The 113,589-nt window shown below is 66.8% G+C and carries 99 protein-coding genes, 2 tRNA genes and 3 rRNA genes (2 of these 104 running past the window's edge); 60 read left to right on the top strand and 44 right to left on the bottom strand.

From position 1 onward, the window contains the following. Positions 1-1,010 carry the 3' portion of an FAD-dependent 5-carboxymethylaminomethyl-2-thiouridine(34) oxidoreductase MnmC1 gene (gene mnmC / locus Herbaro_RS22235; RefSeq protein WP_275011776.1) on the top strand. 949 nt of this gene lie to the left of the window's left edge, so the window shows 1,010 of its 1,959 coding nt (coding positions 950-1,959); the start codon falls outside the window, past its left edge; it ends in the stop codon at positions 1,008-1,010. A gap of 209 nt (positions 1,011-1,219) precedes the next feature. Then, positions 1,220-2,419 carry a low temperature requirement protein A gene (locus Herbaro_RS22230; RefSeq protein WP_275011774.1) on the top strand — a complete coding sequence of 400 codons (1,200 nt, stop codon included), beginning with the start codon at positions 1,220-1,222 and terminating at the stop codon, positions 2,417-2,419. Between the two features lie 15 nt (positions 2,420-2,434). Here the strand turns inward: Herbaro_RS22230 and Herbaro_RS22225 are convergent, their stop codons facing one another. Beyond that, positions 2,435-3,415 (bottom strand): bifunctional helix-turn-helix transcriptional regulator/GNAT family N-acetyltransferase, encoded by a 981-nt coding sequence (locus Herbaro_RS22225; RefSeq protein WP_275011773.1) that lies wholly within the window; start codon positions 3,413-3,415, stop codon positions 2,435-2,437. 272 nt (positions 3,416-3,687) lie between these two features. Between Herbaro_RS22225 and Herbaro_RS22220 the strand changes: the two genes are divergently transcribed. Next, positions 3,688-5,304: an NAD(P)/FAD-dependent oxidoreductase gene (locus Herbaro_RS22220; RefSeq protein WP_275011772.1), complete on the top strand. Its 1,617-nt coding sequence runs from the start codon at positions 3,688-3,690 to the stop codon at positions 5,302-5,304. A gap of 114 nt (positions 5,305-5,418) precedes the next feature. On the opposite strand, the gene phaP is transcribed toward Herbaro_RS22220, so the two are convergent. From phaP to Herbaro_RS22195, 5 genes are all read right to left on the bottom strand, one after another. Next, complete coding sequence (gene phaP, locus Herbaro_RS22215; RefSeq protein ID WP_275011771.1) at positions 5,419-5,988, bottom strand: TIGR01841 family phasin; 570 nt, start codon at positions 5,986-5,988, stop codon at positions 5,419-5,421. A gap of 221 nt (positions 5,989-6,209) precedes the next feature. Continuing rightward, positions 6,210-7,451: a patatin-like phospholipase family protein gene (locus tag Herbaro_RS22210; protein ID WP_275011770.1), complete on the bottom strand. Its 1,242-nt coding sequence runs from the start codon at positions 7,449-7,451 to the stop codon at positions 6,210-6,212. A 141-nt stretch (positions 7,452-7,592) separates the two neighbouring features. Beyond that, entirely contained in the window at positions 7,593-7,802 is a 210-nt protein-coding gene (locus Herbaro_RS22205) for a DUF3717 domain-containing protein (protein ID WP_275011768.1), read from the bottom strand. Between the two features lie 69 nt (positions 7,803-7,871). Further along, positions 7,872-8,021 (bottom strand): hypothetical protein, encoded by a 150-nt coding sequence (locus tag Herbaro_RS22200; RefSeq protein WP_275011767.1) that lies wholly within the window; start codon positions 8,019-8,021, stop codon positions 7,872-7,874. 15 nt (positions 8,022-8,036) lie between these two features. Next, a complete protein-coding gene (locus tag Herbaro_RS22195) occupies positions 8,037-9,248 on the bottom strand; it encodes an MFS transporter (RefSeq protein ID WP_275011766.1) in 1,212 nt (403 codons plus the stop codon). 248 nt (positions 9,249-9,496) lie between these two features. Here Herbaro_RS22195 and Herbaro_RS22190 point away from each other — a divergent pair, with 248 nt between their 5' ends. Next, complete coding sequence (locus tag Herbaro_RS22190) at positions 9,497-10,705, top strand: MFS transporter (protein WP_275011765.1); 1,209 nt, start codon at positions 9,497-9,499, stop codon at positions 10,703-10,705. 85 nt (positions 10,706-10,790) lie between these two features. On the opposite strand, the gene Herbaro_RS22185 is transcribed toward Herbaro_RS22190, so the two are convergent. Next, complete coding sequence (locus tag Herbaro_RS22185) at positions 10,791-11,687, bottom strand: SDR family oxidoreductase (protein ID WP_275011764.1); 897 nt, start codon at positions 11,685-11,687, stop codon at positions 10,791-10,793. Between the two features lie 114 nt (positions 11,688-11,801). Between Herbaro_RS22185 and Herbaro_RS22180 the strand changes: the two genes are divergently transcribed. From Herbaro_RS22180 to Herbaro_RS22130, 11 genes are all read left to right on the top strand, one after another. Further along, the gene (locus Herbaro_RS22180) at positions 11,802-12,653 is read left to right on the top strand and encodes a helix-turn-helix transcriptional regulator (RefSeq protein ID WP_275011763.1); all 852 of its coding nucleotides are present in this window, start codon (positions 11,802-11,804) and stop codon (positions 12,651-12,653) included. A 165-nt stretch (positions 12,654-12,818) separates the two neighbouring features. Then, on the top strand, positions 12,819-14,075 hold the full coding sequence (locus Herbaro_RS22175) for an SfnB family sulfur acquisition oxidoreductase (protein ID WP_275011762.1): 1,257 nt from the start codon (positions 12,819-12,821) through the stop codon (positions 14,073-14,075). A gap of 38 nt (positions 14,076-14,113) precedes the next feature. Further along, positions 14,114-15,367: an SfnB family sulfur acquisition oxidoreductase gene (locus Herbaro_RS22170; RefSeq protein WP_275011761.1), complete on the top strand. Its 1,254-nt coding sequence runs from the start codon at positions 14,114-14,116 to the stop codon at positions 15,365-15,367. 94 nt (positions 15,368-15,461) lie between these two features. Then, the gene (locus tag Herbaro_RS22165) at positions 15,462-17,045 is read left to right on the top strand and encodes an ABC transporter substrate-binding protein (protein ID WP_275011760.1); all 1,584 of its coding nucleotides are present in this window, start codon (positions 15,462-15,464) and stop codon (positions 17,043-17,045) included. A 47-nt stretch (positions 17,046-17,092) separates the two neighbouring features. Next, positions 17,093-18,742 carry an ABC transporter substrate-binding protein gene (locus Herbaro_RS22160; RefSeq protein WP_275011759.1) on the top strand — a complete coding sequence of 550 codons (1,650 nt, stop codon included), beginning with the start codon at positions 17,093-17,095 and terminating at the stop codon, positions 18,740-18,742. Between the two features lie 12 nt (positions 18,743-18,754). After that, positions 18,755-19,786, top strand: coding sequence for an ABC transporter permease (locus tag Herbaro_RS22155; RefSeq protein WP_275011758.1), 1,032 nt, complete (start codon positions 18,755-18,757; stop codon positions 19,784-19,786). Between the two features lie 10 nt (positions 19,787-19,796). After that, on the top strand, positions 19,797-20,678 hold the full coding sequence (locus Herbaro_RS22150) for an ABC transporter permease (RefSeq protein WP_275011757.1): 882 nt from the start codon (positions 19,797-19,799) through the stop codon (positions 20,676-20,678). 9 nt (positions 20,679-20,687) lie between these two features. Beyond that, positions 20,688-21,242 carry a carboxymuconolactone decarboxylase family protein gene (locus Herbaro_RS22145; protein ID WP_275011756.1) on the top strand — a complete coding sequence of 185 codons (555 nt, stop codon included), beginning with the start codon at positions 20,688-20,690 and terminating at the stop codon, positions 21,240-21,242. 12 nt (positions 21,243-21,254) lie between these two features. Next, positions 21,255-22,625 (top strand): LLM class flavin-dependent oxidoreductase, encoded by a 1,371-nt coding sequence (locus tag Herbaro_RS22140; protein WP_275011755.1) that lies wholly within the window; start codon positions 21,255-21,257, stop codon positions 22,623-22,625. Positions 22,626-22,645: 20 nt separating this feature from the next. Then, positions 22,646-24,358, top strand: coding sequence for an ABC transporter ATP-binding protein (locus Herbaro_RS22135; RefSeq protein WP_275011754.1), 1,713 nt, complete (start codon positions 22,646-22,648; stop codon positions 24,356-24,358). 99 nt (positions 24,359-24,457) lie between these two features. Further along, positions 24,458-25,273 carry a MetQ/NlpA family ABC transporter substrate-binding protein gene (locus Herbaro_RS22130; protein ID WP_275011753.1) on the top strand — a complete coding sequence of 272 codons (816 nt, stop codon included), beginning with the start codon at positions 24,458-24,460 and terminating at the stop codon, positions 25,271-25,273. Between the two features lie 203 nt (positions 25,274-25,476). Here Herbaro_RS22130 and Herbaro_RS22125 read toward each other — a convergent pair whose 3' ends face one another. Further along, positions 25,477-26,940, bottom strand: coding sequence for a cysteate racemase (locus tag Herbaro_RS22125; protein ID WP_275011752.1), 1,464 nt, complete (start codon positions 26,938-26,940; stop codon positions 25,477-25,479). A 213-nt stretch (positions 26,941-27,153) separates the two neighbouring features. Here Herbaro_RS22125 and Herbaro_RS22120 point away from each other — a divergent pair, with 213 nt between their 5' ends. Continuing rightward, entirely contained in the window at positions 27,154-28,095 is a 942-nt protein-coding gene (locus Herbaro_RS22120; RefSeq protein WP_275011751.1) for a DMT family transporter, read from the top strand. A gap of 12 nt (positions 28,096-28,107) precedes the next feature. Beyond that, entirely contained in the window at positions 28,108-29,430 is a 1,323-nt protein-coding gene (locus tag Herbaro_RS22115) for a DUF2863 family protein (protein ID WP_275011750.1), read from the top strand. Between the two features lie 12 nt (positions 29,431-29,442). Here Herbaro_RS22115 and Herbaro_RS22110 read toward each other — a convergent pair whose 3' ends face one another. From Herbaro_RS22110 to Herbaro_RS22095, 4 genes are all read right to left on the bottom strand, one after another. After that, a complete protein-coding gene (locus Herbaro_RS22110) occupies positions 29,443-29,784 on the bottom strand; it encodes a hypothetical protein (RefSeq protein WP_275011749.1) in 342 nt (113 codons plus the stop codon). Between the two features lie 481 nt (positions 29,785-30,265). Continuing rightward, positions 30,266-31,798 (bottom strand): L-piperidine-6-carboxylate dehydrogenase, encoded by a 1,533-nt coding sequence (amaB, locus tag Herbaro_RS22105; protein ID WP_275011748.1) that lies wholly within the window; start codon positions 31,796-31,798, stop codon positions 30,266-30,268. 46 nt (positions 31,799-31,844) lie between these two features. Beyond that, entirely contained in the window at positions 31,845-32,936 is a 1,092-nt protein-coding gene (locus Herbaro_RS22100) for a DUF1338 domain-containing protein (protein WP_275011747.1), read from the bottom strand. After that, entirely contained in the window at positions 32,893-34,065 is a 1,173-nt protein-coding gene (locus tag Herbaro_RS22095; protein ID WP_275011746.1) for a saccharopine dehydrogenase family protein, read from the bottom strand. Before Herbaro_RS22095 ends, Herbaro_RS22100 begins: the two co-directional genes overlap by 44 nt. A 505-nt stretch (positions 34,066-34,570) precedes the next feature. Here Herbaro_RS22095 and Herbaro_RS22090 point away from each other — a divergent pair. Further along, a complete protein-coding gene (locus Herbaro_RS22090; RefSeq protein WP_275011745.1) occupies positions 34,571-35,416 on the top strand; it encodes a transporter substrate-binding domain-containing protein in 846 nt (281 codons plus the stop codon). 285 nt (positions 35,417-35,701) lie between these two features. Here the strand turns inward: Herbaro_RS22090 and Herbaro_RS22085 are convergent, their stop codons facing one another. Genes Herbaro_RS22085 through Herbaro_RS22075 form a run of 3 tightly spaced genes read right to left on the bottom strand, consistent with a single transcriptional unit; the run spans position 35,702 to position 37,609 of the window. Continuing rightward, positions 35,702-36,148, bottom strand: coding sequence for an Lrp/AsnC family transcriptional regulator (locus tag Herbaro_RS22085; protein WP_275011744.1), 447 nt, complete (start codon positions 36,146-36,148; stop codon positions 35,702-35,704). Positions 36,149-36,165: 17 nt separating this feature from the next. Further along, positions 36,166-36,933: an amino acid ABC transporter ATP-binding protein gene (locus Herbaro_RS22080; protein ID WP_275011743.1), complete on the bottom strand. Its 768-nt coding sequence runs from the start codon at positions 36,931-36,933 to the stop codon at positions 36,166-36,168. A gap of 10 nt (positions 36,934-36,943) precedes the next feature. After that, positions 36,944-37,609: an amino acid ABC transporter permease gene (locus Herbaro_RS22075; RefSeq protein WP_275011742.1), complete on the bottom strand. Its 666-nt coding sequence runs from the start codon at positions 37,607-37,609 to the stop codon at positions 36,944-36,946. 382 nt (positions 37,610-37,991) lie between these two features. Between Herbaro_RS22075 and Herbaro_RS22070 the strand changes: the two genes are divergently transcribed. Then, complete coding sequence (locus Herbaro_RS22070) at positions 37,992-38,777, top strand: SDR family NAD(P)-dependent oxidoreductase (RefSeq protein WP_275011741.1); 786 nt, start codon at positions 37,992-37,994, stop codon at positions 38,775-38,777. Continuing rightward, entirely contained in the window at positions 38,752-40,065 is a 1,314-nt protein-coding gene (locus tag Herbaro_RS22065) for a D-amino acid dehydrogenase (RefSeq protein ID WP_342456501.1), read from the top strand. Before Herbaro_RS22070 ends, Herbaro_RS22065 begins: the two co-directional genes overlap by 26 nt. A gap of 6 nt (positions 40,066-40,071) precedes the next feature. Here Herbaro_RS22065 and Herbaro_RS22060 read toward each other — a convergent pair whose 3' ends face one another. Together Herbaro_RS22060 and Herbaro_RS22055 are read right to left on the bottom strand one after the other, a co-directional pair. Beyond that, positions 40,072-40,356 (bottom strand): GIY-YIG nuclease family protein, encoded by a 285-nt coding sequence (locus Herbaro_RS22060; RefSeq protein ID WP_275011739.1) that lies wholly within the window; start codon positions 40,354-40,356, stop codon positions 40,072-40,074. A 653-nt stretch (positions 40,357-41,009) separates the two neighbouring features. Beyond that, complete coding sequence (locus tag Herbaro_RS22055) at positions 41,010-41,453, bottom strand: hypothetical protein (protein ID WP_275011738.1); 444 nt, start codon at positions 41,451-41,453, stop codon at positions 41,010-41,012. A gap of 205 nt (positions 41,454-41,658) precedes the next feature. Here Herbaro_RS22055 and Herbaro_RS22050 point away from each other — a divergent pair, with 205 nt between their 5' ends. Further along, positions 41,659-42,234: a cell division protein FtsI gene (locus Herbaro_RS22050; RefSeq protein WP_275011737.1), complete on the top strand. Its 576-nt coding sequence runs from the start codon at positions 41,659-41,661 to the stop codon at positions 42,232-42,234. A 100-nt stretch (positions 42,235-42,334) separates the two neighbouring features. On the opposite strand, the gene Herbaro_RS22045 is transcribed toward Herbaro_RS22050, so the two are convergent. After that, the gene (locus Herbaro_RS22045) at positions 42,335-43,000 is read right to left on the bottom strand and encodes a flagellar basal body L-ring protein FlgH (protein ID WP_275011736.1); all 666 of its coding nucleotides are present in this window, start codon (positions 42,998-43,000) and stop codon (positions 42,335-42,337) included. Positions 43,001-43,276: 276 nt separating this feature from the next. On the opposite strand from Herbaro_RS22045, the gene folE reads away from it, so the two are divergent. Together folE and Herbaro_RS22035 are read left to right on the top strand one after the other, a co-directional pair. Further along, on the top strand, positions 43,277-44,002 hold the full coding sequence (gene folE / locus Herbaro_RS22040; protein WP_275011735.1) for a GTP cyclohydrolase I: 726 nt from the start codon (positions 43,277-43,279) through the stop codon (positions 44,000-44,002). A 2-nt stretch (positions 44,003-44,004) separates the two neighbouring features. Next, positions 44,005-44,430, top strand: coding sequence for a BLUF domain-containing protein (locus Herbaro_RS22035; protein ID WP_275011734.1), 426 nt, complete (start codon positions 44,005-44,007; stop codon positions 44,428-44,430). Positions 44,431-44,514: 84 nt separating this feature from the next. Here the strand turns inward: Herbaro_RS22035 and Herbaro_RS22030 are convergent, their stop codons facing one another. Then, the gene (locus Herbaro_RS22030; RefSeq protein ID WP_275011733.1) at positions 44,515-45,756 is read right to left on the bottom strand and encodes an HD-GYP domain-containing protein; all 1,242 of its coding nucleotides are present in this window, start codon (positions 45,754-45,756) and stop codon (positions 44,515-44,517) included. 377 nt (positions 45,757-46,133) lie between these two features. Further along, positions 46,134-47,561: an MFS transporter gene (locus Herbaro_RS22025; protein ID WP_275011732.1), complete on the bottom strand. Its 1,428-nt coding sequence runs from the start codon at positions 47,559-47,561 to the stop codon at positions 46,134-46,136. A gap of 220 nt (positions 47,562-47,781) precedes the next feature. Here Herbaro_RS22025 and Herbaro_RS22020 point away from each other — a divergent pair, with 220 nt between their 5' ends. From Herbaro_RS22020 to rrf, 10 genes are all read left to right on the top strand, one after another. Further along, positions 47,782-49,026, top strand: a complete 1,245-nt coding sequence (locus Herbaro_RS22020; RefSeq protein ID WP_275011731.1) for an ArgE/DapE family deacylase — start codon at positions 47,782-47,784, stop codon at positions 49,024-49,026. A gap of 229 nt (positions 49,027-49,255) precedes the next feature. Next, positions 49,256-50,731, top strand: a complete 1,476-nt coding sequence (locus tag Herbaro_RS22015; RefSeq protein ID WP_275011730.1) for a sensor histidine kinase — start codon at positions 49,256-49,258, stop codon at positions 50,729-50,731. Beyond that, complete coding sequence (locus Herbaro_RS22010) at positions 50,721-51,224, top strand: hypothetical protein (protein ID WP_275011729.1); 504 nt, start codon at positions 50,721-50,723, stop codon at positions 51,222-51,224. The genes Herbaro_RS22015 and Herbaro_RS22010 overlap by 11 nt, the downstream gene beginning before the upstream one ends. A gap of 49 nt (positions 51,225-51,273) precedes the next feature. Next, the gene (locus Herbaro_RS22005; RefSeq protein WP_275011728.1) at positions 51,274-52,647 is read left to right on the top strand and encodes a sigma 54-interacting transcriptional regulator; all 1,374 of its coding nucleotides are present in this window, start codon (positions 51,274-51,276) and stop codon (positions 52,645-52,647) included. Positions 52,648-52,879: 232 nt separating this feature from the next. Further along, positions 52,880-53,227, top strand: coding sequence for a BON domain-containing protein (locus Herbaro_RS22000; protein ID WP_275011727.1), 348 nt, complete (start codon positions 52,880-52,882; stop codon positions 53,225-53,227). Positions 53,228-53,865: 638 nt separating this feature from the next. Continuing rightward, positions 53,866-55,398, top strand: a 16S ribosomal RNA gene (locus Herbaro_RS21995). Positions 55,399-55,505: 107 nt separating this feature from the next. Further along, positions 55,506-55,582: transfer RNA gene (locus Herbaro_RS21990), tRNA-Ile, on the top strand. Positions 55,583-55,589: 7 nt separating this feature from the next. Then, a tRNA-Ala gene (locus Herbaro_RS21985) sits at positions 55,590-55,665 on the top strand. Between the two features lie 284 nt (positions 55,666-55,949). Next, positions 55,950-58,822 (top strand): 23S ribosomal RNA (locus tag Herbaro_RS21980). A 161-nt stretch (positions 58,823-58,983) separates the two neighbouring features. Continuing rightward, positions 58,984-59,096 (top strand): 5S ribosomal RNA (rrf, locus tag Herbaro_RS21975). Together the 16S, 23S and 5S rRNA genes with 2 tRNA genes alongside form the textbook arrangement of a ribosomal RNA operon. A 308-nt stretch (positions 59,097-59,404) precedes the next feature. On the opposite strand, the gene Herbaro_RS21970 is transcribed toward rrf, so the two are convergent. The 3 genes from Herbaro_RS21970 to Herbaro_RS21960 form a co-directional block, all read right to left on the bottom strand. Next, positions 59,405-60,553 carry a J domain-containing protein gene (locus tag Herbaro_RS21970; RefSeq protein WP_275011726.1) on the bottom strand — a complete coding sequence of 383 codons (1,149 nt, stop codon included), beginning with the start codon at positions 60,551-60,553 and terminating at the stop codon, positions 59,405-59,407. Between the two features lie 136 nt (positions 60,554-60,689). After that, positions 60,690-62,105 carry a sensor histidine kinase gene (locus tag Herbaro_RS21965; protein WP_275011725.1) on the bottom strand — a complete coding sequence of 472 codons (1,416 nt, stop codon included), beginning with the start codon at positions 62,103-62,105 and terminating at the stop codon, positions 60,690-60,692. Further along, the gene (locus tag Herbaro_RS21960; RefSeq protein WP_275011724.1) at positions 62,106-62,792 is read right to left on the bottom strand and encodes a response regulator transcription factor; all 687 of its coding nucleotides are present in this window, start codon (positions 62,790-62,792) and stop codon (positions 62,106-62,108) included. Positions 62,793-63,057: 265 nt separating this feature from the next. On the opposite strand from Herbaro_RS21960, the gene phnD reads away from it, so the two are divergent. The 5 genes from phnD (at position 63,058) to glpD (ending at position 68,162) form a co-directional block, all read left to right on the top strand. Then, on the top strand, positions 63,058-64,047 hold the full coding sequence (phnD, locus tag Herbaro_RS21955; protein WP_275011723.1) for a phosphate/phosphite/phosphonate ABC transporter substrate-binding protein: 990 nt from the start codon (positions 63,058-63,060) through the stop codon (positions 64,045-64,047). A gap of 127 nt (positions 64,048-64,174) precedes the next feature. Next, positions 64,175-64,945: a phosphonate ABC transporter ATP-binding protein gene (gene phnC / locus Herbaro_RS21950; RefSeq protein WP_275011722.1), complete on the top strand. Its 771-nt coding sequence runs from the start codon at positions 64,175-64,177 to the stop codon at positions 64,943-64,945. Then, the gene (gene phnE, locus Herbaro_RS21945; protein WP_275011721.1) at positions 64,942-65,739 is read left to right on the top strand and encodes a phosphonate ABC transporter, permease protein PhnE; all 798 of its coding nucleotides are present in this window, start codon (positions 64,942-64,944) and stop codon (positions 65,737-65,739) included. The genes phnC and phnE (Herbaro_RS21945) overlap by 4 nt, the downstream gene beginning before the upstream one ends. Then, the gene (gene phnE, locus Herbaro_RS21940) at positions 65,732-66,565 is read left to right on the top strand and encodes a phosphonate ABC transporter, permease protein PhnE (protein WP_275011720.1); all 834 of its coding nucleotides are present in this window, start codon (positions 65,732-65,734) and stop codon (positions 66,563-66,565) included. The genes phnE (Herbaro_RS21945) and phnE (Herbaro_RS21940) overlap by 8 nt, the downstream gene beginning before the upstream one ends. Positions 66,566-66,575: 10 nt before the next feature. Further along, a complete protein-coding gene (gene glpD / locus Herbaro_RS21935; RefSeq protein WP_275011719.1) occupies positions 66,576-68,162 on the top strand; it encodes a glycerol-3-phosphate dehydrogenase in 1,587 nt (528 codons plus the stop codon). Here the strand turns inward: glpD and Herbaro_RS21930 are convergent. The 16 genes from Herbaro_RS21930 to Herbaro_RS21855 form a co-directional block, all read right to left on the bottom strand. Continuing rightward, positions 68,144-68,755: a HupE/UreJ family protein gene (locus Herbaro_RS21930; RefSeq protein ID WP_275011718.1), complete on the bottom strand. Its 612-nt coding sequence runs from the start codon at positions 68,753-68,755 to the stop codon at positions 68,144-68,146. The genes glpD and Herbaro_RS21930 overlap by 19 nt on opposite strands. 51 nt (positions 68,756-68,806) lie before the next feature. After that, positions 68,807-69,442 (bottom strand): urease accessory protein UreG, encoded by a 636-nt coding sequence (gene ureG / locus Herbaro_RS21925; RefSeq protein ID WP_275011717.1) that lies wholly within the window; start codon positions 69,440-69,442, stop codon positions 68,807-68,809. A 31-nt stretch (positions 69,443-69,473) separates the two neighbouring features. Then, on the bottom strand, positions 69,474-70,154 hold the full coding sequence (locus Herbaro_RS21920) for an urease accessory protein UreF (RefSeq protein WP_275011716.1): 681 nt from the start codon (positions 70,152-70,154) through the stop codon (positions 69,474-69,476). Between the two features lie 5 nt (positions 70,155-70,159). Beyond that, positions 70,160-70,690 carry an urease accessory protein UreE gene (gene ureE, locus Herbaro_RS21915; RefSeq protein ID WP_275011715.1) on the bottom strand — a complete coding sequence of 177 codons (531 nt, stop codon included), beginning with the start codon at positions 70,688-70,690 and terminating at the stop codon, positions 70,160-70,162. Positions 70,691-70,704: 14 nt separating this feature from the next. Next, positions 70,705-72,405: an urease subunit alpha gene (gene ureC, locus Herbaro_RS21910; RefSeq protein WP_275011714.1), complete on the bottom strand. Its 1,701-nt coding sequence runs from the start codon at positions 72,403-72,405 to the stop codon at positions 70,705-70,707. A gap of 1 nt (position 72,406) precedes the next feature. Further along, the gene (locus Herbaro_RS21905) at positions 72,407-72,745 is read right to left on the bottom strand and encodes an urease subunit beta (RefSeq protein WP_275011713.1); all 339 of its coding nucleotides are present in this window, start codon (positions 72,743-72,745) and stop codon (positions 72,407-72,409) included. Positions 72,746-72,758: 13 nt separating this feature from the next. Next, positions 72,759-73,061 (bottom strand): urease subunit gamma, encoded by a 303-nt coding sequence (locus tag Herbaro_RS21900; protein WP_275011712.1) that lies wholly within the window; start codon positions 73,059-73,061, stop codon positions 72,759-72,761. Between the two features lie 54 nt (positions 73,062-73,115). Then, complete coding sequence (locus tag Herbaro_RS21895; RefSeq protein WP_275011711.1) at positions 73,116-74,003, bottom strand: urease accessory protein UreD; 888 nt, start codon at positions 74,001-74,003, stop codon at positions 73,116-73,118. 135 nt (positions 74,004-74,138) lie between these two features. Continuing rightward, positions 74,139-74,837 carry an urea ABC transporter ATP-binding subunit UrtE gene (gene urtE, locus Herbaro_RS21890; protein ID WP_275011710.1) on the bottom strand — a complete coding sequence of 233 codons (699 nt, stop codon included), beginning with the start codon at positions 74,835-74,837 and terminating at the stop codon, positions 74,139-74,141. Positions 74,838-74,854: 17 nt separating this feature from the next. Further along, on the bottom strand, positions 74,855-75,724 hold the full coding sequence (gene urtD, locus Herbaro_RS21885) for an urea ABC transporter ATP-binding protein UrtD (RefSeq protein ID WP_275011709.1): 870 nt from the start codon (positions 75,722-75,724) through the stop codon (positions 74,855-74,857). Next, positions 75,721-76,851, bottom strand: a complete 1,131-nt coding sequence (gene urtC / locus Herbaro_RS21880; protein ID WP_275011708.1) for an urea ABC transporter permease subunit UrtC — start codon at positions 76,849-76,851, stop codon at positions 75,721-75,723. Before urtC ends, urtD begins: the two co-directional genes overlap by 4 nt. Next, positions 76,848-78,464 (bottom strand): urea ABC transporter permease subunit UrtB, encoded by a 1,617-nt coding sequence (urtB, locus tag Herbaro_RS21875; RefSeq protein WP_275011707.1) that lies wholly within the window; start codon positions 78,462-78,464, stop codon positions 76,848-76,850. The genes urtC and urtB overlap by 4 nt, the downstream gene beginning before the upstream one ends. A gap of 116 nt (positions 78,465-78,580) precedes the next feature. After that, positions 78,581-79,834 (bottom strand): urea ABC transporter substrate-binding protein, encoded by a 1,254-nt coding sequence (urtA, locus tag Herbaro_RS21870; protein WP_275011706.1) that lies wholly within the window; start codon positions 79,832-79,834, stop codon positions 78,581-78,583. Positions 79,835-80,153: 319 nt separating this feature from the next. Beyond that, on the bottom strand, positions 80,154-80,981 hold the full coding sequence (locus Herbaro_RS21865; protein WP_275014075.1) for a ferritin-like domain-containing protein: 828 nt from the start codon (positions 80,979-80,981) through the stop codon (positions 80,154-80,156). Positions 80,982-81,171: 190 nt separating this feature from the next. After that, a complete protein-coding gene (locus Herbaro_RS21860; RefSeq protein ID WP_275011705.1) occupies positions 81,172-82,911 on the bottom strand; it encodes a GGDEF domain-containing protein in 1,740 nt (579 codons plus the stop codon). Between the two features lie 5 nt (positions 82,912-82,916). Next, the gene (locus tag Herbaro_RS21855; protein ID WP_275011704.1) at positions 82,917-84,311 is read right to left on the bottom strand and encodes an ABC transporter substrate-binding protein; all 1,395 of its coding nucleotides are present in this window, start codon (positions 84,309-84,311) and stop codon (positions 82,917-82,919) included. Between the two features lie 294 nt (positions 84,312-84,605). Here Herbaro_RS21855 and Herbaro_RS21850 point away from each other — a divergent pair, with 294 nt between their 5' ends. From Herbaro_RS21850 to Herbaro_RS21780, 15 genes are all read left to right on the top strand, one after another. Further along, a complete protein-coding gene (locus tag Herbaro_RS21850; RefSeq protein WP_275011703.1) occupies positions 84,606-85,832 on the top strand; it encodes a Bcr/CflA family multidrug efflux MFS transporter in 1,227 nt (408 codons plus the stop codon). 280 nt (positions 85,833-86,112) lie between these two features. Continuing rightward, positions 86,113-86,817, top strand: a complete 705-nt coding sequence (locus Herbaro_RS21845; RefSeq protein WP_275011702.1) for a FadR/GntR family transcriptional regulator — start codon at positions 86,113-86,115, stop codon at positions 86,815-86,817. An 84-nt stretch (positions 86,818-86,901) separates the two neighbouring features. After that, complete coding sequence (locus Herbaro_RS21840; RefSeq protein ID WP_275011701.1) at positions 86,902-88,554, top strand: ABC transporter substrate-binding protein; 1,653 nt, start codon at positions 86,902-86,904, stop codon at positions 88,552-88,554. 100 nt (positions 88,555-88,654) lie between these two features. Then, entirely contained in the window at positions 88,655-89,608 is a 954-nt protein-coding gene (locus Herbaro_RS21835; RefSeq protein ID WP_275011700.1) for an ABC transporter permease, read from the top strand. Position 89,609: 1 nt separating this feature from the next. Further along, on the top strand, positions 89,610-90,521 hold the full coding sequence (locus Herbaro_RS21830; RefSeq protein WP_446719291.1) for an ABC transporter permease: 912 nt from the start codon (positions 89,610-89,612) through the stop codon (positions 90,519-90,521). Beyond that, entirely contained in the window at positions 90,518-91,609 is a 1,092-nt protein-coding gene (locus Herbaro_RS21825; protein ID WP_275011699.1) for an ABC transporter ATP-binding protein, read from the top strand. Before Herbaro_RS21830 ends, Herbaro_RS21825 begins: the two co-directional genes overlap by 4 nt. After that, positions 91,602-92,597, top strand: a complete 996-nt coding sequence (locus tag Herbaro_RS21820) for an ABC transporter ATP-binding protein (RefSeq protein ID WP_275011698.1) — start codon at positions 91,602-91,604, stop codon at positions 92,595-92,597. The genes Herbaro_RS21825 and Herbaro_RS21820 overlap by 8 nt, the downstream gene beginning before the upstream one ends. A gap of 66 nt (positions 92,598-92,663) precedes the next feature. Next, positions 92,664-93,854, top strand: coding sequence for an amidase (locus Herbaro_RS21815; RefSeq protein WP_275011697.1), 1,191 nt, complete (start codon positions 92,664-92,666; stop codon positions 93,852-93,854). Continuing rightward, complete coding sequence (locus Herbaro_RS21810) at positions 93,841-94,371, top strand: ureidoglycolate lyase (protein ID WP_275011696.1); 531 nt, start codon at positions 93,841-93,843, stop codon at positions 94,369-94,371. The genes Herbaro_RS21815 and Herbaro_RS21810 overlap by 14 nt, the downstream gene beginning before the upstream one ends. A gap of 142 nt (positions 94,372-94,513) precedes the next feature. After that, positions 94,514-95,398 carry an EamA family transporter RarD gene (gene rarD / locus Herbaro_RS21805; RefSeq protein WP_275011695.1) on the top strand — a complete coding sequence of 295 codons (885 nt, stop codon included), beginning with the start codon at positions 94,514-94,516 and terminating at the stop codon, positions 95,396-95,398. A gap of 23 nt (positions 95,399-95,421) precedes the next feature. Beyond that, a complete protein-coding gene (gene ettA, locus Herbaro_RS21800; RefSeq protein WP_275011694.1) occupies positions 95,422-97,089 on the top strand; it encodes an energy-dependent translational throttle protein EttA in 1,668 nt (555 codons plus the stop codon). 390 nt (positions 97,090-97,479) lie between these two features. Beyond that, positions 97,480-97,764, top strand: a complete 285-nt coding sequence (locus tag Herbaro_RS21795) for a hypothetical protein (RefSeq protein ID WP_275011693.1) — start codon at positions 97,480-97,482, stop codon at positions 97,762-97,764. A 214-nt stretch (positions 97,765-97,978) separates the two neighbouring features. After that, the gene (gene panS, locus Herbaro_RS21790; protein WP_275011692.1) at positions 97,979-98,893 is read left to right on the top strand and encodes a ketopantoate/pantoate/pantothenate transporter PanS; all 915 of its coding nucleotides are present in this window, start codon (positions 97,979-97,981) and stop codon (positions 98,891-98,893) included. A 200-nt stretch (positions 98,894-99,093) separates the two neighbouring features. Next, positions 99,094-100,314, top strand: a complete 1,221-nt coding sequence (locus tag Herbaro_RS21785) for a branched-chain amino acid ABC transporter substrate-binding protein (RefSeq protein WP_275011691.1) — start codon at positions 99,094-99,096, stop codon at positions 100,312-100,314. 71 nt (positions 100,315-100,385) lie between these two features. After that, entirely contained in the window at positions 100,386-100,979 is a 594-nt protein-coding gene (locus Herbaro_RS21780; protein WP_275011690.1) for a putative pterin-binding protein, read from the top strand. On the opposite strand, the gene Herbaro_RS21775 is transcribed toward Herbaro_RS21780, so the two are convergent. Continuing rightward, positions 100,976-102,616 (bottom strand): acyl-CoA synthetase, encoded by a 1,641-nt coding sequence (locus Herbaro_RS21775; RefSeq protein WP_275011689.1) that lies wholly within the window; start codon positions 102,614-102,616, stop codon positions 100,976-100,978. The two genes, Herbaro_RS21780 and Herbaro_RS21775, sit on opposite strands and share 4 nt — an antisense overlap. Positions 102,617-102,793: 177 nt before the next feature. Here Herbaro_RS21775 and Herbaro_RS21770 point away from each other — a divergent pair, with 177 nt between their 5' ends. From Herbaro_RS21770 to hisC, 3 genes are all read left to right on the top strand, one after another. Continuing rightward, positions 102,794-103,468 (top strand): Crp/Fnr family transcriptional regulator, encoded by a 675-nt coding sequence (locus tag Herbaro_RS21770; protein ID WP_275011688.1) that lies wholly within the window; start codon positions 102,794-102,796, stop codon positions 103,466-103,468. A 101-nt stretch (positions 103,469-103,569) separates the two neighbouring features. Beyond that, positions 103,570-104,244, top strand: a complete 675-nt coding sequence (locus Herbaro_RS21765; protein ID WP_275011687.1) for a hypothetical protein — start codon at positions 103,570-103,572, stop codon at positions 104,242-104,244. Positions 104,245-104,325: 81 nt separating this feature from the next. Further along, the gene (hisC, locus tag Herbaro_RS21760) at positions 104,326-105,402 is read left to right on the top strand and encodes a histidinol-phosphate transaminase (RefSeq protein ID WP_275011686.1); all 1,077 of its coding nucleotides are present in this window, start codon (positions 104,326-104,328) and stop codon (positions 105,400-105,402) included. 61 nt (positions 105,403-105,463) lie between these two features. Here the strand turns inward: hisC and Herbaro_RS21755 are convergent, their stop codons facing one another. Continuing rightward, entirely contained in the window at positions 105,464-106,690 is a 1,227-nt protein-coding gene (locus Herbaro_RS21755; RefSeq protein ID WP_275011685.1) for a YbfB/YjiJ family MFS transporter, read from the bottom strand. Between the two features lie 69 nt (positions 106,691-106,759). Further along, a complete protein-coding gene (locus Herbaro_RS21750) occupies positions 106,760-107,302 on the bottom strand; it encodes an HD-GYP domain-containing protein (RefSeq protein WP_275011684.1) in 543 nt (180 codons plus the stop codon). A gap of 281 nt (positions 107,303-107,583) precedes the next feature. Here Herbaro_RS21750 and Herbaro_RS21745 point away from each other — a divergent pair, with 281 nt between their 5' ends. After that, complete coding sequence (locus Herbaro_RS21745; protein ID WP_275011683.1) at positions 107,584-108,744, top strand: MFS transporter; 1,161 nt, start codon at positions 107,584-107,586, stop codon at positions 108,742-108,744. An 86-nt stretch (positions 108,745-108,830) separates the two neighbouring features. Continuing rightward, positions 108,831-109,526, top strand: coding sequence for an alpha/beta fold hydrolase (locus Herbaro_RS21740; protein WP_275011682.1), 696 nt, complete (start codon positions 108,831-108,833; stop codon positions 109,524-109,526). 111 nt (positions 109,527-109,637) lie between these two features. Here the strand turns inward: Herbaro_RS21740 and Herbaro_RS21735 are convergent, their stop codons facing one another. Beyond that, on the bottom strand, positions 109,638-109,907 hold the full coding sequence (locus tag Herbaro_RS21735) for a hypothetical protein (RefSeq protein ID WP_275011681.1): 270 nt from the start codon (positions 109,905-109,907) through the stop codon (positions 109,638-109,640). A gap of 377 nt (positions 109,908-110,284) precedes the next feature. Beyond that, the gene (locus Herbaro_RS21730; RefSeq protein WP_275011680.1) at positions 110,285-111,256 is read right to left on the bottom strand and encodes an NAD(P)H-dependent flavin oxidoreductase; all 972 of its coding nucleotides are present in this window, start codon (positions 111,254-111,256) and stop codon (positions 110,285-110,287) included. A 274-nt stretch (positions 111,257-111,530) separates the two neighbouring features. Between Herbaro_RS21730 and Herbaro_RS21725 the strand changes: the two genes are divergently transcribed. Then, positions 111,531-111,683: a hypothetical protein gene (locus Herbaro_RS21725; RefSeq protein WP_275011679.1), complete on the top strand. Its 153-nt coding sequence runs from the start codon at positions 111,531-111,533 to the stop codon at positions 111,681-111,683. Between the two features lie 155 nt (positions 111,684-111,838). Then, positions 111,839-113,589: the 5' portion of a methyl-accepting chemotaxis protein gene (locus Herbaro_RS21720; protein ID WP_275011678.1), read on the top strand. Its footprint extends 13 nt past the window's final position; the window shows 1,751 of its 1,764 coding nt (coding positions 1-1,751); the start codon lies at positions 111,839-111,841; its stop codon lies off the right edge, out of view.

Raw genomic sequence — 113,589 nt, 5'->3', positions numbered from 1 at the left:
CACGCCACCTGCGGCTGCTGGGCGGCGTCGGCACGCATGAGGGCGCGGCCATCGCCGGCGAGACCTGCGGCGTCCTGCAGTTCGGGCGCGACGCCAGGCAGGCGCAGTCCTTCGAGCAGGGCGCGTTGGAATGGGATTACCCGGCGCGCTACGCACGCTGGATGAGCGCGGCCGAGACCGAGGCGCTGCTGGGCATGCCGACCATGGGCGGAGGCTACTTCTTCCCCGAGGCCGGCTGGCTCAATCCGCCTTCGGTCTGCCGGCGCCTGCTGGCGGCGGCGCGCGCGCAGGGCGAGGTCGCGGCGCATTTCAATCGCACGGTGACAGCGCTGCGCCGCGAAGGCGAGGATTGGCTGGCGCTGGACGGCGAGGGCAGGACAATCGCCCAGGCGCCGATCGTGATCCTGGCCGCCGGCGCCCAAGCGCGCGTGTTGGCGCAAAGCGCGGCCTTGCCGCTGAACGCCGTGCGTGGCCAGGTCACTCACCTGCCGGCGCAAGATTTTCCGGCCTTGCCGGTGGCTCTGTGCGGCGACGGTTACCTGACCCGGCCATATCAAGGCCGCATCTGCATGGGCGCCAGCTACGACCGCGACGACGACACCGGCTTGCGTGAGGCCAGCCACGTCGAGAACCTGGAGCGGCTGCGACACATGTTGCCGGATATCGATGGGCGCTACACCATGCCATCGACCACCGATGCGCAACTGCAAGGCCGGGTCGGTTTCCGCTGCATCGCCCCCGACCGCCTGCCGCTGGTGGGCGGCTTGCCGGACATGGAAGCGGCCGCGGCGGCGCGGCTGGATGGCGTGACACGCCACCCCGGCCTGTACGGCTTGCTCGGTTACGCCTCGCGCGGGCTGATCTGGGCGCCGCTCATGGCCGAATTGCTGGCCGCCTCGCTGGAGCGCGAACCCTTGCCGTTGCCGCGCGATCTGCTGGCGGCGGTGGATCCCGGGCGGTTTGCGGTCAAGGGCGCGGCGACGGGTGTCGCTTCGGACGACGATCGGTAATGACGCCGGGACCCGGTGGCCTTGGTTGCGTCTCACCGCCGCCCGCGTTGCCGATTTGCCGCACCCACGCCAAAAATGCGCGAAACCCCCGGCCCCGATATTGTTGACGCGGGGCGCTGCATGCGACGATGTTCGAGAAACTTCGAGAACCGTCGCAACCAGCTCCGCGCGCCGCCCCTGGCGCCGGGCGCCTTTCCCGGAACCGCGCCATGAACCACTCTCTCCGCTCAAGCTCCCTGCTGCGCGTGCGCGACGGCCATGAGGCCCGCGTCTCCTTCGTCGAGCTGTTCTTCGACCTGATCTACGTCTTCGCCGTCACCCAGCTCTCGCACAGCCTGCTGGAAAAGCTGACGCCCGAAGGCGCGATCCAGACCCTGGTGCTGTGGTTCGCGGTGTGGCTTGCGTGGCAGTACACCGCCTGGGTCACCAACTGGTTCGACCCGGAAGCGCTGCCCGTGCGCTGCCTGCTGTTTGGCATCATGCTGGTCGGCCTGGTGATGGCGGCGGCGCTGCCGGAGGCCTTCGGCGAGCGCGCCCTGGTGTTCGCCGCCACCTACGCCGCGATCCAGGTCGGGCGTACGGCGGCGGTGCTGGCCAGCCTGGGGCGCGAGCATGAGCTGGCGGCCAACTTCCGGCGCATGCTGGGCTGGCTGTCGATCTCGGCGGCGCTGTGGATCGCCGGCGGCCTGCTGCCGCAGTACCGGCTGGGTTTGTGGATCGCCGCCGTGGCCTGCGAGTACGTCTCGCCGATGACCGGCTTCTGGTTGCCCGGCATGGGCCGCTCGCGCACCGGCGACTGGACCATCGAAGGCGGGCACCTGGCCGAGCGCTGCCAGCTGTTCGTCATCGTCGCCCTGGGCGAGACCCTGCTGATGACCGGCGCCACCCTGGCGCACGCGCACGAGTGGGAGCTGCCGGTGCTGATCGCCTTCGCCGTCACCTTCCTGGGCGCGGTGGCGATGTGGTGGATGTATTTCGACACCAGCAGCAAGGACGGCAGCGAAGCCATCGTGCACTCCGACGACCCCGGACGCATCGGCGCCTGGTTCCACTACGTGCACGTGATCATCGTGGCCGGCGTGATCCTGTCGGCGGTCGGCAACGAACTGGTGATCGCCCATCCCGACCAGCGCATCGACGCCCTGCACGCGGCGGTGCTGATCCTGGGGCCGGCGCTCTACGTCTTGGGCAACGGCATCTACAAGCAGATCGTGTATCGCCGCTTCCCCCTCTCGCACGTGGCCGGCCTGGCGCTGCTGGCGGGGCTGGCGCCGCTCTCGCTGCTGACCGACCTGCTGATGGTCAGCGGCCTGTCGACCGCCGTGCTGGCGCTGGTGGCCGGTTGGGAAGCCTGTTCCCGGCGCGCGGCGCGCATGGCCTATCCGGACGAACACGCGACCGGCTTCTGAGCGCTGGCCCGCCGTTCAGCGCTGGCGGGCCGCCCGCACGAAGCGCTGCTCCACCACGCGCGCGCCCCATTGCTCGCCGGGCGCCTCCTCGGCCAGCGTGAAGCCGGCCGACTCGTAGAGATGGCGCGCGGCCTGCAGGCCCTGGAAGGTCCAGAGGTAGGTCTCGAAGCCGTGGCCGTCGACGAAGTCCATGGCCCGCTGCAGCAGCGCGCGGCCCACGCCGCCGCCGCGCAGGCTGTCGTCGACGATGAACCAGCGCAGGTGCGCCACGCCGCGTTCCAGGTCGCCGTCGATGGCGATCGAGGCGAGCGCGCGTCCCTGTTCCACATGCATCCAGATTTCCTTGCCGGCCGCCGGCAGCGCCTGCACGAAAGCGCCCAGGCCGCCGGCCACCTTGTCTTCGAAGTAAGCGCCGAAGCCGGCCGTGGCCGCGTAGTAGCGCGCGTGCAGGCCGGCGATGTCGCCGATGCAGCCCGGCAGGTAGCCCTGGCGGAGGGCCCCGGCCTCGGCGCCGGCGGCCGGGCGCGGCGCCATGTTGGGGTTGTCGCGCGCCAGCGCGTCCGAATACAGCGCCAGCGCGCGCACCAGGCCTTGCTGGTCTTCCGGCACCAGCCGCGTGAGCGCGGCCGAGACCTGGTCGGTGGCGAACTTGTCGATCTTCCGGCGCAAGGCCTGGCCGGCCTCGGTGAGGAACAGGCCCCAGCCGCGGCCGTCGCCGTCCACCGCCGCGCGCCGCAGCAGGCCGAGCGACTCCAGCCTGGCCGCCTGGCGGCTGGTGTTGGACTTGTCCAGGCACAGCAGCTCGCCCAGGTCGCGCGCCTGGATGCCGGGCGCCTGGCCGATCTCGATGATGGCGTGCACCGCCGACGGCGCCAGCTCGCTGCCGGCCAGGGTGCTGCGCATGAAGCCCAGCTCGCGCACCAGCTTGCGCGAGAGCTCGCGCAGCTGGCGGATGGTCTGCTCGCGCGGAGCGGCATCCAGTCCGGCAAAGTCCATGTCGGTTCCTTCAAATGGTTGCGATGTACAACCAATTTACCGTCAACTGCTTGCGATGCGCAACTGGTTTGCGGCCGTTGTCGCGCCGCTGCAACCCGCGCCGCGCTGGGCTGGCCGCCCCGGCTGGAGTAAAATGGCGGCTTTCGCGCAGCCCGTCGGGTTTTTCCGTCCGCCAGCGCCCCCGTCCCGTACGCACGCCATGCGCCGGAGGAGGGCCGGATCGTCCGGGCCGCGCAGTCCCGCACATCCTGAGCCTGAGAAAGTCCCCGCACATGCTGCGCATCAACGAGCTATTCCTTCCGCTGGATCACACGGAAGACGACCTGAACGCCGCCATCCTGGAGCGGCTGGGCATCACCGCCGACGAGCTGGTCTCGTTCACCCCGTTCCGCCGCAGCTACGACGCGCGCAAGAAGAGCGGCATCATCCTCACCTACACGCTGGACGTCGAAGTCAAGGACGAGGCGCGGGTGCTGGAGCGCAACCGGAAGAAGACCAACGTCGGCCCCACTCCCGACACCGGCTACCACTTCGTCGGCCGCGCGCCGGCCGGCTTGAAGAAGCGCCCGGTGGTGATCGGCTTCGGCCCCTGCGGCCTGTTCGCCGCGCTGCTGCTGGCCGAGATGGGCTTCAACCCGATCATCCTGGAGCGCGGCAAGACCGTGCGCGAACGCACCAAGGACACCTGGGGCCTGTGGCGCCAGCGCGAGCTCAAGCCCGAGTCCAACGTGCAGTTCGGCGAGGGCGGCGCCGGCACCTTTTCCGACGGCAAGCTGTACAGCCAGGTGAAGGATCCCAAGCATTACGGCCGCAAGGTGCTCACCGAGTTCGTCGCGGCCGATGCGCCGCCGGAGATCATGTACGTCAGCAAGCCGCACATCGGCACCTTCCGCCTGGTCAAGATGATCCAGTTGATGCGCGACAAGATCGAGCAGCTGGGCGGCGAATTCCGCTTCGAGCAGCGGGTCGACGACGTGCGGATCGAGGACGGCAAGATCCGCGGCCTGACGCTGGCCGGCGGCGAGCAGATCGAGGCCGACCACGTGGTGCTGGCCATCGGCCACAGCGCCCGCGACACCTTCGAGATGCTGTACGAGCGCGGCGTCTACATCGAGGCCAAGCCGTTCTCGATCGGCTTTCGCGCCGAGCATCCCCAGTCGCTGATCGACAAGTGCCGCTTCGGCCCCAGCGCCGGCCACCCGATCCTGGGCGCGGCCGACTACAAGCTGGTGCACCACGCCTCCAACGGCCGTTCGGTCTATAGCTTCTGCATGTGCCCGGGCGGCACCGTGGTGGCGGCGACCTCCGAGCCGGGCCGCGTGGTCACCAACGGCATGAGCCAGTACTCGCGCAACGAGCGCAACGCCAACAGCGGCATCGTGGTGGGCATCTCGCCGGCCGACTATCCGGGCCACCCGCTGGCCGGCATCGCCTTCCAGCGCGAGTGGGAAAGCCGCGCCTACGAGCTGGGCGGCGGCAACTATGACGCGCCGGCCCAGCTGGTGGGCGACTTCATCGCCAACCGGCCGTCGACCGCGCAGGCGAGCGTGGAGCCGTCCTACAAGCCGGGCGTGAAGTGGGGCGACCTCAATCCCTCGCTGCCCAAGTACGCCATCGACGCCATCCGCGAGGCGCTGCCGGCCTTCGACAAGCAGATCCGCGGCTATTCCATGCACGACGCCGTGCTGACCGGCATCGAGACCCGCACCTCCTCGCCGATCCGCATCAAGCGCGACGACCAGACCCTGCAAAGCCTCAACACCCGCGGCCTGTATCCGGCCGGCGAGGGCGCGGGCTACGCCGGCGGCATCATGTCGGCGGCCATCGACGGCATCCGCGTGGCCGAGGCGCTGGCGCTGGACATCATTGCCGAGTCCGGCCGCCACTGACGCAATGCCGCCGGCGGCTCGTGCAGCGATGAGCGGCAAGTAAAAAAGCAAAAGGCCGCTACGGTTTCCCGTAGCGGCCTTTTTCGTTTGCCTTGCCCAGTTATGCTGCGCCGATTACTTCTTGGCGCGGGTGGCGGCGGTTGCCTTCTCGGCGGCGGCGGTGAATTGCTTGGTCGCGTTGGAGAGGTTGGCTTCCAGGGTTTCCACGGCTTGCTTCGAGTTCTTCGACAGTTGCTCGTAGGCGGCGTTGGCGTTGGTCAGGGTCGCCTTCAGCAGCGACACGGCCTGTTCCGAACCCGGGGGCGCGTTCTTGCTGATTTCGTCGATCAGCGACGACAGCTTGCGGCTGGTGTCGGCGATCTGGGCTTCGGCGGCCTTGGTGAACTCGGCCTGGGTCGAGGACACGATGCTGGCCAGGTGACGGCCGTAGGCGGTGGCCTTGTCGGCGCCCGGCTGGGCTTGCGCGGCGGCCAGCGCCAGCAGTTCTTGGGGATCCTTGGCCGAGGCCAGCTGCTTGGCCGAGGCGGCGGCTTCTTCCAGCGTGGCCTTGGTGGCCGACAGGTTCAGCTCGACGATCTTCTCGACGCCTTCGAAGGCCTTGGCGGTCAGGGTGTTGATCAGGTCCAGCTGGGCCTGCAGGTTGGACTTGGTGGCGGCGGAAAACTGATCTTGGTACGAAAACATGTCTATCTCCTTGTGTTAATGGCAAATCAGGCAGCCGGAACAATCGGCTTTCGAGAGCGGCTTTCGACCAGAATCAAAAAACAATCATGATTTGTGCGCCGCAACAATTCACATTGTATGCACTTCTTTGGTGAGGTCAAGCGTATTTTGTGCGCTGCACAAAATAATTTGTAACAACGTGAAAATTATACGACTCAATACCGGTGCGGGTTTGCGCCCGATCAAGACGAACGTTCGGTCGCTTTTGACGACGCATGCTGGGGCTGGACGTAGGTCTCGCCGGTGGGCAGCTCATGCACCACGATGCCGGCATCAGATTCCTCGAAGGGACAGCCGCGGCTGATCTCGATGCCGCGCAAGCCGTCCTGGTAACCCTGCTCCCAGCGCCAGCGCACCGAACCGCGCGCGAAGTTGGCGTCCTTGGAGGCCATGTTCCAGTCGCGTCCGGCATAGGCCAGGCGCACGATATGGATGGTGGTGTCGGCGCCCAGCTCGGCCATCATCTTGCGGTCGGCGGCGGTGAGCATGCGCGGCGGCAGGCGCTGGTAGAGCGCATGGGCGGCGCGGCGCAGCTGGTATTGCTTGAGATAGGCATCGATATGGCGCTGCGAGCGCGAGGCGAAGGTGACGTCCTTCTCGCGCGTCTGCACCTCTTCAAGGGTGCGCGGCTCGGGGCCGTCGGCATGCCACAGGTCGACCATCAGGCACATGGTATTGGCGCGCGGCTCGTCGCCCAGCACCGCCTCCAGCGGCGTGTTGGAGTACAGGCCGCCGTCCCAGTACAGCTCGCCGTCCACCCGCACCGGCGCGAAGCCCGGCGGCAGCGCGCCGCTGGCCATCACGTGTTCGGGGCCGATGGGGCGGGTCGCCGAGTCGAACTTGACCAGCGTGCCGCAGGTCACCTTGACCGCCGACACCGTCATGCGGATGCCGGACTTGCCGTTGAGGTAATCGAAGTCCACCAGCCGTCCCAGCGTCTGCTGCAGCTCGGCGGTGCTGTAGAAGCTGGCCTCCTCGGGCGGCACCGGCAGGCCCATGGCGAAGGGGTTGAACGGGCGCGGCCGGAAGAAACCCGGCACGCCGCGCACGAAGGTGTCCAGCGTGGTCATGCGGGTCGCCAGCGGACGCAGGTTGTCGGGCACCTGGCGCAGGTCGAACATGTCGGGATGGGCCACCGTCTCCCAGAATTCGCGCAGGCGCTCGATGCGTGTCTCGCGCGGGTTGCCGGCGATCAGCGCGGCGTTGATGGCGCCGATCGAGGTGCCCACCACCCAGTCAGGCGTCAGGCCGTTCTCGTGCAGCGCCTGGTAGACCCCGGCCTGGTAGGCTCCCAGCGCGCCGCCGCCCTGAAGGACCAGCGCCACGCGCGGCTTGCCGGGTTCGCCGCCACGCCCGGCGGCCGGCCTGGCGGCGGCGCTCTTGCGGCGGGCGAGGGGGGGAGTCTGCTCGGGATCCTTGCGCATGTTCCTTCCTTTTCGTGGTGGCCCTGGAGAGATCGGCGGCGGGCCGAAACGTTCAGCGGGTCAGAAGGCTTCCAGCATAGCGCGCCTGCGGCGCTGCGCAGAGGGAAATGAAGCGGAAATGGGGAGGGCCGGGCGAAAAGCTCAGCCGCGGCCTTGCCAGGACTCGATCAGCTGGCGCGCCTGCACGTCCATCTGCTCCAGCGCCACCGCATGCCGGCGTTCGAAGATCATCATCGCGTACAGCCCGGCCAGCGCGTTCACCTCGGGCGACAGCGCGCATTCCTCGCCGGTGGCCGGGCGCTGCTGGCGCCAGTAATTGATGGCATCTTCGAGTTCGGTGAGGGTGAGCATGAGGGTATTCCCGGGATGACGCAATGTGGATCGTCGGCCCATTCTAGCGCAGTTCCAAACCACTACTGGTTAAAAACACAGGTAAATCCGATTGGCCAGGTCGACGATGAAGGCCGGTTGCAGGTAGGCGAGGAAGATCCCCGCCAGCACCGCCGCCGCGCCCGCCAGCAGCGCCAGGCGTCGCCAGCGGGCAGCCATGGGAACAGAGCGCGCGGTCACGGCAAGGTTCTCCGCTCAGCGCGCCGCCAGCGGGCGGGCGATGGCCTGTTCGCGCACCGGCAGGTTGATCAGCGTGGCGAACACGCCCAGGCCCAGGGTGATGGCCCATACCGTGTCGTAGCTGCCCTGGCGCGTGAACAGCCAGCCGCCCAGCCACACGCCCAAAAAGCTGCCCACCTGGTGCGAGAAGAACACGAAGCCCGACAGCATCGACAGATGCTTCACGCCGAAGATGCCGGCCACGATGCCGTTGGTGAGCGGCACGGTTGAGAGCCACAGCACGCCCATGGCCGCCGCGAACAGGTACACCGACCACGGCGACAGCGGCGCGGCCAGGAACAGCGCGATGGCCGCGCTGCGCGCCGAGTAGATGCCGGCCAGCAGGTAGCGCTTGGGCAGCAGGCCGCCCAGCTTGCCGGCGTAATAGGAGCCGAAGATGTTGAACAGGCCGATCAGCGCCAGCGCGATCACCGCCACGTTGGGATCCATGATGCCCTTGTCCTTGAGGTAGGAGGGCAGGTGGGCGCCGATGAACACCACCTGGAAGCCGCACACGAAATAACCCGCCACCAGCAGCTGGAACGAGCGGTAGCCGAAGGCTTCGCGGATCGCCTCGCCGATGCTCTGCCCGTGCGCGGCGGCCGCGCGCGCCGGCTCCTTCAGGCGCAAGGCCATCGGCAGCATCATCACCAGCACCAGCGCGGCCAGCCAGAAGAAGGCCTGCTGCCAGCCGGCCACCGAGATCAGCTGCTGCTCCACCGGCATCATCATGAACTGGCCGAAGGAACCGGCCGCCGAAGAGATGCCGAAGGCCCAGGAGCGCTTCTCCGGCGGCGCGCTGCGGCCGACGATGCCGCTCACCGCGCCGAAGGCGGTACAGGCCAGCGCGCCGCCGATCAGCACGCCCGAGCCGATCACGAACAGCGCCGGCTGGTGCGCCAGCGCCATCCACAGCAGGCCGGCGGCGTACAAAAAGGCGCCAAGCACGATCACCCGCGCCGTGCCGAAGCGGTCGCAGGCCATGCCGGCGAAGGGGCCGATGGCGCCCCACATCAGGTTCTGCATGGCAATGGCCAGCGAGAAGGTCTCGCGCGTCCAGCCGTGCGCCTGCGAGATCGGCTGCAGCCAGAAGCCCAGGCCATGGCGCACGCCCATGGCCAGCGTGAGCACCACGCCGCTGGCGATCAGCACGGTCTTGAAATCGGGGGCGCGGTCGGTGTGGAACATGTGTCTCTTCCCTTGAAGTCTTGTCGTTATGGAGCGCGCGGGGCGGTGCCGGGCATGCCGCTCGCGCTTATGCGTTTTTGTTCTGTTGTTACGGGAGTTTACTGCAAAGCCGGCATGGGCAGCGCCCGCAAAACGCGCTGCCGCCTGCAAGAACCGCGCATCTGGGTTAAGGTGCGCGCTTGCGCATGCTGCAGTACAGCATGCGCCCGCCGCCACACGCCCACACGCCACGCCCTCCGGAGAAAAACATGCCCATCCCCCTGTTCGCCCTGGCGCTATGCGCCTTCGCCATCGGCACCACCGAATTCGTCATCATGGGCCTGCTGCCCGAAATGGCGGCTGACCTGCAGGTCAGCCTGCCGGCGGCCGGCTACCTGGTCAGCGGCTATGCCCTGGGCGTGACCGTGGGCGCGCCCATCCTGGCCTCGGTGACCAGCCGCATCGCGCCCAAGCGCGCGCTGGCCCTGCTGATGCTGATCTTCATCGCCGGCAACCTGCTGTGCGCGCTGTCGGTCAACTACGGCATGCTGATGGCGGCGCGCGTGGTGACCTCCTTCGCCCATGGTTCCTTCTTCGGCCTGGGCGCGGTGGTCGCCACCAGCCTGGTCGCCAAGGAAAAGCAGGCCAGCGCCATCGCCCTGATGTTCACCGGCCTGACCCTGGCCAACGTGGTCGGCGTGCCGGCCGGCACGCTGCTGGGCCAGAGCTTCGGCTGGCGCGCCACCTTCTTCGGCGTGACCGCCATCGGCCTGGTCTCGCTGGCGGCCGTGATGGCCTTCCTGCCGACGCGCATCCAGACCTCCGACGGCACCGCCGAGGACAGCGCCGCCCTCTGGCGCAGCAAGCCGGTGTGGCTGGCCTTCGCCACCACCGTCGTGTTTTCCGCCAGCACCTTCGCCGTGTTCACCTACATCGCGCCGATCCTGCGCGACGTCAGCGGCATCTCGCCGCGCGGCGTGGCCGGCGTGCTGCTGCTGATCGGCGTGGGCCTGGCGGTGGGCAACATCATCGGCGGCAAGCTGGCCGACCGCAACGTGATGCGCGCGCTGCGCCTGAACTTCAGCATGCTGGGCGCGGTGCTGCTGGTATTCATGGTCACCAGCCACGCGCCGGTGTCGGCCATCGTGACCGTGTTCCTGTGGGGCATGGCGGCGTTTGCCGCGGTGCCGGCGCTGCAGATGAACGTGATGGGCAAGGCGGCGATGGCGCCCATCCTGGCCTCCACGCTCAATATCGGCGCCTTCAACCTGGGCAACGCGGCGGGCGCTTTCGGCGGCGGCGCGGTGCTGACCCTGGGCTTCGGCCTGACCGGGATCCCCCTGCTGGGCGCGGTGCTGGCGTTCGTCGCGCTGGCCCTGGCGCTGTGGGGCGCGGCGTTGGACCGTCGCGCGCCCAAGGCGACCGACCATGCCCTGCATGACCAGGCGCGTCGGGAAGAAGAAGTCTGCGTGGAATGATTGCCGGAAAGACGCAATGAGAAAAGCCGCCAGGGAAAACCCGGCGGCTTTTTTTATGCGCGGCGGAGAAACGCCAGCGGCGATCCTACGCGGCAAAGTAGCCCGAAGCCGCATCCTCGATATCGGCCAGCAGGCCCGGCTGTTGGGGCTGCCATCCCACCAGCCCGCGCGTGTAGGCGCTGGAGGCGTGATTGTCCAGCGCCACGAAATGCGCGAACCAGTCGAAGTGCGCCGCCGCCTCGCCGGGCGCCACGCTGACCACGGGCAGCTTCAGCCCGCGCCCGATGGCTTCGGCAATGGCGCGGAACGGCACGCCGTCTTCCGCGTTGGCATGCCAGCGTCGGTGCTCGTTGTTGCCGTGCTCCAGCGCCAGCCGGTAGAGCCGCGCCACATCCAGGCGATGCGCCGCCGGCCAGCGGTTCTCGCCCGCGCCGACGTAAGCCGACACGCCTTTTGCGCGCGCCAGTTTGATCAGCATGGGCACGAAGCCGTGGTCGCCGGCGCCATGCACCGAAGGCGGCAAGCGCATCACCGAAGCGTTCACGCCGCGCGCATGCGCGGCATCGGCAGCCTCTTCCGAGGCCACGCGCGGATGGGCGGCGCCGGCGCGCAGCGCCTCCGTGGCGACGGCGCCCGGCGGCACCAGCGCGGTGCCCGAGGTCACGATCAGCGGCCGCGCGCTGCCGGCCAGGCCGTCGGCCAGCGCGGCAATCACGCCGCGGTCGGTTTCGCAGTTCTCCTTGAACTTGCTGAAGTCGTGGATGAAGGCGGTGTGGATCACGCCGTCGGCCTGCGCCGCGCCGCGACGCAGGCTGTCGAGCTCCTCCAGCGAGCCGCGCAGCGCCTGCGCGCCGGCTGCCGCCAGCTGCGCAGCGCCTGCCTCCGAGCGCGCCAGCCCGGTGACCTGGTGCCCGGCCCGCAGCAATTCATCGACCACGGCCGAGCCGACGAAACCGGTAGCGCCTGTGACGAAAATACGCATGATGAAATCCTTTCGAGTAATGGCTATAGTGAACGGCGACCAGCCATTCTCGTCGCGCCGTCGCGGCCTTTGAAGCCGTGACGTCTTACCGGTATACCGACTAACAGGATAAGCATGAGCACCGCCGCCGACCTCCACGCCAACGCGCTGGGCAACTATCTCCGGGACCGCCGCCAGCGCATCGATCCGGCCGCGCTGGGGCTGCCGGCAGGACGGCGCCGCACGCCCGGGCTGCGGCGCGAGGAAGTGGCGCAGCGCGCGGCCGTGAGCGCCACCTGGTACACCTGGCTGGAGCAGGGCCGCGGCGGCGCGCCGTCGCCCGAAGCGCTGGAGCGCATCGCCCAGGCGCTGATGCTGGACCAGGTGGAGCGCCAGCACCTGTTCATGCTGGCGCAGGGGCGTCCGCCGGAGGTGCGCTACGCGGCCGACAATGAGGTCTCGCCGCGCCTGCAGCGCGTGCTGGACGCCTTCGGCGCCAGTCCCGCACTGGTGCGCAGCGCCACCTGGGACGTGCTGGCCTGGAACCGCGCCGCCTGTGCGGTGCTGGCGGACTATCCGGCGCTGGCGCCCGGGGAGCGCAACATCCTGCGCCTGATCTTCGCCGACGCGCGCCCCTGCGACCGGCAGCCGGAGTGGGAAAGCGTCGCCCGCATGGTGGTCTCCACCTTTCGCGCCGACGCCGTGCGCGCCGGCGCCTCGCGCCACGTCCAGGGCATGGTCGACGAGCTGTGCGCGAGCAGTCCCGACTTCGCCCGCCTGTGGTGCGAGCAGGAGGTCAGCATCTACGGCGAAGGCTCCAAGCGCATCGACCGCGACGGCGTGGGCACGCTCAACCTCGAATATTCCACCTTTGCCGTCGACGGCCGCCCCGAGCTGCGGCTGCTGGTGTTTACGCCGATGGCGCCGGCCGACGCCGAGGGCGTGCGCACGCTGATGAGCGCCTACGACGCCGCGCGCAGTCAGTGACACCGCTGCGCGCATAAGCTTGCGCGGAAAACGCAGCATGAGAAATCCAAGCAAGCACATGCGCAAAGCTTCGTTCTGCAAAGCGCCGCGCTTTGCTCTAATGATCCTCCGGCCCGGCGTTCGCCCTCCATGGGCGCCGGCCATTTCAGGAAGGATCATCGTTTCATGTCAGCGGTCATCGACGCCCAGCGCGCACCCAATGTGCGCCGCACTGCTCCCCATTCCGCCCCGTCGGCCCAGCGCATCGCCAGCGACGAACACGCGCTGCAGGTGGCGCGCGAGCTGGCGCAGGATTTCGCCCGTGGCGCGGCTGAACGCGACCGCGAGCGGCGCCTGCCGTTCGAGGAGATCGAGCGTTTCTCGCGCACCGGCCTGTGGGCCATCGCGGTGCCGCGCGCCTACGGCGGCATCGGCGCCTCCTGGAACACGGTAGCCGAAGTCTTCAAGATCATCTCCGCCGCCGATCCTTCCATCGGCCAGATTCCGCAGAACCATTTCGGCAACCTCAACGTCATCGCCAACGCCGGCAGCGAGGAGCAGAAACGCTTCTTCTTCGCGCAAGCCTTGAGCGGCGCGCGCTTCGGCAACGCCGGGCCCGAGCGCAACAGCAAGAACGTGCTCGACGTGCGCACGCGCGCCTTGCTCGATCGCGAGGCCGGCGACGGCAGCTACCTGCTGACCGGCACGCGTTTCTATTCCACCGGCGCGCTCTACGCGCACTGGATCCCCACCCGCGCCATCGACGACGAGGGCCAGCCGCTGTTCATCTACAACCGCCATGACGCGCCGGGTTTGCGCGTCATCGACGACTGGTCCAGCTTCGGCCAGCGCACCACCGCCAGCGGCAGCGTGGTGTTCGACGGCGTGCACGTGCCGGCCGGCCAGGTGCTGCACGTCAAGGATTTCCTGCGCCAGGCCAACAACATCGGTCCGGTCTCGCAACTGATCCAGGCCGCCATCGACGCCGGCATCGCCCACGCCGCCGTGCGCGACGCCATCGAGTTCGTCACCACGCGCGCGCGGCCCTATGCCGACAGCGGCCTGGAGCGCGCCTCAGACGATCCCTACATCCTGCGCGACATCGGCAACCTGACGCTGCGCCTGCACGCCACGGACGCGCTGCTGGAGCGCGCCGCCGGCGTGCTCGACGCGCTGCCCGAGACCATCAGCTTCGAGCAGATGGCCGCGGCCTCAGCGGCGGTGGCCGAAGCCAAGGTGCTGTCCACCGAACTGTCCCTGCTGGCTTCCGAGAAGCTGTTCGAGCTGTCCGGTTCGGCCTCCACGCTGGCGGTGCACAACCTCGACCGCCACTGGCGCAACGCCCGCGTGCACACGCTGCACGACCCGGTGCGCTGGAAGTACTACGCCATCGGCAACTACGCCCTGAACGGCACGCCGCCGCCGCGCCATTCGTGGAGCTGAGCGCTCCTCTTTCTTCATCGCCTACCTGACGGAACACCATGACCCAGACCGCCGCCGCTTCCACCACGCTCGATTCGCTGCCGCCCGCCGGCTCCGGCGCGCCGCGCATCGTCGCCCGCATCCGCGACGACGCCGAGGCGCTCGCCGTCGCCCGCAAGCTGGCCGAGGATTTCGAAAGGGAGTCCGCGCTGCGCGACCGCGAGCGCAAGCTGCCTTGGGATGAGCTGGAGCGCTACGTGCGCTCGGGCCTGTGGGGCATCACCGTGCCCCGGCAATACGGCGGCGCCGGCGTCTCCTACGGCACGCTGGCCGAGGTGATCGCCACCATTTCCTCGGCCGACGGCTCCATCGGCCAGATCCCGCAAAACCATTTCTACGCGGTCGAACTGATCCGCGTGAACGGCAGCGAATCGCAGAAGCGCTTCTTCTTCGAGCGCGTGCTGCAGGGCGACCGCCTCGGCAACGCGCTGGCCGAGCTGGGCACCAAGACCTCGCACGACCGCAAGACCAGCCTGGCGCGCGACCCGGACGGCCCCGGCTATCGCATCAACGGCCGCAAGTTCTACGCCACCGGCGCGCTGTACGCCGACTGGGTGCCGACCTCGGTGATCGACGAGGCCGGCGTGCAGCAGCTGGCCATCGTGCCGCGCCACGCGCCCGGACTGACCATCATCGACGACTGGTCCGGCTTCGGCCAGCGCACCACCGGCAGCGGCAGCGCCGTGTTCGAGAACGTGCACTTGCCGGCCGACGCCGTGATCGGCTTCGCCTCGGCCTTCACGCGGCCGACCCAGATCGGCCCGATGGCGCAGATCCAGCACGCCGCCATCGACCTCGGCATCGCCCGCGCCGCTTACCGCGACCTGCTCGAATTCGTGCGCAGCCGTTCGCGCCCCTGGGTCGACAGCGGCGTCGAGCGCGCCAGCGACGATCCGCTGACCATCCGCGAAGTGGGCGACCTGACCATCCAGCTGCACGCCGCCGAGGCGCTGGTGCAGCGCGCCGGCCGCAAGGTCGACGCGGCCGCAGCCGCGCCGGACGAAGACAGCGTGGCCGAGGCCTCGATCGCCGTGGCCGAGGCGCGCGTGCTGACCACCGAAGTCTCGCTGGCGGCCGGCAGCAAGCTGTTCGAGCTGGCCGGTTCGCAATCGACGCTGGCCGAGCACAACCTCGACCGCCACTGGCGCAACGCCCGCGTGCACACGCTGCACGACCCGGTGCGCTGGAAGTACCACGCCATCGGCAACTTCTACCTGAACGGCAAGAAGCCGCCGCGCCACGGCGCGCTGTAACGAATACAACCATCGCAGGCGCGCGCCGCCGCCCCGGCCCGACGGGCGCGGCAGCGCTCGCGCGCATCCGCAACCCAAGGGAAAACAAGAAGACATGCCTATCCGCTCCAAGGCCATCGCGGCCACGCTCGCACTGGCCTGCGGCGCCGCCGCTCCATTCGCGCACGCCGCCCCCAGGTCCGGCGGCACGCTGCTGGCCATCGTCCAGCCCGAACCGGTGACGCTGACCGGCGCGGTCAACACCGCCCAGCCGACCTCGCTCATCTCCACCAACGTCTACGACGGCCTGCTCAGCTACGACAGCGCATTGAAGCCGCACGGCGAGCTGGCCGAAAGCTGGGAGGTGTCGCGCGACGGCCTGGCGATCACCTTCCACCTGCGCCGCGGCGTCAAGTGGCACGACGGCAAGCCGTTCACCTCGGCCGACGTCAAGTGGTCGGTGGAAAACGTCTGGAAGACCCTGCACCCGCGCAACAAGGCGATCCTGGTGAACCTCACCCAGGTCGACACGCCCGATGAGCTGACCGCCGTGTTCCGCTTCACCAAGCCGTCGCTGGCGCTGCTGTCCACGCTCAATTCCTGGGGCGCCCCGGTGCTGCCCCGGCACCTCTACGAAGGCGGCGACGTGCTCAACAACCCGAACAACAACAAGCCGATCGGCACCGGCGCCTTCGTCTTCAAGGAATGGAGCCGCGGCAGCCACATCACGCTCGAACGCAATCCGGACTACTGGGACAAAGGCAAGCCCTACCTCGACAAGATCGTCTTCAAGGTGGTGCCCGACGCCGGCGCGCGCGCCGCCCAGCTGGAAAACGGCGAAGGCCAGTACGCCGTGTTCAGCCCGGTGCCGCCCAAGGAGGCGCAGCGCCTGGCCGCTTCCGGAAAGGCCAGGGTCGAGACCGCCGGCTACCAGTGGTCCTCGCCGGTGATGTACCTGGACTTCAACCTCGACAACAAGTACCTCAAGGACGCCCGGGTGCGTCGCGCCATCGCCTACGCCACCAATCTCGACGGCCTCAACAAGGTGGTCTGGTACGGCTACGGCAAGCCGGCCGTGTCCATCGTGCCCAGCTCGCTGTCCCAGTTCTTCGACGCCAGCGTGCCGCGCTACGGCTACGACACCAGGAAGGCCGAGGCGCTGCTGGACGAGGCCGGCTTCAAGCGCGGCGCCGACGGCGTGCGCTTCACGCTCAGCAACGACTACCTGCCTTATGGCGACGACTACCGCCGCACCGCCGAATACCTGAAGCAGTCGTGGAAGCGCGTGGGTATCGAACTCAACATCCGCAGCCAGGACACCGCCGCCTTCACCAAGCGCGTCTACGGCGACCGCGACTTCGACACCTCGATCACCTACAACGCCTCCTTCCCCGACCCGCAGATCGGCCTCACGCGCATGTACTGGTCCGGCTGGGTCGGCAAGAACGTGCCGTGGACCAACGCCTCCGGCTACAGCAACAAGGAGGTCGACCAGATCATCGAGCAAGCGCAGGGCGCCGCCACCCAGGCCGAGCGCGTGACGCTGTTCAAGCGCTTCCAGCAGATCACCCAGAGCGAGCTGCCCACGCTGCCGCTGCTGGAGCTGCACTTCTTCACGGTGCATTCGCCCCGCCTGCACGGCATCGACGTGCGCGGCGACCAGTCGCAAGGCTCGCTGAAGAACGCCTGGCTGGACTAGGCCGCCAGGGCGCCACGCACACGTCGTCACAACCACAAGGGGAAATCATGTTCAAGCACACCACATTGCGCGCATGGCTGGCCGGGGCCGCATTGGCCCTGTGCGCGGCCGCGCACGCCGCCGCGCCCACGTCCGGCGGCACGCTCACCGCCATCCTGCAGCCGGAGCCGGTGATCCTCACCTCGGCGCTCAACACTGCGGCGCCGACCGGCTTCTTCAGCGCCAACGTGTTCGACGGCCTGGTCGAATACGACAACGACTTCAAGCTGCGCCCGGCGCTGGCCGAGCGCTGGGAGTTTTCCAAGGACAGCAAGACGCTGACCTTCCACCTGCGCCGCGGCGTGAAGTGGCACGACGGCAAGCCCTTCACCTCAGCCGACGTGAAATGGACCCTGGAAAACGTGTGGAAGAAGATCCACCCGCGCAACCAGATCCTGTACGGCAAGGTGACCTCCACCGACACGCCGGACGACTACACCGTGGTGATCCACTTCAGCGAGCCCTCGCTGGCGGTGCTGAGTTCGCTCAACAGCAACGGCGCGCAGGTGCTGCCCAAGCACCTGTACGAAGGCACCGACATCCTCAACAACCCCTACAACAACAAGCCGGTCGGCACCGGCCCCTTCGTGTTCAAGGAATGGAGCCGCGGCAACTACATCACGCTGGAGCGCAATCCGGACTACTGGGATCGCGGCAAGCCCTATCTCGACAAGATCGTCTTCAAGATCGTGCCTGACGCCGGCGCCCGCGCCGCCGCGCTGGAAAAGGGCGAGGCGCAGTACGCCCCGTTCTCGCCGGTGCCCCTGAAGGACGCCGAGCGCCTGGCCAAGCTGCCGCAGCTGAAACTGGAGACGCGCGGCTACGACTGGATCTCGCCCTGGCTGTTCGTCGACATCAACCTCGACAAGCCTTACTTCAAGGACCTGCGCGTGCGCCAGGCGCTGGCCTATGCGATCGACCGCAACGCCTTCAACAAAGTGGTCTGGTACGGCTTCGGCAAGCCGGCTGACAGCCCGGTGGTGTCGACCCTCAAGCAGTTCTACACCGCCGACGTGCCGCAATACGGCTTCGACCCCAAGAAGGCCGAGGCGCTGCTGGATGAAGCCGGCTTCAAGCGCGGCGCCGACGGCACCCGCCTGCGCATCAACCTCGACTACCTGCCCTACGGCGACGACTTCAGGCGCAGCGGCGAGTTCATCCGCAATTCCCTGAAGCGCATCGGCATCGACGTCAACGTGCGCGCCCAGGACACGCCGACCTACACCAAGCGCGTCTACGGCGACCGCGACTTCGACCTCTCGGTGGTCTGGTTCGCCGGCTTCGCCGACCCGCTGGTGGGCGTCACGCGCGCCTACTGGAGCGACTCGGTCGGCAAGAACATCCCCTGGAGCAACGGCTCCGGCTACAAGAGCGCCGAGACCGACAAGCTGATCGAGCAGGCCCAGAGCTCGCCCAGCCAGGCCGAACGCGTGGCGCTGTTCAAGAAGCTCCAGCAGCGGGTGCAGACCGACCTGCCGTCGCTGCCGCTGCTGGAGATGCACTTCTTCACCGTGCAATCGTCCAGCCTCAAGGACACCGTGGCCGGCGTCGACCAGATCTACAGCTCGCTGAAGAACGCCTGGTTCGACAATGGCGCCAGGTCGGCCGCTGCGCCGGCCGGCGTCAACGCTGCCAACCCTGCCATCGTGCAGCGCTGAGCAGGCCCGATCATGAGCGCACCCTTCATCGCCGCGGCCGCTCCGGCGCCGGCCGCGCCCAGCCGCGCCGGGGCCTTCGCGCGCGCTACGCTGCGCCGCCTGCTGCAACTGGCGGCGGTGGTGCTGGGCGTGGCCGTGATCAACTTCTTCCTGCTGCGCCTGGCGCCGGGCGACGCCGTCCAGGTATTGGCCGGGGAGGCCGGCGCCGCCACGCCCGAGTACATGGCGGCGCTGCGCGCGCAGTTCGGGCTGGACCAGCCGCTGGCGGTGCAGTTCGGCAAATACCTGCTGCACCTGGCGCAGTTCGACCTCGGCTATTCCTTCCGCCACGGCATGCCGGTGGCGCAGCTGATCGGCGAGCGGGTGCCGGCCACGCTCCTGCTGATGGGCGCGGCCATCGTGTTCGCCGCCGTGGCCGGGGTGATCCTGGGCACGCTGGCGGCCTATCGCGCCGGCCGGCTGGCCGATGCCCTGATCTCGGCGCTGGCGCTGCTGTTCTTCGCCACGCCGCTGTTCTGGATCGGGCTGATGCTGGTGGTGGTGTTCTCGGTCTGGCTGGACTGGCTGCCGGTGGGCGGCATGTTCACCGTCGAGGCCGGCTACACGGGTCTGGCCCATGTGCTGGACGTGGCGCGCCACCTGGTGCTGCCGGCGGTCACGCTGGGGCTGTTCTACATGGCGGTCTACACGCGCCTGATGCGCGCGGCCATGATTGAGGTGCGGCGCCAGGATTTCGTGCGCACCGCCGTGGCCAAGGGTGCGCGCGCGCCGCGCGTGCTGTTCGCACACGTGCTGCGCAACGCCTTGCTGCCGCTGGTGACCATGCTGGGCGTGCAGGCCAGCTCGGTGGTCGGCGGCGCGGTGCTGGTGGAGACCGTGTTCTCCTGGCCGGGCCTGGGCCGCCTGGCCTTCGAGGCGCTGTTCCAGCGCGATTTCAACCTGCTGCTCGGCATCCTGCTGTGCAGCTCGGTGGTGGTGGTGGCGGTCAACTGGATCGTCGACGCCGTCTATGTGCGGCTCGATCCGCGCATCCGCCTGCGATGAGGAGCCCGGCATGAGCAAGCTCTTGAGCAATCTCGCGGCCGCGCCGATCGCGCCGGCTGCGGCGCCCGGCTGGTTCGGCCGCCTGCTGCGTTCGCCCTCGGCGCTGGCCGGCGGCGCGCTGCTGGCGGTGGTGCTGGCCATGGCGGCCTGCGCCGGCTGGCTGTTCCCGGGCGACCCGCTGGACATGGTGGCCGAGCCCTTCCTGCATCCCTTCGCCGACGCCGGGCACTTGCTGGGCACCGACATGCTGGGGCGCGACATGCTGGCCGGCATCTTCCACGGCGCGCGCGCCTCGCTGCTCATCGCGCTGGTGTCGACCGCGGTGGCGCTGCTGCTGGGCGTCTCCGGCGGCCTGCTGGCCGGCTACTACGGCGGCCGCGCCGACGCCGCCCTGATGCGCGTGACCGAGTTCTTCCAGACCATCCCGTCCTTCCTGTTCGCGCTGGCCATCGTCGCGGTGGCGCAGCCCACGCTATTGACCATCGCGCTGGCCATCGGCGTCACCGCCTGGCCCAGCCTGGCGCGGCTGGTGCGCGCCGAGGTGCTCAAGCTGCGCCACGGCGAGATGGTGCAGGCCAGCGTGGCGCTGGGCGCCTCCGACGCGCGCATCATCCTGCGCGATATCCTGCCCAACGCCGCCACGCCCATCCTGGTGTCGACCTCGCTGATGGTCGCCACCGCCATCCTCACCGAATCCAGCCTGGCCTTCCTCGGCCTGGGCGACCCCAACGCCGCCAGCTGGGGAAACATGGTCGGCGCCGGGCGCGAGGTGCTGCGCACCGACTGGACCATCACCACCATTCCCGGCATCGCCATCGTCGTGACGGTGCTGGCCCTCAATCTTTTAGGCGACGGGTTGGCCGACGTGCTCGACCCGCGCGACAGAAAATAGGAGAACACCATGGCACGCGTATCCACGCTCTTGTCCAAGCAACTGCAACCGGGCCCGGCCCGCGCCATCTTCGAGAAGGTCGAAAACGAGTACGGCCACTTCGGCAACATGTTGGGCGTGCTGGCCCACAAGCCGGCCTCGATCGAACACATCTACGGTCTGCTGCTGGGCTTCGGCGCCGAGGGCAACATCTCCAGGCTGCATCTGGAGATCGTGCTGGTGACGGCCTCCAGGGCCAATGAATGCAGCTATTGCGTGTCGCATCACGCGCCCAAGCTGCGTGCCGAACACGTGCCGGCGGAGACGGTCGAGCGCATCCTCGACGCCGACGTGCCCGGCCTGGGTCCGGTCGAAAAGCTGGTGCGCGACTACGCGTTGGCCGTCACCCGCCAGCGCGTGGGCGACAGCCTGGTGCAGCGCCTGCGTGAGCATTTCGACGAGTCGCAGATCGTCGAGCTGACCCTGCGCGCCGCGCTGTGCGCCTTCTTCGCGCGCTTCAACGAAGCGCTGGACGTGCAGCTGGAGCCGCAATACGCAGCGGCCGACACCGCCGCGGCGGCCTGAGCGGAGCTCCTCATGACCAGGAAACAGATCCGCCTGAACGCATTCAACATGAACTGCGTCAACCACATCAACCACGGCCTGTGGACTCATCCGCGCGACCGTTCGCAGGACTACACCGACATCGACTACTGGACCGGCCTGGCCAGGCTGCTGGAGCGCGGCAAGTTCGACGGCCTGTTCCTGGCCGACATCGTCGGCGTCTACGACGTCTACCAGGGCTCCACCGACATCACCTTGCGCGAGTCGATCCAGCTGCCGGTCAACGATCCGCTGCTGCTGGTCTCGGCCATGGCGGCCGCCACCGAGCATCTGGGCTTCGGCGTCACCGCCAATCTCACCTATGAGGCGCCGTTCCTGTTCGCGCGCCGCATGTCCACGCTCGACCATCTCACCCGCGGGCGCGTGGGCTGGAACATCGTCACCGGCTACCTCGACAGCGCCGCTCGCGCCATGGGCCTCAACGAGCAGCTGGAGCACGACCAGCGCTACGATCGCGCCGACGAGTTCATGGAAGTGGTCTACAAGCTCTGGGAAGGCAGCTGGGAAGACGGCGCCGTGGTGCGCGACCGCGCCAACCGCGTTTACGCCGATCCGGCCAAGGTGCACAAGATCCGGCACAGCGGCGACTACTACCGGGTCGAGGGCATCCACCTCTCCGAGCCGTCACGGCAACGCACGCCGGTGCTGTACCAGGCCGGCTCCTCCGGCCGCGGCCAGGCCTTCGGCGCGCGCCATGCGGAGTGCGTGTTCATCTCCAGCCAGACGCGCGAGGCCGCCAGGAAACTGGTGCAGGGCATCCGCGCCGGCGCCGAGCGCGAAGGGCGCAACGCGGACGACATCAAGATCTTCATGGGCCTGACCGCCATCACCGGGCGCAACGAGCAGGACGCTCACGACAAGTACCGCGAGTACGCCAGCTACGCCAGTCCCGAAGCCGGCCTGGCGCACTTCTCGGCCGGCACCGGCATCGACTTCTCGCAGTACGAGCTGGACGAGCCGATCCGCGCGGCCAAGACCAACTCCATCGAGTCGCTGGTCAAGACCGTCACCAATCCCGAGCTGAACTGGACCAAGCGCAAGCTGCTGAAGCAGCTGGAGCTGGGCGGCCGCTACGCCACCGTGGTCGGCTCGCCCGAGCAGGTCGCCACGGAGCTGGAAGGCTGGGTGGAAGACACCGGCATCGACGGCTTCAACCTGACGCGCACGGTCACGCCGGAGAGTTTCGAGGATTTCGTCGACCTGGTGATCCCGGTGCTGCAGGAACGCGGTTCCTACAAGCGCGAGTATGAACCGGGCACGCTGCGCCAGAAGCTGTTCGGCGAGGGCGCCACGCTGCCCGAGCGCCATGTCGGCGCCGGCTTTCGCGCCGGCGTCGTCGCCTGAGCACCAATAAGGAGATGACCATGCAGCCGCTGCTCGACATCCGCAATCTCAAGGTTTCCTTCGCCGGCCACCAGGCCGTGCGCGGGCTCGACCTGGCCATCGCGCCCGGCCAGACCGTGGCGCTGGTGGGCGAATCCGGTTGCGGCAAATCGACCACGGCGCTCTCGCTGTTGCGCCTGCTGGGGCCGTCGGCCCAGGTCTCGGGCGAGCTGCTGTTCGAGGGGCGCGACCTGCTGGCGCTGTCCGAGGACGACTTGTCGGCCCTGCGCGGCGACGCCATCTCAATGATCTTCCAGGAGCCGATGACCTCGCTCAACCCGGTGCTGTCGATCGGCCGCCAGGTGATCGAGGCGATCCGGCTGCACCAGGACCTGGGCCCGGCGGCGGCCCGCGCGCGCGCCATCGAGTTGCTGGAACTGGTGCGCATCCCCGAGCCGCAACGGCGCATCGACGACTATCCGCACCAGCTCTCGGGCGGCCAGCGCCAGCGCGTGATGATCGCCATGGCGGTGGCCAACCGGCCGCGCCTGCTGATCGCCGACGAGCCCACGACGGCGCTGGACGTCACCATCCAGGCGCAGATCCTCGAACTGCTGGACCAGCTGCGGCGCGAGCTGGGCATGGCGGTGCTGCTGATCACCCACGACCTGGGCGTGGTCGAGCAGTGGGCCGACCGCGTGGCCGTGATGCATGGCGGCGGCAAGGTGGAGGAGGCCGCCAGCGCGGCGCTGTTCGCCGCGCCGCGGCACGACTACACGCGCGGCCTGCTGGGCGCCTCGCTGCGGCTGGAGCAGGACCTGCATTACCGTCGCCGGCGCCTGCCCGAGATCCGCAGCGAGCTGGCGGCAGACGGCAGCCGCAGTTTCACGCTGGGCGGCGGCGAGCCGGCGTTGCCGTTCGCCGCTGCCGATAGCGGGCGGCCGTCGCCGCTGTTGTCGGTGCAAGACCTGCGGGTCGACTACGCCACGCCGCGCGGCACGGTGCAGGCGGTGCGCGGGGTCTCCTTCGACATCGCCGCCGGCGAGACGGTCGGACTGGTGGGCGAATCGGGTTGCGGCAAGTCCACGCTCTCGCGCAGCATCGTGCGCCTGGAAGACAGCGTCTCGGGCCGCATCCTGCTGGACGGCGTCGACATCGCGCGGCTTGGCCGCGCCGCATTGCGCCCGCACCGGCGCCGCGTGCAGATGGTGTTCCAGGATCCCTATGCCTCGCTCAACCCGCGCCACACCGTGGCCGAGATCCTGGACGCCGCGCTGGTGATCCATGAAGTGAAGGACCGCGCCGAGCGGCGCCGCCGCATCGAGCAGATGGTCGACCTGGTCGGCTTGCCCAAGAGTGCGCTCACGCGCTACGCACACCAGTTCTCCGGCGGCCAGCGCCAGCGCATCGGCATTGCGCGCGCGCTGGTGCTGAAGCCCGCGCTGGTGATCTGCGACGAGCCGGTGTCGGCGCTGGACGTCTCGGTGCAGGCGCAGATCCTCAACCTGCTGGTGGACCTCAAGCGCGAGTTCGGCCTGTCCTACCTCTTCATCTCGCACGACCTGTCGGTGGTGCGCTACATCGCCGACCGCGTGCTGGTGATGAACGGCGGGCGCATCGTGGAGCAGGGCGACCACCAGTCGATCTGGCGCGATCCGCAGCATCCCTACACGCGCGCGCTGATCGCCGCGGTGCCGGGCGCGGCGGTCCGGCAGGCGCCGCCGGCGCGCGCGGAGGAACTGCTGCCGGCCTGACCGGCTTAGTCGCGCAGCACATATCGAAGCGGGAAAAGATTCCTTCCTGCGCGGCGACGCGGCCGATACATTGATCCTTTTACCTGCAGGGGAAGAAGGATGAAGCACGCAGTATGGAAGTGGCTGGGCGCGGCGGCGGTTGCCGCCGGATTGGCGGCGTCGGTGCAGGCCGCCGAGGAGAAGGTCATCAAGGTCGGCGTCACCAGCGGCCCGCACGCGCAGATCTTCGAGGCCGCCAGGCGCGTCTTCGAACGCGACAATCCCGGCTACAAGGTGAGGATCATCGAGTTCAACGACTACATCCAGCCCAATGCGGCGCTGGACGCCGGCGAGCTCGACGCCAACAGCTACCAGCATCGCCCGTTCCTGAACGCGCAGATCAAGGCGCGCGGCTACAAGCTGTACGCCGAGGGCAAGACCATGATCGGCCCGATGGCGATCTATTCGAAGAAGTACCGCAAGCTCGATGAGATCCCGGCCGGCGCCAGGATCGGCATCCCCAACGACCCGGCCAACGAGAGCCGCGTGCTGCTGCTGTTGCAAAAACACGGCCAGCTCAAGCTGCGCGCCGGCATCGATCCGCTGACCGGCACCAACGCCACACCGATCGACATCGTCGAGAACCCGAAGAAGTGGAAGTTCGTGGAGATCGACGCCGCCCAGCTGCCGCGCACGCTGGACGATCTCGACGCCTCGGCGGTCAACGCCGACTTCGCCGCCAAGGCCGGGCTTAACCCGGCGCGCGACAGCCTGCTGGTGGAAGACGGCGACAGCCCCTATGCCTGCCTGATCGCCGTGCGCGAGAAGGACCGCGACCAGCCCTGGTTGCGCAAGCTGGTGGCGGCGTATCAATCCGATGAGGTGAAGCGTTTCATCCAGGCCGAGTTCAAGGGAGGGATCTTGGCGGCTTGGTGAGCTATCCCACGACTGGTCGTCCCGGCGAAGGCTTGGACCCGGCGCCGTCCGCCGCGCCTCTCCTGTCGCATCCGGTCATGGGCTCATCGCCTCCTTAATCCGTCGTCCCCGCGAAAGCGGGGATCCAGTGACGTTCGTCATGCCTCGACGGCCGTTGAACGAGGCCTGCACCGAGAAGGTCGGGAGGAAAACTTCCCGAGCCCTCACCCTCCCGCCATGCCTGCCATCTCCACACAGCGCCGCGCCAGCGTATCCGTGGGATCTACCAGCACGACGCTGGCGTCGCCCAGCCGCAGTTCGGCAAACGGCAGCAGCAGCGGCAACTCGGTGCAGCCCAGGATCACCACCTGCGCGCCCTGCCTGGCGAGGTCGTCCAGCCCGGCGCGGATGTCGTCCTGGCAGCGTCCTTCGGTATGGCCTGCCTTGACGCCCTCGCGCCCGTAGATGGCTTCCATCACGCGTTCCTGCGCGGCGGGGGAGGGCGCCAGTTGCCGTAACCCCTGTTCTTCCAGCGCGCGCTGGTAGACCCCGCTGCCCAGCGTGCCGGAGGTCGCCAGCAGGCCGACCTGCTTCAGTTCCGGGAAGCGCCGGCGGATGCTTTGCACCGTCACGGTCAGCATGTTCACGATCGGGATCGCCAGGCTGGACTGCATGCGTTCCACGTAGGCATGCGCGGTGTTGCAGGGAATCGCGATCAGGTCGGCGCCGCCGTCTTCCAGTTTCTTGCAGGTGGCGTACAGCGCGATGGTCGGGTCCGGGCCGTGGCCGATCAGGTTCTCGGTGCGGTCGGGGATCTGCGGGTTCTGTTCCACATGCACCTTGATGTGCTCCTGGTCGCGCGCGGCCGGGGTGTTGCGCACGATCTTTTGCATGAAGTCCACCGTCGCCGCCGGCCCCACGCCGCCCACCACGCCCACCTTGAACGGCTTGGCCGCCGCCTCGCGCCGGCCCTCGGCCACGCTGCGCGCATAGACCCGGTTGCTGTCCACCAGCGGCGCCGGCAGCGCGCCGATGGCGTGCGCCGCCAGCGCGACCTCGGTCAGGCCCGGCAGGATCACTTGCGCACCCTGCGCCGCCAGGTCGCGCGCGGCCTGCGCCAGCAGTTGCAGCGGCCGGTCGCCGAGATGGCCGCGCTTGATGCCGTCGGCGCCGTACACCGCCTCGGCCACCGGATTGACGCCGTCCACCGCGCGCGCATGGATCACCTCGAAAGCCGGCGCCGGGAAGTAGCGCTCGAACAGGCCCGACTCGCGCGTATAGTCCGAGGCCAGCACGCCGATGCGCGTGGCATGCGGGTATTCGCGGCGCACGTGGCCGGCCAGCGCCGCCATCATGTCGACGATGGGCAGGGCGGTGTTGGCGCGCAGCTCGTCGATGAAGGTATGGCTGAGGAAGCAGGGCAGCACCACCGCGCCGACGCCGCGCTTCTCGAAGTCGCGGATCATGTCGAACACGTAGAGCTTGCGCTCGGTGGTGGCGGTGCTGGCCAGGCCATCGCCTCGGGACTGGCGGAAAGGGTGCTGCTCGAAGATGACGTCGGCCTGTTCGATGTCGCCGCCGGCGGCCATCGCCTGCATCAGCTTGAAGAACACGTCGGCCGAGGCCAGCGGGCCCAGTCCGCCGATGATGCCGTAGGAGCGGCGGGTGTCTTGCGCGGTGGCGGGCATGTTGTTTCCTTGTGCGGTGAGGCGTGAACGATGGCTTGAGTATGCGCCCGCGCAGCCCGGGCCATCATGCCGCCCATGCATGAAGTCGGGGCCGCGGGCCGTCTCGCCCGGGCCGGCCCATGCGGATATGACATAAGCCGCGGCCATGCGGGCGGCGGCGATGTGCCCGTCTGCGGTTAAAATCCAGGGCTACCACACCGAAGACGGACCACGATGAGCTATACCCCGAGCCGGGCCATGGGCTACGGCTGCCTGATCCTTTCCATGTCCATGGTCGGCGCCTACGTCGCCCTGACCAAGCCGCTGGCGGCGGCGTTGCCGGTGTTCCTGCTGGCCTGGCTGCGCTTCGGCATCGGCGCGGTGGCCATGGCGCGCTGGCTGAAGAAGCCGGCCGACGAGAAGCCGCTGTCGACGCAGTCGCGCTGGCTGGTGTTCCTGGAGTCCTTCCTCGGCAATTTCCTCTTCACGATCTGCATGATCACCGGCGTCTCGATGACCAGCGCGGTGTCGGCCGGCGTGATCATGTCGGCCATTCCGGCGGTGGTGGCGCTGATGAGCTGGATCTTCCTGAAAGAGAAGATCACGCTGCGCGTGTGGGGCGCGGTGGCCTGCGGCGCCATTGGCATCGGCCTGCTGTCGCTGGCCAAGAATACCCACGGCGCGGATGGCGCGACAGCCGGCCACGGCGCCTGGCTGGGCAACCTGCTGGTGTTCGGCGCGGTGCTGTGCGAGGGTTCGTACGCGGTGATCGGCAAGAAGCTGACCGCGGTGCTCACGCCCAAGCGCATCAGCGCGGTGATCAACCTCTGGGGCCTGCTGCTGATGACGCCCATGGGCTTCTATACTGCCCTGAGTTTCGATTTCGGCGCGGTGCGCGCCGACATCTGGCTGCTGCTGGTGTTCTATGCGCTGGCCGCCAGCGTGTGGACGGTGTGGCTGTGGATGACCGGGCTCAAGGTGGTGCCGGCCGGCCGCGCCGGCGTGTTCACCGTGATGCTGCCGGTGTCGGCCGCGCTGGTGGGCGTGGCCGCCCTGGGCGAGAGCCTTTCCCTGCTGCAGGCCGGGGCCTTTGCCGTGGCCATGGCCGGCATGCTGCTGGCCACCTTGCCCGGACGCGCCGCCCCGGCCGCCCGAACCGAATTGCCGCTGAACTGAGCGAAAGAAGAGATGAACAAACCTAACCGCCCGCAGGGCAAACCTCCGGCCAAGGCGGGCAAGCCCGCCGCCAGGCCGAATCCGAACCCCAAGCCGCAAGGCCCGGCCAGGGACAAGCCGAAGACCCACGTCGCCACCGACGCCTCGCGTCGCCGCCAGCACAGCGCCCATTCCTCCTCGCAGGATCTGGACGACGGCGAGGAGCAGGTGCTGCAGCTGCTGGCGCTGGCTGCGGCGGTGGCCGCCGGCGCGCCCGACGCCGCCGGCCGTCGCGTCGGCCAGGACGAGCTGGAGCGCATGGTGCGCAACTTCCTGCGCCAGCGCGACGACGAGACCCTCTACGAGGCGCTGGAACAGCTGCGCCATGACGACCGCCGCGCCCATGCGCTGTTGCTGGAAGTGGTGGAGGAGAGCGCCGACGTCGTGATCCTGCGCCGCGGCGAGAAGGAAATGGAGATCAACGCCTTCCTGATTCCCTTCCTGGCGCGCACGCGCGGCGGGCTCAGGCAGGAGCTGGCGCTGGCCGACGGCGACGCTTTCGACGCGCTGCGCACCAGCCTGCAAGAGGCCGGCCTGGAAAGCGCCAAGGCGCGCGTGGTGCTGGTGCACCACCTGTACCACCCCGACGAGATCGATGCGCTCACCTACGGCGACGTCGAGGCCATGAACCGCGACGCCTTCGCCTCGCTGACCGACAAGAAGGTGATGAGCGTGCCGGCCATCGAGCGCAGCATGCGCGGCTGGCCGGAAAACGGCTTTGGTGAAGACGACCAGGCGCTGGAGCTGCGCTTCTTGCTCGGCTTCGCGCTCAAGGACATGAACGACCCCTTCTACGCCGTCCCCAGGGACGAGGCCGCGGCCGACGCTTACTTCGAGCGGCGCGGCACGGCCTTCCGCGCCTGGGCCGAGCAATACACGCCGCTGCTGCAGCAGTGCCTGACCGGCAAGCCCGCCGGCGAGGCGCCGTGCGAGCTGCACTTCCTGTACCAGGACCTGTTCCACGGCGGCAAGCGCACCGGCAACGCCGAGTACCGCATGTTGCAGATGATGTCGGAGCTGGAGCAGGGATTGGCGCAATCGGGTGTCGCCGCAGACGGCGCCACCGCGGTCTTCGCGGTGGCCGACGAGGACGGCGAGACCGTGCTGCAGGTGATCCTGCGCGCCGGCGGCCGCGTGCTGGCGCAGTCGGCGCAGGTGCTGGACGGCGACCCGCAGGAACCGCTGCTGGACGCGGCCGATGCCGTGGCCTCGCTGGGCGTGGCGCAGTTCAGGCTGGCCGACGCCATCGACGCCGACGGCAATGCCGTGCGCGAGCGCGACTTCCCGCAGGCTTGAACGCAGCAGCGCTCAGTCCAGCAGCGCCTGCAGGCTCAGGCCTTGCGGCTGGCAGCGGAAGTACAGCTCCACCTGCATCGGACGCCAGCCGCGCACCAGCTGGCGCAGGTCGGCTTTCATCTGCTGCTTGCCGCAGAAGTCGTAGGCCTTTTCCTTGGCGGCGGCGGTCAGGGCCGGGATCGACATGGTGTAGCTCACGCCGGTGGCGGAGACCATGAACATGTCGCGTTCCTCGGACCGCACGTCGCTGAAGTTGGCGCAGCCGGCCAGCGCGCTTGCGCCCAGGCAGGCGGCGAGCAGGCTGCCGGTGCGGATACGGCGGGCGGTGCGGCTGGTATGGTGTTGCTGGTGCATGAGTCCCCCTCGTGCTTTGCCCATGAAGCTGCGGTCGTCGCGGCGGCGTTGCCGCCGGGAACGGCGCGCAGGAATGACAGCGTAAGCGTGGGGTTCCTTCGGGTGGTGGGGTCTTACCTGGATTTACGCGGGAGTGGTGGCTGTAAAAATGACGGGGGAAGTTGCAAGGATTCCTTGTTGGCGGGCCGCGCGACCCGGTTCGCCTGCGGGGATCCGGCGAGGTCTATGGCGTCTCGATTGCCGTTGAACGACGCTGGGTCCCTGCTTTCGCAGGGACGACACGAAGGAGGCGGACAACACCTCCTCGCACTCAAGCCCCTCCTCGTCGTTCCTGCGAAAGCAGGAACCCAGCGTCGTTCGTCGCACGTCAATCAACGCCGTTCGGGCCGAGTAGCCGCGCAGCGGCGTATCGACGCCGGCCCTGATCCGCCCGAAGGGCTTGTCCTGAGCCCGCCGAAGGGCCTGTCCTGAAACCGCCCGCTCATCCCACATCGAACCTCACCCCCTGGGCCAGCGGCAGCGTCCCGCTGTAGTTGATCGTGTTGGTCGCGCGGCGCATGTAGTTCTTCCAGGCGTCCGAGCCCGATTCGCGGCCGCCGCCGGTGTCCTTTTCACCGCCGAAGGCGCCGCCGATCTCGGCGCCGCTGGTGCCGATGTTGATGTTGGCCAGGCCGCAGTCGCTGCCGGCGGCGGACATGAAACGGTCGGCCTCGCGCAGGTCGTTGGAAAACAGCGCCGAGGACAAGCCCTGCGGCACCGCGTTGTTCATGGCGATGGCGTCGGCGAAGTCGTCGTACTCGACCACATAGAGGATGGGGGCGAAGGTCTCTTCGTGCATCAGCTCCGTTTGCGCCGGCATGCGCACAAGCGCCGGCGCGGCATACCAGCTGTCGGCCGCGGCGTCGCCATGGCCGACCGTCACGCGCTGGCCGCCGCTGACGACGGCGCCGGCTTCCCGCGCCGCGCGCAGCGCGGCTTGCATGGCGTCATGGCTGCGCCGGTCGATCAGGGGGCCGACCAGCACGCCCTCTTCGCGCGGGTCGCCGATGGCAAGGCCGGCATAGACGCTTTCCAGCCGCGCCAGCAGCGGCGCGGCGATGCTCCGGTGCACGAACAGCCGGCGCAGCGTGGTGCAGCGCTGGCCGGCGGTGCCGACGGCGGAGAAGACGATGGCGCGCAGCGCCAGTTCGAGGTCGGCGCTGGGGGCCACGATCATGGCATTGTTGCCGCCCAGTTCCAGCAGGCTGCGGCCCAGGCGGGCGGCCACCTGCTGCGCCACCTTGCGGCCCATGGCGACGCTGCCGGTGGCGCTCACCAGCGCGACCTTCGGCGAGGCGCCGAGCGCTTCGCCCAGGGCGCCGCCGCCGACCAGCACCGCGCTCAGATCGTCGGGCAGCAGTTGCGGATGTCGGGTGGAAAAGCGCCGCGCCGCTTCCTCGAACAGGCGCTGCGCCGCCAGCGCGGTCAACGGCGTCTTCTCCGACGGCTTCCATATCACGCTGTTGCCGCACACCAGCGCCAGCGCCGCGTTCCAGGCCCATACCGCGACCGGGAAGTTGAAGGCGGTGATGACGCCGCACACGCCCAGCGGATGCCAGGTCTCCATCATGCGGTGGCCGGCGCGCTCGGAGGCGATGGTCAGGCCGTGCAATTGCCGCGAGAGGCCGACGGCGAAGTCGCAGATGTCGATCATCTCCTGCACCTCGCCCACACCCTCGGCCTTGATCTTGCCGGCCTCCAGCGTGACCAGCGCGCCCAGCTCTTCGCGCCGTTCGCGCAGCACCTCGCCCAGCAGCCGCACCAGCTCGCCGCGCAGCGGCGCGGGCACCTCGCGCCAGCGCAGGAAGGCGGCGTGGGCGCGTTCGATGGCGCGTTGCGCGTCGTCCGCGCCATGGCTGCGCAGGCGCGCCAGCAGCGCGCCGTCGCAGGGCGAATGGACGGAGAGATCGGCGCCGTCGGCGTCGAGTTCGGCGGGGGAAAATCCGCTGGCGCGGAGCAGGGCGGCGTTGTTCATGGTGATCCTTTCGCTGAAATCCGGGCCGCCGCGCGCAGCGCCCGGCCTACATGCCGGCAGCGTCTGCGCCGCCGGCGGTCATCTTGAAAATGCCCTGCGCGTTGCCGCTGTCGAAGCTGAGGTCAAGGCGTTCCACGCCCTGGTCGTCGACATAGCGGTCGCGCGAAATGAATTCGTAGAACGAGCCCGGCACCGCCTGTTCGACGACTGCGCCGTGTTGATCGCGCATCGGGCGCAGCACGGTGCAGGCGCGGTAGGCGGTCTGGCGCACGCGGCCGTTGCGCGAGACCTCGATCTTGTCCTTCATCGGCCGCCCCAGCGCGCGCTGGCGTTCGGCCACCGCTTCGACGTCGGGCACGCGGTCGGTGGCATGGTTGAAGACGTTGCCTTCGGTGGCGATCCAGGCCATCTCGCTGGATTCGCCGCGCAGCCGTTCGTAGTCGGCGACCGTCGGCAAGGCGTGCTGGCGCGCGAAGGCCGACAGCAGCACCGGCAGCAGCGACTGCGCCGCCGCCAGCGGCAGTTCGCGTTCGCCTTCCAGTCGCGCCAGCAGGGCCTGGGCATCCGCGCCGAGCGGATCGACCGAGGTGCCGATTACGCGGCTGACCACCGCCTGGAACTCCGGCGAGAAGCGATCCGCATGCAGCTCGCTGACGAAGAACTGGGCGATCTCCTCGGGCGCATCGGCATGGGCGTAGGAGCGGCCGGTCATGCGGATGCGCTCCAGCGGATACAGCCCGTTCTGCACGTAGCCCAGCGGTCGCAGGATGCGCGTGATGGCCTGCTCGCCGGCCGGCAGCAGGCCGGTGCCGGCGCCCAGCACCGTGCGCAGCGCGCCATGGTCGAAGTGCATGCGCTGGCCGGCGGCAACGGCCTCGGCGACGTAGGCGGCGGCGTCGGGCACGTCCTTGAGCAGCTTCTCGAACAGCAGCATGTTGAGCGCCTGCGCCAGTTCCAGGCGCGACACATTCGCCGCGCCGGCCGGCCTGAGCGTGCAGGACGGCACATGGATCGCGCGCAGCAGGAAGGCGATCTCCTGCGGCGTGCGGTGCGCGGCCAGCAGCGCCGCCAGTTGCGAATCGCGCGCTGCCGCTTCAGGCCGCGAGCCGGCGGCCGGATTCTGTTCTCGGATGGTCATGGGGGGCTCCTGTGTCGTCGATAGCCACAGTGTAGCGCCGCCGGCCGTCGCCTTCAGGAGCGGCGTAGGCGCGGCCGAAGCGGTTGGCCAGGAACTCGGGCAAGGCCAGCTGTTCCTGGCGGAGGAAGCCGCGTTGCGGCAGGCGGCCGGCGAAGAACAGGTCGACCGCCGCGCATACGCCGGCCGCGGTGGTGATCTGGATGGCGCTCTCGGGCACGCCGCCGTGGTCGGCCGCGAACACCTTGCGGCTGAACACGCGCTGCTGGTACTGGCCATTGCGCGTGCCGCTGACGGTGACGAACACCAGCACCACGTCCTGCATGGTGGCCGGCACGGCGTGGCGCAGGATGTCCTTGAGCAGCGCCGGTCGCTCCTTCAGGCGCAGCTCTTCCAGCAGGAAGCGCAGGCGGTCGCGGTGGCCGGGATAGCGCACCGACTTGTAGTCGAGGTTGGCGGCGCGGCCGGCCAGCGTCGCGCACAGCGTGCCCAGGCCGCCCGAGGTGTTGAAGGCCTCGTACTCGACGCCGTCCAGCGAGAAGTGCTCCAACCCCTCCAGCGGCTGCGCCTCGTGCAGCGCGCCGTCGCGGATCGCCTCGCAGGGGTGGCAGTATTCGTTGACCAGGCCGTCCACGCTCCAGGTCAGGTTGTACTTGATCTCGTTGGTGGGAAACTCCGGCAGCGCGCCGACCCGCATCTTGATTTCGCGGATGTCGTCGAAGTCCTGCGCCAGGTGGTGCGCGGCGATGCCGACAAAGCCCGGCGCCAGCCCGCATTGGGGCATGAAGGCGCTGTCGGCGTCGGCGGCCAGTTGCATGATGCGGCGCGTGGCCTGCACATCCTCGGTCAGATCGAAGTAGTGCACGCCGGCCGCGCGCGCGGCCTCGGCCACCGCGATGGCCATGTGCCAGGGCAGGGCGTTGATGACGGCGTCGCCGCCGGCCAGCAGCGTGCGCAGCGCCGCGGCGTCGCTGAAATCGGCCTGGCGCGCGGCGATGCCCAGCGCCTCCAGCGGCTGCAGCGCCGCCGCCTCGCGGTCGGCCGCCAGCAGGCGATAGTCGCCGCTGCCGTGCAGGCGGCGGGCGATGGCCTGGCCGATGTGACCGGCGCCCAGCAGAATGATGTTGCGCATGGCGGCTCCTTTTCCGTGTGGTGATGTGGGGATACGGAGCCGATTCTAGGGAAGAGCTTGTACGATAAAAAGATGAAGATTGATGTTGAAAATGGTGATCTATAGTCGTTATGTAGCTATTGATCAGCCATTTTGTCGTGACGATGGTCATTTAACGACGCTGGGTCCCGGCCTGCGCCGGGAGGACAAGGAGGACGCAATTCGACGCTCCCTGCGCTCGGGGCGGCCAGTTACCTGTCGTCCGGCGCAGGCGGTAGCCGGTGTCGTTCCTCGCGGACAAACGGGTTTCACCAAGGGCGCGGAGTCAGTTTCCCGGCGGTTGAGACCGGCATCCGGCCCTGGCCTCGCCTTCAAGAAATTTCATCCGCAAGCGTCCCCAATTGCCCACGCAGCGTTCCCGAGGCTGGGCTAAAATCGACGCCAATGTCCGGCCGAGCGCCGGACATGCTTTTGACGCGCACGGCCGCCACCAGGCCGGCGCCATTCGCCAAACAGGGAGAACCGCATGACCAACCGCCGCAGTTTCATCACCAACGTGGCAGGCCTCGCCGCCGCGTCCTACTTGCCCAACGTTTTCGCCCAGGCCGCCGCGCCGGCCGGCTCGACCGAGGCGACCTTCGCCCGCATCCAGCGCACCAAGACCCTGCGCATCGGCGCGGTGCGCGGCGCAGCGCCTTACTACAACAAGGACCTGGCCAGCGGCGAATGGAACGGCTTCATGATCGACTTCGCCAAGAGCCTGGCGGCCAGCCTGAACGTCAAGCTGGAAATCAATGAAACCACCTGGGGCAACTCGGTGCTGGACCTGCAGACGCGCAAGATCGACGTCTTCTTCGGCATGAACCCGACCCCGGCGCGCCGCGAGGTCATCGGTTTCTCCGAGCCGCTGTTCCTGAACGCCTTCACCATCGTCTCCAAGAAGGAGTTCAAGACCTGGGCCGACCTGAACAAGCCGGAAGTGAAGATCGCCGTCGACATCGGCTCCTCGCATGACCAGATGATCTCGCGCGTGTGCCCCAACGCCACCATCGTGCGCCTGGAAAAGGCCGACGACGCGACCCTGGCGTTGCAGACCGGCCGCGTCGACGCGCAGGTGCTGGTGTGGCTGCTGGCGCTGAACATCCTCAAGAAGAATCCGGCGCTGGGCAAGATGACCGTGCCGATGCCGCTGGAAGCCACCTCGACCAACATCGGCGTGCCCAAGGAAGACGACAAGGCCTGGACCGAAGCGGTCAACAAGTGGATCGTGGCCGAACGCGCCGCAGGCAAGATCAAGCCGACCGTGCTGGGCAACCTGCAGAAGCTGTCGGGCGTGAAGCCGGAAGACGTGCCGCCGCAGATCCCGCTGTAAGCCGGATGGCGGCCGCGCCCGCGCGGCTGGAATGGAGAACCCGCACCGGCGACGGCGCGGGTTTTTTATTGCCTGCGGCCGGGGCCGGGATCAGGAATGGATGCCGGTGGCCGTCATGACGACGACGAACAGCGCCGAGCAGGCCAGCCAGAGGCCGAGGATGGTGATGTGGTTCCCGAAGAATTTGCGCATGACGGCCTCGCTGAACACATGAAAGGATATGTGCTTCATCTTAGGCAGGCGGCGGCCGCTCTTCCATCGGGAAATTCCCGATGCCGAGCGGCGTCAGCGCTCGATCTTGCGCGACAGGACGATGGAGGTGGTGGTGCGGGTGACGCCGTCGATCTCGCCGATCTCGTCGAGCAGCTGGTCGAGCCGTTCGGCGGAGTCGGCGCGCAGCCAGGCGACGTAGTCGAACTCGCCCGAGACCGAGCACAGCAGTTCGATCTCGGGCATGCGCTTGAAGCGCTTCAACACGTCGCGCACGGTCTTGGCCTCGACGCTGATGCCGACGTAGGCGCGCAGGGCGTTGTCGGTCACTTCCTGGCCCAGCTTGACGGTGTAGCCGGCGATGACGCCGTTGTGCTCCAGCCGGGCCAGGCGCGCCACCACGGTGGTGCGCGCCACGCCCAGCTTACGCGCCAGGTTGGCCACGCTTTCGCGCGCCGACACCTGCAGCAGCGCAATCAGCGCGCGGTCGGTGTCGTCGAGCGTGTCGAGCCGCGTCTTCATGGGCGGATCGCGGCGCGCTAGCCGTTGAAGCGGGCCAGGAAGGCCTGGGTCGCCGCCTGTTGCGGATTGTCGATGACCTGCGACGGCGGGCCGGCTTCCACCACCACGCCGTCGCGCATGAACACCACCTGGTCGGCGACTTCGCGGGCGAAGGCGATCTCGTGGGTCACCAGGATCATGGTCATGCCATCGGCCGCGAGGCCGCGGATCACGTTGAGCACCTCGCCCACCAGTTCGGGGTCGAGCGCCGAGGTGGCTTCGTCGAACAGCATTACGTCCGGTTGCATGGCCAGCGCGCGGGCGATCGCGATGCGCTGCTTCTGGCCGCCGGAGAGCTTCTGCGGATACATGTCGGCGCGCTCGGCCAGTCCCACCTTCTGCAGCAGCGCCATGGCGCGCTCGCGGGCCTGGGCCTTGGGCACGCGCTGCACGGTGATCATGCCTTCCATCACGTTCTCTACCGCGGTCATGTGCGGGAACAGGTTGAAGTGCTGGAACACCATGCCGGTGCGGGCGCGGAAGCCGGCCAGCTCCTTGTCCTTGGGCAGGCGGGATTTCTTCCCGTCGAATTCGAAATGGCGCTCGCCGATGCGCACCGAGCCCAGGTCAGGCACGGTCAGCAGGTTGAGGCAGCGCAGCAGGGTCGACTTGCCCGAGCCCGAGGGCCCGATCATGGCGACCACGCTGCCCTTGGCGATCTGGATGGAGATGTCCTTCAGTACGACGTGGTCGCCGAAGGCCTTCTTGAGATTGCTGATCTGGATCATCGAATTACCGTTGCTCATCTTGTGCTCCTCAACCGTGCTGCGCCGAGAGGCGGGTTTCCAGGCGCTTGGCCCAGATGGTGGCCGGCAGCAGGATCACGAAGTAGATGATCGCGACCATGGTGTAGATCTCCAGCGGACGATAGGTCTCGTGGGCGATGATCTGGCCCTGGTACAGCAGGTCCGGCACCGCCAGCACCGACAGCAGCGAGGTATTCTTCAGCTGCATGATGGACTGGTTCACCAGCGGCGGCGTCATGCGCTTGAAGGCCTGCGGCAGGATCACCCGCTTCATCAGCTGGAAGCGGGTCATGCCCAGCGCCCAGCCGGCCTCGGACTGGCCGACGTCGATCGAGACGATGCCGCCGCGGATGATCTCGGAATAGAAGGCGCCGCCGTACAGCGCCAGCGACAGCATGGCGGCGGTGCCGGCCGACATCTCGATGCCCAGCAGCACCGGCAGCGCGTAGTAGAACCACACCAGCTGCACCAGCACCGGGGTGCAGCGGAACACCTCGACGAAGGCGCGCAGCGGACCGGAGATGAACGGGTTGGTGGAAAGGCGGCCCAGGCCGACCACCAGTCCCACCAGCAAACCCAGCGCGATACAGATCACGGTATAGGTGAGCGTGTAGACGAAGCCGATTCCGATGATGCTCCTGAATTGCCAGAGCGAGCCGAAGTCCCATTGATACATCTGCGGTTTTCCTTAATACGATTCAACTGGAGCAGGCGAGCCGGCTCCGGGCGGTTGGACTGCGGGCGCCGCATGCACGATCCATGCCGCACGGCAATGTCCCGCTGTGCCGCAAGGCGGCGCGGAGGGCTGGTGTCGGGAAGGGCATGGCGGAGGGTACGGATATATCTTTTATATGGATTGCAAGGTGGGCAACCCGCGAACCCGGCAATTGTAATGGAGAACCGCCGCCCACGGCCACGCGATATGGGCGCGGATGTGGCGGGGAGGCCCACGCGGCGGCGGGGTTTGGCTAAAATAGCGCACTTGCCGCGGCGCGCGCCGCGTGCCGCCGGTCGCGCCTCCCAGCCGCTGGGAGCGGCCCCATTTTCCGATATCGACCATGAGCCAGGTTTCAACTTCCATCCCGTCCGCCCGGCAGCGCCGCGTCATCCTGATCACCGGCGCCGCGCGCGGCATCGGCGCGGCGGTGGCCGCCACGCTGGCTGCGCCCGATGTGGCGCTGGTGCTGCACGCGCGCGGCGATTCGCCCGAGCTGCAGGCCATCGCGGCGCATTGCCGCGGCGCCGGCGCGGCCTGCGTGACGGTGCCGGGCGACATGGCCGATGCCGCCACCGCGGGCGCCTTGCGCGACGCCGCGCTGCGCGAATTCGGCCGCCTCGACGCGCTGGTGGCCAATGCCGGCTTCGCCGACAGGAAGCGCATCGGCGAATTGTCGGATGCCGACTGGTCGCGTTCGCTGGACGCGCTGCTGTCGGGTTTCTTCCGCCTCGCCACCGCCTGCAAGGACGCGCTGCAAGCCGGCGGCCAGGGCCGCGTGGTGGCCGTCAGTTCCTTCGTGGCGCACGCGTTTCGCCTCGGCGAATCGGGCTTCCCGGCCTCGGCCGCAGCCAAGGCCGGGATCGAGGCGCTGGTGAAGTCGCTGGCGGTGCAGCTGGCGGCTTCCGGCGTCACCGTCAATGCCGTTGCGCCCGGCTATGTGCAAAAGAACGACCCGGCCAAGTCCGCCATCGACCTGGCCGCCTGGCAGGCCGCGCTGGACCGCATCCCGCTGCGCCGCCTGGGCCAGCCCCAGGACATCGCCAACGTCATCGCCTTCCTGCTGAGCCCGGCCGCGTCCTATGTGACCGGGCAGGTCTGGCATGTGGACGGCGGCCTCACCCTTTGATTTCCATCGACAGAAGAACACCATGCGCATCATCGTGCTGGGCGCCGGCATCGTCGGCGTCACCACCGCCTATTTCCTCCGCGAGCGCGGCCATGAAGTCACCGTCATCGAGCGCCGCGCCGAAGTGGCGGCCGAGACCAGCGTGGGCAACGCCGGCCACGTCTGCCCGTCCTACGCCACGCCGTGGGCGGCCCCGGGCATGCCGGCCAAGTCGCTGAAATGGTCGCTGCAGAGCTGCCTGGGCGTCGAGGCCGCGCTGCGCTTCACGCCGCGCATGGACGCGCACCAGTGGAAGTGGCTCAAGAAATTCCTGGCGCAATGCACGCCCGAGCGCTACGCCGTCAACAAGGCGCGCATGGGCCGCCTGGCGCGCTACAGCCATGAACAGCTCAAGCTGATCCGCGAGCGCCTCGATATCCGCTACGAGCAGACCACCGGCGGCAACCTGCAGTTGTTCCGCACCCAGGAGGGCGTGGACAACGCCAGTCTCTCGACCAAGGTGCTGGCCGAGGCCGGCGTGCCGTTCCAGCTGCTCGACGCCGATGGCTGCGTGGCTTTCGACCCGGGCCTGGGCGCCGCGCGCGGCGAGTTGAAGGGCGGCTTGCTGCTGCCCATGGACGAGACCGGCAACTGCCCGTTGTTTGCGCGCGCTTTGGCGGCGTGGCTGCAGGCGCATGGGGTGGAGTTCCGACTCTCGACCACGGTCGAGGCGATCGAGGTGGCCGGCGGCAAGGTGGCGGGCGTACGCACCGGCGCCGGCACGCTGTGCGCCGACGCCTACGTGGTGGCCTGCGCCTCGGCCTCGGTGCCGATGATGAAGCCGCTGGGCCTGGACCTGCCGATCTATCCGGTCAAGGGCTACGCCATCACGGTGCCGGTGGCCGACCCGGCCGGCGCGCCCCGGAGCGGCGTCATGGACGAGTACTACAAGGTGGCGATCACCCGCATGGGCAACCATATCCGCGCCGCCGGCACCGCCGAGATCGGCAGCTGGGACACCAAGGTCACGCCGCGCGATTGCGCCACCGCGCTGAAGTCGCTGAAGAACCTCTACCCTGCCGGCGCCGACCTGGCGCAGGTCGAGTACTGGGCCGGCCTGCGCCCGATGACGCCGGACGGCGCGCCGCTGATCGGCGCCACGCCGCTATCGAACCTGTGGCTCAACGCCGGTCACGGCTCCAACGGCTGGACCACCGCCTGCGGCTCCAGCCGCATCATCGCCGACAAGATCTCGGGCGCCGCCAGCGAGATCGAAAGCGCCGACCTGGAGCCGGCGCGCTTGATCTGACACGCCTCAGACGAGTTCCGGATACAGGTCGCGCCAGTAAGGATTGCGCTCCTCGATCAGGCGAATCTTCCAATCCCGGTGCCAGTTCTTGAGTTGCTTTTCCCGGGCGATGGCGCTGATCGGATCATCCAGCACATCGACATGAACCAGGTCCTTCACCTTGTATTTGCCGGCGAAACCGGCGCAGGTTTGCTCCCTGTGCTGGTGGACGCGCCTGATCAGGTCGCGGGTCACGCCGATGTACAGCGTGCCGTTCCTGCCGCTGGCAAGGATGTAGACGTAGTAGTTCATGCGGCCGATCGTAGCTGTGGCCGTGTGTGTTGAGCATCGGTGTATTGCTGATTTTTGCGCTGTTTATGCGCGACGAACGCCACTGGGTCCCGGCCTGCGCCGGGACGACGAGCCGTTGGCAACTCGACCACTCGGCGGTTCAAGCTGCTTCCCCAATGTCGTCCTGACGAAGGTCAGGACCCAGCGGCGTTCTGCTGAGCCGGATGATCAGCAGGATTCAGCGATCAAACAAGGCATCCGCATTGTGTCGGGCATCGGTGCATTGCTGATTTTTTGCGCTGTTTATGCGCGACGAACGCCACTGGATCCGGCCTGCGCCGGGACGACGAGCCGTTGGCAACTCGACCACTCGGCGGTTCAAGCTGCTTCCCCAATGTCGTCCTGACGAAGGTCAGGACCCAGCGGCGTTCTGCTGAGCCGGATGATCAGCAGGATTCAGCGATCAAACAAGGCATCCGCATTGTGTCGGGCATCGGTGCATTGCTGATTTTTGCGCTGTTTATGCGCGACGAACGCCACTGGGTCCCGGCCTGCGCCGGGACGACGAGTCGTTGGCAACTCGACCACTCGGCGGTTCAAGCTAGCTCCCCAGTGTCGTCCTGACGAAGGTCAGGACCCAGCGGCGTTCTGCTGAGCCGGATGATCAGCAGGATTCAGCGATCAAACAAGGCATCCACATTATCGCCATTGCTGAACGCGCTGATGCCCCAGCCCGCCGGCGCCTTGTAGAAGATGAACTGCCAGGGGATGGCCTGGCGTTCGGTCTTCTCGATATAGGTCAGCTTGATCAGCGAGTCGCCGACCTTCTCCGAACGGATGAATTCATAGCCCACCGAATTGCCGACCCGCGCCTCGATCGCCATGCGCGAGCTGCGCGCATTGCCGCGCGCGATCTCCAGCGTGCGGATGTCGATCAGCGAGTAGGGCGACATGGCGCCGTAGGCGTCGTCGGTGCGGCCGGCGCCGGCCTGGGCCATCACCTTGTCGGCCAGCGCGCGCACTTCGGCTTCCGATTTCAGGGTGTCGGCCTGCGCCGCGTGGCAGAAGCCGGCCAGCGCCGCGGCGGCCAGCAGGGCAGGGGGGAACAGTGGTTTCATCCGGGTCTCCTGTGACGGTGGAAAGATACACCGGCATTGTGCCAGCAAGGCGCATGTGAAGCAGCCATGCGCATGGTGTAAAGCATTGCAGGGTGCAGCGTAAATCAGCGTAAAACCGGCCGGACGGCGGAACCCGCGCGGATATGATGGGCAGCCTGGAATCCCGTCTTCATCCCAATGCGGATTCCGTTCGGGGGGAAGCACCATGCGCACCATCATCATTGCCACATTGCTGGCATCGTCGCTGTCGGGCTGCGTCGTCACCTCGACCAGCACCCTGGTCGATGCGGCCAGCCTGGTCGGATATGCCGCCTCGGGCGTCAAGTCGATGACGCCCAATGCGCCGGCCAATCCCATCGTCTATAACAAGGATCCGATCCGCGAGATCTGCATCGAGTGGAACGGCGCGGTGGCGCTGAGCGACTTCGTGCCGAGCCTGCAGGGCGAGCTGCAAAAGCACGGCGTGCAGAGCCGCGTCTACGACGCCGGCACCCAAGTGCTGGCCTGCCCGGTGACGCTGACCTATACCGGCTACGTGAAGTGGGACACCAAGGTGTTCTCCGACGCCTACTCGCCCTATCTCACCTTCGCCGCCCTGACGCTGCGCCGCGACGGCCGCGTGCTGGGTTCGGCGCAATACCGCATGGGTTCCTTCGGCCAGGACAAGTGGGCCACCATCGGCGAGAAGCTGGGGCCGCTGGTGGATGCGCTGCTGCCCGGCAATCCCTCCATCATCGCCGACAACTCACCTGAGAACCGCACTATCGGCAACGGCTACTGAAGCGCCGCGGGCGATCGGCCACGGCAAGGCGGCGCATCGATGGCGCCATGAAAAAACGGCAACCGAGGTTGCCGTTTTTCTTTTGCGCCGCGCCGGCGGATCACCAGATCGTCAGCAGGCGGCGGAAGAAGTTGTTGTCGGTACTGGCGTCGGCGATCGATCCGCCGCCGACCTGCTCCAGCCGCGCATCGGCGACGTTGGAGGAAGAGACGATGCCGCTGCGGATATCGCGCGTGCGCACTACGCCCGAGAAGCGCAACGTGTTGACGGTGCCGTTCACGCCGATACGCTTTTCGCCCGCGACCACCAGGTTGCGGTTGGGCAGCACCTCGACGATGGACACCATCAGCGTGCTGGTCATGGTGTTGGTGCTGCTGCTGTCGCCGGAGCCCTTGAAGGAGCTGCTGCCGCTGGCCGAGTAGTTGGCGTTGTATAGCTGCGTGAACAGCCCGCCCAGCGGCGCATCCGAGCCCGGGCCCTTTTGCGTCAGGCTGGAGTCGCGGCTGTTGGTGGTGGCGGCCTTGTTGCTGCTGCTGATGGATTCGGAGATGTCGATCTTGATGATGTCGCCGACGTTGTAGCTGGTCGGCTCCTCGAACAGCTGCGCGCTGGAGACGCGGAAGATGGCGCCGTTGTTCTCGACGTTGGCCACCGGATAGGACGGCCGCACGCTGGTCGGCCCGCTTACCATGGGCGCCGGACTGGTGCAGGCGCACAGCAGGCAGGCCAGCGCGCATGCGCCGGACAGACGATATTCGAACTTCATGGCGACACCCCCGGAATGATGAGGCCGGACTGGATGTCCGGCGCTGTCGAGCCGCCGCGCTCGCAGGTGCAATACGCGACGGCTCGTAGGCGGATGATCTTCGTTCGGGCTGTAAGCGGCGGTTAATGCGGTGTAAATGCCGGCAAACAATCATCAATGGCGGTTAAGCGCGGAGGCGGCCGCGCATCCGGCCGGCGGCGGATGCGATGCCTGCTTTCGGGGCATAATGGCGGCAACTTCACCGATACCGCCGGGCCGCATGGCCCGCATCCAACCATGGCAACACAAAAAGACCCGGCCGCCGCGCCGAGCGTGCATGAACAGCTCGTTTCGTCCCGCATCCGCGCGCGCATCAAGGCCGCCGGCGTGCGCTTCCACGCCAACGACAACATCTCCGCCTTCATCGAGGAAGGCGAGCTGGCCGAACTGCAGGCCGAGGTGCAGGCCAAGCTGGCCACCGTGCTGGAGAGCCTGGTGATCGATGTCGAGAGCGACCACAACACCCAGGACACCGCCAAGCGCGTGGCCAAGATGTATCTCAACGAAGTCTTCCGCGGCCGCTACCAGGCCGAGCCGCCGGTGACCGAGTTCCCTAACATCGAACGCCTGAATGAGCTGATGATCGTCGGCCCGATCACCGTGCGCAGCGCCTGCTCGCACCACCTGTGCCCGATCATGGGCCGCGTGTGGGTGGGCGTGATGCCCAACGAGCACTCCAACCTGATCGGCCTGTCCAAGTACGCGCGGCTGCTGGAATGGGTGATGAGCCGCCCGCAGATCCAGGAAGAGGCGGTGTCGCAGGCGGCCGACCTGCTGATGCAGAAGCTGCAGCCCGACGGCCTGGCCATCGTCATGGAAGCCGACCATTTCTGCATGCACTGGCGCGGCGTCAAGGACATGGAATCGAAGATGATCAACAGCGTCATGCGCGGTTCCTTCCTGCGCGATGCCAACCTGCGCCGCGAATTCCTGGCGCTGATTTCTCCACGTCAACGAGGTTAATCATGCTGGTCCGCCTGATCTACGCAAGCCGCGCGCGCCTTCCGATTTCCAGCGAAGTGATCGACAGCATCCTGGGCAGCGCGCGCAAGAACAACCCCGAGCAGGGCATCACCGGCGTGCTGTGCTACAGCGACAGCATCTTCGTGCAGGTGCTGGAGGGCGGGCGCGACCAGGTGAACCGGATCTACGGCCGCCTGCAGCGCGACGAGCGCCATCACGACCTGGTGCTGCTGGCCTATGAGTCCATCGACGAGCGCCTGTACTCCTCCTGGACCATGGGCAAGATCCGGCTGGACAAGATCAACCGTTCGCTGCTGCTGAAGTATTCGGTCTGCGGCGAGCTCAATCCCTACCTGGTCTCCAACTGCGCCACCGTGGCGCTGTTGAACGAACTGGCGTCGACCGCCGCCTTCACGCAGCGCGACTGAGGCCGGGGGCGGCCGGCATGAAAACGGCGCCCTTGCGGCGCCGTTGTTTTTCCATCTGCAGGTGATCGAACCCGATCGCCGGCCTCAGAGCTCCAGCGAGGGCAGGTTGCGGATGCCCCATTTGGTGTGGTCGGCATAGGCCACGATCTTGTCGCTGGCATGCGCCAGGTCGACGATCTCGGTCTGCAGCGGCATCTTGGTGAGGGTCGAGTAGAACATCTTCACGCGCGGCGTGAGCAATTGTTCGGGCCGCTGGTCCACCACCACGCCCAGGCGGCCCGATTGCATCAGCACACAGGAGCCGGTGGGATAGATGCCGATCGCCTTGACGAAGGCCTCGATGGTCTTGGGGTCGAAATGGCCGGCGCTGCCGGCCATGTGGCGGATCGAGCGCGCCGGATCCCAGCCGGCCTTGTAGGGGCGGTTGGAGGTGATGGCGTCGTAGACGTCGCACACCGCGCTCATCTTGGCCATGATGGAGATCTGGTCGGACTTCAGGTTGAACGGGTAGCCGCTGCCATCGACCTTTTCATGGTGATGCAGGGAAACGTCCAGCGCGGCCTGGCTGATGCCGTCGATCTGCTTCAGGATCGAGTGGCCGGCCACGGTGTGCGAGCGGATCGAGGCGAATTCCTCTTCGGTCAGCTTGGCGGGTTTGTTCAGGATGTCCAGCGGCACGGCCATCTTGCCGACGTCGTGCAGCAGGCCGGCCATGCCCGCCTGCTTGATGTCGGCATGCGACATGCCCAACTGGTTGGCCAGCGAGATCATCATGGCGCATACCGCCACCGAGTGCATGTAGGTGTAGTCGTCGGCGGTCTTCAGGCGCGCCAGGCTGATCAGGGCGTCGGCATTGCGCGAGACCGAGGCGGTGATCTCGGTGACCAGGTCGGCGGCGTCCTTGACGTCCACCGTCTTGCCCATGCGCGCCTCGGAGAACATGTTGAGCACCGTGGTCTTGGACGAGGACAGGATGCGCGCGGCGCGTTCGCGCTCGACCTTGGTGTCGACCCGGCGGGCCTGGGCGCGCGGCGCCGAGCCGTGCACCGCGGGCGCGCCGCCGAGGGCTTGGCCCGTGGCGTCCTGGGCATTGTCGGCGTCGTCGGCATCTTCCGCGTCCTCGTCGACGTTCTCCGGGGCAACATCGCGGCCCTTGGCCGTATCGATCAGGATCTCGCGGATCGGGCTGGCGCGCAGCGCCTGCAGGTCCTCGAAGCTGTCCAGCTTGAAGGATTTGCGCCAGAACGGATGGTTGATCCAGGCTCCGGGTATGGAGTGGACGTACATGCCGAGTCGCAGCTGTTCGGTGGCGATTGATTTCAACATATCGAATTCCAGATCTCTGTCTGGTGCAGTTTGCTCCGAAAACCGGTTCGATTTCCCCGATGAAATTGACGCCTGCTCTCTTCAGTTACAGGTTCCTGCCCTCTCGTCGCCTTTCCCTTGGCGCTTGTGAGGCATGGCTTTCATCGTAGCAGAATGTTTTTTACTTGAGAGAGCCGAAACGTCTCACGCATGGCGATATTTTCCAATCCCCCGGCGCAAAGGTTTATGCGGGGAAAATTTCGGGTGATTTTCCACCGGATATGTGCGGCACGACAACGTCCCAGGCGCAACCCATGGGAATGGTCAGCGTTTCGTCAGCATCAATGGAAACGGCGGCCGGAAGGCCGCCGTTTTCCCGGTGCATGCGCAGGCAGCGCTTATTTCTTCAGCGGCGGCGCATAGGGATTTGTGGTCAGCAGGCGCAGGAAGCTGGCGATGCAGGCCACGCCGGCGAAGGCCGCGCCGAAGCCCAGCGCGAAGCGCGAGCCGTGCGATTCGGACAGGTTGAAACACAGCGCCACCAGCGCCGCGCCGATGCTTTGGCCCAGCAGGCGCGCCGTGGCCACAATGCCGGAGGCGCCGCCGCTGCGGTGCGGCGGGGCGCTGGTCATCAGCGCCTTCAGGTTGGGCGACTGGAAGAAGCCGAAGCCCATGCCGCACAGGAGCATGCGCCAGCTGATCTCCCACACGTTGGGCGCGGCCGGCATGAAGGTCATCGCCAGCAGGCCGGTGCACAGCAGCGCCAGGCCGACGCCGCCCAGGATGCCGACCGGGTAGTGGTCCGACATGCGGCCGGCGATCGGCGCCATGATGGCCACGGCGACCGGCCAGGGTGTCATGAGGAGGCCGATCTCTACCTGGCTGCGGCCGAGGTCATGATGGAAGAAGAAGGGCAGCGAGACGAACGCCAGGCCCTGCGCGGCGAACGAGCAGACCGCGGTGACCGCCGACAGCGAGAACATGGGATGGCGGAACAGGTCGACCGGCAGCATCGGCGCCGGATGCGAGAGTTCGCGCTTCAACAGGAACAGGCCGCAGACGATGGCCGCCGCCAACTCCAGGCCGACCACGCTGGCTTCGGCCTGGTGCGCGCCTTCGCCGATGGCCAGGATCAGCAGGCCGAAGGTGGCGGCGTTGAGCAGGGCGCTGCGCAGGTCGAAGGCATGCTTGGCCAGCGCGGTGTGCGGCAGCGAGGTCAGCGCCAGTGCGATGGCGGCCACGCCCAGCGGCACGTTGACCGCGAACAGCCACGGCCAGGGCGCGATGGCGAGGATGGCCGAGGCCACGCTGGGGCCGACGGTGAAGGCGATGGCCACGATCAGGGTATTGAGGCCGACGCCGCGGCCCAGCGAACGCGTCGGGTAGATGAAGCGGATCAGCGCGGTGTTCACGCTCATGATGCCGGCCCCGCCCAGCCCCTGAAGGAAGCGCGCGACCACCAGCGTGGGCAGCGACCAAGCCACCGCGCACAGCAGCGAGGCGGCGGTGAACAGCACCAGGCCCCAGATATAGACGCGGCGGTAACCGACGATCTCGCCCAGCGCCGCCAGCGGTAGCAGCGACACCATCATCGCCAGTTGGTAGGCGGTGACGATCCACACCGAGGCTGCCGGCGTGGTGTTGAGGTCCAGCGCCATGGCCGGCAGCGCGGTGTTGGCGATGGCGGTGTCCAGCGTGGCCAGGCCGACGGCGATGAGCAGCGTAAGGATGGCGCGGCCGCGCTGTTCGGGCGGCAGGCCTTCGCCGGCGATGACCGTGTGATGGACGGGCGCTTCGGCGCCGGCGGATGAGGGCAGGGATGACATGTGGTTTCAGCGAGGTGGCGCGGCCGGTACGCCTGCCGTGCAGCCCGGCAAGGTCCGTCGCTTATATATATGGAGATCCTGGACCGCCTGGAGCGCGCGGCCGCATCCATGATAGCGGGGAAACGCCGCCTCTGCTGGCCGCCCTCCGGCCGCGCTCGCGGTGCGCTATGATGGCGGTTTGCGCCGGCGCTGCCGGCGCGTCTGATGACGGAGTCGCAGCATGTCCAAACAGCAGTTGTCGGAGCGCCTGTGCGCATGGATCGATCAGCATTTCGATGAGGAAGTCGGCGTCCTGCAGCAGCTGATCCGCATCCCGACCGACACGCCGCCGGGCAACAACGCGCCGCACGCGGACGCGGTGGCCGAGCTGGTCAAGGCCTGGGGCTGGAACGCCGAGAAGCACGCGGTGCCGCAGCAGCAGGTGGCCGACTACGGCATGCAGAGCATCACCAACCTGATCGTGCGCCGGCCCTATGCGGCCGGCGGCCCGACGGTCGCGCTCAACGCGCACGGCGACGTGGTGCCCCCGGGCGAAGGCTGGAGCCACGATCCCTACGGCGGCGAGATCGCCGACGGCCGCATCTATGGCCGCGCGGCGGCGGTCTCCAAGAGCGACTTCGCCAGCTACATCTTCGCCGCGCGCGCGCTGGAGGCGCTGGGCGCCGAGCTGCGCGGCGCGCTCGAACTGCACTTCACCTACGACGAGGAATTCGGCGGCCTGCTGGGCCCGGGCTGGCTGCTGGAGCAGAAGCTGACCAAGCCCGACTTCGTGCTGGCGGCCGGCTTCAGCTACAACGTGGTGACCGCGCACAATGCCTGCCTGCAATTCGAGGTCACCGTGCACGGCCGCGCCACCCACGGTTCCATGCCCGAGACCGGCCACGATGCGCTGCAGGCGGCCACCGCCGTGCTCAACGCCATCTATGGCGCGCTGCCCGGCTTGAAGCAGATCAGCTCGGCGATCCCCGGCATCACTCATCCGACCATGATCGTCGGACGCATCGACGGCGGCACCAACACCAACGTGGTGCCGGGCAAGGTGGTGCTGAAGATGGACCGCCGCATGATCCCCGAGGAAGATCCGGCGCAGGTCGAGGCCGGCGTGCGCAAGCTGATCGAAGATGCCGTGGCCGGCTTGCCGGGCATCCGCGTCGAGATCCGTCGCCTGCTGCTGGCGCGCGCGCTGCGCCCGCTGCCGGGCCACGAGAAGCTGGTCGAGAGCCTGTTGCGCAATGCGCAGCAAGTGATGGGCGAGGCGCCGACCACCAATGGCTCGGCGCTGTACACCGATGCCCGCCTGTACGGCGAGCACGGCATCCCGGTGGTGCTGTTCGGTGCGGGGCCGCGTACGCTCATGGAGTCCAACGCCAAGCAGGCCGACGAGAACCTGGCGCTGGAAGACCTGCGCCGCGCCACCAAGGTGACCGCGCTGACGCTGCTGGACTTCCTCGGCCCGCAGGGCTGAAGCATCTTTTTGTTGCGGACGGGAATCGATAGCGGTTCTTCCGCAAGCTCATCTTGTTTACAATGGGAACCCGCGCGTCATGTTTGCGCGCGGCGCACCTTGCCGCCTGGCCGGCCATCAGAAAAAGAAGAGCTTGCACGGCGGCAACGGGGCGCATACAGGAAACGGGCATGAGGGGGCCATGCCATCCGGATTACCGAGCAAGTCTTGAGGGACCGACATCAATCGCATGAACGCCATCGAGCACACCCATCATCTGGCCGCACCGCCCGCCTCCGCGCAGGGCTATCTGGGATTGTCTTTCCGGCAATTGTTGCTGGCCGCTTTCCTGCTGATCGCCGCGCTGCTCAGCGGGACCTCCATCCATGCGCTGTTCACGCTGGACCGGATGGCCAGGAACAGCAGCCAGACCGCGCGCCAGGCCGTGCAGCTGACCGAGGCCGCGCAGCGCCTGGCCGAGCGTACCGTAGCCATGGAGCGCAGCGCGCGCCAGTACCTGGTGCTGGACGACCCGGCTTTCCATGACCGCTTCAACGAGGCGCGCGACCAGGCCAGGCAGGCGCTCAACGAGCTGGGCGATGCGCTGCCCATGGCGCCGCGCGAGATCTTCGGGCAATGGAGCATCTATGTGGACGAGGCCGCCGCCGTGCTGGAGGCGGATTCGCGCAAGGACAAGTCGGAGCAGTTGAAGGTCTTCCAGGATTTCGCCCGGTTGCCGGGCCTGAACGAACGCGTGGCGCAGGAAAGCCGGCGCGAGGTCGACCGCCGCAACAACGCCCTGTCGGCGGCGCTGGAGCAGCAGCGCCAGATGCTGACGCTGCAGGTGGTCGGCGCCATCGTGCTGGCGGTGCTGCTGGCGTTCTGCTTCGGCCTGTGGCTGTCGCGCCCGCTGGCGCGCCTGGAGCAGGCCATCACGCGCCTGGGCGACAACCGCTTCGACCAGCGCATCGAAGTGCGCGGCCCGGCCGACATCCGCCGCCTGGGCCAGCAGCTGGATTGGCTGCGCCAGCGCCTGGCCGACCTGGAGGCGGAGAAATCGCGCTTCCTGCGGCATGTCTCGCATGAACTCAAGACGCCGCTGGCGGCGCTGTGCGAAGGCGCGGCCCTGCTCGACGACGGCGTGGCCGGGCAGCTCTCCGACAACCAGCGCGAGATCGCCCGCATCCTGCGCCAGAACACCCAGTCGCTGCAGAACCAGATCGAGGACCTGCTGCGCTACAACGAGGTGTCCTTCGACGCCCAGCGCATCCATCCGGTCCCGGTCGACCTGCGCGCGCTGCTGCACAAGGTGATCGACGACCAGCGCCTGCAGTGGCTGGCGCGCGAGCTGAAGGTGGAGATCGAGGGCGCGGCCCGCACCGTGGTGGTCGACCCCGAGAAGATGGCGATCGTGCTGGCCAACCTGCTGTCGAACGCGGTGCGCTTCAGTCCGCACGGCGGCTTCATCCGCTTCCTGCTGTCGGACGCGCCGGGCATGGTGCGCGTGGAGTGCATCGACCAGGGGCCGGGCGTGGCGCCGACCGACGCCAGCCGCATCTTCGAGCCGTTCTACCAGGGCCTGCACCAGCCGCCGGGCGCGCGCCGCGGCAACGGCATCGGCCTGTCGGTGGTGCGCGAGTACGTGCAGGCGCACAGCGGCAAGGTCTATCTGGTCCCGCGCGAAGGCGGGTCGCATTTCCGTATCGAGTTGCCTGATGAAAAATAAGATCCTGATCCTGGCATCCAGCCTGTTGTTGGCGGCTTGCGCCGCGCCGGCGCCGGATGCGCCGACCACCAGCGTCAAGCTGATCCATTCGGCCAGCAATGTCGATGAGCTGCTGGCGTACAACGCGCACCTGCGCAAGCTGTCGCCGGCCGAGCTGGGGCGCGAACTGCAGCGCATCAACGGCAATCCGGCCAGCCCGTCCAACAATGTCCGGCGCGCGATGGCGCTGTCGCTGACCCGCGATCCCATCGATCTGGCCAAGGCCGAAGCGCAACTGTGGAACGTCATGGGCGACAACAGCGTCGAAGCGGAGAAGCTCAAGCCGCTGGTCCAGGTGCTGGTCGGGCATTACTCCGACCTGCGCCGCGTGGCGGACGGCGCCGAGAAGTCCTCGGTGCAGGCCAAGGAAGCCCAGCGCAAGGTGGACCAGCTGAACGACAAGCTTGAGGCGCTCAAGAACATCGAACGGAGCCTGCCGGCCGGCGGCAAGTAATCTCGCCGCGCCCGTCGGGCCCGTTCCCCTTACAGGAAACAGGTGCCCGATGGGAAACACTCCCCCCTTATTGCTGGTCGACGACGACCCCGACCTGCTGCGCTTGCTGACGCTGCGCCTGAACGCCAGCGGCTACCGCGTGCTGGCCGCGTCCAGCGCGGAAGCCGCGCTGGACCAGCTGGCATTGTCGCTGCCGGCGCTGGTGATCACCGACGTGCGGCTGCCCGGCATGGACGGCCTGGCGCTGTTCGGCGAGATCCGCAACCGCTATCCGACGTTGCCGGTGATCCTGCTGACCGCGCACGGCACCATCCCCGACGCCGTCGAGGCGACCACCCGCGGCGCCTTCGCCTATCTGACCAAGCCGTTCGACGGCACGCTGCTGCTGGACAAGGTGGCCCAGGCGCTGGCCCTGACCGCGCCGGCCGGCAACAGCGACGACCACGCCTGGCGCGCCGACCTGATCAGCCGCAGCCAGCGCATCGCCGAACTGCTGGCCGAGGCGCGCCTGGTGGCGGCGTCGGATGCCAGCATCCTGGTGCGCGGCGAGAGCGGCAGCGGCAAGGAGCTGCTGGCGCGCGCGATCCACCGCGCCAGCCCGCGCGCGGACAAGCCCTTCATCGCCGTCAACTGCGGCGCAATCCCCGAGCAATTGCTGGAATCCGAGCTGTTCGGCCACGTCAAGGGCGCGTTCACCGGCGCCGTGGACAACCGCGAGGGTCTGTTCCAGGCCGCCGACGGCGGCACCCTGTTCCTGGATGAGATCGGCGACATGCCCATGCCGCTGCAGGTGAAGCTGCTGCGGGTGCTGCAGGAAAAGACCGTGCGCCAGGTCGGCGCCGACCGGCCCGGCGCCGTCGACGTGCGCATCATCTCGGCCACCCATCGCGACCTGGAGGCGGCGATGACCGAGGGCGCGTTCCGCGAGGATCTCTATTACCGGCTCAACGTGGTGACCCTCTACCTGCCGTCGCTGGAAGAGCGGCGCGAAGACATCGCGCTGCTGGCCAACCACTTCCTCAAGGGCATCGCCGCCAAATACGCCAAGCGCCTGACCGGCTTCGCGCCGGATGCGCTGGAGATGCTGAGCCTGGCGCATTGGCCCGGCAACGTGCGCCAGTTATATAACGTGGTGGAGCAGGTGTGCGCGCTGTCGACCGTGCCGTTGATCCCTGCGTCGCTGGTGCAGCGCGCGCTGCGCACGCCGACGCTGGACCTGCTGCGCTATGCGGAGGCGAAGCAGAAGTTCGAGCGGGATTACCTGATCCGGCTGCTGAAGTTGACCGACGGCAACGTCTCCGACGCGGCGCGCCTGGCCGACCGCAACCGCACCGAGTTCTATCGCCTGCTGCAGAAGAATGGTCTGGATCCGCGCATGTTCCGTGGAGGAGAGGAGCACGTCGCCACTGAGCGACATGTCTGATCCCTTATAAATCAAGGGCTTGGGTTCGGCTGACTAATGCGGCGACGCCACCGGGCGACGTAAATGACGGGTTTGCAGCTCAGCATTGCGCCCATGCCTGCTTGTCCATCGCCGTAAGTCATTGAAAACACACGGGGAAATCCCTGCTGGCACAGGCCTTGCCAATACCGGGGCAGACGGCGCCGTCCACGCGGCGCCTTGGGTTTCATTACTTGTCTATAAGGAGATTGCCATGGAAAAGTCCAGACTCGCCAGCAAGCTGCTGGCTGCATCCCTCGTCATTGCCGCCGCCGCGCCGGCTGTGCAGGCCGCCGATAGCGCCGGCGCCGGCACCCCGAAGACGGCGCAGAAGGCCGGCTCCTATATAGACGACTCGGTCATCACCGCCAAGGTCAAGGCGGCGCTGGTGGAAGACAAGCAGGTCTCCGCCATGAAGATCAAGGTCGTCACCAAGGATGGCGTGGTCACCCTCAAGGGCGCGGTGCCGAACGCCGAGGCCGGCCAGCATGCGTTGCAACTGGCGGCGGGTGTCGAAGGCGTCAAGGATGTGAAGAGCGACCTGACCGTCAAGGCAGGCTAAGCGCCGATGCGTGAGATGGAGTTGCTCATGTCTATATGGCGCTCCTGAAGGCGCCGGGAGAAAGCCGAAGCCGCCCCGCAGGGGCGGCTTCAGTTTTTTGGTTTTGCGGTTCTGTTTGGTTATGTTGAAGGCTGGCGTAAATTATTTGGCATTATTTTCAAAAAGGGCTTGCGCGCGTGGGAGTGCGTTGCTATAGTTCGCCCCCTGCTGACGCGGCGCACAAAGCGAGACGAAAGTTGAAGCGAAGTGCGAGGCGAAACAGGCGAAAGTTGAAGAAGTTTTAAATGGTTTGTCGAAGGTGGGTAGCAAAAACGCCGAGACGAAAAATTTAAAAGAAAGCGTAAAAAAGTAGTTGACGCGATTCTGAAACTGCTACATAATCTCGTTTCTCTGCTGCTGACAAACAAAACGATTTGCCAGCGACGCAAACGGCACCGCCGGATGCGCAGACAAGATCTTTAAAAATTAACAGCCGATAAGCGTGGGCGTTTAATGAAGTGCGACGGACCTTCGGGTCTGGAAACTTTAAACATTAAATGCTCACAAGAAATATAGGTAAGATCGCAAGAAATTACCTGTCAGTATTTTGAGAGAGCGATGCCCTTCGGGGTAGCCAGAAATGGCACAAAACAGAGATTAAACTAAAGAGTTTGATCCTGGCTCAGATTGAACGCTGGCGGCATGCCTTACACATGCAAGTCGAACGGCAGCATAGGAGCTTGCTCCTGATGGCGAGTGGCGAACGGGTGAGTAATATATCGGAACGTGCCCTAGAGTGGGGGATAACTAGTCGAAAGATTAGCTAATACCGCATACGATCTACGGATGAAAGTGGGGGATCGCAAGACCTCATGCTCCTGGAGCGGCCGATATCTGATTAGCTAGTTGGTGGGGTAAAAGCCTACCAAGGCGACGATCAGTAGCTGGTCTGAGAGGACGACCAGCCACACTGGGACTGAGACACGGCCCAGACTCCTACGGGAGGCAGCAGTGGGGAATTTTGGACAATGGGGGCAACCCTGATCCAGCAATGCCGCGTGAGTGAAGAAGGCCTTCGGGTTGTAAAGCTCTTTTGTCAGGGAAGAAACGGTAGAGGCTAATATCCTTTGCTAATGACGGTACCTGAAGAATAAGCACCGGCTAACTACGTGCCAGCAGCCGCGGTAATACGTAGGGTGCAAGCGTTAATCGGAATTACTGGGCGTAAAGCGTGCGCAGGCGGTTGTGTAAGTCAGATGTGAAATCCCCGGGCTCAACCTGGGAATTGCATTTGAGACTGCACGGCTAGAGTGTGTCAGAGGGGGGTAGAATTCCACGTGTAGCAGTGAAATGCGTAGATATGTGGAGGAATACCGATGGCGAAGGCAGCCCCCTGGGATAACACTGACGCTCATGCACGAAAGCGTGGGGAGCAAACAGGATTAGATACCCTGGTAGTCCACGCCCTAAACGATGTCTACTAGTTGTCGGGTCTTAATTGACTTGGTAACGCAGCTAACGCGTGAAGTAGACCGCCTGGGGAGTACGGTCGCAAGATTAAAACTCAAAGGAATTGACGGGGACCCGCACAAGCGGTGGATGATGTGGATTAATTCGATGCAACGCGAAAAACCTTACCTACCCTTGACATGGAAGGAATCCCGAAGAGATTTGGGAGTGCTCGAAAGAGAACCTTCACACAGGTGCTGCATGGCTGTCGTCAGCTCGTGTCGTGAGATGTTGGGTTAAGTCCCGCAACGAGCGCAACCCTTGTCATTAGTTGCTACGAAAGGGCACTCTAATGAGACTGCCGGTGACAAACCGGAGGAAGGTGGGGATGACGTCAAGTCCTCATGGCCCTTATGGGTAGGGCTTCACACGTCATACAATGGTACATACAGAGGGCCGCCAACCCGCGAGGGGGAGCTAATCCCAGAAAGTGTATCGTAGTCCGGATTGGAGTCTGCAACTCGACTCCATGAAGTTGGAATCGCTAGTAATCGCGGATCAGCATGTCGCGGTGAATACGTTCCCGGGTCTTGTACACACCGCCCGTCACACCATGGGAGCGGGTTTTACCAGAAGTGGGTAGCCTAACCGCAAGGAGGGCGCTCACCACGGTAGGATTCGTGACTGGGGTGAAGTCGTAACAAGGTAGCCGTATCGGAAGGTGCGGCTGGATCACCTCCTTTCTAGAGTGCGCACGAAGTTAAGCGTCCACACTTATCGGCTGTAAATCAAGAACAGTTATTTGGTGAAGCGCGGTCAGCAATGACCGGCTACTGATACTGATCCAAGCGGGTCTGTAGCTCAGCTGGTTAGAGCACCGTGTTGATAACGCGGGGGTCGTTGGTTCGAGCCCAACCAGACCCACCAAGGTTTCGGGGGTTTAGCTCAGCTGGGAGAGCACCTGCTTTGCAAGCAGGGGGTCGTCGGTTCGATCCCGTCAACCTCCACCAAGATATCAAACCTAAGTCGGCGCCTGAAAGGGTGTTGTGATTTAGGTTTGGTCTTTTAAGACTAATGGCTGTTTTTGTTCTTTAACAATCTGGAAGAAGTAAAGATTCATTTAAACGATCGCCAGGACTTCGGTTCTTGCGAAAGTAAAAATGGGTGTGATTGTATCAATCAAAGTATTACGAAGTGATCTTAGCAATTAGAAGACTTACTTTGGCAATACGGCAAACGCTAAATACTCAACTTTAATTCTATGACGCTCTGGCAACAGAGGCTAACGTTATAGGAACAAGTGAATAAGTGCACATGGTGGATGCCTTGGCGATTACAGGCGATGAAGGACGTAGTAGCTTGCGATAAGCTGCGGGGAGCTGGCAAACGAGCTTTGATCCGCAGATTTCCGAATGGGGAAACCCGGCCTTTTAGGTCATCGTTATCTGAATACATAGGGTAACGAAGCGAACGTGGCGAACTGAAACATCTAAGTAGCTACAGGAAAAGAAATCAACCGAGATTCCCAAAGTAGTGGCGAGCGAAATGGGATCAGCCTGCAAGATTTAGCATCTTTGATAGTGGAACGGAATGGAAAGTCCGGCCATAGAGGGTGATAGCCCCTTACACGAAATCATAGGTGTGGAACTAAGCTTGCGACAAGTAGGGCGGGACACGTGAAATCCTGTCTGAACATGGGGGGACCATCCTCCAAGGCTAAATACTCGTAATCGACCGATAGTGAACCAGTACCGTGAGGGAAAGGCGAAAAGAACCCCGGAAGGGGAGTGAAATAGATCCTGAAACCGTGTGCATACAAACAGTAGGAGCCTCGAAAGGGGTGACTGCGTACCTTTTGTATAATGGGTCAGCGACTTACATTCAGTGGCAAGCTTAACCGCATAGGGAAGGCGTAGAGAAATCGAGTCCGAATAGGGCGTTCAGTCGCTGGGTGTAGACCCGAAACCAAGTGATCTATCCATGGCCAGGTTGAAGGTGCGGTAACACGCACTGGAGGACCGAACCCACTAATGTTGAAAAATTAGGGGATGAGCTGTGGATAGGGGTGAAAGGCTAAACAAACTTGGAAATAGCTGGTTCTCTCCGAAAACTATTTAGGTAGTGCCTCAAGTATCACCATCGGGGGTAGAGCACTGTTATGGCTAGGGGGTCATCGCGACTTACCAAACCATTGCAAACTCCGAATACCGATGAGTGCGAGCTTGGGAGACAGACGTCGGGTGCTAACGTCCGGCGTCAAGAGGGAAACAACCCAGACCGCCAGCTAAGGTCCCAAAGATTGGCTAAGTGGAAAACGAAGTGGGAAGGCTAAAACAGTCAGGAGGTTGGCTTAGAAGCAGCCATCCTTTAAAGAAAGCGTAATAGCTCACTGATCGAGTCGTCCTGCGCGGAAGATGTAACGGGGCTAAGCCAGTCACCGAAGCTGCGGATATGCGTAAGCATATGGTAGGAGAGCGTTCTGTAAGCCTGTGAAGGTGTCTTGTAAAGGATGCTGGAGGTATCAGAAGTGCGAATGCTGACATGAGTAGCGATAATGCGGGTGAAAAGCCCGCACGCCGTAAGCCCAAGGTTTCCTGTTCAACGTTCATCGGAGCAGGGTGAGTCGGCCCCTAAGGCGAGGCAGAGATGCGTAGCTGATGGGAAGCAGGTTAATATTCCTGCACCGTCGTTAGATGCGATGGGGGGACGGATCGCGGAAGGTTGTCCGACTGTTGGAATAGTCGGTTTTTGCATCGAAGAAGGCTGTTAGGCAAATCCGGCAGCGTAATTCAAGGGTGTGAGACGAGCGAACTTGTTCGCGAAGCAATCGGAAGTGGTTCCAAGAAAAGCCTCTAAGCTTCAGTCTAACGAGACCGTACCGCAAACCGACACAGGTGGGCGAGATGAGTATTCTAAGGCGCTTGAGAGAACTCGGGAGAAGGAACTCGGCAAATTGGTACCGTAACTTCGGGATAAGGTACGCCCAAGTAGTTTGACTGGCCTGCGCCAGAAGGACAAAAGGGTTGCAATAAAATGGTGGCTGCGACTGTTTAATAAAAACACAGCACTCTGCAAACACGAAAGTGGACGTATAGGGTGTGACGCCTGCCCGGTGCTGGAAGATTAAATGATGGGGTGCAAGCTCTTGATTGAAGTCCCAGTAAACGGCGGCCGTAACTATAACGGTCCTAAGGTAGCGAAATTCCTTGTCGGGTAAGTTCCGACCTGCACGAATGGCGTAACGATGGCCACACTGTCTCCTCCCGAGACTCAGCGAAGTTGAAATGTTTGTGATGATGCAATCTACCCGCGGCTAGACGGAAAGACCCCATGAACCTTTACTGTAGCTTTGCATTGGACTTTGAACCAATCTGTGTAGGATAGGTGGGAGGCTTTGAAGCGTGGACGCTAGTCTGCGTGGAGCCAACCTTGAAATACCACCCTGGTTTGTTTGAGGTTCTAACCTTGGTCCGTTATCCGGATCGGGGACAGTGCATGGTAGGCAGTTTGACTGGGGCGGTCTCCTCCCAAAGTGTAACGGAGGAGTTCGAAGGTACGCTAGGTACGGTCGGACATCGTGCTAATAGTGCAATGGCATAAGCGTGCTTAACTGCGAGACTGACAAGTCGAGCAGGTACGAAAGTAGGACATAGTGATCCGGTGGTTCTGTATGGAAGGGCCATCGCTCAACGGATAAAAGGTACTCTGGGGATAACAGGCTGATTCCTCCCAAGAGTTCATATCGACGGGGGAGTTTGGCACCTCGATGTCGGCTCATCACATCCTGGGGCTGTAGCCGGTCCCAAGGGTATGGCTGTTCGCCATTTAAAGTGGTACGTGAGCTGGGTTTAAAACGTCGTGAGACAGTTTGGTCCCTATCTGCCGTGGGCGTTGGAAGTTTGAAGGGGGCTGCTCCTAGTACGAGAGGACCGGAGTGGACGAACCTCTGGTGTATCGGTTGTCACGCCAGTGGCATTGCCGAGTAGCTAAGTTCGGAAGAGATAACCGCTGAAAGCATCTAAGCGGGAAACTCGCCTTGAGATGAGACTTCCCGGGAACTAGATTCCCCTAAAGGGTCGTTCGAGACCAGGACGTTGATAGGTCAGGTGTGGAAGCGCAGTAATGCGTTAAGCTAACTGATACTAATTGCCCGTGCGGCTTGTTCCTATAACATTAGCTCGGTTATAGACCAAGTTGAGCATATTGTGTGTTTGCCCTCGACGCATCACACCCAGTAGTCAACCCTGACTACACTAAATGAATTAATACTTCTTCCCAGATTGCGTTGTTTGCTGCCCATTCAGGAGCAAATGACACTACAAGTTATGCCTGATGACTATAGCAAGTTGGTACCACCCCTTCCCATCCCGAACAGGACCGTGAAACGACTTCGCGCCGATGATAGTGCTGCAACCAGTGTGAAAGTAGGTCATCGTCAGGCTTGTTATACCGCAAAGCCCCTGTTACTGACGTAACAGGGGCTTTTGCTATTGCGCATCCGCTTCGACAACACCCTGCCTGCTCTGCCCGCAGCCCTAGGCCATGGGGTTGCTCCCACTGCACATACATCGACCGCCGCCACCGCAAGAACCGCTGCAACTGCGAAACCAATACCAACACCAACACCAACACCCAATAAAAAAGCCGGCTCGCGCCGGCTTTTTTATTAACTGCTGACTCCCCAAGCTCGTTGTTGCGATAATGCTTAGAGAACAGGTGCAAGCCAATACTGGCTTGTGGCTGCTACATTCACTCGCCAAACTCACCCCGGTAAGCACGCCGTTCGCGCTCCTCTTCCTTTTGGCGCCGTTTCACATCCTTCAACCATCGCTTGAATGACGCGGCCTCTCCAAACTGCGCCAGATCGGACTCGGCATCGGCGTTCAGGCTCGCTTGCCTGGCGATCGCCGCCTTCAAGGTCGCCAGCGCCGACTCCGGCGTCGGCTTCGGGCCAAGCGCCACGTCGTATCCATGTGCAAACTGCGACTCCGTCTGCGCAAGCTCCTGCTCGAGTTCGTCCAGTTGCTCCCTGAGCAGCTTGTTGTAGTGACGAAGGCGGTCGTCGCCCAGGTCATTGAATCCATTCCGGTCAAGCTGCTGCAGCTCGACCTGCACTTCCAGCAGATGCAGCAGGTCCTGCTTGTCATAGGCCTGGTTCACCGCCTGCAGCATGGCCGTCTTGCGCAACTTCAGTTCCGGATCCGGTTCGCGGTCCGGGTGCAATGCGCTGGCCAGCTTGCGATAGATCTCGCGCAACGACTGCTTCAATTCCGCTTGCAGCGTCTCTCGTCGCAGCAATGTCACCGCCGGCTTCTTCGCTTTCGCGCGCTCGGCCCTGCGTTCGGCGCGCGCTTCCTTGCGCGCGGCTTCCTGCGCTTGCAGATCCGCCAGTTTCCGTCGCGCGTGGCGCAGCAGCTCCTGGGAGGAACTGAAGTCTTCATCCCGCCCCAGCGATTGCCCCAGCCACTCCTCAAGCTCGGCCTTCATCGCGGATACCTGCTCGGCTGCGCCTTCGTCATAGTCCGATGCGCTGTGGCGATTGAACACGGCCTTGAGCGCGTCGTCGCCGGAGAGATCGCCGCGCTTCGAGGCCAGCGACACCAGCAGCGAGGACACCATCCTGCGTTCGGATGCCGACAGTCCCTCATTGTCGAACTGCGCGTCCAGCGCCAGGATGCGGCGGCGCTCAAGGGCATCCGCCGCGCTGCGCAGCGGCGTCAACTGTCCCGCGAATGCCTGCTGGAAATCGGGCAGGATACGTTCCCAAGCGGCCAGAACATCGCGCCGCCGGCCGATCTGCGCGACCAGGGAATTGAAGAGCGCCTGCTCTTTGGACAAGCCGGCGCCGGACGAGCCGGGCGCGCCAACCGCGATGGCGCCGGAGGTAGGAGTGGACATGCTGGTGCCTGTAAATGAAAGCCGCCGACAGTGTAGCAAGCAACAGATGGCGGCGGTCGGCGCAGGTCGTTACGCCGGTTGCGATAAGCGCCTGCCGCACAGCACTCTCGGTGCATCCCGCAATCTCCCTCCAGCGTCAGCCATTGCCCCTGGTCTCGGCCGAGGTGAATACCACGCTGGCGTTCAAGCCGGTGCGGGCGAGCGCCGCGTCGAAGCGGTTGTGCAGGCCGATGCGCGCATCCATGGAGTCCACGATCTCAGCGCAGATCGCCAGCCCCAATCCGCCGGAAGAAGCGCCTGCGGAAGAGAAGGCCTTGAACACATTGTCCATCGCCTGCGGTGCGATGCCGCCGCCGCTGTCCCACACCTGCAGTTCCACCATGCCATGGCGCGAACGCACGCGCACGCCCAGCGAGCCGCCCATCGGCGTGTGGCGGATGGCGTTGTGCAGCAGGTTGGAAATCAACTCGCCCAGCATCCATGGATGGCCGGTGACGTAGGCCTTCTCGGCATCCAGCTCGAAATCCAGATTCTTCTCGGCAATCAGCGGCGACAGGTCGACCGCGGTCTCGCGCGCCAGCATGCTGAGGTCGCATACCTCCTGCGCGCCGCCCACCCGGAGCTGCTCGACCTTGGCCAGCGACAGCAGCTGGTTGGCCAGGTTGGTGGCGCGGTCCACCGTGCCGGACATTTCCAGCAGAATCTCCTGCGCCGGCGCATCGCCGCGCAGGCCCGACTGCACTTGCGTCTTCAGCACTGCCAGCGGCGTGCGCAACTGGTGCGAGGCATTGGCCACGAAGCGCTGCTGGTGGTCCAGCAGGCGGCGCAGCCGCATCATCAGTTCATTCAGTGCATTGATGAACGGCTGCAGCTCGCGCGGCGCCATCGGCGGCGCCACCGGGGAGAGATCGTCGGCGGCCCGCTCGTCGAGCTGGCGCCGCAAGCCGTCGATGGGCTGCAGCGCGCGCGAGACTACATACAGCGTCACCGAGACGATCACCACCAGCAGCAGCGCCTGCCGGATCAGCGTCTCCCAGAAGATCTTGCGCGCCAGCGTCGCGCGGTTCTCCATGGTCTCCGCCACCTGCACCAGCACCGCGCCGTGCGGGCCGTTGGTGGCCACCGGCTGGAACAGCGCCGCCACGCGCACCGGCACGCCGTTGTAGGTGTCTTCGTAGATATGCGCCAGCGAGGGATAGAGCGCCCCCTTGTCGGCCTTGCCCGCATACACCGGCAGGTCCTCGTCGCCGTCGAAGAACTTGCCGTCCAGGTCGTTGATGCGATAGATCATGCGGCTGGAATAATCAGCCTCGTAGATCTCCAGCGCCGCATAAGGCAGCGACGCCTTGAGCTCGCCGTTCTCGATGCGCAGCAGGTCGCCGATGGAATGCACCGAGGCGATCAGCATGCGGTCGTAGCCGGTGTTCATCGACTCCAGCGTGTTGCGGTAAAGCGAGAAGGAGTCGACCATGATGAACAGCGCGATCGGCGAGATGATCCACGCCAGCAGATAGGCGCGCACCGAGCGGCGGCGCGAAAGCCAGCGCGCCATTCAAGCCTCGTCCTGCGCCGGCGCGCGCACGCGCAGCAGGTAACCCAGGCCGCGCAGCGTCATGATCTCCACGCCGGTCGCCATGAGTTTCTTGCGCAACCTGTGCACCACCACTTCCACCGCCTCGATCTGGGTGCTCTCTTCCATTGGAAACACGAGGCGGAACAAGCGCTCCTTGGTCACCGCATGACCCGGCTTGGCGATCAGCGCCTTGAGCAAGGTGTGTTCGCGCGGCGTGAATTCCAACGCTTCGTCGTCGCAATAGAAGGCGCCGGAGCTGCGCTCCAGCTTGAGCCGGCCGCAGCGCTGGAAGCTGTCCTCGGCGTTGGTCTTGCGCCGCAGCAGCGCGCGGATGCGGGCGTCCAGCTCGTCCAGGTCGAACGGTTTGGCGAGGTAATCGTCGGCGCCGGCGTTCAGGCCCACCACGCGGTCGCCCACGGCGCCGCGCGCGGTCAGCACGATCACCGGCGTATGGATCTCCTGCGAGCGGATGCGCTGCAGCAGGTGCAGGCCGTCCAGGCCCGGGATGTTCAGGTCCAGCACCACCAGGTCGCCCACGCCATCCTTGATGTGCGAGAGCGCGCTGATGCCGTCGGCGCAATGCGTCACCTGGAAGCCGCGCCGCTCCAGCGCGCGGAACAGGGCACGCGACATGTCGATGTCGTCCTCTACCAGCAGGATGTGCATGATCTTCGGTACGGTGATGGTTGAGCAGTCGACTTTATACCGCCAAACCAGAATGGGCGCGAGTCCTTGTGCGCACTCCCGCCGCCTGCGACAAGCGCGCAATGAAAGCAGATTGAAAGCCGTGGGAAAGCCGGCTGCAAGGAAACTCGGCAAATGCTGCGGATGCGCCATGGCAAAAGCCGACGCGCTCGCCTACACTCCGCACATCCACCGGCCCCACGGCGCGGACCGGATCACGATCACAAACCATCCATCAGGAGACAGCATGACCCAGCGTCTGATCAAGACCCTGCTCGCCCTGGCGCTCGCCGCGCCGGCGATCGCCTTCGCGCAGGATTCCTGCAGCAACCGCGGTGACCTCGACCAGCAATACTGCGACGCCAACCACGACCTGACCGCCGACACCCCCACCGATCCCAAGAAGCTGAAGACTCCCAACACCCTGGTCTTCACCTTCACGCCGGTGGAAGATCCGGCCGTCTACGACAAGATCTTCAAGCCGTTCACCGAATACCTGTCGCAATGCACCGCCAAGAAGGTGGTCTTCTTCCAGGTGCAATCCAACGCCGCGGAGATCGAAGCGATGCGCTCCGGCCGCCTGCACGTCGGCGGCTTCTCGCCGGGCCCGACCAACTTCGCCGTGAACATCGCCGGCGCGGTGCCGTTCGCGGTGATCGGCGACGCCAAGGGCTACCAGGGCTACACGCTCAACGTCATCGTGCGCAAGGACAGCCCGATCCAGAAGATGAGCGACCTCAAGGGCAAGAAGGTCGCCCACACCGCGCCCTCCTCGAACTCCGGCCACATGGCGCCGATGGCCCTGTTCCCCAAGCTGGGCGTGACCCCGGACAAGGACTACAAGGTTATCTTCTCCGGCAAGCATGACCAGTCCATCCTCGGCGTGAACTCCGGCGACTACGACGCCGCCGCCATCGCCTCCGACGTCTTCGACCGCATGGTCGAACGCGGCGTGATCAAGGCCGAGAACTTCCGCGTGATCTGGCACAGCGAGAAATTCCCGACCCAGGACTTCGCCTACGCGCACGACCTGGAACCGAAATTCCGCGACAAGATGCTGCAATGCTTCTACGACTATCGCTTTACCGATGACCTGAAGAAGGCCTTCGCCGGCGCCGATCGCTTCTACCCGATCAACTACAAGAAGGACTTCGAGATGGTGCGCTTCGTCGCCCACACCGCCGGTGAATCCTTCAACCGCGCCGCCTACGACAAGCAGAACGCCGGCAAGAAGTAAGTCTCCGCGCACCACCGCCACACACCGATTCAAGCCTGACGGCCCGGGAGCGATCCCGGGTCGCGGCCGGTTGCATCCCGCAGCCGCGCCGAGCAACGCGAAACGCACCGAAAAGAAAGCTCCGCCCATGTCACACGCCATCGAAATCCAGGGCCTGGTCAAGGAATACAAGCCCGGCCATCCCATCCTCAAAGGCATCGACCTGAAGATCGGCGACGCCGGCCTGGTCGCCATCATCGGCCCCTCCGGCACCGGCAAGTCGACGCTGATCCGCTGCATCAACCGCCTGGTCGACCCCAGCCGCGGCGCGATCTGGTTCGAGGGCGAAGGCCGTCGCGTCAACCTGGCCGAACTGCGCGGCCGCGCGCTGCGCGAGACGCGCCGCCATATCGGCATGGTGTTCCAGGAGTACAACCTGGTGGAGCGCCTCTCGGTGATGGAAAACCTGCTGTGCGGTCGCCTCGGCTACGTCAACGCCTGGACCGCATGGCGCCGCAATTTTTCCAAGCAAGACATCGCCCACGCCTTCGAACTGCTCGACACCGTGGGCCTGGGCAGCTTCGCCAACCAGCGCGCCGATGCGCTCTCGGGCGGCCAGCGCCAGCGCGTGGGCATCGCGCGCGCGCTGATGCAGCGCCCGCGCCTGCTGCTGGCCGACGAGCCGACCTCCTCGCTGGACCCCAAGACCTCCTTCGAGATCATCTCGTTGTTGAAGGAACAAGGCCGCGCGCAGAAGATCCCGGTGATCGTCAACATCCACGACGTCGAACTGGCCAAGCGCTACGCCGACCGCATCATCGGCATGTCCGGCGGCCACGTGGTGTACGACGGCAACGCCGAGAACCTGTCCGACGATTTCCTCAAGCAGATCTACGGCGGCGAGGACTGGCTGGCATGAGCGCAACCAACAACACCGCCCGCGTGAGCCTGGCCTTCAAGCCCCAGCTCGTCACGCGCATCGTCGGCTGGCTGATCGTGCTGTATGCGATCTATGCCGCCACCCAGCTGGGCTTCTCGTGGGAACGCTTCTCCTCGGGCCTGGGCAACGGCGCCAAGTTCCTCGCGCGCATGTTCCCGCCCGACGTCAGCAAGGGCGACATCCTGTGGGACGGCATCAAGGAAACCCTGCAGATCGCCGTGCTGGCCTCGCTGTTCGGCATCCTGCTGTCGCTGCCCATCGGCCTGATGGGCGCGCGCAACCTGATGCCGGCCTGGATCTCCTGGCCCGCGCGCGCCTTCGTCTCGGTGTGTCGTTCGCTGCACCCGGTGATCGTCGCCATCCTGTTCGTCAAGGCGGTCGGCTTCGGCGCGCTGGCCGGCGTGCTGGCGCTGATCGTGGCCTCCATCGGCTTCATCGGCAAGCTGTTCGCCGAGGCCATCGAGGAGATCTCGATCAAGCAGGTCGAAGCCATCCGCGCCACCGGCGCCTCGTTCATGAACGTGATCCTGTTCGGCGTGCTGCCGCAGGTGCTGTCGCGCTTCGTCGGCTTCTCCACCTACCAGCTCGACTCCAACCTGCGCAACTCGACCATGGTCGGCATCGTCGGCGCCGGCGGCGTGGGCGGCGTGCTGTTCTCCGCCTTCCAGCGCTTCGACTACGATTTCGTGCTCACCATCCTGGTCACCATCATCACCATCATCGTCGTCGGCGAACTGCTGGCGAACTCGGTCAAGAAGGTCTTCAATGTCTGATACCGCACTCCGCAACCCGCAGGCCGCCATCAGCCCGGCCGAGCGCGAATGGCAGCGCCACACGCCGCTGCAGCGCCTGCTGCGCTTCGCCGTCTGGCTGGTGATCGCGGCCGCCGTGGTGCAGTCGCTGCGTTACATCGAGATCATTCCCGAGTTCCTCTACGACGCGCCGGAACAGATGAGCGACATGCTGGGCCGCATGTGGCCCATCGACTGGGAATACTTCGGCAGCGACGTCAAGGCCGGGCTGATCGAGACCCTGCACATCGCCACCCTCGGCACCCTGCTGTCGATTGCGCTGGCCATTCCGTTCGGCCTCCTGGTGGCGTCCAACCTGACGCCCCATCGCGGCCTGAACCTGTTCGCCCGCATCGTGCTGGTGGCCAGCCGCTCGGTCAATTCGCTGGTCTGGGCGCTGCTGTTCCTGGCCATCTTCGGCCCCGGCCCGCTGGCCGGCACGCTGGCCATCGCCTTCCGTTCGATCGGCTTCGTCGGCAAGATGGCCGGCGAGACCATCGAGCAGATGCCGCGCGGCCCGATCGAGGCGCTGCAAGCCTCGGGCGCCAGCAAGCTCTCCGAGATCTGGTACGGCTACTGGCCGCAGCTCAAGCCCGCCTTCATGTCCATCGTGCTGCTGCGCTGGGACATCAACGTGCGCGAGTCGGCGGTGCTGGGCATCGTCGGCGCCGGCGGCGTGGGCATGGTGCTCGACACCGCGCTGAACCTGTTCCAGTGGCCGCGCGTGGCGACCGTGCTGGTCTCCATCTTCGCCATCGTGATCGTCACGGAAGTCGTGGTGACGCAGATCCGCAAGCGCGTCCTGTAAGAGGCAAGGCATGCAAGCACAGAGCAGAGAACCGGTCCCCACCCCGCTGGAGTGCGACGTCCTGGTGGTGGGCGGCGGCATCAACGGCGCCGGCATCGCGCGCGATGCCGCCGGCCGCGGCCTGTCGGTGGTGCTGTGCGAACAGCACGACCTGGCGGCGCATACGTCTTCTTCATCCAGCAAGCTGATCCACGGCGGCCTGCGCTACCTCGAGCACTACGAGTTCGGCCTGGTGCGCAAGGCGCTGATCGAACGCGAGGTGCTGTTGCGCAGCGCCCCGCACATCATGTGGCCGCTGCGCTTCGTCATGCCGCACGCCAAGGGCCAGCGGCCGGCCTGGCTGATCCGCCTGGGCATGTTCCTGTACGACCACCTGGCGCGGCGCGAGCTGCTGCCCGGCTCGCGTGGGCTGGACCTGCGCCGGCACGCCGCCGGCGCGCCGCTCAAGGCAGAGTTCACGCGCGGCTTCGTCTACTCCGACGGCTGGGTCGACGATGCCCGCCTGGTGGTGCTCAACGCCATGGCCGCCGCCGAAAAGGGGGCGCGCATTCACACCCGCACCCGTTGCGAGTCGCTGGTGCGCCAGGGCCAGCAATGGCAAGCCACGCTGCGCCAGGCCGACGGCCACGCCGTGCAGGTGCGCGCGCGCTGCGTGGTCAACGCCGCCGGGCCGTGGGTCGCGCAGTTCCTGGGCGAAACCGCGCATGTGCGCTCGGGCAAGTCGGTGCGCCTGGTCAAGGGCAGCCATATCGTCGTCAAGCGGTTGTTCGAGCACGACCACGCCTACATCTTCCAGAACCCGGACGGTCGCATCGTCTTCGCGATTCCCTACGAACGCGACTTCACGCTGATCGGCACCACCGACGTCGAGTACCGCGGCGACAGCGCCAAGGTGGCCATCTCCGACGAGGAGATCGGCTACCTGTGCGCGCTCTCCAACCGCTACTTCAGCAAGCCCATCGCGCCCGCCGACGTGCTCTGGTCGTATGCCGGCGTGCGTCCGTTGCTGGAAGACGCCGCGGCCGACGCCTCGGCCGTCACGCGCGACTACCAGCTCGACCTCAATCGCGACGGCGCGCCGCTGCTCTCGGTGTTCGGCGGCAAGATCACCACCTTCCGCAAGCTGGCCGAGGAGGCCGTGGACATGATTGCGCCGGTGCTGGGCAACAGCCGCGGCTCCTGGACCGCCGACGCCTGCCTGCCCGGCGGCGACCTGTTCGCGCCCACGCCGCAGAATCGTTCGGTGCGGGAGTTCGACGGTTTCGTGCACGACCTGCAGCAGCAATACGCCTGGCTGCCGCCGCAACTGCTGCAACGCTATGCGCGCGCCTATGGCAGCCGCGCGCATGCGCTGCTGAAAGGAAAAAGCAAATTGGAAGAGATGGGAGAAGAGATCTTCGCCGGGCTGTACGCCGCCGAAGTGGACTACCTGCTGCGTCACGAGTGGGCGACCTGCGCGGCCGACATCCTGTGGCGCCGCTCCAAGCTCGGCCTGCATTTCCCCAAGGGGAGCGAGGCCGTGCTGGATGCGTGGCTGGCCGCGCGCGGCCAGCGTTCAGTGGAGCTCTTGCCGGAGGCTCAGGCCGCCAGCAGATAGGCGCCGACGGCGGCGATGCCTACGCCGCCCACGCGCACCACGCGGTCGGCCATCTTGCGGCCGGCCACCAGGCCCACGACCAGGCCGGTCGCATGCAGGATGGCGGTGGCCAGGATGAAGCCGGCGCCGTACATCGCGGCCGACGAGCCGTGCGGCAATTCACTGCCGTGCGCATAACCGTGGAACAGCGCGAACAGCGACACCACCGCGGCGCTGCCCCACAGCGGCATGCGCACCGCGAACGCGATCAGCAGGCCCATCACCGCCACCGAGGCGGCGATGCCGGTTTCCACTGCCGGCAGCTCCAGGCCGCCGATGGCCAGCAAGGCGCCCACCACCATCATCAGCGGGAAGGCCAGCGGCAGCACCCACAGGGCGCGCTGCTTGTTCTGCGCCGCCCACAGGCCCACGGCCAGCATCGCCAGCAGGTGATCGATGCCCGAGAACGGGTGGGTGAAGCCGCTCATGAAGCTGGCTGCGGCGTCCATGTGCGCGCCCGGATGGCCGGGGTGGGCCATGGCCGAGCCTGCGGCCAGCGCAGCCACTGCGAGCACGCCCAGGCGCGCGCGGTTCTTGGTCGAAAGTGCGAACATAAGTTTCTCCTTGTGCGAATCTGAAAATCGTTGGATGACGGGCGCAGCGCTTCAGTGTCCGGCCTTCTGGTCCAGCAGGCCCTGCTTGCGGATGTAGTCGATCACCTTTTCCACGCCGTCGCCGCTGCGCAGGTTGGTGAATACGAAGGGGCGCTCGCCGCGCATGCGCTTGGCATCGGCCGCCATGATATCGAGATTTGCGCCGACGTAGGGCGCCAGGTCAGTTTTGTTGATGATCAGCAAATCCGAACGGGTGATGCCGGGGCCACCCTTGCGCGGGATCTTCTCGCCGCCGGCCACGTCGATCACGTAGATGGTCAGGTCCGACAGCTCGGGGCTGAAGGTGGCGGCCAGGTTGTCGCCGCCGGACTCCACCAGGATCAGGTCGAGGTCGGGAAAGTCCGCGCTCATGCGCGCGATCGCCTCCAGGTTGATCGAGGCATCCTCGCGGATCGCCGTGTGCGGGCAGCCGCCGGTCTCCACCCCCATCAGGCGCTCGGCCGGCAGCGCGTCGGCGCGCAGCAGGATCTCCATGTCTTCCTTGGTGTAGATGTCATTGGTGATGACGGCCATGTCGTAGCTGTCGCGCATGCGCTTGCACAGCATCTCGCACAGCGCGGTCTTGCCGGAGCCGACCGGGCCGCCGATGCCCACGCGCAGCGGATTGGGAGTATTGGGATTGCTCATGTCTTGGGTCTCTGGTTGATATTGGATGTAATCAGGATCGGTAGATGCGGCTGTACTGCACCTCGTGCTGCATCGACAGCAGCGACAGCCCGGGCGACCAGTTGGACAATTCCTCGTCCGGCAGCGACTGCGCGATGGCCGCGGCTTGCTCCAGTTCGGCGCGCAGCGACAGCAGCATGCGCTGGCCGGCGACCTGGCCCAGCGGCACCGTCTTCACGCAGGCCAGCACCTGGTTCTCGGCCCAGGCGAACAGCATGCCCAGCAGCGCCGCCTCGCGCGGCACCTGCAGCGCCACCACGGCAAACGCCAGCGCGGTAGGCAGCGGCACTTCCGGCTGCGCCTGCAGGATCGCCAGCAGCCCGGGATCGCCCAGCTTCAGGTCGGCCGCCAGCTTGCCCAGCGAATAGCCCATCTGGATGGTCTCGGCGCGGAACTCGGAGGTATCGCGCGCGGCCACGAAGCGCTCGGTCCACAGCGCCACCGCATCGGCGTCGCGCGCTGCGAACGCATCCACCAGGCGCGCGAAGATCGGCGCCTCGAAGCGCGCCACCACCTCCTGCAAGGCATGCGCGATCCATGCGCGGGCGGCCGCCTCGTTGGCGACCCGGCCGCTTTCGATGGCGGCCTCCAGTCCCTGCGAATAGCTGTACGCGCCGATCGGCAACGACGGGCTCGACAGCTGCAGCAGGTGAAGCAGGGCGGCGGCTTGCATGGCGCTCAGGACTCCTTCGGGTCGCTCGGGCGGTGGATCTTCTGGCGCAGCGGGATCGGCGCCAGCGGATTGTGATGGTGCTCGTCGCCGTGATGGTGATGGCCGCCGCCATAGGCGCCGGCCTCCGGCTCGAAGGCCGCCTGTTCTTCGGACACGCGCGCGCCCAGGCCCTCCAGCATTTCCTTGAGGACCGGGTCCTTGCGGATGCGCAGGAAGCCCACGCCCCCCTCATGCCCGATATGCGCCTGCGTATGGCGGTTGCCGAGGTGGAAGGCGCAGCGCAGCAGCAGGTGGGCGTCGGCCGCGTCGACCCGGTAGGTGGCCTCGGCCGCGGCCCGGATCCTGACCACGCGGCCATCGTCGCCGCGCAGCAGGTCGCCGTCGCGCAGCACGGTGCCGCGCAGCGTGAACACCGCCACGTCCTCGCCGGAAACCATGGTGGCGCGCAGGCGGCTCTTCTCGCGCTGGTCATACGGCAGCACCAGCTCGCCGTCGATCTGGTCGGCCCGTTCGACCTTGGTATTGAGTGTCAGCATATGTCTTGGATGGTTCAGAACAGGAAATAGCGCTGCGCCAGCGGCAGCGACCTGGCCGGTTCGCACACCAGCAGCTCGCCGTCGGCGCGCACTTCATAGGTTTCGGAATCGACTTCCATCTTCGGCGTGGCGCCGTTGTGGATCATGTCGCGCTTCCTCAGGTTGCGCATGTTCTTCACCGCCACCACCGGCTTGTTGAGCTTGAGCTGCTCGCCGATGCCGGCGTCGAAGGCGGCCTGCGAGACGAAGGTCATCGAGGTCTTCAGCCCGCCGCCGTAGGCGCCGAACATCATGCGGTAGTGCACCGGCTGCGGCGTCGGGATCGAGGCGTTGGGATCGCCCATCTGGGCCGCCGCGATCATCCCGCTCTTCAAGATCATCGACGGCTTGGCGCCGAAGAAGGCCGGCTTCCACAATACGATGTCGGCCACCTTGCCGACCTCCAGCGAACCCACCACGTGCGAGATGCCATGGGTGATGGCCGGGTTGATGGTGTACTTGGCGATGTAGCGCTTGATGCGGAAGTTGTCGTTGCGCGAAGGGTCTTCCTTCAGCGAGCCGCGCTGCACCTTCATCTTGTGCGCGGTCTGCCAGGTGCGCATGATCACCTCGCCCACGCGGCCCATGGCCTGCGAGTCGGAGGACATCATCGAGATCGCGCCGATATCGTGCAGGATATCCTCGGCGGCGATGGTCTCGCGGCGGATGCGCGATTCGGCGAAGGCGATGTCCTCGGCAATGGCCGGGTCGAGGTGGTGGCACACCATCAGCATGTCCAAGTGCTCGTCCAGCGTGTTGACGGTGAACGGGCGCGTCGGGTTGGTGGAGGAGGGCAGCACGTTGCCCTGGCCTACCGCCGCGATGATGTCGGGCGCGTGGCCGCCGCCGGCGCCTTCGGTGTGGAAGGTGTGGATGGTGCGGTCCTTGAAGGCGGCCAGGGTGTGTTCCAGGAAGCCGCCCTCGTTGAGGGTGTCGGTGTGGATCGCCACCTGGATGTCCATGCGATCGGCCACCGTCAGGCAGTTGTCGATGGCGGCCGGGGTCGAGCCCCAGTCCTCGTGCAGCTTCAGGCCGATGGCGCCGGCGCGGATCTGCTCCTCCAGCGGCAGCGGCAGGCTGACGTTGCCCTTGCCCAGGAAGCCCAGGTTCATCGGGAAGGCGTCGGCTGCGGCCAGCATCGAATGGATGTGCCAGGGGCCGGGGGTGCAGGTGGTGGCCGCCGTGCCCACCGCCGGGCCGGTGCCGCCGCCGATCATGGTGGTCACGCCGCTCATCAGCGCCTCCTCGATCTGCTGCGGGCAGATGAAGTGGATATGGCTGTCGATGCCGCCGGCGGTGACGATCATGCCTTCGCCGGCGATGATCTCGGTGGCGCCGCCGATGGCCATGGTCACGCCCGGCTGGATGTCGGGATTGCCGGCCTTGCCGATGCCGGCGATCTTGCCGGCCTTGATGCCGATGTCGGCCTTGACGATGCCCCAGTGGTCCACGATCAGCGCGTTGGTGATGACCGTGTCCATGACGTCGGCATGGGCGCGCTGCGACTGTCCCATGCCGTCGCGGATCACCTTGCCGCCGCCGAACTTAACCTCTTCGCCGTAGATGGTGTAGTCCTTCTCCACCTGCAGGAACAACTCGGTATCGGCCAGGCGCACGCGGTCGCCGGTGGTGGGGCCGAACATCTCGGCATAGGCCGAACGGGATATCTTGCTCATGTCATTGTCCCTTTTCGCTGGTCTTGTCCTGCGATTTGAGCTTGCCCATCACCAGCGCGTTGAAGCCGTAGACGCGACGGTCGCCCGCCAGCGCCACCAGCTCGACCACGCGTTCCTGGCCCGGCTCGAAACGCACCGCGGTGCCGGCGGCGATGTTGAGGCGCATGCCGTAGGCCGCCCGGCGATCGAACTTCAGCGCCGGATTGGTCTCGTAGAAGTGGAAGTGCGAACCGACCTGGATCGGGCGGTCGCCGCTATTGGCCACGGTGAGCGCGGCGGTGGCGCGGCCGACGTTGAGTTCGATCTCGCCGGGCTCGACCAGCATTTCTCCTGGGATCATCGGGTGCTCCTGTTCAGGGAATCGGGTGATGGACGGTGACCAGCTTGCTGCCGTCCGGGAAGGTGGCCTCCACCTGGATGTCGGGGATCATCTCCGGCACGCCCTCCATGACGTCGGCGCGCGTGAGGATGGTGGCGCCTTCCGACATCAGCTCGGCGACCGTCTTGCCGTCGCGCGCGCCTTCCATGATGGCGGCGGTGATCAGCGCCACCGCCTCCGGATAGTTCAGCTTCAGGCCGCGCGCGCGGCGGCGCTCGGCCAGCAGCGAGGCGGTGAAGATGAGCAGCTTGTCTTTTTCCCTTGGTGTCAGTTCCATGTTGGCTCCCGGCCGCGGACGGCCTCCAGGTTTTACGGATGTTCTACAAAGCGTTCAGGTATTCCAGATGCGCGGGATCGCCGCCTCGCGCTTGGCCACCGCCGGGCGCAGCACCTGCCAGGCGGTGTGCAGCCATTGCCGGGCCGCCAGGCTGGAGTCGCCCAGGTAGCGCGCCACCAGCACCTGCTTCATCAGCGTGGCGCCGCTGCGTCCTTCCAGCGCCAGGGCGCCGGTGGCCTCGCGCAGCGCCGCCAGCAAGGCGTTGTCCATGCCGTCGCCGACCGCGATCAGGGTGCCGCACACGGTGCGGCCGTCCAGCGCCAGCGGACCGCCCATGCGCTCGGCCTGCTGCCGGCCCTGTTCGAACCAGACCAGCTTGCCGCCCCGCCGGATCTCGGTGCGCTGGGCCACGGCGCCGCGCCCGAAGCGTTCGCCCGAGGCGGTGCGGCCGAAGCACAGGATTTCCGCGCCGAGATAGGCGGCGTCGGCGGCCAGCTCGACGCTGTGTTCCATGTTCACCTCGGCGGCGTCGAAGAAGATGGTTTCCTGGGGCAGCCATTCCAGCGAGGCGCCGGCCCCGGCCCTGAGCGTCACGCCCTGGCGCGAATGCGCGCCATTGGCGCGGTACCACTTGCCGGCGCCCGGCGTGGTCAGCAGCGCGTGCGCGCCGGCGCCGACCTCGGCATCGATGGTCAACTGGTCGCCGCCGACGATGCCGCCGGGCGGATGCACGATGATGGCGTGGCAGACGGATGGATGTTCGGGATAGAGCGGCTTTTGCACGCGCAGCGGGCCGAAATGCCGGCGCCGCACCAGGCGGGTGGTGCCGGCGTCGTCGGCGAACTCCAGCGCCAGGCGCGCCTGGTCCGGCGCGTGGCGCTGCTCCGCGCGCGGCGACGCCGGTGCGCTGGCGGAATCCGAATGGCCGGTGATGCGTTTCATACCTTGTTCTAGTCTGGTTGGAATGCCGCGCCCGTCGGGCCTGTGCAAGTTCATCATTGCCGGGCCCGCGGGGCGTCCGCCAGCAGCGAGTGTATAGCAGACGCGCGGCCAGCGCGCATGCGCCGGCCGGCTTGCTTACACCGCCAGGTGCTTCTTGACGTCGTCGCCGTCCATCTGGTCCTGCGTGCCCGAGGCGACCACCTCGCCGCGCGACATCACGACGAAGGTGTCGGCCAGCTCGCGCGCGAAGTCGAAATATTGCTCGCACAGCAAGATGCCGATGTCGCCGCGCTGGCGCAAGAGGCTGATGACGCGGCCGATGTCCTTGATGATGGAGGGCTGGATGCCCTCGGTCGGCTCGTCCAGGATGATCAGCTTGGGCTCGGCCAGCAAGGCCCGCGCGATCGCCAGCTGCTGCTGCTGGCCGCCGGAGAGGTCGCCGCCGCGCCGGTGCAGCATTTCCTTGAGCACCGGGAACAGCTCGTAGACCTCGCCCTTGATGCTGGCGGCCTTGCGGCCCGACAGCGTGGCCATGCCCATCAGCATGTTCTCTTCCACCGTGAGCCGCGCGAAGATCTCGCGCCCCTGCGGCACATAGGCGATGCCCAGCTTGGCGCGCTGGTGGGGTTTGAGGCGGGTGATGTCGTGCCCCTCGAAGGTGACGCTGCCCTTGGCCACCGGCAGCACGCCCATCAGGCACTTCAGCAGCGTGGTCTTGCCCACGCCGTTGCGGCCCAGCAGCGAGAGTACGCGGCCCTTCTGCACGTCGAGCGATACGCCGCGCAGCGTGTGCGCCGCGCCGTAGTACTGGTTGAGTTGGTTGACTTGCAGCATATGTTTATCGTCCCGCCTTAACGTCCAAGATAGACTTCGATCACGCGCTCGTTGGACTGCACCTGCTGCATGTTGCCCTCGGCCAGCACCGAGCCCTCGTGCAGCACGGTGACCTTGCCGCCCTGGGCGATCTCCTCGACGAAGCCCATGTCGTGCTCCACCACCATGATCGAATGCTTGCCGCGCAGCTCGTTCAACAGCTCGGCGGTGCGCGCGGTCTCGGCGTCGGACATGCCGGCCACCGGTTCGTCCAGCAACAGCAGCTGCGGCTCCTGCATGAGCAGCATGCCGATCTCCAGCCACTGCTTCTGGCCGTGCGAGAGCAAGCCGGCGGGGCGGCGTTCCTGGCCGTTCAGGCGGATCAGCTTGAGGATCTCCTCGATCTTGCCGATCTGCGCCGAGTCCAGGCGCGCGAACAGCGTGGTCTTGACGCGCTTGTCCATCTTCATGGCCAGCTCCAGGTTCTCGAACACCGTGTGCTGCTCGAAGACCGTAGGACGCTGGAACTTGCGGCCGATGCCGGCATGCGCGATCTCGTACTCGGTCATGCGGGTCAGGTCGATGGTCTGGCCGAAGAAGGCGGTGCCCGCGGTCGGGCGCGTCTTGCCGGTGATCACGTCCATCATGGTGGTCTTGCCGGCGCCGTTGGGGCCGATGATGCAGCGCAGCTCGCCCACCGAGATATCCAGGTTCAGGTTGTTGATGGCCTTGAAGCCGTCGAACGAGACCGTGATGTTTTCGAGGTAGAGGATGGCGCCGTGCGTGGTGTCCACGCCCTCGGGCTTGATGCGCTCGTAGGATGTGCCGTGGTCGGCGTGCGGCGTGTCGACGTTGCCGCCCAGGCCGCCCACGCCCGCGGGCGCCTTGCCGGTATCGATGGGACTCATGCGGCCTCCTTGGACGCGACTTCGCCCTCGGGCGGCGCGTCGCGTTTTTTCAGTTTTTGCGCCAGTCCCAGGATGCCTTGCGGCAGGAACAGCGTCACCAGGATGAAGATCAGGCCCAGCGCGTACAGCCACAGGTCGGGGAAGGCCGCGGTGAACCAGCTCTTCAGGCCGTTGACCGTGAAGGCGCCGATGATCGGGCCCAGCAGCGTGCCGCGTCCGCCCACCGCGGCCCAGATCACCATCTCGATGGAATTGGCCGGCGACATCTCGGACGGGTTGATGATGCCCACCTGCGGCACGTAGAGGGCGCCGGCGATGCCGCAGATCACGGCCGACAGCGTCCACACGAACAGCTTGAACCACAGCGGGTTGTAGCCGATGAACATCAGGCGCGACTCGGAGTCGCGCACGCCCTGCAGCACGCGGCCCAGCTTGGAGGTGACGATCATGCGGCAGAGGAACAGCGCGCCGAACAGCAGCGCCAGCGTCACCAGGTACAGCGCCGCCTTGGTGCCCGGCGCGGTGATGGTGAAGCCGAGGATGCGCTTGAAGTCGGTGAAGCCGTTGTTGCCGCCGAAGCCGGTGTCGTTGCGGAAGAACAGCAGCATGAACGCGAACGTCATGGCCTGCGTGATGATGGAGAAGTACACGCCCTTGATGCGCGAGCGGAAGGCGAAGTAGCCGAACACGAAGGCCAGGACGCCCGGCACCAGCACCACCAGCAGCATGGCGAACCAGAAGTGCTCGGTCATCCACCAGTACCACGGATAGGCCTTCCAGTTCAGGAACACCATGAAGTCCGGCAGGTCGCTCTGGTACACGCCGTCGCGGCCGATGGCGCGCATCAGGTACATGCCGTGCGCATAGCCGCCCAGCGCGAAGAACACGCCGTGGCCCAGCGACAGGATGCCGGTGTAGCCCCACACCAGATCCAGCGCCAGCGCCGCCATGGCGTAGCACATGAACTTGCCCACCAGCGCCACGGTGTAGCTGGAGACGTGCAGCGCGCTGCCGTCGGCGAAGGCCAGGTTGCAGATCGGCAGCAGCGCCAGGATCACCGTGCAGACCACGATGCCGGTCCACGCGGGTTTGGAAAACAAAGAGGGTCGCATCAACATGGTGTTCATTCCACGCTCCTGCCCTTGAGTGCGAAGAGGCCTTGCGGACGCTTCTGGATGAAGACGATGATGAACACCAGGATGGCGATCTTGGCCAGCACAGCGCCGGCCATCGGCTCCAGGAACTTGTTCACCTCACCGAGGCCGAAGGCCGCGATCACGGTGCCGGCCAGCTGGCCCACGCCGCCCAGCACCACCACCATGAAGGAGTCCACGATGTAGCCCTGGCCGAGGTCGGGACCGACGTTGCCCAGCTGCGAGAGCGCCACGCCGCCCAGGCCCGCGATGCCGCAACCCAGGCCGAAGGTCATCATGTCGATGCGGCCGGTGGACACGCCCACGCAGTCGGCCATGCGGCGGTTCTGCGTGACGGCGCGCACGAACAGGCCGAGGCGTGTCTTGTTGAGGATCAGCCACACGGCGAACACCACGAACAGCGCGAAGAACACGATCACGATGCGGTTGTAGGACAGCACCAGCGAGCCGAGCACGGTCACGCCGCCCGACATCCAGCTGGGGTTGGCCACTTCCACGTTCTGCGCGCCGAAGATGGAGCGCACCGCCTGCATCAGCATCAGGCTGATGCCCCAGGTGCACAGCAGCGTCTCCAGCGGGCGGCCGTAGAGCCAGCGGATCACCAGGCGCTCCAGCGCGATGCCCACGGCGGCGGCGACGATGAAGGCGGCCGGCAGCGCGACCACCAGGTAGGCGTCGATCGCGCCGGGGAAGAACTTGCGGAACACCAGCTGGCACACGTAGGTGGTGTAGGCGCCGATCATCAGCAGCTCGCCGTGCGCCATGTTGATGATACCCATCAGGCCGAAGGTGATGGCCAGGCCCAGCGCCGCCAGCAGCAGCACGCTGCCCAGCGAGACGCCGTAGAACAGCTTGCCGGCGAAGTCGACGATGGACAGGTGGCGATCCAGCGCGGCCAGCGTGCGCACGGCTTCGATGCGCACGCCCTCATCGGGCTCGGCGTAGCTGCCGTCGGGGTTCTTGGCCAGCATCTGCTCCAGCGCCGGCTTGAGCGAGGCGTTGGTGGTCTCGGCCAGGGTCTTCACCGCGGCGCGGCGCACGGCCGGATCGGCCGCATGCAGGTTGGCGGTGGCCTGCACCTGTTGCAGGACGTCCTTGATCTGGGCGTCGCCTTCCTTGGCCAGCGCCTTCTGGATCAGCGGCAGCTGCGCCGGGTCGGCGCTCTTGAGCAGGTCGCCGGCGGCAGCCAGGCGCTCCTCACGTTTTTCGGAGAGCAGCTTCAGGCCCGAGAGCGCGCCGTCGACCGCGCCGCGCAGGCGGTTGTTGACGGTCACGCCTTCGGCGTCGTCGGGCGCCGGGCCGCTCTGGCCGGTGGCCGGGTTGAAGGCATTGCCGGCGTCGTCGACGATCAATACGTCGCCGGCCGGGGTGGCATACAGGGCATCGCTGTTCAATGCCTTGAGGACCTTCACCGCATCGTCGCTGGCGAGCGCGGCAATCTGGTTGACGGCGTCGATACGCGCGTCGGGGTCGTCTCCGCCAAGCGGCTTGAGCAATGCCGGATCGATGGCCGCGCTGGCGGCCAGCGCGTGCGCGCAGAGCCACATCGCGAACGAGGCGCGTAAAAGCTTGATGGCTGTTTTCATTTTTGGATATTCCCAGGCGCCCGGGCGGCGTTGGGCAAGATGCCGGACGGCGGGCGGATCTGTCGGATCGTGGTGGGTGTTGCCGGGGGCGCGCCGGTTGGCGCGCCCTGCCGCAATTACATCTTCTGCTTGCCTTCGTTGCCCGGGATGTACGGGCTCCACGGTTGCGCGCGGATGGTGGTCTTGGTCTTGTTGACCACGTTGAACTGACCGTCGGCCTTGATTTCGCCGATCATCACCGGCTTATGCAGGTGGTGGTTGGTCTTGTCCATTTCCAGCTCGTAGCCGGACGGCGCCTTGAACTTCTGGCCGCCCATGGCTGCGATCACCTTGTCGGTGTCTGTGGTCTTGGCCTTCTCCACGGCCTGCTTCCACATGTAGATGCCGACGTAGGTGGCTTCCATCGGGTCGTTGGTCACGACGGTATCGGCATTGGGCAGGTTCTTGGCCTTGGCGTAGGCTTTCCACTTCTTGATGAAGGCGGCATTGACCGGGTTCTTCACCGATTCGAAGTAGTTCCAGGCCGCCAGGTGGCCCACCAGCGGCTTGGTGTCCACGCCGCGCAGTTCTTCCTCGCCCACCGAGAACGCCACCACCGGCACGTCGGTCGCCTTCAGGCCGGCGTTGCCCAGTTCCTTGTAGAAGGGCACGTTGGAGTCGCCGTTGATGGTGGAGATCACCGCAGTTTTGCCGCCGGCCGCGAACTTCTTGATGTTGGCGACGATAGTCTGGTAGTCGGAGTGACCGAACGGGGTGTAGACCTCGTCGATGTCGGAGTCCTTCACGCCCTTGCTGTGCAGGAAGGCGCGCAGGATCTTGTTGGTGGTACGCGGGTAGACGTAGTCGGTGCCCAGCAGCACGAAGCGCTTGGCGCCGCCGCCTTCCTTGGACATCAGGTATTCGGTGGCGGGAATGGCTTGCTGGTTGGGCGCGGCGCCGGTGTAGAACACGTTCTTCTCGAGTTCTTCGCCTTCATATTGCACCGGGTAGAACAGCAGGCTGTTCAATTCCTTGAACACCGGCAGCACCGACTTGCGCGACACCGAGGTCCAGCAGCCGAACACGACGGAAACCTTGTCCTGCGAAATCAGCTGGCGCGCCTTTTCGGCGAACAGCGGCCAGTTGGAGGCCGGGTCGACGATTACCGGCTCCAGCTTCTTGCCCATCACGCCGCCATTGGCGTTGATTTCATCGATGGTCATCAGGGCCACGTCCTTGAGCGACGTCTCGGAGATCGCCATGGTGCCCGAGAGGGAGTGCAGGATGCCGACCTTGATGGTGTCCGCGGCGAACGCGGAGGGCAGCCAGGAGGATGCGGCCAGGGCGAACGCGCCCAGTGCGGTGGCTTTCAGTACGGTACGACGTGACATGTTTGCTCCCTCGGGAAAAAAGTTCGGATAAGTTTTTTTCACTGCCCAGCTCTAATAGCAGAATGCGTGCCAATGCCCGGCTGTCGCCGGTGGCCGTGCATCAAAGCGGGGCGCACGCGAGGGAGGCGCGGTGCGGGATGTTGTCAATGCAGTCGGATTTGCGCACCAAACGCGGGCGACTTTGTCGACAAGCCGGATCCGGCGCGACGACGCTCACCAAGCTGGCGCGCGGCGATGCCCGATGTTGGGGCGGGCGCCGACCGTGCGGCCGGGACGGACAAGGCAGGCGCGAGGCGCCGCTACGGCGGCGGGGAGGGACTCAGCGCAGGATGACCCGCTGCATGAACTGGCGGATCGGGAACTCGATCATGCTCTGCACCGCCGGCGGCAATTCCAGCGGCCGCATGATCATCTTGATGGTGGTCTCGGGTTTGAGGTTCACGCGCACAGTACGGCTCATGCGCGAGGCCAGCGCCTTGACCCGCGCCGGGTCGGCCGCCAGCGCCGGGTCGTGGACCCGCACCACATGGCGGATGGCGCAGTCGGCATCCTCGTTCTTGAGCTCCAGCGTGCGCCGGCCCAGGGTGCCCAGCACGCGTGAGCGGCCGACGTTTTCCAGGCTGCGGTAGCGGCGGAAGTACTTGTAGAAGTGCTTGTAGTGATTCACTTCGTCGTTGGCGATCAGGCCGGCCAGGTGCTTCAAGACCGGTTCGTCGGCGGCGCGCGCCAGGGCGCGGTAGTAGGCCGAGGTGCCGGTCTCCACCACGCAGCGCGCCGCCAGCTCCAGCGCGCGCGAGGGCTCCAGCAATTCCACCTTGCAGTATTGCGAGTACTCGTCGAGGAAGCCGCGGTAGGCGCGCTCCCAGTCGAATTCCGGCCACACGTACTGGACATAGGCGCGCAGCGCGGCGCCGTGCTGCAGTTCTTCCTTTTCCCATTGCTCGCGCAGCCAGCCCTCGACTTCGGCGTCGCCCCGGTAATACTCCACCAGGTTGTGCGTATAGAGGTCCGAGCCGCTCTCGATGAAGGAGGCGCAGGCGACCAGGTAGAACAAATCCTCGTTGCCGCGCATGCGCGCCACGTCGATGCGCGTGAAATCGATATCTTCAACGGTCCAGTGTTTTTTTTCTTCGCGGCTCGACGTCATCTGCTGCTCCCTGGCAATGGTTGGCATGCAGATATGATGCGGCGCCGAATCTTTGGTTCAGGCAATACGGCGCCGCGCCGGCCATCTTTGCATCGTCCGGGGAGTCGTCAGCCGATTGTCAGCGCGCTGCAAGAATGCGCCGACAGCGCCAGGGGAAGCCGTTGCCCTGCGGCATCGCCGCAGGGGCAAGTCAGAAGTGGCCGGTGGCGTCGCTGCCCAGCACCACGCGGTTGCGGCCTTGGTATTTGGCGTGATAGAGCGCCTGGTCGGCAATGCGCAGCACGCGTTCGGCGGCCAGTTGCTCGTCGGGCTGCACGGCGGCCACGCCGATGCTGGCGGTGATGTAGCCGAAGGGCGAATCGGCGTGCGGGATCTTCAGGGCGAAGATGGCGTCGCAGATGTTCTCGGCCTGCTGGATGGCGCTGCCGGGATCGCTCTCGGCGACGATGATGACGAACTCCTCGCCGCCGTAGCGCGCCACCAGGTCGGTCGCGCGGCGCGAGCTTTGCTGCAGCACGCGCGCCACGATGCGCAGGCATTCGTCGCCGGCCTGGTGGCCGTAGCGGTCGTTGTACTTCTTGAAGTAATCGACATCCAGCATCAGCAGCGCCAGCGGCTTGGCGGAGCGCACCGCGCGTCGCAGCTCGTTGGCCAGCGCCTCGTCGAAGCGACGGCGGTTGGCCACGCCGGTCAGGCCGTCGGTCGACGACAGCGCCTCCAGCTTGCGGTTGGCGCGCTCCAGCTCGCGCGTGCGCAGCGCCACCTGTTCCTCCAGTTGTTCCTTGTTCTGGTGCAGCTTGCTGGCCATCTGGTTGAACTTGCGCGACAGCACCGAAATCTCGTCGCTGCCGCCTTGTTCGACGCGGATGTGCGAATTGCCGCTCTCGGTTTCCTTCATCACCATGATCAGCCGCTTCAGGGGCGCCGTGATGCTGCGCGCGATCAGCGCCGACAGCAGCAGCGAAGCGGCGAAGCACAAGAGGCCGATGCCGATGATCTTGTTGCGCACCGAGCGCGTGTCGGCGTTGAGGCGATCGGCCGGAGTGGCGCTGACCACCAGCCACGAGGTGTGAGGCACGCGCGCGATGGCCGCGTAGTAGGGCCGCTTGTCGGCGTCGGCATAGGCGATGAAGTCGCTCTCGCGGCGCTCCGCCTGGCTGGCGGCGATGCCTTGCAGCAGCGCCGGGTCGGCGGTTCCCGTCCCGCCCTCGCGGTTCTGGACCACCACCGTGCCGTCATTGGCGTCGACGATGAAGATGCTGGAGTCGTAGCCCAGGTCGATGCCCTCGAAGATGCGGAAGAAGTAGTTCGGCCGCACTCCCACCAGCAGCAGGCCGGCATCGCGGTTGTTGCCGGTGAAGCGGATCTGGCGCAGCATGGCCAGGCTGCGTTGGCCATGGCCGGCGTTGTAGAGCGTCCACCACGGGCGCCCGGCGAGGTCGGGCGCCTCTTCGGCCAGGCGTCCCACGCTGTTGGCCAGCGGCGCGAAGATCTGCGGATCGATCACCCGCCGGTTGCGGTCCAGGATGTATTTCTGGCTGACGTAGGAGAAGGCGCCGTAGGTGTCCAGCAGCACCTTGCTGATGCCGGTGCGGGCGGCGGCGCTGGCGGCCTCGTCGTTGCCGTAGTAGTCGGCCAGCAGGTGCTGCAGGCGATCCGACAGCGCCAGCTCCTCGCTGGTGTCCTCGATCTTCTCCATGCGCAGCAGCAGGTTCTGCGAGATCTGCTTGACCACCTGCATCGAGTACACCCGCACCCGCTCCTGGGTGGCGTTGCTGCTCTCGCGGTAGGCCAGCAGGCCCGAGACCACCAGCGGCAGCAGCGAGACCAGGATGAAGGAATTGATCAGCCGATAGCGGATGTCGATCTTGCGCACGAAGCGCAGCAGGCGCAGGTCGGCGCGCTTGCGCAGGTGGGGAGTGTCGCTCATCCGGTTCATTTGCGGTCGATGCGGGCTTGGCCGGCGATCGAAGCCTGCAGCGCGCGCGCGGCTCCATCGGGAGATTTCCTGCCGGACAGCACGCCCTGCAGCAGCTCGTGCAGCACCTCTATCGTATTGGCCGGCAGGTAGGAATAGTAGAGGCCGGGGCTGCGTCCGGCCGGGTCGGCGCGCACCATCTGCTCCACCAGCGAGAACAGCGCGCGGTCGCCGCTGACCTCGTCGCTCGCCCTGCCGAAGGGCGGGATGTTCTGGCGCTTGCCTTGCCAGATCGGCATGCCCGGGCCGTACAGGAAGTCGATGAATTGCCTGGCCGCCTTGCGGTTGCGCTCACTGCTGGCTTGCGCCACGGCGAAGCCGGTCTCGCTGCCCAGCACCGGGGTCAGCGCCTGGCCTCGATCGTTCCAGGGCGGGGCGAAGACGCCGGCGCGCACCTCGCGGCCGTGCATCAGCGCGCCGGCCGCCCAGCTGCCCTGGAACGCCATCGCCACGCGGCCTTCTGAGAACTGGCGCAAGGTGTCGTGGTAGCCGGCGCGCATGCAGTCGGGCTGCACCAGCTTGTGTTCGGCCAGTTGGCGCAGCTTGCCGAAGATGGCGGCGCCCTGCGCGTTGTCCAGCGCCAGCGTGCCGTCGGCGATGCGCTCGCGCCAGTCCGGAAGCCGCGCCGCCACGCTGTTGGCGAAGCCGTAGCTGAAGGGGCCGTTGCCCAGCATGTTGGGGAAGGCGCCGGATAGCGCCAGCGGCGTGAAGCCGGCTTTCCTCAGCGCCGCGCCGGCGGCCAGGAACTCGCTGAAGTCGGCCGGCAGCTTGTGGAGGCCGGCGCGCTCGAACATGTCGCGGTTGTAATAGATGAGCGTGGTGGCCAGGCCGTTGGGGATGCCGTAGCGGCGTCCGCCGGGCGAGGTCCAGGCGTGCTGCAGGATGCCCAGCATCTGGCCCCAGGCCGACGTGTCGGCGACGTCGGCCAGCAGGCCCTGGTCGGCCAGCGCGGCGGTGTAGGGGTTGGGATTGACCGAGACGATGTCGGGCAGGTTGTCGGTGGCGGCCTTGGGTTTGAGGTTTTCCTCCACCGAGTTGCCGATCATGAACTGCAGGTTGATCCGGATCTCGGGATGCGCGCGCATGAAGGTGTCGGCCACGCGATGCATTTCCTCGGCCCAGTCGGGCGCCCAGACCAGCGCGGTCAGTACGACCGGTTCGGCCGCCGCAGCCGGCTGCGCCGGCGTCGGCTCGTCGTGCCGGCCGCATCCCGGCAACAGCGCGCCGGCGGCAAGACACAGGCCTGCCGCCAGCACCCCCCGGCGGCTGCAGCCTGCGGCCGGCGCGTCCCCGGCCATGGCGGGGCCGGCGTCCGGCATGTCTTGCGGCGATGGCGAAAATCGCGCACTCATTCGCTTCCCCTGCGGCAATATGCTTCTAGCTTCTGTCGTTCGGCCTGGTGCCTGGCTGCCCGTACCGCGGCGGCGCCGGCGTATGTCAGCTTATTCCCGCTTCCCTGCGGCCATCGATCCCGACCGTTGAGAACTGTCAGGGGGAGTGTGCCATTTTTCACAACAAACTGCACGAGTCTTGTCGGCAATATTTGGCGACGCGTGCGTCGCGTCCTGAAGGAAAGCGGCCGCCGATCTATAATGTCGCTCCGCACTCCAACAGCCGCGACCAACGGCTGCCCCCAGAATTCCCACATGCACAACAACGACACTTCGCTCTCGACGGGCAAATTTCCCCCATGGCTGGCCGTGCTGGCCGGCCTCACCGCGATGGGCGCGCTGGCCATCGACATGTACCTGCCCAGCTTCACCGCCATCGCCCAGGACCTCGGGGTCGGCACCAACCTGGTACAACTGACGCTGGCGGCCTTCCTGGTCGGCCTGGCGGCCGGCCAGATGTTCTACGGGCCGCTGTCGGACCGCTTCGGCCGCAAGCCGCCGCTATTCTTCGGCATCGGCCTGTACTTCATCAGTTCCTTGCTGTGCATCTTCGCGCAGAACATCGAGACGCTGATCGTGCTGCGCCTGTTCCAGGGCCTGGGCGGCAGCGCCGGCATGGTGATCCCGCGCGCCATGGTGCGCGACCGCATGGGCGCCGAGGGCTCGGCCAAGGCCTTCTCGATGCTCATGCTGGTGTTCGGCCTGGCGCCGATCCTGGCGCCCTTCATCGGCGGCCTGATGCTGGTGTTCGCCAGCTGGCGCGGCATCTTCGTGGTGCTGACCATTTTCGGCCTGCTGTGCATCCTGGGCACCCGCCGCTTCCTCACCGAGACCGTCGACGCCAGCCGCGCCGAACCGCTGCACCTGGGCCGCACGCTGCGCCAGTACTGGGGCCTGCTGCGTCACCGCCAGTTCATGTCCTACGTGCTGTGCGGCGGGCTGGTGCAGGCCGGCATGTTCGCCTACATCGCCGGCGGCCCGTTCGTGATCATCGAGCTGCACGGCATCAAGCCGCAATACTTCGGCTTCGTGTTCGCCTCCAACGCCATCGGCCTGATCGCGGCCTCCCAGGTCAACGCGCGGCTGGTGATCAAGCGTTCCGCCGAGCGCGTGCTGGGCAAGGTCCTGTGGGTGCCGGCCGGCCTCTCGCTGTTCGTGGCGCTGGCGGTGCTGGCGGGATGGGAAAGCCTGCCGCTGCTGCTGGTCGGTTTCTTCGGCTTCCTCACCGCTTACGGATTCACCGGCCCCAACGCTACCGCCATCGCACTCAAGCACCAGGGTCGCCAGGCCGGTACCGCCGCGGCGCTGATGGGCACGCTGCAGTTCGGCATGGGCGTGCTCTCCGGCGTGGTGATGAGCATCTGGCACGACGGCACCGCATTGCCGCTGGTGTCGCTGATGGCCTTCTGCGGCGTCTCGGCCTTCCTGCTTTACCACCTGGTGGCCAAGCACGAGACGGCGGCGCCCTTGCCCGCGCGCTGACCAGAAGACGCATGCTCCCAGGCCCGGTCCCCGACCGGGCTTTTTTTTCGCCCGCGGCGCGCGGCGGTGCGCGCGCGTGCATCAATCCCGCGCACCGGGCCGCCGCGCCGCGCCGTATCCGTGCACGCGCCGCGCCGCCGGCGAAATCCGGCAATCGCGCTGAACACCAGGCGCCGCAAGGCTTTGCGGCGTGCGATGCGACAGTGGCACGCTAATTGCTGACCACGCATCCGCGGTCTGACCAGTCAGGCCAAGCCCGAGGCCACCGAGGATTGCACCGATGAGCATGCCCAATATCGCAGCACAGACCCTGCAGCGCCAGATCCTCTCCGGCACCTACCTGCCGGGCGAAATGCTGCCCAGCCAGCGCGAGCTGTCGGACTCGATGGGCATCAGTCGCGCGTCGCTGCGCGAGGCCTTGTCGATGCTGGAGGCGCTGGGTTTCATCCGCTCGGTGCCGGGCAAGGGCACGCTGGTGGCCGAGCGCCAGTCCGGCCGCGCAACCCCGCCGCCGCCCCAGCCCAGCGCCGAGGGCGAGGCCGCGCCCGCCACGCCGCCGCTGGAGCTGGCCGCGATTTTCCAGCTGCGCTACGTGATGGAGTCGGCCGCCGCCGCATTGGCCGCGCGTCACATCACGCCGCATGCCACGCCGCGCCTGTGGGGCATCCAGGCGCGCTTCGAAGAGGCGCTGAAGAACCTCGACCTGGTCAGCGCCTCGCACGCCGATTTCGAATTCCACCAGCTCATCGCCGAGCTCTCCGGCAACCCCGGCTTCACCCAGCTGGTGCGCCAGTTCGAGAGCCCGATCAGCCACAGCCTGCGCGTGCCCTTCGCCGACCGCGAGCGCATCTGGGCGCCGGCCGTCGAGCACCGCGCCATCGCCGCCGCGATCTCCGCCGGCGACGCCGATGGCGCGCGCCAGGCCATGCAGCAGCATGTGGTCAACGCCGCCGCCCGCGTCGAACTCAGGTTCGGGCTGCCGTGACGGTCGCTTCTCCGGTTTCCCTCCGCTGTGTCGTTTCATCTGTCGCCGTGTCCACCGTCGTTTCCAACAAAGGAAAGCACTGATATGAAATTCCCCCAAACCGCCACCCTGACGCTGGCCTGTAGCCTGGCCTTCGGCGCCTTTGCCGCGTTGCCCGCGCATGCCGAGAAGGTGCTGCGCATCGCCATGACCGCCGGCGACATCCCGCGCACGCTGGGCCAGCCCGACCAGGGCTTCGAGGGTAACCGCTTCACCGGCATCCCGATGTACGACGGCCTCACCCAGTGGGACCTGTCCAAGGCCGACCGCGCCAGCGAGCTCATCCCCGACCTCGCGCTGTCGTGGGCGGTGGACGCCAAGGACAAGACCAAGTGGATCTTCAAGCTGCGCCCCGGCGTGAAGTTCCATGACGGCTCGGCCTTCAATGCCGACGCCGTGGTGTGGAACGTCAACAAGGTGCTCGACAAGAACGCCCCGCAGTTCGATCCCAGCCAGGTCGGCGTGACCGCCTCGCGCATGCCCACGCTGCGCTCGGCGCGCAAGGTCGACGACCTGACCGTGGAGCTGACCACCTCCGAGCCGGACTCCTTCCTGCCGATCAACCTGACCAACCTGTTCATGGCCTCGCCCGCGCAGTGGGAGAAGAAGCTGGCCGCGGTGCCGGCCTCGGTGGCGGACAAGGCCGAGCGCGCCAAGCAGGCCTGGACCGCCTTCGCGGCGGACGCCTCCGGCACCGGCCCCTTCAAGATGAGCAAGTTCGTGGCGCGCGAGCGCCTGGAAGTGGTGAAGAACGACGCTTACTGGGACGCCCATCGCCGCCCCAAGATCGACCGCGTGGTGATGCTGCCGCTGCCTGAAGCCAACTCGCGCACCGCCGCGCTGATGTCGGGCCAGGTCGACTGGATCGAGGCGCCGGCGCCGGATGCGCTGGACGCCATCAAGGGCCGCGGCTTCAAGATCTACTCCAACCCGCAGCCGCACGTGTGGCCGTGGCAGCTGTCCTTCGTGCCCGGCTCGCCCTGGCTGGACAAGCGTGTGCGCTACGCCGCCAACCTGTGCATCAACCGTCCGGCCATGAAGCAGCTGCTGGGCGGGCTGATGGGCGAGGCCACCGGCACGGTCGAGCCCGGCCATCCGTGGCGCGGCAACCCCAGCTTCCAGATCAAGTACGACCCCGCCGCCGCCAAGAAGCTCATGACCGAGGCCGGCTATTCCGCCGCCAAGCCGCTGACGGTGAAGGTGCAGATCTCGGCTTCCGGCTCGGGCCAGATGCAGCCGCTGCCGATGAACGAGTTCATGCAGCAGAACCTGAAGGACTGCTTCTTCGACGTGCAGTTCGACGTGATCGAATGGAACACGCTCTACACCAACTGGCGCATCGGCGCCAAGGATGCCAGCGCGCACGGCGCCAACGCGGTCAACATCAGCTTCGCCTCGATGGATCCGTTCTTCGCGATGGTGCGCTTCGTCGACACCAAGGCCGCGCCGCCGACCTCCAACAACTGGGGCTACTACAGCAACCCGGACGTGGACGGCCTGATCGCCAAGGCGCGCACCACCTTCGAGCCCAAGGCCCGCGATGCCCTGCTGGCCCAGCTGCACGCCAAGATCGTCGACGAGGCGCCGTTCATCTGGGTCGCGCACGACACCGGACCGCGCGCCATCTCGGCCAAGGTCAAGGGCGTGGTGCAGCCGCAGAGCTGGTTCATCGACATCGCCACCATGAGCATGGACTGATGGCGTGAACGCGGCGCGGGCAGCGATGCCTGCGCCGCCCGCAAGCGAATTTCCTTCTACCCAAGCCGCCGGCGAATGTCGGCGGCAGGCACGAGCCGCCATGATTTCCTACCTGATCCGCCGTGTGCTGTACGCCTTGCCCATCATGCTGGGCGTGGCCTTCCTGTGCTTCATGCTGGTCCATATCGCGCCCGGCGATCCGCTGGTGGCGATCCTGCCACCGGATGCCTCGCCCGACCTGCAAAAGCAGCTCATGGAGCTGTACGGCTTCAACCGCAGCTACCCCGAGCAATTCTTCAGCTGGGTGTGGCGCGCGCTGCAGGGCGACCTCGGCAGCTCGATCGCCACCGGGCGACCGGTGGCCGCCGAGGTGTTCAAGGCGGTCGGCAATACCTTCATGCTGGCGGCGGCGGCCACCGCCATCGGCTTCGTCTTCGGCGCGCTGTTCGGCTTCGTGGCCGGCTACTTCCGCAACTCCTGGCTGGATCGCGCGGCCTCCTTCATCTCGGTCGTCGGGGTGTCGGTGCCGCACTACTGGCTGGGCATGGTGCTGGTGATCGTGTTCTCGTCAAAGCTGATGTGGCTGCCGGCCACCGGCGCCGGGCCGGACGGCTCGGGCGCCTGGCTGTGGGACCTGGAACACGTGAAGTACCTGATCATGCCGGCCGTCACCATGTCCTTCATCCCGATGGGCATCATCGCGCGCACGGTGCGCGCGCTGGTGGCCGACATCCTGTCGCAGGAGTTCGTGGTCGGCCTGAAGGCGCGCGGGCTGTCCGAGGCCGGCGTGCTGCGCCACGTGGTCAAGAATTCCGCGCCCACCGCGCTGGCGGTGATGGGCCTGCAGCTGGGCTACCTGCTGGGCGGCTCGATCCTGATCGAGACCGTGTTCTCCTGGCCCGGCACCGGCTTCCTGCTGAACCAGGCGATCTTCCAGCGCGACCTGCCGCTGCTGCAGGGAAGCATCCTGGTGCTGGCGCTGTTCTTCGTGGCGCTGAACCTGCTGGTGGACATCCTGCAAACCATTTTCGACCCACGCATCGAGCGAGCCTGACATGAGCCTCTCCGCCAATACCTCCGCTCCGGGGCCGGTCGCCGCCGCAACGGCAGCCCCGGCCATGCGCCGCTCGCGCGGCCATTGGGCCAACGTCGGCGCGCGCCTGGTGCGCAACCCCGCCGCGATGATCGCCGGCGCCATCCTGCTGGCGCTGATCGCCGCGGCCATCGCCGCGCCCTGGCTGATGCCGGCCGACCCGTTCGCCACCTCGATGTTCGCGCGCCTGAAACCCATCGGCACCGCCGGCCACCTGCTGGGCACCGACGAGCTGGGACGCGACCTGCTGTCGCGCCTGATCCTGGGCGGCCGGCTGTCGCTGTTCATGGGCATCACGCCGGTGCTGCTGGCCTTCGTCATCGGCAGCGGCCTGGGCATCCTGGCCGGCTATGCCGGCGGCATCGTCAACACCGCGGTGATGCGCAGCATCGACATCCTCTACGCCTTTCCCTCGGTGCTGCTGGCCATCGCCTTGTCGGGCGCGCTGGGGGCGGGCATCTTCAATGCGCTGACCTCGCTGACCATCGTCTTCGTGCCGCAGATCGCGCGCATCGCCGAGAGCGTCACCACACAGGTGCGGCGCAGCGACTACGTGGACGCCGCGCGCGCCTCCGGCGCCGGCGCCTTCACCATCGTGCGCGCCCACGTGCTGGGCAACGTGCTGGGGCCGATCTTCGTGTATTCGACCAGCCTGATCTCGGTCTCGATGATCCTGGCCTCGGGCCTGTCCTTCCTGGGCCTGGGCGTCAAGCCGCCGGAGCCGGAGTGGGGCCTGATGCTCAACACCCTGCGCACCGCCATCTACACCCAGCCGTGGGTGGCGGCCTTGCCCGGCGCCTTCATCTTCGTCACGTCGATTTCCTTCAACATGCTGTCCGACGGCCTGCGTTCGGCCATGGAGGTCAAACAATGAGCCTGACTGCCCATCTCCTCACCGCCGACGACCGCGACGTCGGCGGCCCGCGCCAGCCGCTCCTGGGCGTACGCCGGCTGCTCAAGCATTTCCCCTTGAAGCAAAAGGGGCTGCCGTTTTCCGGCGCCGCCAGGAGCGCCGTGCGCGCGGTCGACGGCGTGAGCTTCGACATCATGAAGGGCGAGACCCTGGGCGTGGTCGGCGAGTCCGGCTGCGGCAAGTCCACCACCGCGCGCGTGCTCATGCAGCTGATCGGGCAAGACAGTGGCGAGCTGGTGTTCGACGGCCGGACCGTCGGCTCGCGCGCGATGCCGCTGCGCCAGTTCCGGCGCCAGGCGCAGATGGTGTTCCAGGACAGTTATTCGTCGCTGAACCCGCGCATGACCATCGAGGACTCGATCGCCTTCGCCCCCATCGTGCACGGCCTGCCGGCGCGCGAGGCGATCGCCCGCGCCCGCAGCCTGCTGGCGCGCGTGGGATTGCAGCCCGAGCGTTTCGCCGGCCGCTATCCGCACGAGCTCTCCGGCGGCCAGCGCCAGCGCGTCAACATCGCGCGCGCCCTGGCGCTGGAGCCGCGGCTGGTGATCCTGGACGAGGCCGTGTCGGCGCTGGACAAGTCGGTCGAGGCCCAGGTGCTGAACCTGCTGCAGGACCTGAAGCAGGAGTTCGGCCTCACCTATCTCTTCATCAGCCACGACTTGAACGTGGTGCGCTTCATCTCCGACCGCGTGCTGGTGATGTACCTCGGCCAGGTGGTCGAGGTCGGTCCGGCCGAGCAGGTGTTCGACGCGCCGAAGCATCCCTACACGCGCGCGCTGCTGCGCTCCATGCCCAGCATGGATCCGGCGCGCCGCACCGAGGAGGCGCCGCTGGCCGGCGATCCGCCCAATCCCATCGACCCGCCGCCGGGCTGCCGCTTCCACACGCGCTGCCAGTTCGCGCAGGAAGTCTGCAAGCTGCGCGCGCCTGCCTTCACCCAGGCCGCCGACGGCCACGGCGTGGCCTGCCTGCGCTACGAGCCGGGCAGCGGTTTCGATGGCGAACGATTCGACGCCGGCATGGCGATGAAGGAGACGGCCCATGGCTGACATCAAGAGCATGGTCAGCCTGCGCGACCTGCGCGTGAGCTTCAAGGCGCCCGGCAAGACCATCCGCGCCGTCAGCGGCGTCGACCTGGAGTTGGGCGAGGGCGAGGTGGTGGCGCTGATCGGCGAATCGGGATCGGGCAAGAGCGTCTCGCTGCGCTCCATCATGCGCCTGCACCCGGAGCGCCGCACCCGCATCGAGGGCGCATTGGAGGTGGCCGGGCAGGATGTGCTGAAGATGAATGCGCGCGCCCTGTCGGCGCTGCGCGGGGCCAGCGTGGCGATGATCTTCCAGGAGCCGCTGCTGGCGCTGGACCCGGTCTACACGGTGGGCAGCCAGATCGTCGAGACCATCCGCCGCCACAAGAAGGTCTCGGCCGCGCAAGCCCGGGCGCAGGCGCTGGCGCTGTTCGAGAAGGTGCGCATTCCCAGCCCGGAACGGCGGCTGGAGGCCTACCCGCACGAGATGTCGGGCGGCATGCGCCAGCGCGCCATGATCGCCCTGGCGCTGTCGTGCTCGCCCAAGGTGCTGCTGGCCGACGAACCCACCACGGCGCTGGACGCCACGGTGCAGATCCAGATCCTGCTGCTCCTGCGCGAGCTGCAGCGCGAGCTCGGCCTGTCGATCATCTTCGTCACGCACGACATCGGCGCGGCGGTGGAAGTGGCCGACCGCATCGCCGTGATGTACGCCGGGCGCATCGTCGAACAGGGGCCGGCGGCGCAGCTGCTGGCGCAGCCGCGCCATCCCTACACCATGTCGCTGCTGCAAAGCCGCAGCCACGGCGCGATGCAGAAGGGCCAGCGCTTGCAGACCATCCCCGGCTCGCCGCCCGACCTGGCCAACCTGCCGCCGGGCTGCGCGTTCGCCGAACGCTGCGCGCATGCCGGCGCCGACTGCCGCACGCAGCAGCCACCGGAACAAAAGCTGGACGCGGCGCATACTGTGCGCTGCCTGCGCGCGCACGAACTGCAGTACGCCGCCGCGTGAGCGCGCCTTCGCAACCGCATCCACGAGATTGACGACACCCACGACATACAGGCACAAGGACTCCGCATGACCGCCGACGCTTCTTCCGCACGCTGCTTCGTTCCCTATCCCTTCGTGCCGCTCGCGGCCGCCGCCAACGGGCCGCTGGCCGGCCTCAGCTTCGCCGTGAAGGACATCTTCGACGTCGCCGGCTATCCGACCGGCTGCGGCAATCCGCACATGCTGGCGCTGTCGGGCATCAAGCCCTCCTCGGCGCCGGCGGTGCAGGCGCTGGCGCTGGCGGGCGCGCGCTTCGTCGGCAAGGTCTATACCGACGAGCTGGCTTTCTCGATGAACGGCAAGAACGCCCACTTCGGCACGCCGCGCAACGGCGGCGCGCCCGACCGCATCCCCGGCGGTTCCAGCTCCGGCTCGGCTTCGGCGGTGTCCAACGGCCTGGCCGACCTGGCGCTGGGCACCGACACCGGCGGCTCGGTGCGCGCCCCGGCCAGCCATTGCGGGCTGGTCGGCCTGCGTCCCACGCATGGCCGCGCGCCGCTGGCCGGTGTGATGGACCTGGCGCCGTCCTTCGACACCTGCGGCTGGTTCGCGCGCGACATCGGCACCTTCGCGCGCGCCGGCGACGTGCTGCTGGGCGAGGACAGCGCGCCGCTGCCCGAGCGTCCGCGCGCGCTGGTGGCGGCCGACGTGCTGGCGCTGCTGGAGCCGCGCGTGCAGGCGGTGTTTTCCGAGACGCTGGACCGCCTGGCCGGCGCCATCGGCACCGCGCAGCCGGTGAAGACCGCCTCGCCGTCCTTCGACGCGCTGTACTGGGCCTTCCGCCATATCCAGGGTTACGAGGCATGGCAGAGCCACGGCGAGAACATCCGCCGCCACGACTTCCAGCTCGGCCCCGGCGTGGCCGAACGCTTCGCCTGGTCGGCCACCATCACGCCGCAGCAGATGGCCCAGCACAGTGCCGTGCGCGCCGCCTTCCGCGAGGACTTCTCGCGCCTGCTGGGCCGCGACGGCGTGCTGCTGCTGCCCACCGTGCCCGACGTCGCGCCGTTGCTGACCGACTCCGAACACGCGCTGGAGAACTACCGCAACCAGGCGGTGCGCATGCTGTGCCTGGCGGGGCTCGCCGGTTTCCCGCAGATCTCGCTGCCGCTGATGCGGCTGGACGAGGCGCCGTTCGGTTTCTCCATCATCGCGCCGCCGGGCAGCGACCGTTCGCTGATCCGCTTTGCCGCGAGGCTGATGCATGAATGCGCCTGAGCGCGGGACGGCCAACGAGGCCATGCGGGTGATCGTGGCGGCGCCGCTCACGCGTGAGGCCTTCGCCGCCTACGGCGAGCTGCTGGCGCCGGGGGAACAAGGGCGCGAGATCAACTTCGGCACCACGCGCCGCTTCGACGACGTCGCCCCGCTGGACGTGGAGGAGGACGGCGGACGCGCCGCCGTGGCGATCTTCCGCACCGATGCGCACACGCACCGCGCGCCGTACCCGCTGCGCGCCTTCGAGCGCCACCTGCTGGGCAGCCAGAGCTTCGTGCCGCTGGGCGCGGGCCGCTGCCTGGCGGTGCTGGCCGGCGCCGGCGCCGCGCCGGATGAGGAGGGCATCGCCGCCTTCATCATCGAGCCGGGCCAGGGCATCACCCTGCGGCGCGGCGTCTGGCACCATCCGCTGATCACCATCGGCGCGGCCGACGTGCTGGTGATCGAGCGCCAGGCGCGGGAAGAGGATTGCGAGGTGGTGGCGCTGCGCGGCCGCGCCGAGGTGCGCCTGCCGTAGCGCGACGCTGTCGCTGCAGGGCGCGCGGCTTGACCTGCGGCAAGCCGGGATCGCCGAATCCTGCAATAATGGCGGCTCCCCCAGGGCTGTCATACAACTCAAGAACAACGGCAGCCGTCCATCCAAGTCCATTGTCGCCGCCATGCTTTACGCCGTATCCGCCTCCATCCTGTGGGGGTTGTTTCCGCTGTATTTCAAGTTGCTCAAGGAAATTCCTTCCTTCGATATCGTCGTCCACCGGCTGTTCTGGTCGTTCGTGTTCCTGGCCGGCGTGCTGGCCTGGCGCCGCCAATGGGGCTGGCTCGGGCAGGCCGCGCGGAGGCCGCTGATCCTGTTCGGCTTCCTGCTCTCGGCGCTGCTGCTCTCGGGCAACTGGACGCTGTACGTCTGGGCCGTCAACGACGGCCGCATCGTCGACACCAGCCTGGGCTATTTCATGAGCCCGCTGATGAGCGTGTTCATGGGCTACCTGATCCTCAAGGAACGCATGCGGCCGCTGCAATGGCTGGCCGTGACGATGGCGCTGGGCGCGGTGCTGTGGCTGACGGTGGCCAACGGCAGCTTGCCGTGGATCGCGCTGGTGATCGCCGTCACCTTCGCCTGCTACGGCCTGTTGCGCAAGGTCGCCCACCTGGGACCGCTGGAAGGCCTGTCGCTGGAAACCCTGCTGATGCTGCCGCTGGTGCTGCTGATGCTGGGCATCGACACCTGGCGCGGCAGCAACAGCTTCATGGGCGCGCCGGCCGGCGTGCAGGTGCTGCTGGCGCTGGCCGGGCCGATCACCGCCGTGCCGCTGCTGCTGTTCGCCCAGGGCGCGCGCCGCATCCCGCTGTCGATGTTGGGTTTGATGCAATACATTTCGCCCACTATCCAGCTGCTCACCGGCGTGCTGCTCTACGACGAGCCGTTTGCCGGCACCCGCGCCGTCGGCTTTTGCGTGATCTGGCTGGCGCTCGCGGTATACTCCGCCGAAGGCTTGTGGCGCTTTTGGCGCACCCGGGCGGAAAGCCCGGCCGCAGGCAACTGATTCCCCTTACTGGCACCCATACCATGGCTCAATACGTATTCACTATGAACCGCGTCGGCAAGATCGTGCCGCCGAAGCGGCAGATCCTGAAGGACATCTCGCTGTCCTTCTTCCCCGGCGCCAAGATCGGCGTGCTCGGCCTGAACGGCTCGGGCAAGTCGACCCTGCTGAAGATCATGGCAGGCATCGACAAGGAAATCGAAGGCGAAGCGACGCCGGCGCCCAACCTGAACATCGGTTATCTGCCGCAGGAACCGCAGCTCGATCCCGAGAAGACCGTGCGCCAGGAAGTCGAAAGCGCGCTGGGCGAAGTGTTCGAAGCCCAGGCCAAGCTGGACGCGGTGTACGCCGCCTACGCCGAGGAAGACGCCGACTTCGACGCGCTCGCCACCGAGCAGGCGCGCCTGGAAGCGATCATCGCCGCCTCCGACGGCAACAGCCTGAACCAGCAGCTGGAAATGGCCGCCGACGCGCTGCGCCTGCCGCCGTGGGACGCCGTCATCGGCGTGCTGTCGGGCGGCGAGAAGCGCCGCGTGGCGCTGTGCAAGCTGCTGCTGTCCAAGCCCGACATGCTGCTGCTCGACGAGCCCACCAACCACCTGGACGCCGAATCGGTGGACTGGCTGGAACAGTTCCTGCTGCGCTTCCCGGGCACCGTGGTGGCCATCACCCACGATCGCTACTTCCTCGACAACGCCGCCGAGTGGATCCTGGAACTGGACCGCGGCCACGGCATTCCCTGGAAGGGCAACTACTCGTCCTGGCTGGAACAGAAGGAAGCCCGCCTGAAGCAGGAAGAGGCCAGCGAATCGGCGCGCCAGAAGACCATCGCCAAGGAACTGGAGTGGGTGCGGCAAAACCCCAAGGGCCGCCAGGCCAAGAGCAAGGCGCGCCTGGCGCGCTTCAACGAGCTCTCCGAGCACGAATACCAGAAGCGCAATGAAACCTCGGAAATCTTCATTCCGGTGGCCGAGCGCCTGGGCAATGAAGTCATCGAGTTCAAGGGCGTTTCCAAGGGTTACGGCGATCGTCTGCTGATCGACAATCTCAACTTCAAGATCCCGGCCGGCGCCATCGTCGGCATCATCGGCCCCAACGGCGCCGGTAAATCGACCTTGTTCCGCATGCTGGCGGGCCGCGAACAGCCGGACAGCGGTGATCTGGTGCTCGGCCCTACCGTCAAGATTTCGCTGGTCGACCAGTCGCGCGAAGACCTGGAAAACAAGAAGACCGTGTTTGAAGACGTCGCCGGCGGCGCCGACATCCTGACGGTCGGCCGCTTTGAGATGCCGTCGCGCGCCTACCTGGGCCGCTTCAACTTCAAGGGCGGCGACCAGCAGAAGATCGTCGGCAACCTCTCGGGCGGCGAACGCGGCCGCCTGCACCTGGCCAAGACGCTGCTGCAGGGCGGCAACGTGCTGCTGCTGGATGAACCGTCCAACGACCTGGACGTGGAAACCCTGCGCGCGCTGGAAGATGCCCTGCTGGAGTTCGCCGGCACCGTGCTGGTGATCTCCCACGATCGCTGGTTCCTGGATCGTATCGCCACGCACATCATCGCCTTCGAGGGCGATTCGCAGGTGTCGTTCTTTGACGGCAATTATCAGGAGTATGAGGCCGACAAGAAGAAGCGCCTGGGCGAGGAAGCCGCCAAGCCCAAGCGGATCCGCTACAAGCCGGTGACGCGCTGATCCTTGTTTTTTTGCTGTCGATGAAAACGCCGCTGATGGTTTCAGCGGCGTTTTTGTTTTGGATGCGCGGCTTGTGGCGGCAATGGTCATGCCCCGGTCATCGCTGAACGACACTGGATCCCGGCCTTCGCCGGGACGACGGGCGGTCAGGTGGCCAATCCCGCCGGAGGTACAAGTATTCTCTGTCGTCCCCGCGAAAGCAGGGACCCGGCGTCGTCCGTCGCAGCCCGCCAAACTCCGTTCGGGCTGAGTAGCCGCGCAGCGGCGTATCGAAGCCTGTCATCGCTCGTCGCGCATCGCCGCGCCCGCAATGTAAAGAGTTGTAGGGACGCATGACGCCGCCCTCGCCCGCCGCTAACATCGGCGCAACGGAAACCAGGCGGGGAACACATGATGGGACGATATCTGACGGCGGCAACGGCGACCTTGTTGCTGGCCGCTTGCGCGTCTTCCGGCGAGGTGACGCAGCTGGACCGCGACACCTACATGCTCACCGCCAGCTCGCCCTGGCGCGGCAACGAGGGCGTGGCGGTGGAGGGCGTGCGGCGCGCCGATGCCTATTGCAAGAACCTGGGCCGGCGCATGCGCGTGGTCGGCAGCGAGCGCGCCGACGGTGTGCCGGTGGTGCTGCCGCCCAAGGCCTTGCTGACCTTCAGGTGCGATCCGGCCGGCTGATCGGCGCGGCGCCGGCAGGAATCGCGCCCGGCAGGTAGAATCACGCCCTTGCGCCCACAAGGCGCGATAACGAGAAGAGGCCGCCGTCCCATCGGGACGATGCCGAGCCTACGAGCCTGTTGTCCGCGCAACCCGCGATCATTCCTATAACTAAACGCGCCTCCCATGCCTTCGCTGAAGGGCAGGGGCAGTACTCACTCATCCGGTTCCAACCATGCTCGCACTTATCACCCGCCTGTTCCCCCTGTGGGCGCTGCTGCTGTCCGCCGCCGCCTATTTTTCGCCGTCGACCTTCACGCCGATCGGCAAATACGTCACCCAGCTGCTGACGCTGATCATGCTGACCATGGGCGTGACGCTGACCGTCGACGACTTCAAGCGCATCATCAAGCGCCCGGCCCCGGTGGCCGCCGGCATCATCCTGCATTACCTGGTCATGCCGCTGGCCGCCTGGGTCATCGCCAAGGTGCTGCGCATGCCGCCCGACCTGACCGCCGGCATGGTGCTGGTGGGTTCGGTCGCCTCCGGCACCGCCTCCAATGTGATGATCTATCTCTCGCGCGGCGACGTCGCGCTGTCGGTGACCATCTCCACCCTGTCCGCGCTGGTCTCGGTGTTCGCCACGCCGATGCTGACCGAGCTGTATGTCGACGCGTCCATCCACTTCGACGCCCATGCCATGCTGATGTCCATCGTGCAGATCGTGGTGGTGCCCATCGTGGTCGGCCTGGTGGCCAACATCTTCGCCGGCGGCCTGATCCGGCGCATCGAGCCCTACCTGTCGCTGGTGTCGATGGTCGCCATCCTGCTGATCATCGCGGCGGTGGTCGGCGGCAGCCAGGCCAGCATCGCTTCGGTGGGCCTGGTGGTGCTGGTGGGTGTGATCCTGCACAACGGCCTGGGTCTCCTGGGCGGTTACTGGGGCGGTCGCCTGCTGGGCTTCGACGAGGCCGTGTGCCGCACGCTGGCCATCGAGGTCGGCATGCAGAACTCGGGCCTCGCGGCCGCGCTGGGCAAGCTGTACTTCACGCCCGTGGCGGCGCTGCCTGGCGCGTTGTTCTCGGTCTGGCACAACCTCTCGGGTTCGCTGCTGGCCGGCTACTGGCGCGGCCGCCCGCCGCGCGACTAAGCGCCGACGCGCGCCCGCACGCAAGGGAAACGGAGCTTCGGCTCCGTTTTTTTATGCTGGAGAAATAAATCCCTCGTTTGAATTCGGTATTTTTTCAAATCTGCCCGACTGCAACTTGCACTGCCGCCGCAGCCGCTACCTTTTTCGATTTTTCGCCTGGCCCGGTCATTGACGCGCCAGCCTTGACTTCGGAGAAGCCCATGTCGCGCACATTCCCCCGTTTGCACAAACGCGCCGCCGCGCTTTGCTGCCTGTCGCTGTATGTCTTGCCATGCCTGTCCGGCGCCGCCCCGGCGCAGCAGCCCAAGACCATCCTGATCGGTTTCTCCGGTGCGCTGGGCGGGGTATCCGAGCAGTTCGGCAAGAGCCAGGCCAACGCCGCCGAGATGGCCCTGATCGAGGCCAACCGCCACCATCCGCGCATCGGCGGACAGCCGGTGTTCTTCCGCCTGCTGCGCCATGACGACCACAACCAGCCGGAGGCCGCCGCGGCAGTGGCCCGGCAACTGCTGAAGGCAGGTGTGGCGGCCGTGATCGGCACCACCGATTCGGGCACCGCGCGGGTCGCCGCGAAGATCTATTCGGACGCCGGCGTGGCGCTGCTGTCGCCGGCGGCCAGCGCGGCGGCGCTGGCCGAGCAGGGCAACGCCGGCTTCTTCAGCATGATCGGGCATGACGGTCACGCAGGCGCCTACCTGGCCGACTACGCCATGCACGAGCTCAACATGCGTCGCATCGCCGTCATCGACAACGGGTCGATGTACGGCATGGCGGCCGCGGCTACGGTGCATGAACGGATATGCCAGGCCGGTTTCAGGCCGGTGCTGCGCGAGCGCGTCGGTTACGCCAGCGACCTGCAGCAGTTGGCCTGGCAGATCCGGCAAAGCGGGGCGCAGGGTGTGTTTTTCGGCGGTTATGCGCAGGCGGCGTCGCTGGCGCGGGCGCTGCACAGGACCGGGCGCGGCCCGCGGCTGATGCTGGCCTCCAGCGGCGAGGTCGGTTCGCCCTTCCTGGTGGCGGCGCGTTCGGCCGCCGCCGAGGTGCTGGCCATCGAGCCGGGGTTGCCGGAGACGGGCTTGCCGGGATGGCGCCGTTTCGAGAGAGATTACCGCGAGCGCTTCGGCGCCGATCCCTACGGCCTGGCGCCGTTCGCCTACGATGCCGCGCAGGTGCTGCTGGCTGCGATCCGCCAGGGCGACAGCGCCGAGCCGGGCAAGATCATCGAGGCGCTGCGCCAGATCAGGTTCAAGGGCCTGACCGGCACGGTGGCCTTCGACGAGGCGGGCTACCCGCGCCATCCGCTGTTTACCGTCTACACGGTGCGCGACCGGCACTGGGTGCCGCTGCGCACCTATGAAGGGCCGCCGCGCCGCGCAGAAAACGACAAGGGCTGCGCCGCGGCCGCAGCCGTGAGACGATAGCGTACCGCCTTGCAATGCGCGGTGCGCCGGCCCCGCCGTGCCTCGCCCCTTTTTTCCGGAGATCCGCAGACATGAACAAGCGCCACTTCCTGCACGCCGCCGCGTCGGCGCTGGCAGCCTCGGCGACGGCCGCGCCGGCCTTCGCCGCCCGCAAGAGCGCAGCGCCGGCCGGCCCGGCGCTGCTGACCGTGACCGGCGAGATATCCGCGCCCAACCGCGGCCCCCTGGACCACGCGCTGGACCAGATGATGCACAAGCAGAAACTGGAGTTCGACAGGGCGCGCGTCTTCGACTTCGCGTCGCTGGCGGCGCTGCCCGCAGTCGAGATCCGTCCCACGCTGGAATACGACGGCAAGCGCCACGCGCTGCGCGGCCCGCTGCTGGCCGACGTCATGCGCGCCGCCGGCGCCGATGCCCAGGCCGAGGGTTACGTACTGCGGGCCATCGACGGCTATGCCGTCATGGTGTCGCGCGAGGATGCGCAGAAATACCGCTTCATCGTCGCCACCCATCTCGACGGCAAGCCCATGGCGCTGGGCGGACTGGGGCCACTGTGGGCGGTGTACGAGGCCGACCGCTTCCCCGAGATGGCGGCGCGGCCGGTGTCGGAGCGCTTCGGCCTGTGCCCCTGGGGCATCTATCACATCGCCGTGCGCCGCGGCTAGACGTCGATTGCGCTATCGGACTTCATGCGCTTGCGCAGTTCGAACTTCTGGATCTTGCCGGTGGAGGTCTTGGGCAGGGGGCCGAAATAGATCGCCTTGGGCGCCTTGAATCCGGCCAGGTGCTCGCGGCAGAAATCGATCAGGGCCTGCGCGTCCACCTGCGCGCCTTCCTTGAGTTCGACGAAGGCGCACGGCGTCTCCCCCCATTTCTCATCCGGCTGCGCCACCACCGCCGCGGCCAGTACCGCCGGATGGCGGTACAGCACGTCCTCCACCTCGACGCTGGAAATGTTCTCGCCGCCGGAGATGATGATGTCCTTGCTGCGGTCCTTGATCTTGATGTAGCCGTCGGCCGTCATCACGCCCAGGTCGCCGGTGTGGAACCAGCCGCCGGCGAAGGCTTCCTGCGTGGCGCGGTCGTTCTTCAGGTAACCCTTCATGCAGATGTTCCCGCGGAACATGATCTCGCCGATCTCCTCGCCGTCGCGCCTGACCGGCGCCATGGTCTCCGGCGCCAGCACGGCGACGCCGCGCTGCAGGTGGTAGCGCACGCCCTGGCGCGACTTGAGCACGGCGCGCTGGTCCACCGACTGCGCGGCCCAGTCGTCCTGCTCGGCGCATACCGCGGCCGGGCCGTAGACCTCGGTCAACCCGTACACGTGGGCCAGCTCGAAATCCATCGCCTCCATCCTGGCCAGCACCGCCGCCGGCGGCGGCGCGCCCGCTACCATGCCGCGCACCGGGCCGCGGATGCCCTCGCGCCAGCCCTCCGGCGCGTTGGCCAGCGCCGCATGCACGATGGGCGCGGCGCAGTAGTGCGTCACGCCGTGCTCGCGGATCAGGTCGAACACCAGCTTGGGCTCGAACTTGCGCAGGCAGACGTTGACGCCGGCGCGCGCGGCCACCGTCCACGGGAAGCACCAGCCGTTGCAGTGGAACATGGGCAGCGTCCATAGGTAGACCGGGTGCTTGGGCATGTCCCATTCGAGGATGTTGGAGACGGCGTTGATGGCCGCTCCGCGATGGTGATACACCACGCCCTTGGGGTCGCCGGTGGTGCCCGAGGTGTAGTTCAGCGCGATCGCATCCCACTCGTCGGCCGGCAGCTGCCAGTCGAAATGCTCGTCGCCGTCGGCCAGCAGGGCCTCGTACTCCCAGGCGCCGAAACGCTCGCCGGCCACCGGCGGCGGACCGAGCTCGTCGAACACCTCGACGATCTTCAGCGCCGGCAGCTGTTGCTGCAATTGCCGCGCCAGCGCGGCGAACTCGCTGTCGATGAGCAGCACCCGGGCTTCGCCATGGCGCAGCATGAAGGCAAGCGATTCGGCGTCGAGGCGGATGTTGAGCGCGTTCAAGACCGCGCCGGCCATCGGCACGCCGAAGTGCGCCTCCACCATCGCCGGCGTATTGGGCAGCATGGCCGAGACGGTGTCGTTCCTGCCCACGCCCAGGCGCTGCAGGGCGCTGGCCAGGCGGCGCGCGCGGCGGTAGGTCTGGTCCCAGTCCTGGCGCAGCCGGCCATGCACGATGGCGGTGCGGCGGCCGTATACTTCGGCCGCGCGGGCGATGAAATCGAGGGGGGTGAGGGCGGCGTGGTTGGCGGCATTGCGCGCCAGGCCGGTGTCGAAGTCTGCCATGCGGGTCTCCTTGCTGCGGCGTTTTCTCTGAGGGGTGTGCGCGTGCCGCGCCGGTCTTGCTGCGGCCGCGCCGATCTTTTCCCTAGGGTAGCACCGATGCCGCCTTGCGCTTTGTCATCGCGACGACAGGGCCGCCATGCGACAATGATCCTCGTCACCGATGCAAGGGCGCAAGCGATGGAGCAACATCTACGGCAGCACGAGTGGTTCACCGCGCTGTCTCCGGAACACCGCGGGCTGGCCGCGGGCACCGCGCAATTGGCGCGCTTTGCCGCCGACTCGTTTATCGCGCGGCGCGGCGAGCTTTCCGGGCACTGGATCGGCGTGCATGAAGGCCTGATCAAGCTCGCCGTCTATAACGTCGACGGGCGCAGCAGCACGCTGTCGGGCGTGCCCGAGGGCGGCTGGTGCGGCGAGGGCAGCGTGATCAAGCGCGAGCCGCGCCGCTATGACGTGATCGCCGTGCGCGCCTCGCGGATCCTGCTGGTCCCGGCCGACACCTTCCATCGCCTGATGGCCGAGAGCCTGCCGTTCAACGCCTTCGTGATCCGCCAGTTGAACGAGCGCATGGGCCAGTTCATCGCCACCGTGCAGAACGAGCGCCTGCTCGACGTCGACGCGCGCGTGGCCCAGGCCATCGCCCAGTTGTTCCATCCCATGCTGTATCCGCGCACCGCCCAGGTGCTGGAACTGTCGCAGGAGGAGATCGGCCTGCTGACGGGCCTGTCGCGCCAGCGCGTGAACCAGGCCATGCGCCGGTTGGCCGAGCTGGGTTTGGTGGAGATTTCCTACCAGAGCCTCCGCGTCATCGATCTCGACGGCCTGCGCGCCTTCGGCATGGCCTCGCTATGAGAAGATGCATGGTCGCCGCGGCGACAGTCTGCCGCGCGCGTCTCGCATAACATCGCGTAACGTATTCGTATTGTCTTCGTATCGTCCTCGTTCCCACCGCCATGGCCATCGTCACCCAGCATCACCTGCAATTGCGCGAACTGCGGTTCGCCGCGCCGGCGCGCGTGAAGGTATGGAAGGGCGCGGCCACGCTCAGGAGCGGCGGCGTGGCGATCGAATTGCGCGAAGGCGAGAGCTTCACCGTACCGTCCTTCGTGCGCTTCTCCTGCCTGGCGCATCCGCGGCCGGGAGCGCAGGCCGCGCGCCCGGCGGTGTGGTCGCTGGCGCTGGAGAGCGACGCCAGCGACGAGATGGAACGCGCCGCCGACGCCAGCAAGCCATGGGCGCGCAGGCTGGCCGCCGCCATCTTTGCCGAACCCGCCGCCGACTGGAGCGCGGCGCGCATCGCGCGCCTGTGGCAGCTCACCCCGGCACGCCTGCGCGCGCGGCTGTTCGCCGAGGGCGAGTCGCTGCGCAGCCTGGTGCGCGAGCAGCGTGTGGCGTGGATCCTGGCGCGGCTGGCGCGCATCAACGACGCCCGCGCCGAAGCCGGCGCCGCCGGCTTCGCTTCGGCCGGCGCCATGGCGCGCGCCTGCCAGGACGCCATCGGCCTGCCGCCGGAGATCGCCGGCCGGGCCATTTCCCTGCTCAGCGCGGGCGCCGCGCCGTCCGCCTCCATCGCGTCGGCCCGCGCCGGCGAGGCCGGCCGCCGGCCGCGCTATCGTCCTTATTTCTGAGGCCGCCGCGCACGGGCCAAGTTTGCTACCATCTGCGCTTTCCCTTCATTTTGCAGCGCCCCCGCGCGGGCCGATTTCCCCATGAGCAAGTTCTGGAGCCCCATCGTCAGCCGCCTGACGCCCTACACACCGGGTGAGCAGCCCAAGATCGCCAACCTGGTCAAGCTCAACACCAACGAGAACCCCTATGGCCCCTCGCCGCGCGCGCTGGAGGCCATCGCCCGCGAGGTCGGCGACAACCTGCGCCTGTACCCGAACCCGGACGCCGAACCGCTCAAGCTGGCCATCGCGCATCGCCACGCCGCCGACGGCATCAGCGCGCGCGAAGTGTTCGTCGGCAACGGCTCCGACGAAGTGCTGGCGCACGCGTTCCACGCGCTGCTCCAGCACGGCAAGCCCATCCTGTTCCCGGACATCACCTACAGCTTCTACCCGACCTACGCCGGCCTGTACCAGGTCGAGTACCGCGCGCTGCCGCTGGCTGAGGATTTCACCATCCGCGCCGACGACTACCTGGGCCAGGGCGAGGCCATCGGCGGCATTATCTTCCCCAATCCCAACGCGCCCACCGGCTGCCTGATGGGACTGGCCGAGATCGAGCGCATCCTGCAGGACAATCCGCAGCGCGTGGTGGTGGTGGACGAGGCCTACATCGACTTCGGCGGCCAGAGCGCGATCCCGCTGGTGCGGCGCTATCCCAACCTGCTGGTGGTGCAGACCTTCTCCAAGTCGCGCGCGCTGGCCGGCATGCGGGTCGGCTTCGCGATCGGCCACGCCGACCTGATCGACGCGCTGGAGCGGGTCAAGAACAGCTTCAACTCCTATCCGCTGGACCGCCCGGCGATTGCCGGCGCCACCGCCGCGATCGAGGACGAGGAGTATTTCCGCAAGACCTGCGACATGGTCATCGCCAGCCGCGAGCGCCTCACGGCCTCGCTCACGCAGCTCGGCTTCGAGGTGCTGCCCTCGGCCGCCAACTTCGTGTTCGCGCGCCATCCGTTGCATGACGCGGCCAGGCTGGCGGCGGCGTTGCGCGGCGACGGCATCATCGTGCGCCACTTCGGCAGCGCGCGCATCAGCCAGTTCCTGCGCATCACCATCGGCACCGACGACGCCTGCGGCACGCTGGTGGAGGCGCTCAGGCGTCACCTGGCGTAAGCCGCGGCGCGAACAAAAAAAGCGGCCTCCGGGCCGCTTTTTTATTGCCTGCGATATTGCTTCAGGCGGGTTTGGGCAGGGCCTGCTGGCGCCACGCCAGCAGCGCGCCGGCCAGCAGGGTCAGCGCCGAGAATATCAATCCGCGCTGCAGCCCGCCGGCGCCGTCGGCGATCCAGCCGACGATGGTGGGCCCGACGATCTGGCCGGCCGCGAAGATGATGGTGAAGGCGCTGATGCCGGCCGGCCAGTCGGCCTGAGGCAGGTTGTGGCGCACCATCGCCGTGGTCGAGGCCACCGCCGACAGGAAGCAGGCGCCGAACAGGATGCCCGAGGCGAACACTGCCGCCGGTTGCGTCGTGAAGGCCGGCAGCAGGGTCGCCGCGCACAGCAGCGCGTTGAGGATGGCCAGCGACTGGCCGCCGCGGAAACGGTCCAGCATGCGCGCCCAGATGCGCGAGGAGGCGAAGGTCGCCACCCCCAGCAGCGTGAAGAACAGGGTGATGCGCTCGGGCGCCATGCCTTCTTCCTTCAGCAGCGCGATGACGAAGGTCATGTAGCCGATATAACCGAGGCCGAACATGAGGTAGCCCAGCAGGCCGAACATGAGGCTGCGCGCGCGAAAGCTGCCGCGCGCCGCCGCCTGCGCGGCGGGCGAGGGGATGTGGCGCACCGGGAGCGACATGAACACGCTGGCCGCCAGCGCCAGCGCGCCCAGCAGCAGCCAGGCCCATTGCCATGGATGGGCGGCGCCGTGCGCGGCGGCCGCCTGCATCACCGGCGGCACCAGCAGCGACGCCAGCGCGATGCCGATGCCGGTGCCGCCGTAGTACAGGCCCAGCAACAGGCCGGCGCGCTGCGGATGCAGCGCGGCCAGGCGGCTCACCAGCAAGCCGCCGGCGACGAAGATGAAGGCGCTGGCGATGCCGGTGACCACGCGCAGCGAGAGCTGGGCGGCGGTATCGGTGACGAAGCCGGGGATGAAGGTCAAGAGGGCCGTGCCGAAGGCGCCGCCGATCAGCACGCGATGCGCCTGGTAGCGCCGCATCAGCAGGGGCGTGACCAGCGCGCCCAGCAGGTAGCCCAGGGCGTTGCCGGTATTCATGCCGCCGGCGACCAGGTAGGGCCAGCCGAGGTCGGCGCGCATCGGCGCCAGCAGCAGCGCGTAGGAAAAGCGCGCCACGCCCAGCGCGACGACGGTGCCCATCGACAGGGCGAGGGCGATCAGCAGGGGATGGCGCAGGGCGAAATCCTGCGTGCCGGCGCGGGCGGGGTGCTGCGTAGTCTGCATGGGGCGGCGTCTCCGGAGGTCTTTTTGCTTGTTGTCCCGGCAGTGTAGCCCAATGGCGGTCTTTCTATTTCACGCCGCGTGCTCGTGCCACAGCTTTTTCCCCACCACGTCCAGGCAGGCGTCCACCACCACCGGATCCAGGCGCGCGCCGCGCAGGCGGCGGATTTCATCGAGCGCGATGTCCATGCCCAGCGACTTGCGGTAGGGGCGGTCGGCCGACATCGATTCGACGATGTCCGACACCGTCAGGATGCGCGACTCCAGCGGGATGGACTCGGCCGTCACGCCGCGCGGGTAGCCGCTGCCGTCCAGGTACTCGTGATGGCACCAGACGATCTCGGCCAGGTTGAAGGGGAAGCTGATGTGCCTGAGGATGTCGTAGCCGCTTTGCACGTGCGTCTTGAGTACGGCGTATTCCTCGTCGGTGATGCGGCCGGGCTTGTTGAGCAGCGCCAGCGGGATTCGGGCCTTGCCGATGTCGTGCACCTGCGCGGCCATGTGCAGCACGTCGATGCGCTCGGCCGGCAGCCCCAGGTGCCTGGCGATGGCCACGCACAGTTCCGCGGTGCGGTCCTCGTGGCTGGGCGTATAGCCGTCAGTGAGCCTGTGCATTGCGATCAATGCATTGACGATTTCCTGGTAGATCTGATTTGATTCTGAAACTGGCATCCCTGTCCCTGCAATATTGCAGCGCGCGCGAGCGGTGCGGTCAGAAGCGGCTGGATCTTTCGTCTGGCGGCGCGCGCGGGGCGCGCCGTGAACCTCTGAGAAGGGCAGCCGTCTGACGGCTGCCCTGCCGCTGCCTGCCGACCACGACTCTTTTCTTCGAGCGCTCCCGGTTGTCGGATAATAGCGGCTGCAATGCCAAGGCAGTTTACCTTCATGACGTACCGATGACAACCAAGCTCTCCCCTTTGCGCGCCGGCCTGTCGGGCCAGGCCCGCTGGCGCCGTATCGCCATTCCGCTGTTCTTCCTGCTGCTGGGCATCGTGTTCGCCAGCTGGGCCGCGCGCATTCCCGCCATCCGCGACCACCTGCGGCTGGACGCCGCCACGCTCTCGCTGGTGCTGCTGTGCGGCGGCATCGGCGCGGTCGGCTCCTTCCCGCTGGCAGCCTGGCTGACCGGCCACTATGGCGCGCGCCACAGCGCCCTGTACGGCGGGCTGGCGCTGCTGGTCTCGCTGCCGTTGCTGGGCCTGGCGCCGGGCCTGTGGACGCTGATGGCGGCAAGCGTCCTGTACGGCGCCGCCTCCAGCTGCTTCGACGTGGCCATCAACGCGCTGGGCGCGCAGGCCGAGAAGGAGGCCGGGCGTCCCATCATGTCGATGCTGCACGGCTGGTTCTGCGTGGGCACCTTTTCCGGCGCGCTCATCGCCAGCGGCATCGCCGGCCTGGGCATCGCCCCGGTCTGGCATTTCCTGCTGGTGTCGGCGCTGTTCCTGTGGCCGATGTACGCGTGCTACCTCGCCATGCCGGACGACCGCCCGGAGCACGATCCGCATCGCAAGATCTTCGCCATTCCGCACGGGCACCTGGTGGTGCTGGGCGTAATCGGCTTTTGCGGCGCCATCGTCGAAGGCTCGATCGCCGACTGGAGCGGGATCTACATGAAGGACCACATCGGCGCCACCGACGGCGGCACGCCGCTGGCCTACGCCGGCTTTGCCGGCATGATGGTGGTCGTGCGCATGGTGGGCGACCGCCTCAAGCAGCGCTACCACGCGCGCCGGGTGGTGGCGCTGGGCACGCTGGGCGCGGCGGTGGGGGTGTTCATCGCGGTGGCGGCGCATTCGATGGGCCTGGCCATCCTGGGTTTTGCCATCGCCGGGGCCGGCGTGGCGGCGGTGTTCCCGTTCGTCTTCAGCGCCGCCGGCCGGCACGGCTCGACCGCGCTGGCGGCGGTGGCCACGCTGGGCTACAGCGGCAGCCTGATCGGCCCGCCGGCGGTGGGTTTCCTGGCGCACGGCTGGGGCCTGCAGGCGGCGATGGCCTTCATCGGCGCGCTGTGCCTGGCGATCGCCGCCTGCAGCAGTCGCGCGCAGTGGCTGGAGTAGCCGCGCGCCGCAAGCGCGCCATGGAATAACGGCCGGATGCGGCGCAGCCCGCACCGGCCATGCACACAAGCGAGGGAGAACACATCATGCGCAACCTGGTCCTGCTGCCGGGCTTCATGCTCAACGAACACCTGTGGGACGATATGCGCGGCGACCTCGCCACGCTGGGTGCGCTCACCTTCGGCGACCTCGGCCAGGACATCGGCATCCAGGCCATGGCCGACGCCGTGCTGCGCCAGGCGCCGGAGCGCTTCGTGCTGTTCGGTTTTTCCATGGGGGGCTTCGTGGCCCAGGCGGTGGCGCTCAAGGCGCCCGAGCGGGTGCTGGGGCTGGCGCTGCTCAACACCTCGTCGCGGCCGCAGACCGAACAGGAGTCGTCCTCCACCAAGGCGCAGATCGATATCGCCCAGCGCACTCCCTTCAAGGGCCTGACCTCGCGCGCGCTGGCGTCCTCGCTGCACCCGGCGCGCAGCGCCGAGCGCGTGCTGCTCGATCGCCTGCAGGCGATGGCGCTGGCCAACGGCAAGGAGGTGTTCCTGCGCCAATTGCAGACGCTGCGCGACAGCAACGCCGAGCAGCTGCGCGCGCTGCGCTGCCCGGTGCTGATCGTGGCCAGCGATCACGACCGGCTGCGCTCGGTGGAAGAGTCGGAAGAAATGGCGCGCCAGATCCCGCAGGCGCGCTTCGAGGTCGTCGCCGATTGCGGGCACATGACGCCGATGGAAAAACCGGGCGAGCTGTTTGCCCTCATCAGCGGGTGGCTGGGGCAATCGGGCCTGTAGGCGGGGCGCCCTGGCGGACGCGGGCCAAAGAAAAGGCAGCAGGAGCGATCCTGCTGCCTTTTTATTTTTGCCATTTACCTGTTCGCGGGACGCGCGCCCGCGGCCGGGAATTCAACCCTCGTCCGGCTCCTTGGGCGGGGCGCCGGCGGAGCGGCGTCCGGGCGCCTTGTTGGCTTCGTCCAGTCCGCCGGTGCCGCGCAGGTCGGTATCGACCTGGCCCTCGCGGATATCGTTATAGGCGTGGCGGATTTCCTGTCGCTCCACCTTGTGCCCGCTGCGCGCGGCATCCTGCCGGTCGAAGCTCTGGTCATGCTCGTGCGGCAGACGCGGCTTGTCGTGTTTTGGGTGACGATCTTTTCTGGTTCTGAGAAAGCTGGTCATAAGGTCCTCGCATCAAGTATCTGGCTCTCCACTCCCGGGTCGTGCGCGGCAGGATCCGGCGGGCCGGATCACCGTGGCGTTGGTAGCGATGCGCTGCCGCGCCGGGGAGGTGAGCGAACAGGTACGACCGGGCGCCGCACAAGAAGTGCCGACCGTTACAACTTGCATGAAAACTGGGGGATTTGTCCGACGGAGGATTCGTACAGCAGGCGTCGGAAGCCGGGAAGGGGCGAGGGGTTGGCGCGACATGCACAGCTTTGATGCGCGCCGGCGGCGCCAGGTTCAATCCACGCATGCCGGCGCTGCAAAGAAAAAGGCGGATCGCCGATCCGCCTTCCTGTGGTTCCGATGCCTGCCGCCGCGGCGGCCATGCGCGGTTACAGCGCCAGCCGCGCGCGCGCCGCGCGGTATTCGGCCTCCAGGCGATCGACCATCTCCGCCACCGACGGCACGTCGTCCATCAGGCCCACGCCCTGGCCGGCGCCCCAGATGTCGCGCCAGGCCTTGGCCTTGCTGCCGCCGCCGGAACCGAAATTCATCTTGGTCTTGTCGGCCTCGGGCAGGTTGTCGGGATCGAGGCCGGCGTTGACGATGGATTTCTTCAGGTAATTGCCGTGCACGCCGGTGAACAGGTTGGTGTACACCACGTCGGCCGCACTCGACTCCACGATGGCCTGGCGATACGCCTCATCCACGTTGGACTCCCTGGTGGCCAGCCAGCGCGAGCCGATATAGGCGAAGTCGGCGCCCATGGCCTGCGCGCCCAGCACCGCGTCGCCGGTGGCGATCGCGCCCGACAGCACCAGCGGGCCCTTGAACATCTTGCGCACCTCGCCCACCAGCGCGAACGGCGACAGCGGGCCGGCATGGCCGCCGGCGCCGGCGGCCACCAGGATCAGGCCGTCCACGCCTGCCTCCAGCGCCTTCTCGGCGTGGCGCATCGAGATCACGTCATGCAGCACGATGCCGCCGTAGCTGTGCACGGCGTCCAGCATTTCCCGGGGCGGCGCGCGCAGGCTGGAGATGATGATGGGCACCTGGTGCTTCACGCACACCGCAACGTCATGCGCCAGGCGGTCGTTGGACTGATGCACGATCTGGTTCACCGCGATCGGCCCGACCTTGCGCCCGGGATGCTGCAGCTGCCACTGCGCCAGCTCGTCCTGCAAGTCGGTCAGCCAGACGTCGAGCTGCTCGGCCGGGCGCGCATTGAGCGAGGGAAACGATCCGACCAGCCCGGCCTTGCATTGGGCCGCCACCAGGGCCGGGCCGCTGGCGATGAACATCGGCGAGCAGATGATGGGCAGGCGCAGGTCCTGCAGGGCCTTGGGATAGCTGGGCTGGTGCATGCTTGTCTCTCTTGGTTGTCGTTATCGGAGGGGCGCGGGGCCCAAAGGGGTTTGCCGATTATAGGTCAAAAAATATTACGATCGTGCTTTTTGTTGCGGATCCGAGAATTTTCCCTGTTGTTGCAAAGAAAATATTCGACATCCCACCGTGGTGTCATGGTAAGTTTTCAACAGCTGCCGATAACCGGAAAACACAACCGGGCCAGGCGGCGCACAGGGCTGGGGCCGGCGCTCGCCGGTTTGTCCGCAGTTTTCTCATGATGAGGGGAAAATCATGGAAACCTTCAACTTGACGCATGTCGTCATCGTTGCCGCCGCCGCAGCGGTGGTGGTGCTCAGCGCCGTACTTCATATCCGCCTTCTGAGAAAGAACCTCGCGCGCGACCTGCGCAGCCGCATCCGCGGCTGGCATCGCGGGCGAAGCTGATCTTGCGCATCCGCAGTCCCGGGATCCCTTCTTCGCCGCATTCCTGACATCCGGCCGGGCGCCATCCGGGCGCCGCGCGCCTTGTCGTTCGCGCCGACCACGCTGCCGGCAGGCGGGAGTCCGCCCACGGCCGCGGCCACTCCATTGAGGAAAACATGATAAGCAACTTCACGCTCAAGCGCGGCTTCGCGCTGCTTGGCATCGTCCTGGCCATCCTGTCGGCATTGACCTATGCGACGGTGCAGATGATGCATGACGCCAAATCCAGGGTGCAGGAAGCCGCCGACGCCCGTTACCGTTCGTACCAGCTGGCCGAGGAACTCAAGCAAAGCTCGCAAGACCTGACTGCCCTGGTGCGCAGCTACGTGGCCACCGGCGACCGCCAATACGAGACCCGCTACAACGATATCGTGGCCATGGTCACCGGCAAGAGGCCGCGCGCCAACGGCGTGACCGTGTCGACCATGGAACAGATGAAGCAGGCCGGCTTCACCGAGCAGGAGCTGGCCAAGCTGAGCCAGGCGCAGACGCTGTCGCTGACGCTGGTCAAGACCGAGGAGAAGGCGATGGCGGCCGTCAAGGGCATGTTCGACGACGGCAGCGGCAGGTATGTCAAGTCCGGCGAGCCCGACATGGAGCTGGCGCGCAAGCTGGTCAACGATCTCGCCTATGAAAACGCCGTCGGCCAGATCATGAAGCCGGTCGCCGATTTCGTGGCCATGATGGATGCCCGCACCGGCAAGCAGATGCAGGACGCGCGCGACTTCAGCGGCAACGCCTTCCTGCTGTGCATCGGCATGCTGGCGGCGATGCTGGGGTTGTCGATCATGGGGCTGTGCATGCTCTTCAGGTTCATCCGCAACCAGCTAGAGCGCGGCCTCAAGGCGGCAGAGCGGCTGGCTACGGGCGACCTGCGCGTCAAGCTCGACGCCGGGCGCGAGGACGAGATCGGCCGCCTGATGGGCGCCATCAACGGCATCGGGCAGGGCCTGGCGCAGGTGGTGTCGACGGTGCGCAATGGCACCGAAACCATCAACGTGGCCGCCGGCGAGATCGCCACCGGCAACATGGATCTTTCCAGCCGCACCGAGTCGCAGGCCTCCAGCCTGGAAGAGACCGCCGGCTCCATGGACAAGCTGACCTCCACCGTGCAGCAAAACACCGCCAACGCGCGCGAAGCCAACCAGCTGGCCAACTCGGCCTCGGAACTGGCCAATCGCGGCGGCGCCGTGGTGGGCAACGTGGTGCAGACGATGGAGTCGATCAAGGCCAGTTCCGGCAAGATCGCCGACATCATCAGCGTGATCGACGGCCTGGCCTTCCAGACCAACATCCTGGCGTTGAACGCCGCAGTGGAGGCGGCGCGTGCCGGCGAACAGGGGCGCGGCTTCGCGGTGGTGGCGTCCGAGGTGCGCTCGCTGGCCCAGCGCAGCGCCAGCGCCGCCAAGGAGATCAAGGAGCTCATCGTCGATTCGGTGGAGAAGGTGGACGCCGGCGGCAAGCTGGTCGACGAGGCGGGCGTGACCATGGGCGAACTGGTGTCGTCGGTGCGCCACGTGGCGGAGATCATGCGCGAGATCACCCTGGCCAGCGAAGAGCAGAGCACCGGCATCGCCCGGGTCAACGACACCATCGTGCAGATGGAGTCCATGACCCAGCAGAACGCGGCCCTGGTGGAGCAGGCCGCGGCCGCCGCCGGCAGCCTGCGCGAGCAGTCGGACCGGCTGCTCAAGGACGTCAGCATCTTCAAGCTGTCGGACGACCATGGCCATAATCCGGGGGCGGCCGTCAAGCCCCGGCCGGCAGCAGTGCGCGGCGCGCCAGGGCCGGCCAAGGCCGTGCCCAAGCTGGAAAGCAAGCCCGGTGAAGAGCCCGCCCGGAAGGCTGCGGCAGGCGGCGGCGACCG

The organism is Herbaspirillum sp. WKF16 (assembly GCF_028993615.1).
Classification (GTDB): Bacteria; Pseudomonadota; Gammaproteobacteria; order Burkholderiales; family Burkholderiaceae_D; genus Herbaspirillum.
The sequence above is the reverse complement of the archived record's forward strand: the minus strand, read 5'-3'. Positions and strand labels throughout refer to the sequence as shown.

Coding starts and splice junctions, on each gene's coding strand:
- Herbaro_RS21900 (WP_275011712.1), bottom strand. CDS start 73,061: ATGGAACTGACACCAAGGGAAAAAGACAAGCTGCTCATCTTCACCGCC.
- phnE (WP_275011721.1), top strand. CDS start 64,942: ATGAGCGCAACCAACAACACCGCCCGCGTGAGCCTGGCCTTCAAGCCC.
- amaB (WP_275011748.1), bottom strand. CDS start 31,798: ATGAACAACGCCGCCCTGCTCCGCGCCAGCGGATTTTCCCCCGCCGAA.
- Herbaro_RS22090 (WP_275011745.1), top strand. CDS start 34,571: ATGACCAACCGCCGCAGTTTCATCACCAACGTGGCAGGCCTCGCCGCC.
- Herbaro_RS21920 (WP_275011716.1), bottom strand. CDS start 70,154: ATGCAAGCCGCCGCCCTGCTTCACCTGCTGCAGCTGTCGAGCCCGTCG.
- Herbaro_RS22170 (WP_275011761.1), top strand. CDS start 14,114: ATGACCCAGACCGCCGCCGCTTCCACCACGCTCGATTCGCTGCCGCCC.
- Herbaro_RS21775 (WP_275011689.1), bottom strand. CDS start 102,616: ATGGCAGACTTCGACACCGGCCTGGCGCGCAATGCCGCCAACCACGCC.
- hisC (WP_275011686.1), top strand. CDS start 104,326: ATGAGCAAGTTCTGGAGCCCCATCGTCAGCCGCCTGACGCCCTACACA.
- Herbaro_RS21810 (WP_275011696.1), top strand. CDS start 93,841: ATGAATGCGCCTGAGCGCGGGACGGCCAACGAGGCCATGCGGGTGATC.
- Herbaro_RS22115 (WP_275011750.1), top strand. CDS start 28,108: ATGAACAAACCTAACCGCCCGCAGGGCAAACCTCCGGCCAAGGCGGGC.
- Herbaro_RS21850 (WP_275011703.1), top strand. CDS start 84,606: ATGCACAACAACGACACTTCGCTCTCGACGGGCAAATTTCCCCCATGG.
- Herbaro_RS22210 (WP_275011770.1), bottom strand. CDS start 7,451: ATGCGCAAGGATCCCGAGCAGACTCCCCCCCTCGCCCGCCGCAAGAGC.
- rarD (WP_275011695.1), top strand. CDS start 94,514: ATGCTTTACGCCGTATCCGCCTCCATCCTGTGGGGGTTGTTTCCGCTG.
- Herbaro_RS21830 (WP_446719291.1), top strand. CDS start 89,610: ATGAGCCTCTCCGCCAATACCTCCGCTCCGGGGCCGGTCGCCGCCGCA.
- Herbaro_RS22205 (WP_275011768.1), bottom strand. CDS start 7,802: ATGCTCACCCTCACCGAACTCGAAGATGCCATCAATTACTGGCGCCAG.
- Herbaro_RS22045 (WP_275011736.1), bottom strand. CDS start 43,000: ATGAAGTTCGAATATCGTCTGTCCGGCGCATGCGCGCTGGCCTGCCTG.
- Herbaro_RS21820 (WP_275011698.1), top strand. CDS start 91,602: ATGGCTGACATCAAGAGCATGGTCAGCCTGCGCGACCTGCGCGTGAGC.
- Herbaro_RS22095 (WP_275011746.1), bottom strand. CDS start 34,065: ATGCGCAACATCATTCTGCTGGGCGCCGGTCACATCGGCCAGGCCATC.
- Herbaro_RS21860 (WP_275011705.1), bottom strand. CDS start 82,911: ATGAGCGACACTCCCCACCTGCGCAAGCGCGCCGACCTGCGCCTGCTG.
- Herbaro_RS22195 (WP_275011766.1), bottom strand. CDS start 9,248: ATGTTCCACACCGACCGCGCCCCCGATTTCAAGACCGTGCTGATCGCC.
- phaP (WP_275011771.1), bottom strand. CDS start 5,988: ATGTTTTCGTACCAAGATCAGTTTTCCGCCGCCACCAAGTCCAACCTG.
- Herbaro_RS21740 (WP_275011682.1), top strand. CDS start 108,831: ATGCGCAACCTGGTCCTGCTGCCGGGCTTCATGCTCAACGAACACCTG.
- Herbaro_RS22225 (WP_275011773.1), bottom strand. CDS start 3,415: ATGGACTTTGCCGGACTGGATGCCGCTCCGCGCGAGCAGACCATCCGC.
- urtD (WP_275011709.1), bottom strand. CDS start 75,724: ATGAGTCCCATCGATACCGGCAAGGCGCCCGCGGGCGTGGGCGGCCTG.
- Herbaro_RS21960 (WP_275011724.1), bottom strand. CDS start 62,792: ATGCACATCCTGCTGGTAGAGGACGACATCGACATGTCGCGTGCCCTG.
- Herbaro_RS22165 (WP_275011760.1), top strand. CDS start 15,462: ATGCCTATCCGCTCCAAGGCCATCGCGGCCACGCTCGCACTGGCCTGC.
- Herbaro_RS22030 (WP_275011733.1), bottom strand. CDS start 45,756: ATGTTGAAATCAATCGCCACCGAACAGCTGCGACTCGGCATGTACGTC.
- Herbaro_RS22065 (WP_342456501.1), top strand. CDS start 38,752: ATGTGGACGGCGGCCTCACCCTTTGATTTCCATCGACAGAAGAACACC.
- Herbaro_RS21840 (WP_275011701.1), top strand. CDS start 86,902: ATGAAATTCCCCCAAACCGCCACCCTGACGCTGGCCTGTAGCCTGGCC.
- ureE (WP_275011715.1), bottom strand. CDS start 70,690: ATGCTGACACTCAATACCAAGGTCGAACGGGCCGACCAGATCGACGGC.
- Herbaro_RS22185 (WP_275011764.1), bottom strand. CDS start 11,687: ATGCGTATTTTCGTCACAGGCGCTACCGGTTTCGTCGGCTCGGCCGTG.
- Herbaro_RS22110 (WP_275011749.1), bottom strand. CDS start 29,784: ATGCACCAGCAACACCATACCAGCCGCACCGCCCGCCGTATCCGCACC.
- Herbaro_RS22220 (WP_275011772.1), top strand. CDS start 3,688: ATGCTGCGCATCAACGAGCTATTCCTTCCGCTGGATCACACGGAAGAC.
- Herbaro_RS22050 (WP_275011737.1), top strand. CDS start 41,659: ATGCGCACCATCATCATTGCCACATTGCTGGCATCGTCGCTGTCGGGC.
- Herbaro_RS21735 (WP_275011681.1), bottom strand. CDS start 109,907: ATGACCAGCTTTCTCAGAACCAGAAAAGATCGTCACCCAAAACACGAC.
- Herbaro_RS22010 (WP_275011729.1), top strand. CDS start 50,721: ATGAAAAATAAGATCCTGATCCTGGCATCCAGCCTGTTGTTGGCGGCT.
- Herbaro_RS22160 (WP_275011759.1), top strand. CDS start 17,093: ATGTTCAAGCACACCACATTGCGCGCATGGCTGGCCGGGGCCGCATTG.
- Herbaro_RS21725 (WP_275011679.1), top strand. CDS start 111,531: ATGGAAACCTTCAACTTGACGCATGTCGTCATCGTTGCCGCCGCCGCA.
- folE (WP_275011735.1), top strand. CDS start 43,277: ATGGCAACACAAAAAGACCCGGCCGCCGCGCCGAGCGTGCATGAACAG.
- Herbaro_RS22025 (WP_275011732.1), bottom strand. CDS start 47,561: ATGTCATCCCTGCCCTCATCCGCCGGCGCCGAAGCGCCCGTCCATCAC.
- Herbaro_RS21745 (WP_275011683.1), top strand. CDS start 107,584: ATGACAACCAAGCTCTCCCCTTTGCGCGCCGGCCTGTCGGGCCAGGCC.
- Herbaro_RS21825 (WP_275011699.1), top strand. CDS start 90,518: ATGAGCCTGACTGCCCATCTCCTCACCGCCGACGACCGCGACGTCGGC.
- Herbaro_RS21780 (WP_275011690.1), top strand. CDS start 100,386: ATGAACAAGCGCCACTTCCTGCACGCCGCCGCGTCGGCGCTGGCAGCC.
- urtE (WP_275011710.1), bottom strand. CDS start 74,837: ATGCTGCAAGTCAACCAACTCAACCAGTACTACGGCGCGGCGCACACG.
- Herbaro_RS21835 (WP_275011700.1), top strand. CDS start 88,655: ATGATTTCCTACCTGATCCGCCGTGTGCTGTACGCCTTGCCCATCATG.
- Herbaro_RS21730 (WP_275011680.1), bottom strand. CDS start 111,256: ATGCACCAGCCCAGCTATCCCAAGGCCCTGCAGGACCTGCGCCTGCCC.
- Herbaro_RS22120 (WP_275011751.1), top strand. CDS start 27,154: ATGAGCTATACCCCGAGCCGGGCCATGGGCTACGGCTGCCTGATCCTT.
- Herbaro_RS22005 (WP_275011728.1), top strand. CDS start 51,274: ATGGGAAACACTCCCCCCTTATTGCTGGTCGACGACGACCCCGACCTG.
- Herbaro_RS22000 (WP_275011727.1), top strand. CDS start 52,880: ATGGAAAAGTCCAGACTCGCCAGCAAGCTGCTGGCTGCATCCCTCGTC.
- glpD (WP_275011719.1), top strand. CDS start 66,576: ATGCAAGCACAGAGCAGAGAACCGGTCCCCACCCCGCTGGAGTGCGAC.
- Herbaro_RS22060 (WP_275011739.1), bottom strand. CDS start 40,356: ATGAACTACTACGTCTACATCCTTGCCAGCGGCAGGAACGGCACGCTG.
- Herbaro_RS22070 (WP_275011741.1), top strand. CDS start 37,992: ATGAGCCAGGTTTCAACTTCCATCCCGTCCGCCCGGCAGCGCCGCGTC.
- Herbaro_RS21865 (WP_275014075.1), bottom strand. CDS start 80,981: ATGACGTCGAGCCGCGAAGAAAAAAAACACTGGACCGTTGAAGATATC.
- Herbaro_RS21895 (WP_275011711.1), bottom strand. CDS start 74,003: ATGAAACGCATCACCGGCCATTCGGATTCCGCCAGCGCACCGGCGTCG.
- Herbaro_RS21815 (WP_275011697.1), top strand. CDS start 92,664: ATGACCGCCGACGCTTCTTCCGCACGCTGCTTCGTTCCCTATCCCTTC.
- Herbaro_RS22175 (WP_275011762.1), top strand. CDS start 12,819: ATGTCAGCGGTCATCGACGCCCAGCGCGCACCCAATGTGCGCCGCACT.
- Herbaro_RS21855 (WP_275011704.1), bottom strand. CDS start 84,311: ATGAGTGCGCGATTTTCGCCATCGCCGCAAGACATGCCGGACGCCGGC.
- Herbaro_RS22075 (WP_275011742.1), bottom strand. CDS start 37,609: ATGTATCAATGGGACTTCGGCTCGCTCTGGCAATTCAGGAGCATCATC.
- Herbaro_RS22125 (WP_275011752.1), bottom strand. CDS start 26,940: ATGCCCGCCACCGCGCAAGACACCCGCCGCTCCTACGGCATCATCGGC.
- Herbaro_RS22135 (WP_275011754.1), top strand. CDS start 22,646: ATGCAGCCGCTGCTCGACATCCGCAATCTCAAGGTTTCCTTCGCCGGC.
- Herbaro_RS21770 (WP_275011688.1), top strand. CDS start 102,794: ATGGAGCAACATCTACGGCAGCACGAGTGGTTCACCGCGCTGTCTCCG.
- Herbaro_RS21965 (WP_275011725.1), bottom strand. CDS start 62,105: ATGGCGCGCTGGCTTTCGCGCCGCCGCTCGGTGCGCGCCTATCTGCTG.
- Herbaro_RS22055 (WP_275011738.1), bottom strand. CDS start 41,453: ATGAAACCACTGTTCCCCCCTGCCCTGCTGGCCGCCGCGGCGCTGGCC.
- Herbaro_RS22230 (WP_275011774.1), top strand. CDS start 1,220: ATGAACCACTCTCTCCGCTCAAGCTCCCTGCTGCGCGTGCGCGACGGC.
- panS (WP_275011692.1), top strand. CDS start 97,979: ATGCTCGCACTTATCACCCGCCTGTTCCCCCTGTGGGCGCTGCTGCTG.
- Herbaro_RS22080 (WP_275011743.1), bottom strand. CDS start 36,933: ATGAGCAACGGTAATTCGATGATCCAGATCAGCAATCTCAAGAAGGCC.
- ureC (WP_275011714.1), bottom strand. CDS start 72,405: ATGAGCAAGATATCCCGTTCGGCCTATGCCGAGATGTTCGGCCCCACC.
- phnD (WP_275011723.1), top strand. CDS start 63,058: ATGACCCAGCGTCTGATCAAGACCCTGCTCGCCCTGGCGCTCGCCGCG.
- Herbaro_RS22035 (WP_275011734.1), top strand. CDS start 44,005: ATGCTGGTCCGCCTGATCTACGCAAGCCGCGCGCGCCTTCCGATTTCC.
- phnC (WP_275011722.1), top strand. CDS start 64,175: ATGTCACACGCCATCGAAATCCAGGGCCTGGTCAAGGAATACAAGCCC.
- Herbaro_RS21930 (WP_275011718.1), bottom strand. CDS start 68,755: ATGTTCGCACTTTCGACCAAGAACCGCGCGCGCCTGGGCGTGCTCGCA.
- Herbaro_RS21785 (WP_275011691.1), top strand. CDS start 99,094: ATGTCGCGCACATTCCCCCGTTTGCACAAACGCGCCGCCGCGCTTTGC.
- urtA (WP_275011706.1), bottom strand. CDS start 79,834: ATGTCACGTCGTACCGTACTGAAAGCCACCGCACTGGGCGCGTTCGCC.
- ureG (WP_275011717.1), bottom strand. CDS start 69,442: ATGAGCAATCCCAATACTCCCAATCCGCTGCGCGTGGGCATCGGCGGC.
- Herbaro_RS21970 (WP_275011726.1), bottom strand. CDS start 60,553: ATGTCCACTCCTACCTCCGGCGCCATCGCGGTTGGCGCGCCCGGCTCG.
- Herbaro_RS22180 (WP_275011763.1), top strand. CDS start 11,802: ATGAGCACCGCCGCCGACCTCCACGCCAACGCGCTGGGCAACTATCTC.
- Herbaro_RS21755 (WP_275011685.1), bottom strand. CDS start 106,690: ATGCAGACTACGCAGCACCCCGCCCGCGCCGGCACGCAGGATTTCGCC.
- Herbaro_RS21905 (WP_275011713.1), bottom strand. CDS start 72,745: ATGATCCCAGGAGAAATGCTGGTCGAGCCCGGCGAGATCGAACTCAAC.
- Herbaro_RS21795 (WP_275011693.1), top strand. CDS start 97,480: ATGATGGGACGATATCTGACGGCGGCAACGGCGACCTTGTTGCTGGCC.
- ettA (WP_275011694.1), top strand. CDS start 95,422: ATGGCTCAATACGTATTCACTATGAACCGCGTCGGCAAGATCGTGCCG.
- Herbaro_RS22020 (WP_275011731.1), top strand. CDS start 47,782: ATGTCCAAACAGCAGTTGTCGGAGCGCCTGTGCGCATGGATCGATCAG.
- Herbaro_RS22100 (WP_275011747.1), bottom strand. CDS start 32,936: ATGACCATCCGAGAACAGAATCCGGCCGCCGGCTCGCGGCCTGAAGCG.
- Herbaro_RS21765 (WP_275011687.1), top strand. CDS start 103,570: ATGGCCATCGTCACCCAGCATCACCTGCAATTGCGCGAACTGCGGTTC.
- Herbaro_RS21750 (WP_275011684.1), bottom strand. CDS start 107,302: ATGCACAGGCTCACTGACGGCTATACGCCCAGCCACGAGGACCGCACC.
- Herbaro_RS22140 (WP_275011755.1), top strand. CDS start 21,255: ATGACCAGGAAACAGATCCGCCTGAACGCATTCAACATGAACTGCGTC.
- Herbaro_RS22015 (WP_275011730.1), top strand. CDS start 49,256: ATGAACGCCATCGAGCACACCCATCATCTGGCCGCACCGCCCGCCTCC.
- urtB (WP_275011707.1), bottom strand. CDS start 78,464: ATGAAAACAGCCATCAAGCTTTTACGCGCCTCGTTCGCGATGTGGCTC.
- urtC (WP_275011708.1), bottom strand. CDS start 76,851: ATGAACACCATGTTGATGCGACCCTCTTTGTTTTCCAAACCCGCGTGG.
- phnE (WP_275011720.1), top strand. CDS start 65,732: ATGTCTGATACCGCACTCCGCAACCCGCAGGCCGCCATCAGCCCGGCC.
- Herbaro_RS22190 (WP_275011765.1), top strand. CDS start 9,497: ATGCCCATCCCCCTGTTCGCCCTGGCGCTATGCGCCTTCGCCATCGGC.
- Herbaro_RS22150 (WP_275011757.1), top strand. CDS start 19,797: ATGAGCAAGCTCTTGAGCAATCTCGCGGCCGCGCCGATCGCGCCGGCT.
- Herbaro_RS22145 (WP_275011756.1), top strand. CDS start 20,688: ATGGCACGCGTATCCACGCTCTTGTCCAAGCAACTGCAACCGGGCCCG.
- Herbaro_RS22155 (WP_275011758.1), top strand. CDS start 18,755: ATGAGCGCACCCTTCATCGCCGCGGCCGCTCCGGCGCCGGCCGCGCCC.
- Herbaro_RS22130 (WP_275011753.1), top strand. CDS start 24,458: ATGAAGCACGCAGTATGGAAGTGGCTGGGCGCGGCGGCGGTTGCCGCC.
- Herbaro_RS22085 (WP_275011744.1), bottom strand. CDS start 36,148: ATGAAGACGCGGCTCGACACGCTCGACGACACCGACCGCGCGCTGATT.
- Herbaro_RS21845 (WP_275011702.1), top strand. CDS start 86,113: ATGAGCATGCCCAATATCGCAGCACAGACCCTGCAGCGCCAGATCCTC.